Consider the following 90,895-nt stretch of genomic DNA (forward strand, 5'->3'; position numbering starts at 1 on the left):
AGAGGGACCAATGAGAACCATAATCGGCTCATTAGACGATGGTTGCCTAAAGGAACTAAGAAAACGACCCAGAAACAGGTCGCTTTCATCGAAAATTGGATCAATCATTATCCTAAGAAAATACTGAACTATTTGTCTCCTGCACAGTTTCTTAAAAATGGCTAACTTCTACTTGAAATTTAGCTAAGGGAGTGGGACAGCCTCAAAAAGTTAGTTCCATTTCATTTTGTGAGAGGATAATGAGTATGAAACAGGTTTTAAATGAGTATTTTCTTTGTCCGCTACAGATGACCTCAGGGAAAAGTATTGACCGTATCATCTTTTTTGATAAACTCAGCTGAAACACTATCTCCTATCGTGACTGATTTCTGCTTTTTACCATAATCTTTAGTTTCCCTTTTTTTCCTTCAAAATCTCTTTTTACGGTCACAAATCCTAAATTTTTATATGCTTTTTGAGCTAGTGAATTTTGTTCGTTGACAGTCAATACAATATGGTTAATCTCTAGTTTTAAACTGGAATCAATGAAGTCAAATATTCCAGGCAGGGCATTAGAGGCGTATCCTTGATTTCTCAAGGTATCGTCGATAGAGAAGCCCCTTATAAGCACATAATCACTTTGATAATAACTGTACTCTTTGGAACCAGTGTTTATGTGTAGGCAAAAAAAGCCGTCTAGCTCGCTGTTTTTATAAAGAATCACTATTGGGTATCTAGTGTTATCTTTTTGAGACATTTTAATAATATTTTTTGGGGTATCAGTATGTGTCGTATCATTTAACGAATATGGTCTTAAAGAACTCTCGTGTTCACGTTCACTATATAAAGATAACTTCATCCAAATTAATTTTTTTCTTTGTGTAAGACAGATAACTGTATGAGGCTCTGAGATGTCTACTTTTATTAGAACATGTATTTCAAGGATGGCTGATGTTCTCAGAAAGTAGAATCAGACTAAGTTGATTACTTGGTCATCACCCATCACATATGAAAAACAACCACAAGCCCTCATTAGGTGTATAATTCTAGAGAGGGCTTTGTGGTTGATGATTTATTGGCTAAACTGCCGAGGGACAAATTAATCCACTCTGAGGGAATCGAACCCCCATCTCAAGAACCGGAATCTTGCGTGATATCCATTACACTAAGAGTGGCAACTACTATAGTCTATCAGAATTAGTGCTTTTTGACAAGGGAAACCGATGAGAATTTGTTTCCTTCGCTGGCTATTTCATTCAAAGGCATATCCTGTTATAGGTCGATCTTGTTTTAAGTCAGGTCATGCGTTTTGCCCTAATCACTATACTTTCTAACCCTTTCGTTTTTTACAACCAATTTGATAAGGATTAAAGACCACTCCTTGTTTTCCAAAAAGTGGCCTTCCTCATTATTCGACAACTGTTAATTGATTAGCTTTATCAAGATAGGTCTGGTACTCTCCAGATTCTTTTAACTCTGCAATCACTTCATCGACCGCTTGTTTCAAGGCGGTACTGCCCTTTGCCATGGCAACAGCCTTGGCATCTCCATCTTCGACTTTGAGAGAAACCTTAGCAATGGCTAAGTCTGGGTTTTGAGCAACATATCCCTCGGCAACAGGTCCCTCTAAATCAACAGCATCAGCTTTACCAGTTTTCAGTTCATTAATTGCAGTTCCCATATTAGGCAAAGCCACTATATGACTGTCTGCTAATTGTTCCTTAGCTAGTCTCTCCTCAATGGATCCTTTCAAGACGTTGATATTCTTGCCCTTGAAGTCTTCAAGACTGGTGTATTGATCAAGGTCTTCAGCTCTAATCAAAATAGCATTTTCAGTTTCATAATAGGACTCGGAAAAATCAAAGGTCTTGGCTCTCTCTTCCGTATAAGAAAGACCTGAAATGGCCAAATCAGCTTTACCTGATTGAACGCTTGAAAGAACGTTATCAAAACTCATGGTTGAAATCTCTAAAGTCACGCCCAATTTGTCTGCAATCTTCTGAGCTAAATCAATGTCAGCACCAACGACTTCATTCTTACCATCAATAAGGCTTTGAAACTCAAAGGGTGGGTAATCAGGACTTACTGCAACAACCAACTTCCCTGAATCCTTAATATCTGATAAGGAGGTATCCTCGTTGTTATTAGAACTGCCAGAACAAGCGGCTAAACCGAAAACAGCAAGCAAACTGAGGCTCATTAAACTTATTTTTTTTAGAAACATTTTGGTTTCTCCTTTTTTATATTTTCTTTTGATTATTTTGATTATATTGAGCGAATAAAGGGTTTCGTTTCCCCTTATGCTCTCTAGTGTTTTGCAATAAAGTCTGAAAGCCTGCTCAATCCCTCTTTGAGGACATCTTCCTGACAACAGTAGCCGATACGTATGTAGCCTTCATATCCAAAGCGATTTCCAGGAACAACTAGAACGCCTGTTTCTTCCAGTAATTGACAGCAAAATTCCTCTATCGGCATTGGAACATCCAAACGAACAAAACTAGTTGACACAAAGGCTGGACCTGATAAAGCTGCTTTCGGTTCACTCTCGACCCAATGTTTTAAAATAGCCAGATTATTGCTGAGCAGTTGACGATTCCGCTCCAGTAAAGCAGCACGATTTTTTAAAGCATAGGTAGCAGTAAAATCATCAAAGACACCTGCACAAATTAAGGTGTAATCACGATAATGGCGGAGGATATCAGTCATTTCTTGACTGGCTACCACCCATCCGACTCGAACTCCCGGTATAGAGTAGGTTTTTGATAGACTATCTGTTGAAATGCCCTTCTCATAGAGATCACAGATGGCTTCATACTCTATTTCATCGGTAAGGGGATGGTAAACCTCATCAGATAGAATATATGCTCCTACCGAACGAGCGACCGCAACTAGCTCTGTGAGAAATGCTTTATCCATGACAGCTCCAGTTGGATTGTTGGCATTGTTGATGCAGATCATCTTCGTGTTAGGCCGGATCATCCCTTTTAATTCTTCAAGATCTGGCAACCAATCGTTCTCCTCCCGGGCAACCCAAAACTCCACATCACATCCTAAAGATTTAGGAATATCGTAGAGTTGCTGATAACTAGGATAGAGAGAAATGACATGGTCCCCTGCTTCTAGCAGAGCATAAAGAACAAGAAAATTAGCACCCGTCGCACCATTGGTCTGGAGGATGTTGTGAGGGGACTGCTGCTTGTATAATTGGCTAACAACCTCCTTAAATTCTGGAGAGCCTTCAATCCAGCCGTAATCCATCTTTTTCCTAACCAACTGGTCAAAGAAGTTTTCTCGTGATAACGGTCCCAGAGCAATGATTTCTTCTATGGTCAGGGAAGCAATCGAAACGCCAGCAATGTCATATATGGCCGACTTTTCATGCTGATTTAACCATTCTTCAACACCAAAAACAGGCAGTTGCATAGGGTTCCTTTCCAAATGTAGTTGTTTATTTATACAATTCTATGATATTTTTATTCATTTGTAAAGTTAAAAGGCAGGAAGAATTTTTTAAAGAGATTTCAAAATTAAAAAGAAACTGGAAAAAACAATTGTCAAACGTAACAATACCTTTTATAATAGATGATGACAGAAAGGTTTCTTTTTAATGAAAAAAATAACGAAATACTCTGAAATGGATTTGGTCCTACTAGCGGGCAAAATTCTTTTAGAAAGTGGCGCAGAGATATACCGTGTCGAGGAAACAATGCTACGAATTGCCAATGCCCTCGGATTAGAACAGTTTGACAGCTATGTGGTTAACCGTGCAATTATTGTTTCTGCTTTGAATGCTAAAGGTCTTTCCGAATCTCGGACATCAACTGTTCCAGAAACTAATATTAATCTTGGGCGACTTGAAGCTGTTAATACCTTCTCACGTAAACTTTCTCAAAACGATAACCATGATCTGACAGAGCTTTATCAGGACCTTAAAGATATTGAAAATTCTCGTTTCCATAACGATTGGCAAGTTATCTTGGGTTATTTTTTTGGGGCTGGTGGATTTTCCCTAGCCTTGGGCAGTACAGCCACAGATTCTCTGGCATCAGCGATAACAGGAGCTCTACTCGGTTGGCTTTTTCAAGTTATTAGCCCATATATTCAAACACGCTTTATACTCAATATTTTTGGTGCTACTGCAGTTGCATTGATTGCCAACATTCTTTATTTTTGGGGGTTAGGTCAACACCGCAGTTTAATCATCTTAGGAGCTTTAATGGTCATGATTCCAGGAGCCTTCTTTGTCAATGCCATACGCGAATTTTCACAAAATAATTACTTTACAGGCTTGTCGTTAACCATGTCTGCTCTTCTAACCTGTAGTTCGATTTCTGCAGGGGTCGCTGTCAGTATCGCTGTTTTACCTTTTGCTGAGCAAATGACTAGTAGTTTTGTTATTGACCAATTAACATGGCCACAACTGATTATCCAGATCATTGCTGCAGGAATTGGTACTGTTGCCTTTTCTATTCTTTATCAAACACCAAAAAGGCACTTTGTTGATTTAGGCATTTTAGGAGGCCTAACCTGGGGTATTTATAGACTCCTCTGGCACTATTTTCAAATGGAGGCTCTAGCGGTTTTTGTTCCCGCACTGATCGTGGCCTTTTTATCTCGAATACTGGCTAGGAAAAGACGAGCACCGGCTACGATTTTCCTGGCAACTAGTATGTTCCCACTTATTCCCGGTCTAAGTTTTTATCGAGCTGTTTATTTCTTTATAACAGGCTCCGATCATTTAGCTATTGACCATATTCAAAGTAGTTTTATCACTGCTTTTACCATAGCTATTGCTATAGCAATCGTTCAGCAAATGGGTTTGAAACGGTTTATTGCAAGGAATATCAAATAAGACTTTATTTACGCCTTTCTGTTTTTTCAGGAAGGTCTTTAAATTATGTTATAATAGAAGGCAGAAAGGAAATGTCATGTCAAAAAAAATTACAAAAGTTTTCCGCTTTTCTGCGGCAATTACACTTATTTTGGTCATTTTAGGCCTAGCTGTCCCCAAATCATTCCAGGTTTATAGCGGACAATTACGGCAAAGCATTACTGACAATTTTGGATGGCTTTATCTTTTGCTTGTTACTGGTATCCTCATTTTCTGTGTTTTCTTAATCGCAAGTCCTATAGGACAAATAAGGCTAGGACATCCAAACTCTAAACCGGAACACAGTACGCTCTCTTGGATTGCTATGATGTTTTCTGCTGGAATGGGAATAGGTCTCGTCTTCTATGGTGCAGCTGAGCCCCTAAGCCATTACGCCATTTCCACACCTAGTGCACCACTTGTCTCTTCTCAGGCATTAGCAGATGCTTTTCGATTCACCTTTTTCCACTGGGGGTTTCATGCTTGGGCTGTCTATGCCTTAGTGGCACTCACTTTGGCTTATTTTGGTTTTCGGAAACAAGAAAAATACTTGCTCTCTGTCAGTTTAAAACCGATTCTGGGGGAAAAGGCAGAAGGCTGGATTGCGACCCTCATAGATACAATAACGATTATCGCAACGGTGATCGGTGTTGCCACAACCTTGGGATTTGGCGCTGCTCAAATCAACGGGGGACTTTCTCAGGTCTTCGGCATACCTAATAATAGTGTTGTTCAAATTGTTATTATTCTTATTACAACAGCTTTATTTATTGTTTCTGCTTTATCCGGCTTGGGAAAAGGGGTTAAAATTTTATCTAATTTAAATTTAATCCTGGCACTTGCACTTCTAGCTTTGGCTATTATTCTAGGACCAACTGTTCAAATATTTAATACCTTGACAGATAGTATTGGACTTTATCTGCAAAATTTCTTCCAAATGAGTTTTAGAGCTGCTGCTTTTGATGGTTCAAAACGAGAGTGGATCAATACTTGGACAATTTTTTATTGGGCTTGGTGGATTTCTTGGTCACCATTTGTCGGTGTCTTTATCGCCCGCATTTCAAAAGGACGTACCATCCGTGAGTTTCTTTCTGTTGTCCTTCTCGTTCCAAGTACTCTCAGCTTTGTCTGGTTTTCTGCCTTTGGAACCCTATCTACTCACCTGCAAACCATCGGGATTGATTTAACTGGATTTTATACAGAAGAGTTATTGTTTGCTGCCTTTGAACATTACCCACTCGGTATTCTCTTATCTATCGTTGCTATCTTCCTGATTTTCAGTTTCTTTATTACATCAGCAGACTCGGCAACTTATGTCTTAGCCATGCTTTCTGAAGATGGTAAACTCAACCCATCAAACCGTATTAAAATTATATGGGGGGTTAGCCTAGCTGTCATTGCCATTACACTCCTTCTCTCGGGAGGTTTGACAGCCCTGCAAAATGTGCTGATAACAGTCGCTTTGCCCTTCTCATTCGTCCTTATTCTAGTAACCGTTTCACTCTTAAAAGAGCTCTTGCATGAAAAGGATAAAATGGGATTAAGCATCACACCAGATCGCTATCCCAAAAAGGACCAACCGTTCAAGTCCTATGAATAAAATGGCATCAAAAAGAAACTTGGAACAAAGATTGATCCAAGTTTCTTTTTATGTGTTGGTCTCATAAACTATTGGTTATTTTAAATAGTCGTATGATGCATAAGCTCAAATGGATTTGATGACCCTAGCTGGGATACCTGCTACAATGGTGTTTTCTGGAACGTCTTTGGTAACGACAGCACCAGCACTGACGATAGCATTCTCACCAATTGTTATGCCTGGTAAAATGGTGGCCCCTGCTCCAATCCAGGCATTTTTCTTAATGTGAACAGGCTTTAGGATAACACCTCGACGATCTTTTGGATCTGTCGGGTGATTAACAGTTGTGATTTTAACAAAAGGAGCTATCAGCACATCATCCTCAATCGTGATCCCTCCTAAATCAACAAACATGACACCAGTATTGATAAAAACATTTTTTCCTAGACTAATATGAGATCCAAAATCAGTGTAAAAAGGTAAACTTATGGACACCGAATCATCCAGATTTTGTCCCGTCAGTGCTTTAAAGGCAGCCTCAACCTCATCAGTACTGGCTGTAGGCGTTTGCAGGATTTTCTGATATGGGCGATTGTGGGCAACTTGTTCATGTATAGCTTTAAATACGGTTTGTTCTTTACGGATAACAGTGTCAACAGGATAGGGATTCTTAAACATCGTTTTCTCCTTAGATGGTTTGACTTTATTGTACGCGATTTAATGATAAATCTCCAACAGTTATTAATTTTAATTTACAATCGTTTTTAGTTATAGTAAAATGAAAAAAACGACGAGGTACAGACAATGATTGAAACCCGTTTATTTCACTATTTTTTAGCCATTGAAAGGGCTGGTAATTTTACACGCGCTGCTGATCAGCTGTTTATCAGTCAATCTACCTTATCAAAGCAGATGCAGGATCTGGAAGTGCAGCTAGGTAAACAGCTCTTTATCCGTGGCAAGCGTCAGGTAACCCTGACTGAAGAGGGACAATTTTTTAAGGAAAAAGCCCAAGAAATTCTTCAGCTGGTGGAGCAAACAGAAATAACCCTTAAACAGGCCGATAATATCCTTGCAGGCGACCTCTTTATTGGCGCCGCTGAAGTGCCTTCAATGGAAAGCATAGCTCAACAACTAGCCACCCTGCAAAAGGAGCACTCTCAACTGCATATCCATATTCACAGTGGAGATGCTGATCAGATTCTCCAGCGTATCAAAACTGGTGTAGTCGATGTAGGGCTCTTACTCAACCCTCCTATGCTAACAGAGCTAAACTATCACAAACTTCCATTTACCCACCCTTTTGGTCTTTTTGTGCCCAAGGATCATCCTCTGGCGGATGAAGAGGCCGTTCGTCCTGAACTACTGAGAGATCTTCCTCTCATCACCTCCCAACAATTTATGAAAGACCCTCATCGCATTGAATACTTCGGCCCTTTAGGAAGTCAGTTAAAGATTGTGGCCACCTATAACCTGATTTATAATGCTGTTTTTTTAGCTAAAACAGGCATAGGCCTCTTAATGGGGTTAGAAAATATGCTAGACTTAACAAATTCAAACCTTGTTTTCAAACCCTTTTCGCCCGCCATTACAACAGATCTTTATTTAGTCACAAAAAAATACCAGCAACACTCTCCAGCAGTTAATGCTCTTATTCAAGTCTTAGAATCTATTTCTTAACCCCAAAGTTAAAAGAATCGTTTCATTCTGAAAATCGCTAATCTTTATGCTAAAATAGTAACTATATTATTTGAATCGGGTTTTACCCAAAAAGGAGAATTTATGTCACAACTAGATGCGCGATTACGCAAATATGCTCAAGTTATTACTCAGGTAGGTGCTAATGTCCAACCTGGTCAACGGGTATGGATTAACTGTAGCACAGATTCACTCCCTCTGACACGCTTAGTCGTTGAAGAAGCCTACAAACTCGGTGCCTCTGATGTTCATGTTAAACTAACCGATGATGCGATGACACGCCTTCACGCAGAGTACCAAACAACAGAATATTACTCTGAACTGCCACAACACATCATCGATGAGATGAACTTCTACCTAGATGACAATGTGGTTCTGATTCGAATCAACTCATCTGCCCCAGATCTTTTAGCCGGAATTGACTCTGAAAAATTGGCTGCAGCAGCCAAGGTTGCTGGTGAGAAAATGACTTACTACCGCTCCCGCGTCATGTCAGATAAGAACGCTTGGACCATCGCTGCCTATCCTTCTCCAGCCTGGGCTAAGCTGGTCTTCCCTGAAGAAACAGATGAAGATACTGCTGTTGCTAAGCTATTAGATGCCATGCTTGAAGCAACACGGATTAAAGTTGAAGATCCTGTTAAAGAATGGCAAGAGCACCGCGATCGCTTGACAGAAAAAGCGACTCATCTTAACAATAGACATTATAAAGCCCTTCACTACACTGCTGACGGTACTGATTTAACCATTGAACTGCCTAAAACTCACCTTTGGGTAGCTGCTGGCGGGCGCAATGAAAAAGGGACGTCATTCGTACCAAACATGCCAACTGAAGAAGTCTTTACCGCAGCTGAAAAAACAGGTGTCAATGGCTATGTGTCCAATAAAAAGCCACTTTCCTATCAAGGGAACATTATCGATGGTTTCAAACTTCATTTCAAAGATGGTGCTGTCGTTGATTTCGAATGTGAGCAAGGCTATGATGTGTTGAAAAACTTGATCGAGATGGACGAAGGATCTCGCTTCTTAGGGGAAGTTGCCCTTGTTCCACATGACTCTCCTATTTCAAACTCAGGACTTCTCTTCTTCAACACCCTATACGATGAGAACGCAGCGAACCACGTTGCCCTTGGTGCCGCATACCCAACCAATATTGAAGGCGGTGGTGACATGACACCTGAAGAAATCGCAGCAGCAGGCATTAACCAATCTGCGGCCCATGTTGATTTTATGATTGGCTGTGCTGACATGAACATTGATGGTATTCTTGAAGACGGCACGCGTGAACCAGTCTTCCGTGATGGGAATTGGGCGTTTTAAATTGTTAACTCGGAATGGTGCTAAAGCACCTATTCCGAGAACGGCAATCGCTATCGGCGAATTGCCTAAACACTTCACTAGTTACTTCAAAGCCTTATCATCGAAGGTTTTGAAGTAACGTCGTAATTGCTCAGCCAATATACAGGAGCTTTGACTAGACGACTCAATAGTTATTATCCAATCTTATTGTCGAAGATTGGATAATAACGTCGTAACTCGATACAACTGTGCCATGCACCTATTCCGAGAATGGCAATCGCTATCGGCGAATTGCCTAAACACTTCACTCGTTTCTTAAAACCTTAAAATCGAAGATTTTTAAGAAACGTCGCTTTTGCCAACCATTATGTTAATACTAGTTAGTTTAGACAACTTCCCTAGGTAATACTCTATTTTATTTTCGAAGATTTTAAGTAGGAATTGTCTAAAATGCTGTCTCAACAATGGATTGATGATTGAGGAAGTCACTATTGCTTCCTCTTTTTGAAAAAAAGGAGGATTTCATGTCGTTATTGTCTGATATACTGACCTTTAATAAAGAATTTGTGGCCAATCAGGCCTACTTGCCCTATCAAACGGAAAGTAAATTTCCTGAAAAAAATGTGGTCATGGTTACCTGTATGGATGCCCGCTTGGTGGAACTATCACAAAAGTCTCTCAACCTATCTAATGGCGATGTCAAAGTCATTAAAAATGCTGGGGCAGTTATAAGCCATCCATTTGGCTCGGTCATGAGAAGTTTAATCGTAGCTGTTTACGAACTTAAAGCAGACGAGATTATTATTATGGGCCATAAGGATTGTGGCATGAGTCAGGTTGACACCACTTCTATCGCCCAACACATGATTGAGCGTGGGGTTAGTGAAAAAGACCTTAAGATGTTGCAGTATGCAGGCGTTAATCTTGATAGTTGGCTTAATGGGTTTGAGGATGTTTTTGAATCTGTTTCCCATGATGTGAGTATGGTTCAAAATCACCCCCTTCTACCCAAAGATGTTCCTGTCCACGGATTGGTCATCAACCCTGAGACAGGCGCCCTCTCACTTGTTGTTGATGGTTACGAAACACTGAAAGGATGATGTATGAATATCATTAAAATTGTTAACCAAGTTGCTGGTGAAAATACTTACATTTTAGAGAATGACAGTCATTTAATGGTTATTGACCCAGGTAGCAATCGTGAGAAAATACAGGAAAAAATCTACCAATTGCAAAAACCTGTTTCAGCTATTCTTTTGACCCATACTCATTATGACCATATTCTGAGTCTTGATGCGATCTATGATACCTTTGGACAACCAACGGTCTATGTCGCTGCTGAAGAAATGGATTGGCTGACGAATCCAGAACTAAACCTTTCTGGCTTGCCACGGCACGACGATATGGAAAATCTGATTATTGAAGCACCTGCTGAAAGCTTTATCCTCCATAAACCTTATCAGCTTGATGGTTTTGAGTTTACTGTAGTTCCAACACCTGGTCATTCGATCGGTGGGGTCTCCTTTATTTTTAACAAAGAGGAGTGTGTCATCACTGGAGATGCCCTTTTCAAGGAAAGCATCGGACGTACTGATCTCTACACAGGGAACCTTTCTCAACTTAAAGAAGGCATTATCACGCATCTTTTCAGTCTTCCTAAGCATTATACGGTCTATCCTGGTCACGGGCAAAATACAACAATAGCACATGAGAAAACGTTCAACCCATGGTTCCATTAAAACGCAAACATCAAAAAAGACGCCTTATCACCTTTCTGGTACTTGCTGTGCCCATCCTCTTAGCGGGAGGTTGGCTTAGATTAAAGACTTATAAAGCTGATCCATCTTCGCAACAAGCGGTGTCACTTGCTCAACAGCAGACAAGCAGTTATTACTATTTTGAACCAACAGTTCAACACGGCCACGAGTCTTCTTCCCCCCTCATTATCTATGGTGGAGGACTTGTTGAAACTGAAGCCTATGCTTATTTAGCAGCGTCATTAGCTGAGCAAGGATCTTCTGTCTATCTCTTGAAAAGTCCTGTCAATCTTCCTATTCTCAATCAAAACCAAGCCCTTTCAATCATCGAGCAAAAGGATTTGCAAAAGGTCTATTTAATAGGGCATTCCTTAGGAGGTGTCGCAGCAAGCACTGCTACTTCATCTAATAGCGAAATTGATGGGCTGATTCTCCTAGCTAGCTACCCTAGTCAGAAAACCGATTTGAGCCAATCTAAGCTCAGTGTTCTCTCAATCACTGCTGAAAACGACCGAGTCCTCGATTGGGGGGCATATGACCAGGCGAAAGAACGATTACCACAAAATACGCAATATGTGACCATTCCAGGCGGTAATCATAGTGGCTTTGGTCTCTATGGTCAGCAAGAGGGTGATGGGCAGAGTACTTTGACTTCTCTCCAACAGCAAGAAAAACTGATTACTATCATTAAGACTTTTCTTGAAACTCTTTAAAAACAAAAAAACGACCCAAATGTCGTTTTTTTGTTTGGCTTAAATTTTCAGGTAACGTCTCATGGATAATACTGAGCCTAATGAACCAATGATAATCCCTATGATAAATAAGGCAATAATCATCCCTGGGACAAAATAAACAGGATCAATCATGGAAAGATTTTGAGGAATCAAGCTTGGGTTAAATCCTTTATAGGCGACATCGTAGCCAAAGTATACGAGAAGCGCTGGAACAATTGCTCCAAGAAGTCCTACCCAACCACCTTCCAAAAGGAATGGACCACGGATATAAGAATTTTTCGCTCCTACTAGTCGCATAATTTGGATTTCACGGCTTCGAGAAATGATGGTAATACGAACAGTATTCGAAATCAAGAAGACAGCTGTAAATAAGAGAAGAACAGTTGCTACCAACCCCCATATACGGACGTTTTTAGCTAATTTAAAGAGATTTTCTGTATTGACACCGCCGTACTCGACTTTGGCAACACCATTGATTTTTTCAATCTGACCAGCTATATCTTTAACGTATTCTGGAGAAGTTGTATCAACCACATAGGTGTCGTAAAGCGGATTTGCATCCCCCTCTAACAAACCCCATATCTCTCCCATTTTTTGTTTTAGCAATTCTAATTGATCATCTTTGCTTGAAAAGGTAATACTCTCAATATTTTCCATTTCAGCAATCTGATCATAGACAATGTGGTAACTGTCATTTGCAACAGTTTCTCCCATGTCATTAACTTTAGTCTCCTGGTTATCTGTCGAATCAACCCTCAAGAAAACATTGATACGTACATTGTTTTCAATATCAGTTGCGATTTTGGCCGTATTTAAAATAACAGACGCAAAAATCCCAACCAATGTGAGTGTAATCGTCACAGAAGAGATGGCAGCAATTGTCATCCATCCGTTACGTTTGAGGCTCAAAATCGACTCCCAGAGATGACGGAAGAATCTTCTAATCATTATAACCGTACTCTCCTTCTGCTTCGTCTCGAACAACTCGTCCATTTTCAATGGCGATCACACGATGACGAAGGGTATTTACAATTTGGCTGTTATGAGTTGCCATTAAAACCGTAGTGCCTTGCAAGTTGATACGCTCCAGAAGGTTCATAACCTCCCAAGAGTTTTCTGGGTCTAAGTTCCCAGTTGGCTCGTCAGCAATCAAAACTTTTGGACTATTTGCAATGGCACGCGCAATGGCAATCCGTTGTTGCTCACCACCTGATAATTCATTAGGAAAGGCACGCACTTTGTGCTTCAATCCAACCAGATCAAGAACTTCCATAACACGTTTTTTAATCACATGAGGGCGTTCTCCAATTACTTGCATAGCATAAGCAATGTTTTCATACACTGTCTTACGCGGTAAAAGCTTATAGTCTTGAAAGACTACACCGACAGATCGTCTTAAATAAGGAATTTCTTTTTTCTTAATTTTTAAGAGATCAAAACCTGCCACTTTTAAACGACCTTTATCAACTTTTACCTCACGGTAAAGGCTACGAATAAAAGTGGACTTGCCAGCACCAGAAGGCCCAACAATATAGGCAAACTCTCCTGGTTCAATACTGACACTTACTCCTCTAAGGGCTGTAGTTCCGTTATCATATTTTTTGACAACGTCACGCATTTCTATAATTCCCATGGTATGCTATAGCTGCTAAAGCAGCTCCTTTCTTGATAGTATCTCCAAAAACACATGTTATGAAAAGTGTTTAAGGAATATCAGCTGATACGCCATTTAAGATAGGCATCGATAAAGCCATCGATATCCCCATCCATGACTTTATCCACTTGAGCGACTTCAAAATTATTCCTGTGATCTTTAACCATGGTATATGGTGTAAAAACATAGGAACGAATTTGACTTCCCCATGTAATTTCTTTTTTATCTCCTTTGAGTGAGTCCACCTCGGCTGCTTTTTTCTCCTGCTCTAACTGATAAAGTTTAGCTTGGAGCATTTTCATAGCCCGATCACGGTTCCCATACTGGGTCCGGTCAACCGTAGACTGCGTGACAATCCCTGTCGGGATGTGGGTTAAGCGTACACCGGTTGAAACCTTGTTGACGTTCTGACCACCAGCACCACCTGAACGGAAGGTGTCCATTTTCACTTCGTCATCGCGAATCTCAACTTCAATAGTATCGTCTAATTCTGGCATCACTTCCACAGACGCAAAGGACGTGTGACGGCGTTTGGCAGAATCAAAAGGTGAAATCCGGACTAGACGGTGAACCCCCATCTCAGATTTCAAAAGACCGTAGGCATTTGGTCCTGTGAAACTCAAGGTCACCGACTTGATACCGGCTTCATCTCCAGCTTGATAGTCCATGACTTCAACACCAAAGCCTTTGGCATTACCAAACCGTTGGTACATGCGAAAGAGCATATCTCCCCAATCCTGGGCTTCTGTCCCACCAGAACCTGGATGGATTTCCAAGATAGCATTGTTGTGATCATAGGGTTCACTCAAGAGCAGGGTCATTTCGTAGCTAGTCAGCATCTGATCCAGCTCAGCTAAATGAGCAGTTATATCGTCTCTCAGACTGTCATCCTCAGCCAACATCTCCAAGTAAAGCTCACTCTCCTCATGCAATTCATCCATCTTGTGGAAGTTTTCATAAGTCGCTTTAAGCTCGTTCAACTCTTGAGAGGTTTTCTGAGCTGCAATGTTATCATTCCAAAAGTCAGGTTCCGTCATCTTGTTTTCCAAGATGGCGATGTCTTCTTCCAGGCGATCTAAGTCAAAGAGACCCCCTGAATGAAGCTAATTTGGCACGGTTGTCATCAATTTTTTGTCTGATTTCAGCAGTATCCATAAGTCCTCCATTCTACTCTATCTCGCTATTATATCACACCTGCGCGTATTTTGCCAAGAAGGCACTTCTCTCCGCTTGGATGTCAGGGTGCTCACTGTCGATATCTGCCACCATCTGGATCATGGCTTCATTTGGCTGCTTAGCCAGTTCGCCCAGAGCCCAGATAGCCGTCGCAACATGGATATCGTTTTGCCCTTTGTCGATGATTTCAAGGATTTTGGGAATGGCAGAGCGGTCATTGGCATTAGCAAGAGCAATGATAGCATTGCGCTGGAGAATATTTTTCCCCCGCCAAGAACCCGCAATATGCCCAAACTTTGTCTTAAACTGGCCGTTAGAGAGCTCCAAAAAAGGAATCAACTCCGGATGGGCCAATTCTGGATCAATCTCTGTTGCCAAGGGATTGTTGATCCCCTTGTTATAGGGACAACAAATTTGACAGATGTCACAGCCATAGATGACGGTCTTAATTTTCTTGCGAAACTCAAGGTCCATCATGCCCTTATCCTGGGTTTGAAAGCTGAGGCAACGCCGAGCATTCATGGTCCCATCCCCGATCAAGCAAGAGGTCGGACAGGCATCCAAACAGCGCGTACAGTCCCCACAATCATAATCAACCGGCTGATCTGGTGCAATCTCTAGATTGGTAATCAACTCACCCAAAAACATATAGGACCCAAATTCCTTGGAAATGACCAAGCCATTTTTGCCGATAAAACCAATCCCAGCCCGTCTAGCCACTGCCGTATCAACCAGAGCTCCGGTATCGACCATGCCCTTGTACTCAAAGTCAGCGGTCAAGGCTTCAATGCCACGCGCCAGCTTGTCCAGCTTTTCCTTCAGAACGTGGTGGTAATCCAGTCCCCAAGAGTTGGGCGTGAACTTCCCCCGCTTGTAATGCGACTTGGGTGGATTAACAGGTAGCTTGTGCGGATAGGCAACCGCAATCGAGATAATGGTTTTGGCGGACGCCAAAGAGAGGCGCGGTTGAATCCGCTCCTCGATGTTTTTATGCTCAAAGCCAGAATTTCGTCCCTCTTCGACCGAAGCTCGAAGGGACTTCTCCAGATAAGCGAAATCATCCGCCGTCGTAAAGCCAATCTTGGAAATCCCAATTTCCTGACTGAGCTCAATAATTTTTTCCTTGAGATCCATAGATTTATTTTAGCAGAATTTAGAAAAAAAGGAAATAAAGTGGAAAATTTGAGCAAGGAAATCCTTCTAAACTTTCTCTCGTAACTATCGGAAATCTCTTTATCATTATTTTTTTGTTATAATGGTTCTATGACAAAACTAGTTATTATGAGTGATTTGCACATTGATGTAAACGATTTTGGAGATTTTGAGTACAACACCTTGATCTCCCTTTTAAAGGAAAAGGAAATTAGCCATCTTCACTTGGCTGGTGATATTTCCAATGACCTTGAAGATGTTACCAAGCCTTTTTTAGAAAAACTCTCCCAGCATGTCCATCTGACCTATAATTTAGGTAATCACGACATGTTGGGGCTTGATGAAAAGACCATCCAAGCACAAGATGGTCAAATCCTAGAACTACCCGGCCGGTCTCTCATCCATCTTGCAGGCTGGTATGATTATGGCTTTAACACGACCAAAACTGACGAGGAACACCTGACTAGCAAGAATTTCTATTGGTTTGACCGTAAATTAGATAGACCTTTGTCCGATCCTGAGATCACCAAGGACAGCCTCGATAAGTTGGAAAGACTGCTCTTAGTTGCGAAACAGCCTGCGATTGTAGCCATGCATTTTGTACCACATCAGTCCTTTATCCCAGACCATCCTTACTTTCAGCGTTTCAATGCCTTTCTAGGCAGCCCTCGTTTCCATAATCTCTTTGTCCAACGACAGGTCACTGATGTTGTCTTTGGCCATCTCCACCACCGCCACGATCGGGTGATTGGTGGGGTTCGATACCAGGCCAGACCTTTGGGGTACAAGCGCGAGTGGCAGATGATTCGCCAGTTCCTAAAACAACATCCTCATCTGGTGACAGGTCCTAATTATGAGCTTGCTAAGCGGTACAGAGATGTCAAAGACAAACCAGAATTTCAGGAATTTTACCAAAAATACCTAAAAAAAGAATTGTCTGACGCGCTAATTCGTTATGATTTGTCAGAAATATAATATTAATCATTGATTTATTTTTTGAAATATTATACAATCTAGTTATCAAAACTAGATAAAGGATTTATGAAAATGACTTCTCTCCCTTATTGGAAGGAATTGCCTACAATAGATCTCTATTTGGACCAGGTTTTGCTCTATGTCAATGAGCTAATGGCAATAGCTTATGAAACAAGCCTGCAAAAACCCTTAACAGCCTCGATGATTAATAATTATGTAAAACATGGCTATGTTCAAAAACCCTTCAAAAAAAAATACGGTAAACATCAAATCGGCCAATTAGTCGTCATCTCACTCTTAAAAGAAGTCTTTAGTATTCAAGAATTAACCGCTATGCTTCAAAATCTTTCTAAAGATTATGATGCCGAATACTTGTACGATGCCTTTATTCACTGTTTTGACAAAACATGTCATCCTGAAGAACGTCCCTGTCCTCAAGTTATCTCACTGGCTTGTCAAACAGTAACCCTTTACCATCAAACGACTGCTCAAATGCTACTCTTGGAAGGACAACATCATGAATCAAAATAAATTAAGCCGACAATTATCCTTTGGAGAAGAGGTTGCGAATAGTGTGACCCACGCTATTGGATCCCTAGCAATGCTTATTCTGCTACCTATATCAGCTACTTATGCTTATCTGCATTATGATTTAAAAGCTGTCGTCGGCATGTCAATATTTGTCATCAGTCTCTTTCTCATGTTTCTATCATCAACTATCTATCATACCATGGGTTATGGCACCCCACAAAAGTATATCTGTCGGCTCATTGATCACAGCATGATATATGTTGCTATAGCAGGTTCCTACACGCCTGTCGCCCTCTCTCTGGTTGAAGGATGGTTGGGGTATTTAATCATTTTCATTCAGTGGGGAATTACCTTATTTGGTATTTTTTATAAAATTTTTGTTAAAACGATCAATGAGCGCTTTAGCCTGGCCCTCTACCTCATTATGGGTTGGTTGATTATCTTTATCGTGCCTGCTGTTCTCCAAAAAGCAGATCCAACTTTTAGCCTCCTCATGTTGTTTGGAGGGATTGCCTATACTATTGGAGCCATCTTTTATGCTAGAAAAAGACCCTACTCCCACATGATTTGGCATTTGTTTATTCTCTTGGCCTCCGTTTTACAATATATCGCTATCGTGTTCTTCATGATATAGCTTTATTCCAAAAGTGTATGAAACAGGGTAACTCCAGCACCTCGTTAACAGTGTTGGAGTTCATTAAGAGCGTTAAACTGCCTCTTGTTGAACAGTTGATATACGATGAGCAGGCTAGGACTTATGTCCCAGCCTGCTCACTTTTTTCATGTGATGTAACAATTGTCGTGTTTAGTTCATCTAACTCTCTTTGCCGCAAAGCTTCTTCTGGGTTATCTGTGAAAAAGCCTTTGACTCCCAGTCTAAAGGCTTTTTGCATGTCCTCTGTTCGATTGACCGTCCAGAGGCGATAGCTTTTTGGAATAGAAATCGTTAATGATTTGAAAAATGCTTTGCGATGCGGGTGTAAAGTCTGAATAAAAGGTAGTTTGTTCGCCAGCCACATGAGATGCTTTTCTTCTTTCATCAGAAAGGCTAACTCAATGCCTGAATCGAACTTACTCATCCTGTAAAGGGTAAAGAGGTTAAAGCTCGAATAATAATAGTCAAAGGACCACTGCCGAGACTGCATGAGCTCTGAAAGCGCCTTTTCGATTCCACAATAGGGGTATTTGTCAGTCTTCACTTCAATATTTAGCTCACCGTCAAACTGTGATTCCTCCAAAAAGAGAAGCACTTCTTCTAAACTTGGAACTCGTTCTCGGAAAAACTCCGGAAAAAACCACGATCCCGCATCAAAGGCTTTGATGTCAGCCATGGTCATTTTCCTGACCAGACCCCGTCCACTAGTTGTGCGATCTATCCGTTCATCATGGATCACCATGAGATGACCGTCTTTTGTCATGTGAACATCTAACTCAATCCCATCAGCACCAACTCGCAGAGCCTCCTGAAAGGCTATGATTGTATTCTCTGGGCGATTGCTTTTACTGCCACGATGAGCAATAATTTTAGTCATAACATCATCCTTTACTGAAGTTAAATCAATGCATAAAGGACATCCTTGTCAGATGCCTCGAGAAGATTAGCGTGATCGAGCTCCACATAGATTGGTAGCAAAAAGAGACGAAACGATTGTTGCCTATCCCAGTCATCTATAAATTCATTCGAAAAATTCCCCTTTTTTAACCAGTCTATCAATCCTTGAACAGATAGTTTCCCCTGAAGAATTGTCCGAATGATAACAGCCGCCAATCGTCCTTCCTCATCCCCTACAAAGCGCCTCTGTCGTGTTAGAAAAATGTCACCAAGCACTTCTAATACCTTATTCATCTGAATCGACGGGAATTGTGAATGACAAGCGGCGACTGCTAAAAGATCGGCTCCATGAGCAAAAGCATGAACCCATCCAAAATCAGGATGCAAAGCTGTATCATCTGTTTCAAGACGTAGATACTCTAGTGCCGTCTTAAAAAAATACTCTCTCACAGCCCGTGATAACTTTCCTTGAAAAGCACTGCCATCCCTGTCATCAGGCCAAAGCAAGAGGGTTTGAAGCAAGGCTGTAAAAGACCTTTTTAGCGTAGGCACCCCCATCTCTGGTAACTTAGAATAAATGGATTGCTCTGATTGACACCACTGACCGATTGCTTTAAACTGGTCCACCGTCAATCTTTCTTCGTCAATCATTTTACAGAACGACAGGTAAACCAAACCATCACGGATATCCGGATTGACATCGCCAATGTTTTCTAAACACCAGTTTATTTCCTCATCAGTATAGACACAGTTATCCATAGCTAATTTTAGTACTAATTGATCTTGCATTTCAACTCCCTTAAAATAACAAATAGAAGCTAGGCCAATGCCCTAGCTTCTATAAGTATATCATATTCAGTTGATTAGATAGCTTTCTTATCCATACCTAAGGCGCGTTGTACGAATTTCACGATTTCAACAAGGACAAACATAGCCAAACTTCCTGCTACGACGACACCCCACTGTGACAAGTCAAGGTGTGACACGTGGAAGATTTTTTCCAAGAACGGAATGGTAAGGGTTGCTACTAAAAGCAACAATGAACCGATAATAGCCATATTGAAGGTCTTATTCTTGAACGGTCCTACCGTAAAGACAGATTGGTAAACAGATTTAACGTTAAAGGCGTGTACCAATTGGATAAGACCAAGAGTCGCATAGGCCATCGTAAGGGCATCCGCATGAATTTCAGTATAAGTTGAGTGAACTGGGTTAGCAATGGCGTAACCATAAACCCCAAGAACTAGAGCTGCCTGCAAGATACCTTGGTAGGCAATCGCTCCAAGGACTCCACCAGAGAAGAAACTTGAATTACGCCCACGAGGTTTGTGCTGCATAACACCAGGCTCAGCTGGTTCCATACCAAGAGCAATCGCTGGAAGCGTATCGGTTACCAAGTTAATCCAAAGAAGGTGAACTGGCTCCAAGACATCCCATCCAAAGAGAGTTGCAAGGAAGATACAGAGCACTTCTGCGGTATTGGCAGAAAGCAAGTACTGAACTGTTTTTTGGATGTTGGAGAAGACCTTACGCCCTTCTTCAACCGCTACGATAATCGTTGCAAAGTTATCATCGGCAAGGACCATGTCAGAAGCACCTTTAGATACCTCAGTACCCGTGATACCCATACCGATACCAATGTCAGCTGTCTTAAGGGACGGCGCATCGTTAACCCCGTCACCAGTCATGGCAACGACTTTGCCTTCATTTTGCCAAGCTTTCACGATACGAACCTTATGCTCTGGTGACACACGAGCGTATACAGAGTATTGTTTGAAGACTTTTTGGAATTCTTCATCCGTTAATTCGTTAAGCTCTGCACCGGTGAAGACATGGTCTTCCGTATCCGTTGGGTCAATGATACCAAGACGTTTGGCAATCGCTTCTGCCGTATCTTGGTGGTCACCCGTAATCATGATCGGACGAATACCAGCCTCTTTGGCCACACGAACAGCTTCTGCTGCTTCTGGACGCTCAGGGTCAATCATACCGACCAAACCAGCAAAGATAAGATTATTTTCAACCGTTTCAGAAGTCAAGTCAGTAGGGACTGAATCTTCATACTTGTAAGCCATCATGAGGACACGAAGGGCTTGTTTAGCAAGAGACTTGTTGACGCGAAGGATTTCTTCACGGTCTTCGTCTGTGATTGGACGAACTTGTCCGTCAATTTCAATTTGAGTGACACGTTTCAAGAGCTGGTCTGGAGCACCTTTAACCGCTACAAAGATACGACCATCTGCTTGCGTGTGGAGAGTTGACATGAGCTTACGATCTGAATCAAATGGAATTTCAGCCACACGTGGCTCAGCTTTAAGTGCTTGACGGACATCAAAATGCTTATCCCATCCAAATTGAACCAAGGCAGTCTCAGTCGGGTCACCGATCAATTTACCTTCTTGGTCAAACTTGGTATCGTTAGCGTAGTTCATGACACGAAGGGTCATGCTGTTTTCAGAAATGGGTTCTGCCGCATCAGCCATTGTACCATTTTGGTAAATCTTCTCAACCGTCATCTTGTTCATGGTAAGAGTACCAGTCTTGTCAGATGCGATGATTTCAGTTGAACCGAGGGTCTCAACTGCTGGTAATTTACGGATAATGGAGTTCCGTTTGGCAAGAACTTGTGTCCCCATAGAAAGGACAACTGTTACAACCGCAGGAAGACCTTCAGGAATGGCTGCTACCGCAAGGGCAACTGCAGTCATCAAGGAATTGAGAGGTGCTTCACCACGAACAAAGACAGAAACGACAAAGGTAATCGCTGCAATCACCAAGACCGCATAGGTCAAGATCTTAGACAACTGATGCAGGTTTTGCTTGAGTGGCGTGTCTGACTCATCAGCGTTAGCCAACATGTTAGCGATGTGACCAACTTCTGTGTACATACCCGTGTTGGTAACAACCCCCAAACCACGACCATAGGTTACGTTTGAGTTTTGGTAACCCATATTGAGACGGTCACCGATACCAGCATCTTCTGATAATTCAACAGAGAGATCTTTATCAACTGGAACAGACTCACCTGTAAGGGCTGCTTCTTCAATCTTGAGGGAGTTTGCTTCAAGGAGACGCATATCGGCTGGTACAACATCACCAGCTTCTAACATGACGATATCACCAGGTACCAACTCTTTTGAGTCTACTTCTTTGGCGTGGCCGTCACGTAGAACACGCGCGCTTGGGCTAGACATAGACTTAAGGGCATCGATGGCTGCTTCTGCTTGGCCTTCTTGGTACACCCCAAAGGCAGCGTTCAAGACAACAACCAAGAGGATAATGATGGCATCGGTCAAACCGTGCATCCCCTCTGTAAGGACAGACAGACCTGCGGCTGCCAAGAGAATGATGATCATCAAGTCCTTGAATTGGTCAAGGAATTTTTGGAAGAGGGTGCGTTTTTCAGCTTCCTCTAATTCATTTCGGCCGTAAGTCGCTAAACGCTCCTGAGCCTGGGCACTGGTCAAACCATCAGTGGTCGTATCGAGTTTCGATAGGACATCTGATTCTGATAAGGTGTAAAACTTATCACGCAATTGTTCTTTTGACACTGTTTTTCTCCTTTTTTTCTAGCCTCTTTTCCATAAGAAAAGAGACCTGTTTAATAAAACAAGTCTCGCTGTTTAAGATTATGCCGGATAAACTCGTATTGACGACATAATCACGGTTCAGATGAACCGTCTGCTACTCCCTTGATATAAGTGATATTATACCACTTTAGGGTGAAAAATCAAGCTTCTCAGATTTATTTTTTCGTTTTTTTCATGAATTTCCAAACATTTTCAATGGCCTATTGCCAGGAAATCATCATCTGATAGGAGGCAAAAAGCTGATTGCCATCTAGTGGTTTTAAATCATAGTGAAGCAAAACATTCTGATTTTTTTTATCGAAGACGAGCTGATGCGTTCGCGTTACCAAATGTTGTAAGCCCATAGGGGTCGGAACGGTGACGATCGCATCTTCTGCTCTTACAAAACGCATAATTGATTTTGGATCTGAAAAGCGGGTCATCACTAGCTCATCTTGATCAAGCTTTAACACCACTTTTTCTCCTTCATCATTATGATAAATGAGGTAGGTAAAGTTCTTTTTTTCCTGAACTGTTACGTCAAAGGTTTGGAGGATAATTTCAGTTTCTTCATCTATTTGAATTTCATTTCTAAGGTGAATTTTCATCTTAATCTTCCTTTATCTCGAGGGTTTCAGCTAGAAAAGCAAAATTTTCAGGAATCTCTACCACTTGCTGGTCCTCTAGATCTGCTGATGATGCCTGAGGAATTGAGCTCATCTCCTTTTTTTCACGGCTACGACTTGAAAATTCGGCCCGAATAGCTACCCAATCCTCTTGGGCGATCGCTATTATCTCAGGTGAAAATCCAGCAGCTTGACTCAGAATATTGCCAAAAAGCACATTGAGATTATCGCGTTTCATCGTCTGTTCAGCATTGAATCGTGATTCAAAGGCTAAAATCGCATGGTTTTCATTGGCCGCAACAGGTTGCGATCCTGTTAGCAAAGCCCGATCAGCTCCCGATAAATGCTCTATGACTTCGGACCAGGCATTTTGAAGTTTGGTCAGATTTTCGCGAGCTAGTGTTGGATTTTCAACGGCTTCTTCTAAAATACGAGTGATTCGACTACGATCAATTTGATAATTCGGTCGCTTTTGGGCTGTTTTTGCTTGCGTTGTTGGTCCTACAGATTTTACTGGTGCCTTATTTTGCCATTGCTGCCATTTTTCCTGTAAGGCCTCTACTTGGCGTTGTAGGGTTTCTATCTCAGCTGACAAGGATGGAGACATCTCAGATTGAGAAAAGCTTGCTTCTGCTAATCTCATTGTCATGACTTCAGCATAGATTTTAGGCTGAGCACTTGCTTTAATTTCCCTTAAGCCAATAGTCACCTGATCAATGTATCTAAAAATATGACCTTGATCAATAGAGGCATTTTCTAAAAACAAACCTGATGCTCGACTGTTCTCGATCCCCGACTTCGCTAGTAATAAATCGCGTAGATAGATGAGAAGATCAGTCGCAAAGCGGTTCATGCTCTTACCTTCTTCAAAAATTGTCTGAAGTTGTCCAAGTGCCTCTTGGCTATCTTGACGAATGATGGCAGCGACGTAATGGTCCAGGGCTTGTAGACTAATCGATCCGGTTATTTCCTCGACCGTAGCTAAGGTGATGTGATCAGTAGTGGTCAGGCTCAAAGCTTGGTCTAAGATAGAGAGGGCGTCACGCATTCCCCCTTCAGCACGTCTGGCAATCATGGCCAGGGCTTCATTTTCATAACCGACTGATTCATACTCCAAGACCTTTGCTAAATGGTCTTTAATAGCAGCAGTCTGAATCGCCTTAAATTCAAACCGTTGCACACGAGACAAAATAGTGGCTGGTATCTTATGAAGCTCTGTCGTCGCTAAAATAAAGACAACATTTTCCGTAGGCTCTTCAAGGGTTTTCAACAAGGCGTTAAAGGCTCCTGTTGACAGCATATGCACCTCATCGATGATGTATACCTTATACTGCGCTAAACTAGGGGCATAGGTTGATTTATCACGGATATCACGGATTTCATCAACTCCATTATTAGAGGCGGCGTCAATTTCAATGACATCTTCAAGGCTACCATCTGTCACACTTTGGCAAATATAACAGCTATTACACGGCTCACCATTAACCTGATTGGGGCAGTTCATGGCCTTTGCAAATATTTTAGCAGCACTGGTTTTTCCGGTTCCTCGAGGGCCAGAAAAGAGATAAGCATGACTAATTTTCCCTGAAGAAACAGCCTGTCTCAGAGTCGTTGCTACCACTTCTTGACCGACCATTTCCTCAAAAGATTGACTCCGGTATTTCCGATAGAGTGCTTGATACATTAACGCATTTCTCCTAATCCAAACATGGCAAAGTTCCACTGTGTTTTATCTACTAAAAGAGCCACAAAGCGTTCCAAATAGTCTTGATCAATCCTATCATAATCAGACTTAAAACGTGAATCCAAATCGAGGACCCCAATTAACTGTCCGTCCTTTATCATCGGCACCACAATCTCACTCATAGCAGCTGAATCACAGGCAATATAATTGGCATGTGTCTTGACATCATCAACGATCAATGTCTCTTGTTTTAACGCAGATTCTCCACAGACACCTTTACCGAGCTCAATATGGACACAGGAAACACCACCTTGAAATGGACCCAGAATTAGCTCTTTTCCATCATAGAGATAGAATCCCGTGAAGACTGAATTAGGAAGTGCCTGATTTAAGAGTGCTGACGCATTTGAAAGATTTGCTAAGGGATTTGTTTCACCTTCTAATAGAGCTTCTAACTGAGCTAGCAATAGATTGTAAGCTTCTATTTTGTGACTTGATTTCATAAGCACTCCTTTTCTTTATCTTACAAATAAGTCTTGTTGATTAGCGATTAGAAATTACGGCCATTCTTTCCATAACCATATTTTTCCATAAAGTCTTGACGAAACTCTAATAAGTTATCATCCATAATTGCTTGACGAACATTTTCCATGAGATTGATTAAGAAATAGAGATTATGGTAGCTGGTCAGGCGAATACCAAACGTTTCATCTGCCTTCAGCAGATGACGCAGATAAGCACGACTATAATTCTGGCAAGTATAACAATCACAATCTGGATCCAGTGGACCAAAATCTTCTGCAAATTGGGCATTTTTGACCACAAGCCGGCCTCGACTGGTCATAGTAGTGCCATTACGAGCGATGCGTGTCGGCAATACACAGTCAAACATATCGACCCCCCGAATAACCCCATCAATAAGAGAATCTGGCGCTCCTACGCCCATCAAATAACGCGGTTTGTTTTCGGGTAAGAGTGGCGTCGTAAAATCGAGCACTGCATTCATCTCATCATGTGTCTCACCAACTGCTAACCCTCCGATAGAATAGCCTGGGAAATCCATGCTGACCAAATCTTGTGCTGATTGGCGACGGAGGTCCTCAAATCCTGCTCCTTGGACAATCCCAAAAAGACCTTGGTCATGTGGGCGACGGTGTGCTTTCAGGCCACGCTCAGCCCAGCGGCTGGTTCGCTCAATAGAGTTTTTGACATAGTCATAAGGTTGGTAAAATTGTGGACATTCATCAAATGACATCATAATATCGGAACCCAAATTATTCTGGATGGAAATGGCTTTCTCAGGGGATAGGAACATTTTTGATCCGTTTAAATGGTTTTTAAAGGTTACCCCTTTTTCCGTGATATTACGAGAATCTGCTAAGGAATAGACTTGAAAGCCACCACTATCTGTTAAAATCGGTTGGTCCCAGTTCATAAAGGTGTGAAGCCCTCCCGCTTTAGCAACGAGTTCATCACCCGGACGCAACCAAAGGTGATAGGTATTAGCTAAAATGATGCCTGACCCCATCGTCTTTAGTTCTTCTGGTGATAGGGTTTTGACGGTTGCCTGGGTTCCTACAGGCATAAACATGGGGGTTGGAAAAGTGCCGTGAGGTGTGATAATCTCTCCTAAACGAGCACCTGTATGCTTTTCTTTTTTAATCAAACGATATTGAATCGGTGATTCTGACATGGTTTCCTCCTCCTAGGAAAAACAGTCCTAGTTGTCTTTTAGACTTGATTATACCATATTATGCAGAAGCCTGCATTTACTTTAACAGCTTTTTTTGGGTATAATAAAAAGTGATATAAAAGGAGGAATTTATGGAAAATTATGATATCCGTGAGGAAGCCCGTCAGGTCCTTGCCAACTTAAAAGGAAAATACTTGCTCTTTCTCATTCCTATCGTTATGCAAATCTTTTCAACCATGAATACAATTAGAGTGCAATGGAACACACTGGGTGAAGAAGGAATGAGCAATCCAGCTCTTACTAATACAACTGCTCTTAGCGCTAATGCCCCTAATTTAGTTTGGGAATTTTCTGGAGACATTTTTAATTCCGCCATCTCCATCTTGATGTCCTTTATCACTCTTGGCATTCTTTGGACAATGCTAGAAACTATCCGTGGCCTTCGCTCGGAGGTAACGTTTAAGGATAGTCTTCGTGCCTTTTCATCGGATCATTTTGGAAAAGTCTTTGCCACACTATTTATGAAAGGTCTCTTTCTTTTCTTATGGAGCTTACCTCTTCTGATTGGAGCTGTGACTGTGATCGTTTCTGCAGGCTTCTTGCTTCTCGATTATCTTCAAGAAATCACCTTAACCATTGATCCAAACACGGTTGGTCTCATTTTTTTGGCTGGAGCTCTAGTCTCAGTATTAGGATTAATCCCCCTCATCATTAAATCCTATAGCTATGCAATGACTGAGTACATCCTCCATGATGAAATAAAAAATGGGACTTACACTTCTGCACGATCATGTATCACTGCTAGCAGACACATGATGAACGGCTATAAATTCCAATTATTTCTCTTACAGTTTAGTTTTATTGGTTGGTGGCTCTTGGTTGCTGTTACGTTTGGATTAGCAGCAATTTATGTCATCCCATATTACAATACTACTCAGACTGTATTTTACAATCGTCTAACCAAGTACCTACAAACTCATTAATCAATGATATAAAAAGCGCCGTTCGTTTGAACGGCGTTTTTAGCTACCCTAGACTTCTTCAAATCTTATGCTGTTCTCATTACTTAATGAGTTAACCTGATGTCTCTTGATGAATTCATGGACAAGACCTGGTGGCCTCTTATTATTCAACTGTGACTGATTTAGCGAGGTTACGTGGTTTGTCAACATCTAGACCACGCTGAAGTGTCGCATAGTAGGCAACTAGCTGTGTTGGAACGACCATGGAAATTGCCGACAAGTAAGGGTGGACTGGAACGACCTTGATATCATCTGTTTCCCTTGCTAATCCTTCTTCAGCAATGACTAATACGTTCGCACCACGCGCCGCAACTTCTTGGATGTTCCCACGTGTGTGGGCAGCGACTGCTTCATCTGAAGAGATGAGAGCAAGGACAGGAACACCGTCTTCAATCAGAGAAATCGTCCCGTGTTTGAGCTCTCCAGCTGCAAACCCTTCACACTGAATGTAGGAAATTTCCTTAAGTTTCAAGCTCGCTTCCATAGCAACATAGTAATCATTCCCACGACCGATGTAGAAGGCTGTACGAGTCTTTGCCAGAAGCCCTTCTACTTTTTCAGCGATACTGTCTTTTTCAGATAAGGTTGCTTCGATAGACTGAGCAACAAGGGACAATTCATGTACGAGGTCAAAGGCTTTAGCTTTTTCATTGCCATCCGCATCGCCAACCGCCTTAGCTAAGAAGGCTAGAGTCGCGATTTGAGCGGTGTAGGCTTTTGTCGACGCTACGGCAATCTCAGGTCCTGCGTGAAGCAACATGGTATAATTTGCCTCGCGGGATAAAGTTGAGCCTGGGACATTGGTCACCGTAAGACTTGGAATTCCCATTTCATTAGCTCTTACGAGAACCTGGCGACTGTCAGCTGTTTCACCGGATTGGCTGATAAAGATAAACAGCGGTTTTTGGCTTAACAATGGCTGGTTATATCCCCATTCTGAAGCAATCCCTAATTCTACTGGTGTATTGGTTAAGGCTTCTAGCATGTTTTTCGCTGCAAAACCAGCATGGTATGACGTTCCTGCAGCAATGATGTAAAGACGATCAGCTTCTTGAACAGCCTTGATAATAGCTTCATCCACCTTAACCTGACCATTGTCGGAATAAGCAGAAATGAGCTTGCGCATCACAGATGGTTGCTCATCGATTTCTTTGAGCATGTAGTAAGGGTATGTTCCCTTGCCAATATCGGAAAGGTCAAGCTCAGCTGTGTATGACTCGCGCTCAAGGCTATTGCCAGCATAGTCTTGGACGGACACACTGTCTTTGGTGACAATGACCAGCTCCTTATCATGAATTTCCATAAATTCAGACGTTTCACGAATCATGGCCATGGCATCAGAACAAACCATGTTGTAGCCTTCACCCACACCAATTAAAAGCGGTGACTTATTCTTCGCGACGTAAATGACGTCAGGATTTTCGCTGTCAACCAAGGCAAAAGCGTAAGACCCTTCGATGAGATGGAGAGATTTTTTAAAAGCTTCCAAAACGGATAAACCATCTTCTACCAATTGACCAATCAAATGAACAGCAATTTCTGTGTCTGTTTGACCATTAAATTCATGATTAGCTAAAAACTCTTCCTTGATGGCCAGATAGTTCTCAATCACACCATTGTGCACCAAGATAAACCGACCAGTTGCAGAGGTATGCGGATGCGCATTTTCCTTTGAAGCAGGACCATGGGTCGCCCATCGAGTATGTCCGATGCCTGTTGAACCGGCCACATCAATCCCCAGTTTAGAACGCAAGTCTGCAATGCGACCAACAGACTTAATCAATCGGCCATTGTTTACGCCATTCGCAACAAAGATCCCTGCTGAATCATAACCGCGGTATTCTAACTTTTCTAAACCTTGCATTAAAATATCCGTTGCATTACGATTTCCTACAACACCAACAATTCCACACATAATTATCTAAATCCTTTTCTTAACTAAAATTTAAAATTGGTATAGTCTGATTGCTTCAGAAGTATACGATAGATATAGTATAATCAAGGTTTTTGTTTTTGTCAACTATAAAATTGGTATAGCCTGATTACACAAAAAATCACCTGAATGGATCAGGTGATTGTCATTAAGCTTTCATGGCTTGGTACTCAATTTTGATACAACGATTCATAACAATATCATATCGTCCCGCTACACGGAGGATATTTTCTGCCTCTTGACTCTCAAGGCCTAATTGCGCCCAGAATACTTTAGCATCTGTCTCTATAAAGTCTTTAGCAACATCTGCCAAGAATTCACTGCGCCGGAAAACATTGACAATATCAATGGGAACGGAAACGTCCTGTAAACGTGCATAAACAGTTTCTCCGAGAATGGTTTCTCCAACAGCTCTGGGATTAACTGGAATAATGGTATAGCCAGCATCTTGCATTACTCGACTGACTTGGTAGGCAACCGTTTCTGTCCGGCTTGATAGGCCAACAACTGCGATCGTTTTGGCTTCTCTTAGGTAATCAAAGATTGTCTCTTGACTCGGATTTTGAAAAGAATAAGACATAAGAACCTCCTCTATGGGTTTTAAAATGCGTTACTTCGCTTCGTACCAGGTTTTTCCTGTACTTTCATCGGCAATTAGTGGAACGGACAATTGGATAGCGTCTTCCATCGTGGTTTTAACGAGTTCAGCTACCGCTTCGACCTCATGTTCTGGTACTTCCAAAACGATTTCATCATGGACTTGGAGCAGCATGCGTGCCTGGTAATTCCCTTCAGCAAGCGCTCTGTCCAAGTTGATCATGGCTACTTTTAAAATATCTGCAGCCGATCCTTGAATCGGTGAGTTAATGGCCGTGCGTTCCGCAAATTGGCGAATGTTAAAGTTTCTCGAGTTAATGTCTGGCAGCTCCCGGCGTCTGTGGAAAATCGTCTCAACATAGCCCTTATCCTTGGCTTCCCGAACAACACCTTCCATGTAATCTTTGATGCCTGGGTAACGGTCAAAATACGTATCGATATATTCTTTGGCCAGTTTTCGAGTAATACCGAGGTTGTTAGAGAGTCCAAAGTCAGAAATGCCATATACGATACCAAAGTTAACCGCCTTGGCATTGCGTCGGTCATTAGCAGTAACCTCTTCTGGTTTTTCAATGCCAAAGACACGCATGGCTGTTGACGTGTGGATATCAATTCCATCTTCAAAAGCCTTAATTAGGTGCGCATCCCCAGAGATATGGGCCAGTACTCGAAGCTCAATTTGGGAATAATCGGAACTCATGAGGACACTCTTGTCCCAGGACGGCACAAAGGCCTTCCGAATCAAGCGACCTTGCTCTAAGCGTATTGGAATATTTTGCAAGTTAGGATCCGTGCTAGACAGACGCCCTGTCTGCGTCAAGTCCTGCACATAACGGGTATGAATCTTGCCCTCAGCAGTGATAAAGTCCTGCAGGCCAACGACATAGGTCGATTGGAGTTTCGCGATTTGACGGTAGTCAAGAATCTTAGCCACAATTGGCGACAAGGGTGCTAGGCGCTCTAAGACATCAACCGCCGTCGAATAGCCTGTCTTGGTTTTCTTGGTCATCTCGACTGGTAAGCCCAGCTTTTCAAAGAGAATACTTCCTAATTGCTTAGGGGAATTAATATTAAATTCTTCACCTGCTAGCTCATAGATTTCTTGCGTCAGGTTATCTAGAACCACGTCGTTTTCAGCCTGCATGGCTTCCAAGGTTGCCTTGTCGACCTTGATCCCTGCAATCTCCATCTTGGCTAGTACATATGCCAGAGGTTGCTCCATATCAATTAATAAGTCTAGTTGCTGGTTCTCTGTCAAGCGTTCACGCATCATTTTTTCCGTTTCGATGAGGACAGCGACCTTTTGGGCCAAATGGCTGAGCAGAACATCTGTTTCTGGTACCGCTTTTTTGACTCCCTTACCATAGACCGTTTCATCTGACGCTAGCTGACGCTGACCATAAAGTTCAGCGATGGTTGCAACCGTATTGTCTTCAATGGTCGAGAGCAAATACTTGGCCAAACGGCTATCAAAGGCTGGCGCCGGCAACTCAACTCCATGGCGACTCAGCAAAACCTTGGTCCGTTTAAAATCATAGGTTTTGAGAGCTGTTGTCTCGAAAAAGTCTCTCAAAACAGGAGAGCCTAACAACTGATCACCAGCTGCTGCGTAAATTTTACCGCTATCGCCCCAAGCAAGACCGATAACAGGCTCCGTATGGTAATTATCGTTTAGAATTTCAAGGTAGAAAAACTGCTGGTCATTTAACATCTCTGGGGTGATCTCAGTGACCACTTGGTAATCGACCTCGGCTGTAGCAACGCTCGTTTCCTGACCTTCTACAGGCAGTTGGGCCTTGAGCTGTTTAAAGCCCATTTCATCGTAGAATTTAGACAAAGCACTAATATCTTTTGGCCCTGAGTATATGATGTCTTCTAAACCAATAGTTAACGGTGAGTTTGTTTCAATCGTAGCGAGTGTCTTAGAGAGAAAAGCTTGTTCCTTATCGTTAATCAGATTTTCCTTCATTTTAGACGCCTTCATAGCATCAATATGGTCATAGATTCCTTCTAAGCTGCCATATTCATGAAGCAACTTTAGCCCTGTTTTCTCACCGATTTTAGTGACACCGGGGATATTATCAGAGTTATCTCCCATCAGGGCCTTGAGGTCGATAAACTGACTAGGTGTAATGCCCATTTTCTCCATGAGATAGGTTGGTGTATAGGATTCAAACTCTGCTACTCCCTTTTTGGAAATTTCAACCGTAGTATGACTGTCTGTTAGCTGGATTAAATCCTTGTCTCCTGAGACCACGGTGATTTCAAAATCCTGGTCAATCAGCTCTGCTTTTTTAGCAAGAGTGCCGATAATATCATCTGCTTCGTACTGGTCCAACTCATAATGCTGGATGCTCAGCACATCTAACATCTGACGGATAAAGGGAAATTGCTCCCTAAATTCGTCTGGTGTTTTGGCACGACCGCCCTTGTAGTCCGCATACATTTCTGTCCGAAAGGTGGTTTTCCCAGCATCAAAGGCAACCAAAACATGGGTCGGTTGAACCCGTTTTAGAATATGATCAAGCATAAGATGAAAACCATAGATAGCGTTGGTATGCAGTCCAGCAGGACTTTTAAAACGGTCAATCTGGTGATAAAGGGCAAAGAAAGCCCTAAATGCAACAGAAGACCCATCAATCAAAAGTAATTTATTCGTCTTATTTTCCATAGGTCTATTATACCACAGGGCAAGAAAAAAGACTGGCTTAGCAACATCTCTTGGTAGCTAAGATTGGCTAAGGAAGTCTTAAAAATACATCAGATTCAAAACATTAAGCCAGAATCGGACTATTGTAATAGAAAGGTTAAACAGATAAGTCGTGTGGCCTTAATTTTCAAGTTTTTCTGATTTGATTTTCTTCAAAAACGCCTGAACGACTTCTGCCAACGCCTCTGGTGCTTCGTCTGTCAGCAAATGACCGGCATTGGGTATGGTATGATAAGTAGCATTTGGAATGAGATCTGCTGCTTTTTGGGAAGTTTTCAGATTGGGCTTGTCCTTCGCGCCACAGATGATGGCACAAGGTAGGTTGGTATAAGTGAGGACTTCCGTTAAATCTAACTCTGCTAGAGAGTTATAGAATTTGTTCAAACTTACCTTATCCACACCTTGCTTGGCAAAGGTTGATTTTGGGAGCAGTTTAAACATAGCCTTTTGCAGGTAATAAAATGGATTCCCCCGCAGATTGTATTGACCTGCACAGGCGATAATGCCTTTCACATTGGCAGGCGGATTGTCTAACAGTCGAAAAGCAAGGCTAGCTCCCAGAGATAAGCCAACGACCACGACATCATCATCCATGCAAGCCAACTCCTGTCGGACATGGGCATCCATTACCTCGTAGCTTTCTGACAAACGCCCATTGTCAAATAATTCAAGTGCTAAACAGTCATGGTCCCCTAAAGAGTCTATCACCCTGTCCCAGGCCTTAGCAGTTTGCCCTAATCCATGTAAAAAGACCAGTTTCATTCGATGTCTCCTTTTATCTTTTGGAAAATCTGAGCTTCTTCCTCTGTAAACTCATAGTTTTCCAATAAATCAGGTCGACGCTCTAGGGTTTTGCGCAAGCTTTGTTCTAGACGCCATTTTCGGATATTCTCATGATGGCCAGACATCAAAACATCTGGTACGACCATCCCTCGATACTCATAGGGACGAGTGTACTGTGGATATTCCAAAAGACCTGATGAGAAACTATCGTCCTGATGACTGGCTTCTTTACCGATAACTTCTGGGATCAGGCGCACAGTCGCATCGACCATGGTCATGGCTGCCAATTCCCCGCCAGTCAGGACAAAGTCCCCCAGTGAGATTTCATCCGTGATCAGAGTCTTAATCCGTTCATCATAGCCTTCATAGTGACCACAGATAAAGACTAGATGCTCTGCTTGTGCTAAATCTTCCGCGTATGCCTGATCAAAGGTTTTACCCGCTGGATCAAGCAAAATTACACGTGGCTGGCTATTTTTAACAATAGCTTCATAGGCATCAAAGATTGGCTGAGCCCGAAGGAGCATCCCTTGCCCTCCCCCATAAGGTTCATCGTCAACATGGCGGGCTTTTTCTGCATACTCTCTGAAATTATGATAGGAAATGTCTAGTAAGCCCTTCTCCTTAGCCTTACCAACAATAGAGTGCTCCAGTGGGGCAAACATTTCCGGGAAAAGGGTCAGAATATCAATCTTCATCGTCTAATCCTTCCAAGAGCTCGACATTAACCCGCTTGTTAGGTATATCGACATTGAGAACCACAGGAGGAATATACGGCAAGAGCAAATCACGTTTGCCTTTACGCTTGACTACCCAAACATCATTAGCTCCAGGCTGGAGGATTTCTGAAATGGTTCCCAACAACTGGTCCTTCTCATAGACCTCGAGTCCGATGATTTCATGATAGTAAAATTCTCCCTCATCCAAATCTGAAAGGTTCTCTTCTGCTACCTTAAGGCTAAAGCCCTTGTACTTTTCGATATCATTGATGTGGTAATGGTCCTTAAATTTGATGATGTCAAATTGCTTGTTCTTGCGGTGGGTCGCGACAGTCACTTCTTTTACAAAGTTCTCTTTCTCATCAAAAAGGCTAAGAACACTACCTTTTTTAAAACGGTCCTCTGCAAAATCAGTCACCGCCATTACCCGCATCTCACCTTGTAACCCTTGGGTATTAACAATTTTGCCTACATTAAAATAATTCATAACTACTCCGTTAGTCTATAACCCTATCTTCCCATTATGAGATCAGGTTCTGATTTTCTCAAGTTCTTCTATTTTACCATGTTGGTCTATATTTCTCAATCTAGACAGCAAAAAAGAGCTCTTTCGAGCCCTCTTATTCTTTCTCATCAATGACGAGACGTACTTTTTTGCCATCTGTTGGGACAGAATAAACAATCGTTCTTATCGCAGAGATCGTGCGACCTTTGCGACCGATAACACGACCAATATCGCTTTGATCGAGGTCCAGATGGTATTCCAAAAACTCCGGTGTGTCCTCAATTTTTAAAGTGAGGCTGTCGGGTTGTGAAATCAAAGGTTTCACAATCGCAATAATCAGATTTTCAATCATGTCCATAGGCTTACACTACTTTTCTTATTTTTTAGCGTACTTAGCGTTGTGGAATTTCTCCATAACACCAGCTTTTGAAAGAATGTTACGTACAGTGTCAGATGGTTGAGCACCTTTTGACAACCAGTCAAGCACGCGGTCTTCTTTAAGAGTCACTTGGTTTTCAGTGACAAGTGGGTTGTAGGTGCCGACTGTTTCGATGAAACGACCATCACGTGGTGCACGTGAATCTGCAACGTTAATACGGTAGAAAGGTTTCTTTTTAGAACCCATACGAGTCAAACGGATTTTTACTGCCATTTTGAAATATTCTCTTTTCTCTTTTATAATTTATGGTTGGACAATAGCAAAGCTATCACCTCACTTTATCTAGTATATCAGATTTTCAGATGATGTCAAGAAAAAAACTTGACAAAGTTTTTGTTATTCCCAAAAGATTCTATTTGATTAAGATTGGGATAGTCGAGTAGACGAGACATCAATAACTCCAAAATGAAACTTGGTATTGGGCCTGACCAGTCGATCAAATCCTAACGTTTCAAAACTCGAATCTTTAAAATGTGCCTTAAGGATGATTTTCTGTCTGGCCACGCGCTTGGCTTCTGCTAGAAACTCTGGCGTCATCCTTGCAGGATTAGCCAAAGATGCTAATCCTGATAAATTTTCAGACTCTGTGATATTTTCGGAAAACATAGGATCGCAATAAATCACATCCACTGATTGGTCTGGCGCAGCCTTTAAGAAGGCTAAACTGTCAACACACTGGGTCTTGATGCGACGCATGGCATGATCTATCTGATCATTTCCCGACACAAAGCGCTTTAACCCCTGGCTTACAATCAGGTGAATCAGGGGATCACTCTCTAAGGCTGTCACCTGATGGCCAGCATAAGCCATGACAATACTATCGCTAGCCAAGCCCATGGTCGTGTCCAGTATTTGGAAAGGACTCGATCCAATTAGTTCCGAAAGAGGGTCTCTAGGCGCCTTAATCCTTAACATGGCCGTATCTGGATGAAAGGATAGGGTCTCGCCAGTGTTGCTTCTAAAGAGCAGTTTATCCTTATAGACCACCAAGGCCCCTTCCTTATCTCCTATGATGCGCCTTATACTTGCTTTGCCTCTTTCCAGATAAGGCACCTGAAAAGCGTTTGCCAGAGCTACCGCTTCAGCTAGCTTCTCAGGATCAGTCTTAAAACTGGTCGTTACTACAAAATCTTTCATACTGTGATTATAGCATGAAATGATTAAAAGCCTCCCAATTTATGAGAGACTTGTTCGATTTAGGATGCTGGGTAGATGTACATGACACTATAGCCATAGGCAGGGTCTGTTGGGTCAAAAATTCCTCGGTAATTACCGATTTGCATAATACCATTATAGTTTGATTCCAAAACCTGAATAGCTGTATCTGACTGGACATCTACAACGTAAGCGACATGGCCATATCCACCATCAAACCAGACTGCTACCGCTCCTTCTTGAGGGGTTGTTCCGACTTGGTATCCTGCTGCTTGAGCGCTTGCTACCCAATCTGCCGCATTCCCCCAATAATCGCCTACCCATGGAGCCAACACTTTAACTCCCCAGGTGCATTGTCCCATCGGATAAGTATTTGTTTCTGTATTGGTATAGGTGGGTATAGTAAACGTAGAATCATAGCTAACATCTACTGACGACGTATAGTTAGTAGAACTGTCATAAGTGGTTGAAGTGGATGTATCGTACGTATAGTAGTTGTAGGCAGGATATCCGTAATCTGGTTGCCAAACAGCTTCATTGTAATATGCAAATGATTCGTTAGGTGCGCCTTCTTCAAATGAAAGGGCAGAAGCCTCTTGATTACTCCATAACGCAACACCCAGTATTCCCGCTGCTACTGCCATTTTTAGTGAAGTGGCAGAATGAAGAACTGTCAATGGGGAACCATTGTCTCCACCTGAGTTGCTTTTCGTTCTCGTCGTTCTTGCTTTCCGTGAATGATGTTTACTTTCTTCTATCGTCATTTAAATGACCTCCTAGACTAAATTTAACGGCTTACCGCTAGATTCCTCAAACATAAGCACAAAAAATCGACTCTTTTTGAGGTGCCCTTAGTCTACAGAAGAAGTCTTAAAACAAACTTGTAAAAACCTTAAGGAATGCTGAAAGCTATTAGTATTTAAAGTGAGCGATTGGAGAAACAAAAAACAGGATGTCTCCTGTTTTTCCTATTTCTATTTTAAATTGGTTGGGTCATAAAGCTGCGGCTTTCCAGAACCTTAAGCATGGCATTGGCTGTATCAAGTGCGGTGAAGAGCGGTACGCCGTTTTCTACTGCTGCCTGACGGATCATAGCACCGTGCTGTCCAGCGGTACGCTTCGTCCCCACAGTATTGATAATAGCCTGAACCTTGCCTTGGCGGACAAGACTAAGGATATCTTCTCCCTCGCCTTCACCAATTTTGGCAACGCTTTGTGCGGTCACGCCATTCTTATTAAGGAAGGTAGCTGTTCCCTTAGTGGCTAATACCCCGTAACCAATATTTTGGAAACGGCGTGCCATTTCTAAGGTCTCTTCTTTGCTATCATCTGAAATGGTGAAGATGACATTGCCAAATGTAGGCAAATGTAAGTAGCTGGCTTCAAAGGCCTTGTAAAGGGCTTTTTCAAGGGTTGTATCTGACCCCATAACCTCACCAGTTGACTTCATTTCAGGGCCGAGCAGGCTATCAACCTTAGCTAACTTGGTAAAGGAGAAGACTGGTGCCTTAATATGAACCTGCTGGCTTTCTGGGTAGAGCCCATCTGCGTAACCAAGGTCAGCCAAGGATTTGCCGAGGATCAATTGAGTAGCAACCTGAGCCATTGGAATACCAGTTACCTTAGACAAGAATGGTACTGTACGGCTAGCACGTGGGTTAACCTCAATCACATAGACCTGCTCGTCTTTGATAACAAACTGAATGTTCATCATACCGACACAATTCAGTCCGATAGCTAGACGTTTGGTATAGTCTACAATGGTATCTTGGACAGTCTGTGAGAGGGTTTGCGGTGGGTAAACTGCCATAGAGTCCCCTGAGTGAACACCCGCTCGCTCGATGTGCTCCATAATCCCAGGAATCAACACCTGCTTGCCATCAGAAATCGCATCCACCTCACACTCTTGACCAACAATGTAAGAGTCTACAAGGACCGGATGATCCGGGCTAGCCTTAACCGCAGTCCGCATATAGGTTCTAAGGTCTGCTTCATTTTCCACGATTTCCATAGCACGACCACCAAGAACGTATGACGGACGGACTAGGACTGGGTAACCGATGCCCTTAGCTGCAGCTACTGCGCCTTCTTCATCAGTCGCAGTCTTCCCTGGTGGCTGTGGAATGTCAAGAGCCTTAAGGGCCTGCTCAAAGAGGTCACGGTCTTCTGCCCGGTCAAGGTCAGCTACCTGAGTACCAAGGATCTTCACACCTGCTTCTGCCAATGGCTCAGCCAAGTTAATGGCTGTCTGGCCACCAAACTGCACCACAACACCGATGGGTTGCTCGAGGTCAATGACGTTCATGACATCTTCAAACGTGAGTGGCTCAAAGTAGAGCTTGTCTGAAACAGAGAAGTCTGTAGATACCGTCTCTGGGTTGGAGTTCATGATGATAGCTTCATAGCCCGCAGCCTGAATAGCCTTCACCGAGTGAACTGTTGCATAATCAAACTCCACCCCTTGTCCAATACGGATTGGACCTGACCCTAAGACAAGGACCGACGGTTTTTCAGAGCGGATTGACTCATTTTCAAAGGCATAGGTTGAGTAGAAGTAAGGCGTTTCAGACTCAAATTCTGCAGCACAGGTATCCACCATTTTATAGACTGGCAAGACTTGGTTTTCTTGGCGCATCTGGCGAACAGCTCCTGCACTTGTATCCCAGAGGTCAGCAATCTTACGGTCTGCAAAGCCATTGAGTTTGGCCGTTTTTAAGAGATCCAAGTCACCTGGTACTGCTAAAAGATCTTTCTCGATCTCATGGATGCGGAGCAACTTGTCCAAGAAGAAGGTGTCAATTTTTGTCAGCTCTGCTAATTCTGAAACAGTGTAGCCACGGCGAATAGCTTCTGAGAGGTAGAAAAGACGGTCATCCTGGGCCTTAACCATTTTTTCAACCAAAAGGTCATCCGATACATCTGCTAATTCAGGCATTTCGTTATGATAGACCCCAACTTCAAGGGAACGACAAGCTTTAAGAAGGCTCTCTTCAATGTTACGGCCGATGGCCATAACTTCACCTGTCGCCTTCATCTGCGTGCCAAGACGGCGCTCCCCTTTTTCAAACTTATCGAATGGGAAACGTGGAATTTTAGCGACCACATAGTCTAGGGCAGGTTCAAACATAGCATAAGTCGATCCTGTGACAGGGTTAACCATTTCATCCAAGGTCAATCCAACCGCAATTTTAGCTGCGAGCTTGGCAATCGGATAACCTGTTGCCTTAGAGGCTAGGGCAGACGAGCGAGATACACGCGGGTTCACTTCGATGACGTAGTACTTGAAACTGTGTGGGTCTAAGGCAAGCTGAACGTTACAGCCCCCTTCGATTTTAAGGGCACGGATGATTTTCAAGCTGGCATCGCGGAGCATTTGGTGCTCAATGTCAGAGAGAGTCTGCGTTGGCGCAAATACGATAGAATCCCCTGTGTGAATGCCAACTGGGTCAAAGTTTTCCATGTTACACACCACAAGGGCATTATCAGCTGAGTCGCGCATCACTTCGTACTCGATTTCTTTGAAACCAGCAATAGAACGCTCGATCAAACATTGGGTTACAGGAGACAATTTCAAGCCATTTTCAGCGATCTCACGGAGTTCTTCTTCGTTGGCACACATCCCGCCGCCGGTACCACCAAGGGTAAAGGCTGGACGTACAATGACAGGATAACCGATCGTATTGGCAAAAGTAACTGCTTCTTCTACCGTATTGACAATCTCAGACTCTGGAATTGGCTGATTGAGTTCTTCCATCAATTGCTTAAATAGGTCTCGATCTTCTGCTCGGTCAATAGCGGATAATTTAGTTCCTAAAAGCTCCACACCTAACTCATCTAAGATACCTTCCTTGGATAGCGTCATCGCCATGTTCAGACCTGTCTGCCCACCGAGTGTTGGTAGAAGAGCATCTGGACGTTCCTTGCGCAGAATGCGGGTTACAAATTCAAGCGTAATGGGCTCGATATAGACCTTATCAGCAATCTCTTTATCCGTCATAATGGTTGCTGGATTCGAGTTAACCAAGACAACTTGGTAGCCTTCTTCTTTCAGGGCCAAACAAGCCTGAGTCCCAGCATAGTCAAACTCAGCAGCCTGACCAATCACGATTGGACCAGACCCAATCACCATAATTTTTTTAATATCCGTACGTTTTGGCATAATTTAAGATACAAAGGGCGTCTAAAAATCCGTATGAAAATAGGAGGCTGACGCTGTGTGCTAGCACACAAGGAAAGACTATCTTTTTCAATAGGATTTTAGCCCGTGTTCATTTCTAAAAAAACACGAGACCTTTGCTTACTCCTTTCTATTCGCCGTCTCTCGGGACGGCATTAAATCTGTGACTCCGACGTGAGAAAACACCGGCCATATTCCGGTTGTTTTCGAGCTAGTGCCTGACCTAGCCAAGGCACCCTAGTGGTTGGCGTATGACAAGGAGCTACGTTAGTAGCACTTGGATTTGGGCAGGCCTTTCTATTCGCCGTCTCTCGGGACGGCATTAAATCTGTATCTCCGACGTGAGAAAACACCAGCGATATTCTGGTTGTTTTCGAACTAGTGCCTGACCTAGCCAAGACACCCTAGTGGTTGGCGTATGAAAAGGAGCTACGTTAGTAGCACTTGGATTTGGGCAGGCTTTTCTTTTTCTGTCTCTCATTTAGGAGTATCGTATTATCGTTTGGCTTGCTCTAGCTTAAACGCGTCCATCAATTCCATAAAGTCATCAAAAAGGTAACTTGCATCATGTGGACCAGGTGCCGCATCTGGATGGAACTGAACTGAAAAACCAGGAAAATCACGGTGGCGAACGCCTTCCACAGACTTATCATTAATTTCCTCATGGGTTACAATCAGACAATCTGGCAGATTGTCACGTGATACAGCAAATCCATGGTTTTGACTGGTAAAATCAACGCGACCGGTAGCTATCTCACGTACGGCATGGTTAAAGCCTCGGTGACCGAAAGTCATCTTATAAGTCGAAGCACCATTAGCTTTACTGAAAAGTTGATGACCCATACAAATGCCAAAAATAGGAAGTTTACCTTGAATTCCTCGAATCATGTCAAGAGCCCACGGCACATCATCGGGATCACCAGGTCCATTTGACAGCATTACACCATCGGGATTAAGTTCTAAAATAGTTTCCGCTGTTGTATCATGAGGCACAACCGTCACGTTGCATTCACGTTTTGCAAGTTCACGCAAAATCGAATGTTTAAGGCCAAAGTCTACTAGAACAACTGACCTTCCCACACCAGGAGCTGGATACGCTGTTTTGGTCGAAACCTGAGAAATCCCATCTGTAGGTAAGACAGTTGCTTTTAGTTGGTCTAACTGATGCTCTAAATTGTCTCCGACATTAGAAAGGGTAGCCTTCATGGTTCCATGCTTGCGAATAATCCGTGTAAGCGCCCTTGTGTCTATACCAGAAATCCCTGGAATGTTTTTAGCTCTTAAGAATTGATCAAGCGTCATCTGGTTACGCCAGTTGCTGCCTTCCCTTGCCCATTCATAAACGACCACGCCCTTACAAGTCGGATGGATAGACTCATAGTCGTCTCGATTTATCCCATAATTGCCCACCATTGGGTAGGTAAAGGTTAAGATTTGCCCGTTATAGGATTGGTCTGTGATAGATTCTTGGTAACCTGTCATACCTGTATTGAAAACCAACTCACCAGTTGTATCAATATTAGCTCCGAAGGCTTCCCCTTCAAATACCGTACCGTCTTCTAAAATCAATCGTCTTCTTGTCATTTCTTCTCCCCTATCCATTTTTATATTAAGCTCTGTCACGTAAGACGGCTTCAATAATGGCCATTCTAACAAAGACACCATTAGCCATCTGAGCTACAATCCGTGACTTTGGTGCCTCCACCAAGTGATCGTCAATCTCAACACCGCGGTTAACTGGTGCAGGATGCATGACAATTGCTTGATCTTTCAAACAGTCATACCGAGCCTGAGTCAGCCCAAATTGGCTGTTGTACCTTTCTTTTGAAAAGCTGGTTTCCCCATCATGACGTTCATGCTGAACTCTTAGAAGCATGACAACATCTAGCTCATCAATGACATCATCGATGGCGACATGACGACCGTAAACATCAAATTCCTCTGAATACCATTCTGCAGGGCCCGTAAAATAGAGCTCAGCTCCCAGTCGTTTTAAAATCTGCATGTTTGACTTGGCTACGCGCGAATGCGTCAAATCCCCACAAATAGCAACTTTCAACTGGTCAAATTGACCAAATTCCTCATAAATGGTCATTAAGTCAAGTAATGATTGACTAGGGTGCTGACCAGATCCATCTCCACCATTAATGATGGCAGAGTTAATATGACCACTGTCGACTAATTGTTTATAATAATCGACATCAGGATGTCGAATGACACAAACATCTGCACCCAAAGCAGACATGGTCAATACTGTGTCGTAGAGTGTTTCACCCTTATTAACTGAGCTGGTTTTTGCATCAAAATCAATCAAATTCAATCCCAAGCGCATCTCCGCAACCTCAAACGATTTATGGGTTCGGGTTGAGGATTCAAAGAACAAGTTAGCCGCGAAATACTGGCGTTGAGGATTAAAGGTCGCACGACCATTTTTAAAATCAGACCCTCGTCTGATGAGTCCTAGAACCTCTTCATTGGTCAGCAATTCCATGCTGACCAGGTTCTGAAGGGAAACTTGACCATTTAAAATTGACATATTAAAACCCTCTTCTGAATGATGTCTCTCCGATAAAGCAATGGTTTAAATAATGAAAGAAGTCCACATACTCTTAATCAACCGTTAAGAGGTCCACCGCATCTTCCCCATCAATTTCTTCCACCTTGACAATGATTTCCTCTGCCCGACTAGTTGGAATGTTTTTGCCAACATAATCTGCTCGAATAGGCAATTCACGATGTCCACGGTCTACAAGGACAGCTAAGCTTACTCGCGAAGGGCGACCAAGACTCACCAAATTATCGATAGCTGCACGAATCGTACGACCTGTATAAAGAACATCATCTACCAAAATGACATCACGATCTGTAACATCGGCTTCCATCATAGTCGTGTCTTCTTCAACTTTGATATCATCACGAAATGGTTTTGTATCAAGAGACCCTAGTGGCACCTGGACACCTTCTAATTGAAACAAGCGTTCTTGAATCCGTTTGGCAATTGGCACACCTCTTGTTTGAATACCTGCAAGAACGATATTATCTAAATTTTTATTGCGTTCAATGATCTCGTAGGTAATCCGTGTAATAGCCCGTTTCATTGTCATGCTATCAATGATTTCTTTGGTCTTCATCCTAATCTCCTTTTTTTCAAATCATCGGCTCTCACCAAAAAGAGCATCTCCCTTTAGGAGATGCTCAAAATTCAGGGCACAACAATTCTGTTATCCCTGGCTTTATCCGTCTCCTTACTTGCCTCACGGGACAAGATTAAAGGAATTTTATATTAATCGTATTATACCAGAATCTCAGCTAATTTCAAGGAAAAAGCTACTCCGACTGTTTAAAAAAGACTACTTCCTAAGAAATAGTCCATGTTTTATCGTACCCGTTTACGGGACCAATTGATTTGTTTGATGGCATAGAGAAGGTAGCCACCTATAACATAAACGACACAAATAATCGCAATCATCTGAAGGACATAGGGCCAACCATACTTGGTTACATTGATGAAAAAGTAGGGAAAAGGACTATCTTTAGCATCTTTAATGGGTATTTTAGTAACCAAGCCGTTAAAAAGGGCAAGCCCACAATAAACGATAGGAACACCTGTCCATAGAAAAGGGTCATACCATTTGTACTGCCTAGGTTTATCAAAGAAGAACGTATCTAGAAACATCATTGCAGGAACCAAATAATGGCACAATATATTTTCCACTCGCCAAAAATCATCTGCAATCGGCGCTAGTAAGATATGGTAAATCACCATGGTAATCATAATCGCCATTGTTACTGCAGCCTTGCTGCGAAGGACCTTTTGTGATGCCCAGATAGCCTCTGATTGCGTCATCATCAGATAGACCTGATAAGCCATAAACAAGAAGACCAAGAGATTCGATAAAATTGTGTAGTACATAAACATATGTCCACCATACTTAACCACTTCAAGGAAAACGCCAATCAAGGCTAAAAGCGTTAAGTGTAGACGATAATATAGGATTTTATTTGACGTCATTTTAAATCTTCTTTACAAATTCAGACTTCAGCTTCATAGCGCCAAAGCCATCAATTTTACAGTCAATGTTATGGTCTCCTTCAACGAGGCGGATATTTTTCACGCGCGCCCCTTGTTTAATGTCTTTAGGGGCCCCTTTCACCTTAAGATCCTTAATAACAGTTACCGTATCACCATCTTGTAGGAGGGTGCCGTTACTGTCTTTAACGACAAGGCCATCTTCTTCGACTGTCGTGTCAACTGGATTCCACTCATGAGCACATTCTGGACAAACCAGCAAGATGCCATCTTCATAGACATAAGGGGACTGGCACTGGGGGCAATTTGGTAAGTTTTCCATATTTTCATTCTCACTTTCATTTTCTAGAGCCTAGTATAGCAGATTATCCAAATTTCAACAAGAGGACTCCTAGAAGTTTCATTATGTCCGTTCAGTGAATTCACCCTTGAATCCAGCGATAAAAACACCGATAACAAGTCCTAAAGAAGCAGGAAGAACCCAGCTCATTCCAATCGTTGAAAAAGGAAGGAGTTTTTTGGATAAATCGACTAGAGCTGAAACAACCGGTACAGTTGCCCATGGTGAACTGGCCAACCCATCTATCATCGCTGGAAGTAAAGTCAGATATATTGTCCAGCGATAAACGGTCCTATTTCCTTTCAACCACCTCTCCAAAAGAGCTAACCCAACAAGCACTATGGCAAGGGGATAGATAAACATCAATACTGGAATGGAATAGGCGATGATATTGGTCAATCCGACATTTGCAAAAATAGCTGGGAAAAGAGTAGCTCCTGCCAGAAAGGTGTGGTAGGAGACAGATGGAAACATCTCCGCAAAGGTTTCTGAAAATGCAGTTAGAAGTCCTACAGCAGTTTTCAAGCAGCCAAAAAAGACGATTAATGCCAATAAAACACTCCCAAACGTCCCTAAATAATAGTGAGCAATCTGGGCTAGAGCGATTCCTCCATTTTCGGATAAATTAAATTGACTTAAACTGGTTGCCCCTGCATAAGCCAAAAGGGTATAAAGGATAGCCATCAAGGACATACTGATGACGCCTGATTTAACCATATCGGTCGCCATTTGACGAGGTTCTTTGATTCCTAAATTTTTAAGGGCTGATATGACCAAAATCGCAAATGCCAAAGAGGCTAACACATCTAACGTATTATAGCCTTCAAGAACACCTGTTGCCAATGCGTTTGACTGGTAGGATGCTTGGATAGGAGCGCTTGAAACTCCACCCATTGGATTAAACAGAACCAATACCAGTAAGATGCCAAGGACGACCAAGAAAACAGGGTTTAAAAATTTTCCAACATAATCCAAAATTTTTGTTGCTTGACGTGACATGGCCCATGCTAAAGTGAAGAAAAACAGAGAGTAGAGGGCTAAGGCCAAGGCATTATCCTCTCCGACAAAAGGTCCTAGCCCAATTTGAAAGGAGGTACTGGCAAGTCTTGGAATGGCAAAGAAAGGTCCAATCACCAAATAAAGCAAGACCGTAAAGAAAGTGCCAAAATGATGGCCTGCCCGAGAGGCAAGGTCGTAAACACTAGTGCTACGTGTAAAAGCCATCCCTACGATTCCTAAAAAGGGCAAGCCAATAGCAGACATTAAAAAGCCAAAGACAGCTGGCCAAACATGAGCTCCTGCTTCTTGTCCCAAATGGACAGGGAAAATCAGATTTCCCGCTCCAAACATGATTCCAAAAAGCATGGAACCAATAAAAACATAATCTTTTCTTGTTAATGTCTTTGACATAACAGATCTCCTTTTTTTGACTCGTCGCAGACGAGTTTACTCTATCAACTATCTCATCCTGTCACGATAAACAGCTATGAGCTAGTGGTGACTGATGGTGTCATGGCTTAGACCTTCTAGACTTGATTTGATATAATGACAATTCTTTCTGTATTTTCTTAGCATAGCATTAGGACGTTTCCTTTTAAGACTAAAAAACCACCCGCTCTATTTAGAACAGGTGGCTACCAAGCGTTCCCATCCTGCAAACAAAACGAAAAGGACTTCATACTATACTGTATAAGTCCTTAATTCATCAAGATTGCAAGAATCACGCTTAGTACCTTAGACATGGAACATTACCTCATCAGTCAAACAATGTAGTTTATTATACCTTATATGACTCATGCTTGCAAGGAAACACATGATTTTTGACAGGATTAACAAATCTTAGAAATTTACATAGCCTCCACAAGATACCGAAAGAGGTTTTGATTACTTTCATCGTCCAGTAAAAATTCCGGATGCCACTGAAGTCCAATAATAGGAGATCCCTGACGACTTTCGTAAGCTTCAATAGTGCCATCTCTTGGATCACGAGCTGTCGCTACTAGAGCTGGGGCAAGTTGCTTAACGCTCTGCCGGTGAATAGAGTTGATTTGACTTCCTGATTTAAAAAGGTGAGACACCTTACTGTTTGGGGCAACTTCAATTTCGTGAGATGTCCCCAACACTTCGTCTTGCCAATGATCCGCAATGTCTTGATTCAGTGTCCCTCCGAGAGCAACATTGACCAACTGCATACCACGGCAGACGGCAAAAATTGGTTTTTCTTGTTTGATGGCTTCCGCAATCAGAGCTAGTTCAAACTCATCTCTTGCCAAGGAATAATCCTCACTAGAAACCGTTTTTTCTTCACCATAGAACCGTGGATCGACATTTTGACCACCCGAAAGGAGCAATTTATCAATCATGTTGATGTAGGCCTTGGCCATATCTGGTGTCCCAATAGGTAGGACAATCGGGAGCCCTCCTGCTGCTTTCACCCCATCAGAGAGTGAACGCGGTACAGCATCATAAGTAATCCCTGACAAAGCCGGCATTTCCTTTTCATTTCCTGTTATTCCTACGATGACCGGTTTCATGAGCTGTCCCCCCTCTTTTTTCGATAGAACTATCTTATCATGAGAAGGTCACGGCGTCCAATAGGAATTTTTAATGACTGTCTTTAAGAATTTTTAAGACTCTGTTGATTTTAAAAGAGTAGCCACAAGAGATTTTAAATGGGGCAAAACATCTTCCTCAAACCAGGGATTCTTAGCCATCCATATTTGATTACGAGGAGAAGGATGGATTAAGGGGAAATAGTGAGGCAGATAGGTTTGGTAGTCTCGGACAGTCTCAGTGACTGTAGCAGACTTCTTCTGCTTGAGATAATAGTGTTGCGCGTAAGTCCCGATGAGGATTATTAGCTCTATCTGTGGCATGAGTGCTATCAGTTTAGGATGCCATTTAGGGGCAAAATCTGGCCGTGGCGGGAGATCCCCTGATTTGCCAGCTCCCGGAAAATAAAAATCCATGGCTAAGACACTGATTAGCCCAGAATCGTAAAAGGTGGCTTCATCAATTCCTAACCAGTCTCTCAGACGGTCACCAGAGCGGTCTTTAAAGTAGAGACCGGCTGCCTGAGTTTTGAGACCAGGAGCCTGACCAATAATCAAGATTTTGGCCGTCTCAGGTGCCGCAAATAAGGGTTCAATCCCTGCTGCTGTAAAGGCCTGATTAGCAGGATCTGCCATAATGGCTTGTTTAATGGTTTCTTGAGGGGTCATTTGTCAATTCCTTTAATAGCAAAAAACTGGGAATCCCCAGTTTTTAAGACTTTATTTAATCAATTCGTAGATGGCCTCAGCATAGATCGCTGCTGCGCGGTATAGGTCCTCAACATCTGCAAATTCATTGGCCTGGTGCATGGTATCAGTGTAACCTGGGAACATGGCCCCATAGGCAACCCCACGCTTGAGGAGTCGGCCAAAGGTACCCCCACCAATAATTTGCTCATGTCCACGAAGGCCTGTATGGCGCTCGTAAACATCCAAGAGCGTCGCTACTAAAGGATCTTCCATCGGTACATAGTGCGGCGTGTGCCCTGTGCTTGAGAGGGTCACTGAGGCAACACCTTCAAGGCTCGAGAGCTTGTCCTGAATCTCTTCAGGGCTAGTTCCTTGTGGGTAACGGAAGTTCAGGGCAATGGTGTTGTCCTCTGACACTGCTGAGAAGTTAAAGACACCAGCATTCATGGTCAATTGCCCCATGCGCTCGTCGGTATGGGCAACACCTGTGGTTTCCGCATAGTGATCCGCCAAGAGCACGGTGCCAGCTACCTTGAGGTAGTCTGCCGCTGGTCCAGCAAAGGCAAAGTCTGACAAGAAAGCTGCCAAATAGGTTGCCCCGTTAATCCCAGCTTCTGGGTGAGCGCCATGGGCTGATTTCCCGACGACGGTCACCTGGAATTGCCCATCTGAGAGAGCCTCAACATGGCCTGAAGCAACGGGCTGGTCTGCAACAAAGGCCTTTAATTTGGCTTCTAAGTCCTCTAAGGTTACCCCACCAGAGAGGACAGCTGTAGCAGATTCTGGCACCATATTTTCTCGCAAGCCACCTTTAAAACTGTGCAGAACTACATCGCCCTCATTTTGCCCTGCAAAATGGAGATAGGCTGTAATATTTCCTTTCTCACCATTGATAATCGGAAACTCCGCATCTGGTGAGAAACCAAAGTCAGGCTCAGGAAGACCAACATGTTCAAAGTAATAGTCCATATCCGCCCAGCCCGACTCTTCATCTGTCCCGACAACAAAGCGTACTTTTTTAGAGACTGGAAGACCAAGGTCTTTAATAATCTTCAAGCCGTAGTAACAAGCCACCGTAGGCCCTTTATCATCAGAAGAGCCACGGGCATAGAGCTTGCCATCTTTAATCACAGGTGTATAAGGATCGGTATCCCAACCTGAACCTGCTGGCACCACGTCCATGTGGGCAAAGATACCGAGCTCTTCTTGACCCTCTCCAAAGGTGAAATGCCCCGCATAGTTGTCGACATTTTTGGTCTCATAACCGTCACGCTCAGCGATCTCAAGGAATTTTTCAAGGGCCTTAACAGGTCCAGGGCCAAAAGGATGTTGGGCATCTGCTAAGCTATCATCACGCTCAGAATTGATGCTCAAAAGAGTAAAGAGGTCCGCCATCATTGCTTCTCTGCGTTTGTCTACTTCTGCTTTAAAATCAATCGTTGTCATGATTCTCCTATCTAATCTCAATAATCTCATCTACTGGTAAACGGTAACTTGGGTCTGGGTGGACATCGCTATAGCCAATCGTGAACAAGAGCTCTGGACGAAAACGCGTATCAATGTCCAAAACCTCGTTGACCTTGGATTTATCAAAGCCTTGGAGGACATTGCTGGCCATTTTTTGATCGGTTAGGGCCAGAACAAAGTTCATCGCTACCATGCCAGCATTAATCGACAGGTATTCCCCTTTTGTTTGTGCGTCAAATGCTGCAAAGCGCATCGGCAAGACTTTGATAAAGTGCTCTAGAAATTCTTGAGGTAAATCTTTTACCCCAACACGCGCAATTTTACGAGAGCGCTTTTCCAAATCAGTGTCTGAAAAGAGGGCGACAACAACTTGAGCGCTCTCAATCTGAGCCCCATTAGCCCCATAGGCTAAGGGAATCAAGTCATTTTTACGATCTTTGACGATGACAAATTTCCACGATTGAATGTTATTAGCACTTGGCGCTAGTGTCGCAATCTCAATCGCTGTACGAACGTCTTTAATATCAACAGGTTGGTCATTAAATGACTTGTAAGCATGACGCTTCTTATTTAATTCTAAAAATTTCATAGGCCATCCTTTATTTTCTAAATAGATTTGTTAGCCTTATTTTATCATGTTTTGACATTATTTTCAGCATTTGACAGTATCTTAGGTTAATTATAAGTTCCGAATCGAACGAAAGAAAAGCGATCAACCTCTCGGTCAATCACTTCTGGAATTTAATCCACTACAAGCATGGCTTTAATCGTCTTTCGGTCAGCCATGTCCTGATAGGCTTGGTTGACTTCTGCTAATGGATACGTCTTTGTAAAAACTCTGCCCGGATTAATATCCTCATTAAGAACAGCCTTTAAGAGGATCTGTTTATTATAGGTCGTTACGGATGCTGACCCTCCACCAAACAGAATGTTCTGAGCAAAGGTCGACCCAATCGGGCGATTATCATAGTGAGGAACCCCAACGTAGCCGATACGTCCACCATTGTGAAGAACACCTAAAGCTTGATCCATCGCAGCTTCCGTGCCCACGCACTCCAGAGCTGCATCAGCCCCGCCTCCAAGAATTTCACGGACCTTGGCAATCCCTGCATCTCCTCGTTCTGCCACAACCGCAGTGGCGCCAGAGGCTAGGGCCATCTGCTGACGATCCTCGTGTCGGCTCATGAGGACAATCTGAGAAGCACCACGCATCTTAGCTGCAATGACAGCACATTGGCCGACCGCACCATCGCCAATGACGACAACCTTATCCCCAGGCTTAACATCTGCGACTCGTGCCGCATGGTATCCTGTCGGCATGACGTCAGCCAAGGTCAAAAGAGATTTGAGCATCCCTTCTGAGTAGTCTGAGGGCTGTCCTGGAACCTTGATGAGGGCCCAGTTGGCATAATGGAAGCGAATATACTGGGCTTGGTAGCCAGAGGACCAGTTGCTATAGCCTGGATGTCGATCACAGGTCCCATCAAATCCCGCACGGCAGGCATCACATTCCCCACAACCGTGGGTAAAAGGCACTATAACGAAATCACCAGGTTGGACAGTTGTAATGGCAGAGCCGACTTCCTCGATAATCCCGATCGCTTCATGCCCACTGTTCACTGAATGAGCTTCCTTGTCATCGCCATGCGAAAAGGCCCAAAGGTCTGACCCACAAACACAGGAGCGCACGATCTTGATGATAACATCATCGTCAGCTTGAAGACTTGGTTTAACAACCTCGGCAATCCCTATTTGACCCGCTTTTTCAAAAATAGCTGTTTTCATATTTTCCTCCACATCTTCTTTTGTCATTAGTTTATCACAATCAACAACCCATCTCCAATAGTTATTAGACATGGGTTGTTATCGTTTTTAGGAATAGATAAAAATATCCGAGACAATTCAATATCCCTCACCCAGTAGACTTAGAAACGGATAGAGGTCATTTTAGGAGTTTTAAAAAAACACTTTTTCCAAGTTTACAGTGCTCCTATCACCTTATGAGGCAAGTAAAGCTCATCCAGATAAGCGACATCCTCATCCGTCAGGGTTACTTCAAAGGCTCCCATGTAATCCTCCAGATAACCTTCTTTAGTGACTCCTAGAATAGGAGAATGAATGCCTTTTTTCCAAAGCCAAGCGATTGCAATCTGAGCACGACTGACTTGATACTTGTCGGCCAAGGCTGCCACACGCTCGACAATCGGACGGTCCTGCTCCTCTGTGGTATCATATTTAGCCTTAGCGATAGCATCCGTTTGACTGCGAGCCGTATCCGCTGTCCAGTCCCGCACGACACGCCCAGCTGCCAAAGGACTATAGGGCGCTAATCCAACTCCAGTTTCCTGACAAAATGGTATCATTTCGCGTTCTTCTTCTCGATAGAGCAAGTTGTAATGGTTTTGCATGACCGAGAACTTGGTCCATCCATTTTTCTCAGCCACATACTGGGCTTTTTGAAACTGCCAAGTATACATAGCGGACGCGCCTAGATAGCGCACTTTACCAGAGACCACTAGTTCGTGAAGAGCTGCCATGGTTTCCTCAATTGGCGTGTTATAATCCCAGCGATGAATGTAGAGAATGTCGATATAGTCAGTCCCCAGACGCTTCAAACTACGCTCGACCTGATGAAAAATAGCTTTCCGAGAAAGACCGTGCTGATTGATTTTCTTCTCACCATTTGGTAAATCACTGAAAAAACATTTGGTCGCAATAACCACATCCTCACGATTGGTAAAATCGCGTAGGGCTCGACCCAGGAATTCTTCACTGGTACCAGCCGCATAGGTATTGGCTGTATCAAAGAAGTTGATCCCTAAATCCAGAGCCTTTTTAATAATCACACGGCTGTCTTCCTCATTGAGAAGCCACCCCGACTGAAATCCAACTGTATCGTCCCCAAAGCTCATACAGCCCAAACACAATTTAGAGACCTCAAGGCCTGTTTTTCCAAGTTTTGTGTATTCCATCTGATTACCTGCTTTCCTTTTAGTACGTCTAGTATAGCGTTTTCAAAAGAAAAAGTATACTATTTTTGTGTAAACTTATACTCTTACAGTCAATACTCCCATTACTATCCTTTGGCGTTTCTTTTAATCCTTCATATCTCGAGTTAATCTTAACGGATAGTTGAGATTATTTTTTATAAAAGCTAAAAAACACCGCACTACTGTGCTTCTCAGGACAGTCTTGCGGTGTTTTGATCGTCTTTAGGACAAGCGTTCCTTGAAATCAAGGTAGCCAAAGGACTTGACCAGGGTCAAGTTGTTTTGGGCATCCGCAGCCATGATTGAAGCCAGCGGCATACCGTTAAAGGTATTGGTCTTGACCATAGAGTAGATGGCCATGTCGCAGAAAATCAAACGGCTGCCAATTTCCAAAGGTTGGTCAAAGCTATACTCGCCAATGTGGTCCCCTGCGAGGCAGGTCGGACCACCTAAGCGATAGGTATAAGCCTTCTTATGGGCTTCTCCGGTACTGATGATATGCGGACGGTAGGGCATCTCAAGCACATCTGGCATGTGGCAGGTCGCTGATGTGTCAAGGATGGCATTGAAGACACCACGGTTTTCCGTGATATCCAATACTTGAGCAACCAAGTAGCCAGCATTTAGGGCAATAGCTTCTCCTGGCTCGAGGTAGACTTCAACACCATATGTTTCCTTGATGCGTTTGACTTCTGAAACCAAGAGGTCCACATCATAATCCTCACGGCTGATGTGGTGGCCACCTCCAAAGTTGAGCCATTTCATCTGTGACAGGTATTTGCCAAACTTGGCTTCGACAGCCTTGAGAGTCGTCACCAAATCATCAGAGTTTTGCTCACAGAGGGTGTGGAAATGCAGGCCATCAAGCCCTGACAAATCTTCGCCCTCAAACTGGCTATCCAGAATTCCTAAGCGAGAACCTGGCGAACACGGATCATAGATGGCATGGTCGTCTTGGGTTGAACACTCAGGATTGACCCGAAGCCCTGCCGACTTGCCACTGTTTAGAACCTGATCCTTGTAACGATGCCACTGGCTAAAGGAATTAAAGACCAAGTGATCACAGATAGGAAGCAGTTCCTCAATCTCCTCTGGACGATAGGCTGGGGAGAAGACATGGGTCTCTCCGCCAAATTCTTCGTAGCCTAGTCTTGCTTCGTGAATGCCACTGGCTGTTGTCCCGTCAAGGTACTCAGCGATTAGGGGGTAAAAGTGAAACATGGAAAAGGCTTTTTGCGCCAAGAGAATCTTGCAGCCAGCTTCTTCTTTAACTCGGGCCAAGATTTCCAAGTTTTTGCGGAGCAAGTTTTCTTCAACCACAAAGGCTGGGGTCGGGACCTTGTCAACCGACCATTTAATTGTCGCCTCTGTCATCTAGTCCACCAAGACTGGGTTAAAGTCTTCTTGCCATGGCAAGCCCCACTCGTTCAAGGCTTCCATGAATGGATCTGGATCCAACTCTTCCACGTTGAAGACGCCTGGTTTTTGCCACTGGCCATTTAACACCAACATAGCACCGATCATGGCTGGTACACCTGTGGTGTAAGAGATGGCTTGCGAGCCAACTTCAGCATAGCATTCTTGGTGGTCGCAGACATTATAGACATAATAGGTCACGTCCTTGCCGTCTTTCTTCCCTTGGAAGATACAGCCGATATTGGTTTTCCCAACGGTTCTTGGGCCCAAGCTAGCTGGGTCTGGCAGCACTGCTTTTAAGAATTGGAGTGGAATGATTTCCTTGCCTTCATACATGATTGGCTCGATCGAGGTCATGCCAACATTTTCCAAGCACTTGAGGTGGGTCAAGTAGGATTGGCCAAAGGTCATGAAGAAGCGGATACGCTTGATGCCCTTGATGTTTTGAGCCAAAGATTCCAACTCTTCATGGTACAGGAGGTACATGTCCTTCTCGCCAACTTGGTCAAAGTCGTAGACACGTTTGATTTCCATAGGTTGGGTTTCGACCCACTCACCATTTTCCCAGTAACGGCCATTGGCAGAGACTTCGCGGATATTGATTTCAGGGTTGAAGTTGGTTGCAAACGGGTAGCCATGGTCGCCACCGTTACAGTCCAAGATGTCGATGTAGTTGATTTCATCAAAGTAGTGTTTTTGAGCATAGGCTGAGAAGACACCCGTCACCCCTGGGTCGAAACCAGATCCGAGGATAGCAGTGATCCCTGCTTCTTCAAAGCGTTTTTTGTAGTCCCATTGCCACTTGTATTCAAACTTAGCTGTGTCTTCAGGCTCGTAGTTGGCCGTGTCAAGGTAGTGGGTCTTGGTCGCCAAGCAGGCATCCATGATGGTCAAATCTTGGTAAGGAAGGGCCAAGTTGATGACGATGTCTGGTTGGAAGTCGTTGATCAAAGCGATCAATTCGTCCACATTGTCAGCGTCCACTTGGGCTGTAGAAATTTTGCAACCTTGCCCGTCTAATTTTTCTTTCAAGGCATCGCATTTGGACTTGGTCCGTGAGGCAATACAGATTTCCTCGAATACCTTGTAGTTTTGAACACATTTGTGAACTGTTACGCTGGCAACTCCGCCAGCTCCAATAATAAGGGCTTTACTCATTGTCTTTCCTTTCTGTTTTCTCTATTTGTAGAGATAGAGCATGATTTCACGCAAGAGCTTGCAGGCCAGGGCTGTAGATTGGCCTGACTGGTCATAAATCGGGCAAAGCTCGTTCATGTCTGCTGCGACGATGTTGAGTTGGCTGATTTTTTCAATGGCAGCCATAAGCTCGGTAAAGCGAACGCCTCCGGCTTCTGGTGTGCCGGTCCCCGGAAATTCTGACGGATCCAGAACATCCAAATCAAGGGTAAAGTAAACGGGCTTGCCTTTGAGCTTTTCCACCACTTCATCCAAACCGTCAAAGTTGAATTTTTGGAGATGGGTGTGCTCCTTGGCCCATTCAAATTCTTCCTTTTGACCCGAACGGATCCCGAATTGGAAGATGCGCCCATCCCCCATCATATCCCAACAGCGCTTGATGACACTGGCATGGGATTCACGGACACCCAGATAGTCTTCTCGGAGATCTGTGTGGGCGTCAAACTGAATCAAATGCAGGTCAGGGTATTTAGCCAACATGGCCTTGACTGGACCAGCGGTGATGGAGTGCTCGCCCCCAATCATGATAGGCAGTTTGCCATCTCCTGCAATAGTCGCAACCTGCTCTTCCAATTGGCGAAGGGTCTCGATGGTATTGCCAAATGGCAATTCCAAATCCCCTGCATCAAAGACTGCAATGTCTTCTAAATCCTTGTCTTGGTAGGGACTGTATGTCTCAATGCCAAAGCTTTCATTTCGAATAGCTGTGCTGGCAAAGCGGGTCCCTGGACGAAAAGAGGTCGTGCTGTCATAGGGAGCACCGAAAAGGACCATCTTGCCCTCGTCATAGCTGGCTTCACAGCCGATAAAGGTTGTTACATTAGGTTTCACTGGTTAACATCTCCTTGATATAGTTGGGCAGGTAAAAAGCCCCGCGGTGGATTTGGTCATTGTAATACTGGGTCTGGATATCAAATTGACCCGCCAGGCCTGTGCTTTCTTCAGGGGTAATCCCTTTAGACGAAAAGCCGACCAAGAGGTAGCCTGCGGCATAGCTTGGCACGCTGGTAAAGTAGGCCGTATTGACTGGAAATACCGCCTTGAGGCGATCGCTGATGTGGCGAAGGGCCGTCACGTCTTCTTGGTAGAAGCCATTGGCATGCTGGTTGATTAGGATGCCTTCATCTGTCAAAGCATTGTAGCAATTACCGTAAAATTCCCTAGTAAAAAGACTCTCGTTAAGTCCAAAAGGATTGGCCGAATCAACGATAATCAGGTCATAGGCATTTTCCTTGCGGCGGACAAATTTAAGGGCGTCTTGGATATAGAGGTTGACCCGCTCGTCCTGAAAGGCCAGCTTGCTTTGGGGCAGGTATTCCTGACAGACTTCTACCGCCCGTTGATCCAGCTCGACCACGTCGATGCTCTCGATGGTTGGGTATTTTTCCAACTCAGTCAAAACACCACCATCTAAGCCACCGATGACAAGGACGGACTTGATATCCGCCTTGGTATTCAGCGGGACATGGACCACCATTTCACTGTAAAAGGATTCGTCTTTTTCTGTTGTAATCAATTCACCATCCAAGGCCAAAATCCGTCCGTATTCCTTAGATTCTAGCACCGCGATGTGTTGGTACTCACTGTGCTCGCTGTACACTTCTTTTTCCACATTGATGGAGAGTTTGACACCATCTTGGTGGTATTCTGAAAACCATAAATCCATGTTTTCTTCCTTTCTTTAGACCTGGTCGCCTTGCACTACATTGATGTGGTTAACGTCAGCATCTTCCGTTCCCATGAGGAAACAACCCTTGTCCTTGGCATACTGGATGTGCTCAATCACTTCTGCTGTGATCAGCTCGCCTGGCGCTACAATCGGAATCCCCGGCGGGTAACACATGACCATTTCCCCTGAAATCTGCCCTTGACTCTCGGCAAGCGGTAGGCTGACTTTTTCAGCAAAGAAAGCCTCTCTTGGGGAGATTACAACATCCGTCTTTGCAATATCAAAGATGAGAAGACCTTTTTTCTCCCGTTTGAAACGGCGGCGAATTTCAGAGAGGGCACTGACCAAGCGTTCGATGTCGTGCATCCGATCACCGACTGAAATATAGGCCAAGATATTAGCTGTATCGCCAAATTCCACCTGAATGTTGTACTCATCACGGAGGAGGTCATAGACCTCAATACCTGTCAGGCCAAGATCAGTCGTCTTGATACAGAGCTTGGTCGTATCAAAATCATAAATGCCTTCACGGTCAATGATCTCTGTCGAGTAGGCATAATAATCGCCAATCTCATTGATTTCATCTCTGGCATACTGGGCCAACCGCTGCACCGTGTTAAAGATGTCTTCTCCATTGATGACCAGGTTGCGACGCGCCAAGTCTAAACTAGACATGAGCAAATAGCTGGCGCTAGTCGTCTGGGTCAGGTTGATAATCTGACGGACATACTCAGGGTTGACCTCGTTGTTGACCAGTAAGAAAGACGACTGAGTCAGAGACCCCCCTGACTTGTGCATGCTGACCGCCGCCATATCGGCACCCGCATCCATCCCTGAAATAGGCAACCCTTTGCCAAAATAAAGGTGGGCTCCGTGTGCTTCATCTGCTAGGACCAAGAGCCCATGACTATGAGCCAAGTCCACAATACGACGCAGGTCTGAGCAAATGCCATAATAGGTTGGGTTATTGACCAAGACAGCCTTGGCATCGGGGTGTTCGAGGATAGTCTTTTCTAGTTCTGCCAAAGGCATCCCGGTCGAGATTTCCAAATCCACCTGTAGGGGCGAAGTCACATAAACTGGTAAGCCACCACACATGACCAAGGCATTGATAACAGACTTGTGGACATTGCGTGGTAGGATAACCTTGTCTCCTGCCTTAATGGTCGCAAAAATCATGTTTTGCACAGCACCAGTTGTCCCATTGACCATCAGAAAAGCGTGTTTGGCCCCGAAGGCTTCTGCGGCCAGTTCTTCTGCTTCTTTTATGACGGACACTGGATGTCCCAAGTTATCCAACATCTTCATGGAATTGGCATCCATGGAGACAGCTTGTTCCCCTAAAAAATTGGTCAAATCCCTGCTGGACCGCCCTCGTTTATGGCCCGGCACATCAAAGGGAACCACACGCCGTTGCTTTAATTCTTTCAATGCCTCTACAATCGGCATTCGTTCTTGGTTTTGCACTCAATCTCCTTTCTAAGAAAGTTCCTATTCTTCTGGGGTCTGTCCAATCTATTTTCCAGCTCTTTGTCTATTCAACACCAGCTCAGAATGGTTTCTAATAATTGGTTTTCACATACAGAAAAAGACCCAAGGATGGCAGAGCATACTTGAGTCTTACATTGGTTTTTCATTTTCTAAAAAGGCGCACCAATTGGCCATTTAGCCCAGTGTTAGCGTCTTATTAGTGTAGAACGTTAGAGTCTATATAGCATGTCTTACTTTTACTACTCTTACCAATCGTTTTCACAAGCGCAATGGTTGCCATCACGTTATAAAAAATTTGAGTCGATAGCTAGTACTATCTCTTCAATGGGCGCGAAGCCCCTCTACTACATCAAACCTGTTTCTTTCACAATGGCTTGGATTTTGACTACTACTAGCCAGCCACCATTTATAAAAACAGCAATAAGTTTGGCAAAGTAAAACTCGCCTCTCTCGTTCGCAATCTTAACTGCAGGTTTTATAGTATCAAAAAAAGATTGCTTTCGCAACCTTTTTCGTTTGTTTTAATCGCATTTTTTACAAATACCGATCATTCATCAAACCTTAATCGGTTTATCGTATTGGTGACCCAATTATTTTAGAACAGCTTCTGCAAGGGCCTTTTGAATCATAATAACACTAGAATCCGACTTGAATTGTAAGATTTCAGCGGGCTCTCTAGCACTGGATACCCAAATTTTAAGTTCGGCATCTAAATCAAAATGTCCAGAAGTCTCCACTGTAAAACGTGAAATTGATCGATAAGGTAAGGATTTATAGGATGTTTTCTTACCCGACACCCCCTGCTTATCGACAAGTATCAAGCGATAATCCGTAAAGACAATCAAATCTCTAACCAGACTAAAGGCTAAATTAACCTGTTCGCCAGAAATTAGGATATCTTTTAGGTCCTGTTCTACTTTATCAACATCTTTTTGAGAGGCATTTCCCAATAACCCACTAAATAATCCCATATAAACCTCCACTACTTTCTTAATAGTTTTACTATTATTATATATTTTTTAATGGCAAAGGTCTACTATTCTAAAAGCCTCATGCTATTCGCTATCATTCGAAAGTGATAATGTCTTAGTTAGGTCGAAGGTAAAAATGTCCTATCTGTTACACTAGAAAGATGAGAAAATAGATTTAACCATGACAGAAACGAGAAAATACCAAACTATTAAGGCTGTTTGTAACGGGAGAAAAACGAAAGATAGGGCCTGTGTTGAACTAGGACTGTCCAGAAGACAAGTCAATCGTTTAGTACTGGCTTACAGGGAAAAGGGTAAGGCTGCCTTTAGGCATGGCAATAGGGACAGAAAACCTAGACATGCCATAACTGAAGAAAACAAAGCCATCATTTTGGAGAAATACAGAGCTTATGGTGACCTCAAACCCAACGTGGTCCATTTCTGTGAACTCTTGGCTGAAGAGAATAGCCTGCTTTACTCCGATACGACTGTGAGAAAAGTGCTCTACCAAGCTGGCTTTTTATCCCCTAAAACACAGAGAAAGACGAAGAAACGCCTGAAGAAACAGCTTAAGATGAGGGAGAAAGAAAATGATGACCTGGCTCTCCTACCAAAGGCTGAGGACTTTCTGGAAATACCTGAGAAAGCCCACCCTAGTCGACCTCGCAAAAAGTTTCGCGGGGAACTCCTTCAGATGGACGCCAGCCCCTACAAGTGGTTCGGAGAGTTGGAAACCCATCTTCATGTGGCTATTGATGACGCTTCTGGGGATGTCGTGGGGGCTTACTTTGATCACCAAGAAACTCTAAACGGCTACTACCAGGTTCTCGACCAGATTCTAGAAAACGAGGGGATTCCTGCGCGCTTTCTGACCGACAAACGGACAGTGTTCACCTATCAGTCTAGACAGTCTAAGAAGCTGGAGGAAGACACCTTTACCCAATTTGGCTATGCCTGCCATCAGCTTGGCATTGACATCAAGACCTCCTCCATTCCCCAGGCTAAGGGACGCGTGGAACGACTCAATCAGACCCTCCAATCCCGTCTGCCGGTCGATTTGGCTAGACTGGGCATTGTGACCCTGGAAGAGGCTAACCACTACCTCAAGACCTGGATGAAACGGTTTAACAAGACCTTCGGCGGCAAGGCCAAGTTATCGGTCTTTGAGGAACCACCTAAGCCTGCTCAGAGAAACTTGATTCTGGCTCGGGTAACGGAGAGAACCGTTGACGCTGGCCACCATATTCGCTTCCAAAATCGATTTTTCCTGCCTGTTGAAAAGGGACAAGACATCTACTTTTCACGCAGGACAAAGGCCCTCGTGATCCAAGCATTGGATGGAAACATCTTCCTCAACATCGCTGATAAAATATATCAAACTAAGGAGCTCGTAGAACATGACAAACACTCAGCAGAATTTGAACACCCTCAAGAACTCAAAAAAGAAAGACGCCAGTACATCCCTCCACAATCTCACCCGTGGAAACTGGCATCTTTCAATAACTATCTGCGTAAGATTGGGAAATCTTACGACCAATATCAGGCTGAGAAAGAAAACCTTACCCAACCACATACTAGTATAAACTATGTCTCAACAAAATAACAGTGGTTTTGACACAAATAGGACCTAATTTTGCGGGACATTTTCATTTTCGATTGACAGCCTAAACCTTTTAGAAATTCGAAAAGGGAGTGGGACAAAAATCAGTAACCAAATAGGTTCTATTTTGTCGTCCCACCCCACTCAACCACTGCGTTTTGTTTAATAGATGATAAATTATTAGAAAGCTAAGACTTTTATCCCAGCCTATTTTTACAAAGACAACTACGACTCGGTAGACTCTAATATAGGCTGTTCAGAGTCATTATCAAGAAAAGGAGACTCTTCTTTCGTAGTAAGGAGCGCGTTAGCTTCCTCATTTTCTACAGGAACCACTTCTGGCTGGCTAGAAGCTTCTGGTTGTGTCACTTCTGCCATCGTATGTACATTCACCGTGATGACTGAGCCATCTGTCAGATGAATTTCGACATCAGTGCCATTAATAAAGCGGAAGTTTTCCTGGCTAACACGGTATTTAAAAATCAGTTGCATGAGCTTTTTCTGGAAGGTTCTAGTATCCATTCCGTACTGCTGCGCAATGACTGCCATATCAGGCCCCTCATTCTCAGAAGTCTCTTCTTCCTCTTCTAAGAGGTCATCATCAGTGTCAGTTACATCATCCTCGACCTCTTTTCCATGGTCGCTATCACTTCCCCAGCCAGATTTGTAAGGACGCTCAGAAGGGTTTTCAATATAGTACTTAATAGTTGCCATTAAGTCTGCTAAGCTGTAGCCTTCGGGCGCTTCATAAATGGCACGAGGCCCATCAAACCGAGACAAATCAAGGTTATGGTAGTGGTCATGATGAGGAATAATCAGCATACCATTACGGTAGTCAACTGCCTGATCTGCAGTATAAGGAATCTTGTCAACAGGCACAATCTTAGCGGCTGTCACCGATTCAAAGAGTTTTGGAGTTGAAAGGGAATCTTCAGATTCGCCCTCACCATCAGCCGTTTCGACTGTGGTTGGCTGATCATTTTTAGCCTTCCAATAAGCTTCCGCGGCAGCTAATTCTGCTTCAGATAAGTCAGCTTTCGGGATCCAGTGGATATGGTCCATATGAGGGGTGACATAAGCGTCTCCCATATCATCCGTGATATCACGAGGATCAAAAATATAACCATCTGAGGTCGTGTATTTCCCTTCAGCTTTGGCTTTAGCTATTTCTTCAGGGCTATAAACAATTTCAGCATTTGACTTACCGTCCCGTTGATCCAGAGGTGTAAAGCTGTGCTCAGACTCTGTCTTGTCTTCTGTATCGGTTGGCTCTTCAACCGCAGGGCGTTTTCGTGACAAATCGATTTTATCGTACGGAATGGCTAACTCCATGGCCATTAAATCAACAGTATGACTGGAAGCATCCTTGCCAATCACCGTTGCTGTATTGCCAGTACGAATCACATCACTACCCGGATAGTCCATCTTGATCTTATTCATCAACATCTCGATGAGTGTACTACGGTACTCACTAGCATCTTCAAAATCTGCTTGACTAAGACGAGTTGGTGTTTTAGATAGTTTTGCCGTATGGAAGTGATTGCCGTGTGGCACGATAATGTCATCTCCGGACACCTTTAATTCTTCCACCTTAACACCATTTTGCAAGGAAATGTAGGCTAGTTTTGCAGCGATTTCTTCTTCTGAGAAAGGTGATTTTTCAACCCGATCAATAACAGTATTATCCCCATTGATGAGGTTCAAAAAGGCTTCAATCTCACTGTCATCCAAGTCTTCAAACGGAATATAGTGCTCATGATCGTCATGACCAGCAATAATGCCCGCTTCATCATATCGCTTGATAGAATCTAGCGAGAAAGTATAGCCGTCATCAGTCGTGTAAGGTTTACCATCTTGTCCTTTAGCTGTTTTTTTCCGGTTTTTAAGGTCCAGATTAAGGCCATTTCCTTTGTCCGCTTCCCCTGGTTGACTTGGGCTAACCTCAGGTTGATTTGGTAACGTCGGCTTAACAATTGGAACATTTGGTTCTATTGGCAAAGTCGGTTTAGCAATCGGAGCGACAGGCTGGTTTGGCGCCACTGGCTGAGACGGCTGAGGTTGAGACGGTTTTGGTTGCTCAGGCTTAGCAGGGGCTACCAGAGGTTGGTCATTAATCGGATGTCCTGCAGCCAAAAGACGAGTAATCTTCAATTCAAGCGCAGACATGGCACTATAAGGAATGAAGTGATAATGATCTCCATGTGGAACAGCAACGCCTGTACTGCTAAAGCGAGTAATGGTCCTTGGATCGTAGACAAGACCATCAGCTTCCACGTGACGGTTAGCAAGCGGTGTCCGATCCAATTCGGCCAACAAGCCCACAAGGCTCTCACCAGGTTGAACAGCGTCAGTTCCGCCATGCCCTACTGGAGCATTAGGCTGTGAACTTCCGCCTGTTGAAGGCTGGTTTGTTACCGGGCTGTTAGGTTGGTAGACAATAGGTTGACCTGGGACACCACCTATCCGTCCACCAGTTGGTTGCCCACTTCCAATCTTTCTATTCCAATAATCCTGGGCTGCTGCCAACTCACTTGGAGACAAATCCCCTTTAGGGATATAGTGGAAATGATCCCCGTGTGGAACGATGAAGGCATCCCCCAAATCCTCTATAACATCTGTTGGGTTAAAGACATAACCATCATCAGTCGTATAGCGACCATGAGAGTTGGTTGAAATCGCTTGAGAAGAACTTCCCTGATTACCAGCATGCTGGCCTGGGCGTCGTCCTGCCTTAACCTGTTGTTCTTCGATTTCTGCTTTTGTTCGAATATTTTCAGACTTTGCCCCTTTCTTTAAGTAAAGGTAATACTGACCATTCACCTTAATAATGTAGCCATCTTTGACTTCGTTGATGACGTCCGATTCTTTGAAAACATAATTAGGGTCCTTTATAATCAGTTCCTCACTAAGAATGGCATCAAAAGGAACCTTTCCTGAATAATAATGGAAATGATCACCATGAGCTGTTACATAACCATCATCGGTAATTTTAATGACGATTTGTTCAGCCGAAATACCCTCTTTGGCACTGACTTCATCAGGACTAAGTCCTTTAGTATCAGTAAGGATTTGACCATCCTTTTGGCTGGCTGATGCATACTGAACTTGATTGGCCATCGCATCCTGTTGACCTTGCGAATGACCAATATGATAAGCACCTGCACTTCCAGCTACAAAAAGACTGAGAATAGCACTACTGATTAATAAGCGTTTTTTTGCCATTGTATCTCCTTTAGTTAGTATTATTGATTTAAGGTATCCACCAAAATCTTAAGGTTTTCTTCAAGGTTTTGCAGATAGGTCTTTCCATTTTGGGGGTCAATCTCGAGAGGGCTGAGCTCCTTAATTTCAGCACCAGTTGCCGACGCAATCGTCTCAGCAATCTTTGGTGAGACACCTTGTTCTACAAAAATGGTTTTCACCTTATAAGTTTTCACAAACTCCTCCATCTCAGCTAATTGTCGAGAAGTTGGTTCGACTTCATTTGAAATACCTGATATCCCAAGCTGTTCTAGCCCAAATTCCTTGGCAAGGTAAGAAAAGGCGGTGTGAGAGGTTACAAAGTGCTTGGATGTCACTTTCTCAAATAAGGGACGGTATTGAGACACTAAATCTTGAGCTTCTTTTTCAAACTGCTTGGCATTTTCTTGATAGATAGAAGCGTTATCTGGATCCAAATCACTGAGTTTTTGAGCAATAAGGTGAACTTCCTCTGCTGCTTTTAAAGGGTCATTCCAAGTATGAGGATCATAAAGGCTGGCTGCATTAACCCCCTCACCAACAGGAATATCCTCAAGCCCCTTCACCTTATCAAGCGTCATCCCTTCACTCGCTTCAAGTACAGCAACATGGGACCCCTGCAAGTTAGGATCAAGCGCCCCTGCCCAACTCTCCAAAGTATGCGAATGGTATATAAAAACATCCGCTTCATAGATGGCTGCCATGTCATTTGCGGAAGGTTCGAAACCATGGATACCATTACCAGACTGAATCATTTTAATATCATTAAGATCACCTGACACTGCCTTGGTCATCGCATAAATGGGATAAAAACTAGTCACAATCTGAAGCCCATTCTCAGACTTCTCTTCCTTGTGAGAACAAGCAACCGTCAAAAGTAAACCAGTTAAGCAAAGTGCTAAAAAAAATAACTGTTTAACCTTAAAATGTTTCAAGTTAAGCCTCCTTAATTTTTTTACAAAAACTATTTTACCAGTTAATTATCTATTGTCAAGAAAAAACTGATTACGACTGTATGTTTGGGTATCACCATCAAAAGAAAAAAAGAACTCAAGACTCGACGTCTCAAGTTCCTATTAGTAGCCGTTTAACACTAAGCTTTTTGAAAAAATCGCAATAACAAACTAGGATGAACTACTTGCCTTGCTTATAAAAAGCTTCTAAAGCTTCTTGCCAAGTTGGAATGGTAAATCCAGTTGCTTTTGCTTTAGCTAAGCTCATGGTTGAGTTAAGCGGACGTTTGGCCTTGGCTGGGAATTGATCAGAGGATACTGGGTTAACAGTGACATCTTTATCTTTCAAAATTTCTTTGGCAAAGTCATACCAGCTGATGCCTTTTTCAGAATCATTTGAAAGATGGTAATAGCCAAAGGCTTGTTTGGTTTCGACCAAATGTACCATAAATTCTGCTAAGGTCCGTGTCCAAGTCGGACGACCAAATTGGTCATTAACCACACCCAAGGTGTCACGGGTTTCAGCTAAGTTTTGCATGGTAAAGACAAAGTTTTTACCGTAATTTCCAAATACCCAGGCTGTACGCACCGTATAGAACTTATCCGCATATTTCTCAACTGCTTCTTCACCCAAACGCTTGGTACGGCCGTACTCTGTTTGAGGGTTAGCTGGCTCATCCACTTCCAATTCCAGACCAACTGGTTTTTGCCCTTCGAAAACATAGTCCGTTGAAATGTAAACCAAGGTAGCACCGTATTTAGCCGCAGCCTTGGCCACATTTTCAGTACCTGTGACATTGATCTTGTAGTTTAACTCTTTGCCTTCGTCCTCAGCAGCATCAACTGCCGTGTAGGCGGCACAGTGATAAACGACAGTTGGTTTCACATCCGCAAAGAAAGCATCGACTTTTTCGGCGTCTGTAATATCCATTTCAGCAACGTCTGCTGCGACATAGTCCACACCACGCTCATCCAACAAATAACGTAATTCTGTTCCCAATTGGCCATTTGCGCCAGTAATTAAAATCATGAAGGACTCCTATTTTATCACTTCTTGTGTCTTAGCATATTTTGCTTCGACTGCTTCTTTTTCAGCTTTCCACCAGTCTTGGTTGTCTGTGTACCACTTGATGGTATCTTCAATACCAGCTTCAAAGTTGGTGAATTCTGGTGTCCAACCTAACTCATCGCGGAGCTTGCTGGCATCTATGGCATAGCGTAAATCGTGACCAGCACGGTCTGTGACATGGTCATAAGCGTCTTTTGGCTGACCCATCTTTTCCAAGATCAATTCCAAGACTTCCTTGTTGTTCTTCTCACCATCGGCACCAATCAAGTAGGTTTCACCCATTTGGCCCTTGGTCAAGATCGCCCAAACACCGGTTGAGTGGTCGTTGGTATGGATCCAGTCACGGACGTTTTTTCCTTCACCGTAGAGTTTTGGCTTGATCCCTGCCAAAATATTGGTGATTTGGCGTGGAATGAATTTCTCGATGTGTTGGTAAGGTCCGTAATTATTTGAACAGTTGGAAATCGTTGCCTTCACACCAAATGAACGTACCCATGCTTTTACAATCAAGTCAGAGGCTGCCTTGGTTGATGAATAAGGCGAAGATGGATTGTACTTGGTTTCAGCTGTAAATTTCTCACCTGGACCTTCACCATGACCTGGCAAATCTTCACGAAGTGGTAAATCTCCGTAAACTTCATCCGTTGACACGTGGTGGAAACGAATGTCATACTTACGCGCAGCTTCCAAGAGTGTGTAAGTCCCGATAAAGTTGGTATGGATAAAGGGACTTGGGTCATTGAGGGAATTGTCATTATGGCTTTCTGCTGCATAGTGAACAATAGCATCTGCCTTAGCGGCAAGCTTATCCACCAAATCAGCATCCGCAATATCCCCCACAACCAACTCCACTCGGTCACCGAGGATGGCTTCGATATTCGCACGGTTACCAGCGTAAGTCAGTTTATCTAAAACGGTTACGTGGACATCTGGATGATTGTTGTATACGTAATGCACAAAGTTTGAACCGATAAAACCGGCTCCACCAGTGACGATAATGTTTTTATATTGAGTCATATTTTAAGATACAAAGGGACGATTCGCTTGCGAAAATTCCGTAATCCGTAGAAAAATAGAAAATCTGACGAAGACGTCTTGTGTCCAGAAAGATTTATTTTTTTCCTAGAAATTTAGTCCCGTGTTCAGTTTAACGATGTGAACTGAACAGTCCTTTCTTGCTTATTTTCCTAATGCTTGTTTTAAGTAGTCAATTTTTGCGAAGTCTTTGTGATTGTTATTCTCAGCGCGATAGCTATCCTTGGATGAAGCCTGATAAATTTTGAGGTACTGCTCCAGATTAGGTAAGTAGTAATGAACGCCCTCGTCTTCTACTTCTTCTAGGTCCCCTAGGGCAACACCAGCAAAGCTTGGCAGAGAATGCAGGCCACCAAATTCAACAGAACGCCCATCCTTTTGAAACTCGTGTTCATGACGATCAACCAAGTGATAGCCTAACTTCTCCATGATGGCATTGAGTTCATCAAAACGATAAATCCGCTCGTCATCAGGCGCTTCCCAACCTCGCGGATCACTAGGGACATGAATATCCAAATCACGCGCCGACCAAGATTGACCTGTCACCTGCTCCAGTCCAACAGACCCCATCAAAAGCGGGGTTATACCAATCTGATTTAATTCTCTGGCAATTGCTAGAAATACTTGATACATGTCACAAATCCTCTTTGGTCAAGGGTTTGACATGCTTGAGCAAGACATGGTTGCTATCAGCTTCTGAGACCTCTGCTGCTTCTAAATCATCCCATTGGATACCAAGCGCTGGATCTGCGTAATTGACAAAGGCATACTTAGGTTTGAGTTCAAGCGCCCAATAGTCATTGACCAAATAACTGTATGAAACGGTGTCAGACAGGACCTGAAAACCATTGGCTACACCGCGCGGCACAAAAATTCCCTTGCTAGCATCAATAACAGTCTGATAAACATTGCCAAAAGTCTCACCCTCACGTAGGTCAACCCAAGCCCCTAGCACCTTACCACCATCAGTTACTGAAATGTATTTGTCCCAAGGCTCTGCGTGCATGCCACGAAGAACATTTTTACGGGAAAAAGAAACATTATTCTGCAGCTTGCCTTCTGCAAAGAAGCTTTCTGGGAAGCCTAACGGTACCATTTTTTCTTTTTGGAAATTTTCCTTGAACCAGCCACGGTTATCCCCACGAACTGGAATATCAAATTCCAAGAGGCCAGGGATGGCATCAATCTTACGGCAGGCTAATTCTTTATCAAAAAAGTGTTCTGACATTAGGCTTCTCCAATCAAACGGAGCAAGTATTGCCCGTATTCATTTTTCTTCAGGGGTTGTGCCAACTCATGGACTTGCTCAGCAGTGATATAGCCCATGCGGTAGGCAATTTCTTCTAAGTTGGCCACTTGGACATTTTGCAACCGTTGAACGGTTTCGATGTATTGCGCCGCTTCCAGTAAGCTTTCATGCGTACCCGTATCCAACCAGGCAAAGCCACGTCCCATCAGTTCCACAGAGAGATCGCCGCGATCAAGGTAGGCCTTGTTAACGTCTGTAATTTCCAATTCGCCACGAGGGCTTGGTTTGATGTTTTTGGCAATCTCTACCACATCATTGTCATAGAAATAGAGACCTGTAACCGCGAAATTGGATTTTGGCTCTTCCGGTTTTTCTTCGATTGAGATGGCGTTCATGTTCTCGTCAAACTCAACCACACCAAAGCGTTCAGGATCTTTGACTTGGTAGCCAAAGACAGTTGCGCCTTTGTCTTTTGACGCTGCCCGTTGGAGCATCTTGGTCAAGCCATTGCCATGGTAGATATTGTCTCCTAAAATCAAGCAGACACTGTCCTCACCGATAAAGTCCGCTCCGATAATAAAGGCCTGTGCCAATCCGTCTGGGCTTGGTTGAACTGCATAAGAAAGGGAAATCCCTAATTCGGACCCATCTCCCAACATCTCTTCAAACCGTGGGAGGTCTTGTGGGGTTGAGATAATCAAAATTTCTGTAATCCCTGCCAACATCAAGGTAGACAGCGGATAGTAAATCATGGGCTTGTCATAGATGGGCATGAGTTGTTTTGATGCAGCACGGGTCAATGGATACAAGCGTGTTCCAGAACCACCTGCTAAAATAATACCTTTCATAAAGGTCTCCTTTAAACATAGTTGTTATTATTATACCACAAAGGCTTATTTATAAGCGTGAAATTAATGTTACAGAAAAAAACTCCAATAAAAAACTGAGCACAAAACTCAGTTTTCATTTCAATTGATAGTCGCTCAATAAAACATCCTCCTTTTATTGAAATACAAAAGGGTTGGTGTTGGCCTGACTTTGGAGGACTTCGAGAGTCCATCCTTCTTCGACAGCCCACTTGCTTAGGAGCTCTGCGATTTTGGACACAAAAAGAACTTCAATATGGTGTCCAGGATCAATCGCTGTCAGACCCTGAGTGAGCATGTCCTGTGCGGTGTGGTAATAAATATCCCCTGTGATATAGAGATCTGCTCCAGCCTTGATAGCATCTGGATAGAAATCATCACCAGACCCTCCACAAATAGCGACGCGGGAAATTTCATGGCTGAGGTCTCGCTGGTAGGAAATCACGCGAAGCCCATCTAGGCCAAAGACGTCTTTTACCTTGTTCACAAGGGCTCCTAAGGATTGGGGAGAGATGTTACCAACTCGTCCAATCCCAGCACCTGGATGGACTTCTGACAAGTAACTGGTTCCTGTGATATCCAAAAGCTCACAGAACCAGTCGTTGAGCCCACCTTCTACGATATCTATATTAGTATGGCTGACATAGACCGCGATGTCATGCTTAATCAAGTCCACATACATCTTGTTTTGCGGCTTGTCTGCAACTAGGTCCTTTAAGGGCTTGAAGATTGGCGCATGCTTGACGATAATGAGGTCAACCTTTTTAGCAATCGCTTCTGCTACCGTATCTTCACGAACATCCAGAGCCACCATCACCCGTTTGATGGCCTTATCTAATGTTCCAATTTGCAGACCAGAGACATCACCTGGCATGCTGAGTTCTTGGGGGCAAAAAGCCTCATAACGGGCAATCACTTCACTAGCGTTCATGTAAGGACCTCCTTAATCGCATCGATCTGCTTGATTATGAATTGGCGTTCACCGGATTTTTCAGGCGGGATGTTGGCTAGAATTTGAGACAACTTCTCATCTTCTTTACGCCAACGCGCCCTAAAAATATCGGATTTTTCCTGTAGAAGAAAGGGACCAAACCGCAGTTCAAGATCACTTAGTGTTTGCTCTCCAGGCTCAGCAACCAAGATTTCGTAAACTTTCCCGTTTTCTGATAATATCTGCTCAGCAACCAAAGCATAGCCATGGCTGTTTAGCCAAGCCCTGACTTCATCTTCACTGTTATTAGGTTGAAGAATCAAACGTTCCACTGACTCCAGGTTATTTTGACCGTCTTCTAAAATGCGGGCAATCAAACGTCCCCCCATGCCTGCAATCACAACTGTCTGGATGTTATCCTCTTCTGTCATAGCAGAGAGACCATCAGCCAGACGCACGTCAATGGCATGATGGTATGCTGAATCTGCCACATGACGTCGAGCAGATTGGTAGGGTCCATCAACAACCTCCCCCGCTATAGCAAAAGAGATTTGATCTTGAGCCATCAAATAAAGTGGCAAGTAGGCATGGTCACTCCCCACATCTAAAAGCCTTGTCCCTGTTGGAACAAAGCTTGCAATCTTTTTTAAACGTTCTGATACTATTTCCATTTTAATCCTTAAACACATCTAAAGCTGCTTGAAAATCAGCCATATTGGCCGTTGGTTGCGGTTGGTAATGAGCCTCACGTTCAGCCTGTCTGGCTTCGACTTGATTGACAGTGGTAATTCCTTCACGCCGCCAATTCCGTAAAATCGCTTGGATATATTTCCAATTGGTTTTGCCATTAAAAACAGCCTCCTTGAGCGCTGCTTTAACAAGGTCAGCAGAAACCCCTTCCTCTACTGTTTTTTGCAAATCTTCAATCTCAAAAGGACTAAGAAGACGGCCCAACTCTCTTTCGAAGTCCTCTACCAGTGTTTTAACTGTATTGGGTTTTTGCAGAGAAGGGGATTCGTCTTTGGGAGTTAGTATTGCATCAAGCTTTTCCAAGGCTGGCATAGCATCAAAGATCATCTCAATCTCCCCGCCTAACTCAATCGTTTTAAATTCCAAAAGTCCTGCTTCTTGGAGATTGGAAATGGATTGATTGATTTCAGCTACACTTTTTCCAGTAGCTTCTGCAATCGTGCTTGGCGCCAACTCTTCAAGCTTTGAGGTGTTTTGATAAAAGAAAAATTGCCAGACTAAGAAATCATCTGTTGACGAAAAAATAGTCTTCCAATGAAAAAGCAAGGCAGCTGGTAATACCAGGTTGCCTAACTTAAACTGCTGTAAATATGTCATAATCCCTCTTTATAATCCTGCAAAAAACAGGGGATCGGACTGGGCAATTTGCCAGTCAAAAGGTGTTTCTTGGTAGACCGCGTAATTTATCCAATTGCTAAAGAAGAGAGCTGCTGCTAAATTCCAACGCAACCGAGGATTTTGGTTGGGGTCATTGTTTTCAAAATAATTGACAGGAACCTGTGGGTTGAGGCCAGCCGCTAAATCCCGCTGGTATTCCTTAGCTAATGTGTCGCGGTCATATTCCAGATGTCCAAAACTGTAGACTTCTCGGAGGTCTTTTGAAGCTAAAATAGAGAGACCAACATCTGATCCTTCTGCCAGTACTTCAAGATTATCAATGGCTAAGATTGCCTCTGGGTCGACTGTTGTATGACGGGAATGAGGCGCTAAAAAAGCGTCGTCAAACCCTCGCAGAAGAGGATTCGTAGGTTGGACGACCTCTTGCCTAAAAATACCGGATAATTTAGAAGACAACCGAGATTTGTCAATCCCATACCGCGCATATAGACCTGCTTGCGCGCCCCAACAAATATGAAGCGTCGAATGCACATGGCTTTTAGACCACTTGATGACCTCAGCCAGTTCTTCCCAATAATTAACCGCTTCAAATGGCAGATTTTCCACTGGAGCTCCGGTTATGATTAAGCCATCATAGTAATGGTCTTTCACCTGTTGAAAGGTTTTGTAAAATGTTGTTAAATGATCAACAGCTGTATTTTTTGACTTATGGCTGACCATCTGGAGAAAATCAACATTGAGTTGTAATGGGGTATTAGCCAAAAGTCTCAGCAGTTGGGTTTCTGTCACAATCTTAGTCGGCATCAAGTTGACAATCAAAACATTCAAAGGGCGAATATCCTGATGATTTGCTCTTTGATCATCCATGACAAAAATATTTTCGGACCGAAGCACTTCAACAGCTGGCAATCCCTGATCAATTTTTATAGGCATGGTATTCTTCCCCCTCATTCTATCGAAACATTATCTTTATTATAAGGCAGTTTCCCAGCCATTTCAAACAGGTAATTTTTAGAAGGAGGTATAGGTTTAACCTATATTCCCTTATTTGTTTGGCATTCGGTGTTAGTCCTGTCGATGGGCTTCATCTTCTTGATGACGGTATTTTTCCATCTTGTGTTTGAAAAGTTCACCATTGCTTGGTGGGGTGTAGGTTACTGCATTAGCTCCAGCAGCAATAACAGCTCGGATGGTCTCTTCATTTGGACCACCTGTCGCCATAATCGGCACGTCAGGAAATTGTTGGCGAATCTTGGCTACCATCTCAATCGTACGCTCGCCACCTGAAATGTTCAAAATATCAACACCTGCCTTAAGGCGCGAAGCAATATCAGAGTGTTCTGAGACAACGGTATAGATAATAGGGATATCAATCATCTCATTCATTCGCTCAATGGTTTCAACACTGGTCGGACCATTCGTTACTACTGCCATTGCGCCTTCAGATTCTGAAAACAAACTCATATTGGCAGAGCGATAGCCCTTGGTCAACCCACCACCAACACCTGCAAAGACAGGAATATTAGCCACTGACATAATACTTTTAGCAATGGCAGGGCTCGGTGTAAATGGATAGACTGCCAAAACCGCATCCGCGTTTGTATTCGCAATAATGGCAACATCAGTCGTGAAGATAACCGCTCGAATCAAACGTCCATAAATCTTTATCCCAGAACAGTCCCAAATCGCCTTAGGCATTTTCACGATATCTTGCCGAAGGTCAGACATGACCTTGGGTGCTTTGACGAGTTTTGCTTCTTCAGTCATCGGCTTCCTACCTTTATTTTTCTTAATAATGCATAAGTACCTTATAATCATAGTCCCCAATGGCTTCACGGCCATTAAGGTCATCCAATTCAATCAAGAAGGCACAGCCTGCTACGATACCACCCAATTTTTCAATCATTTCAATTGTGGCTTTCACCGTACCACCAGTTGCCAGCAAATCATCAACGATTAGGACGCGTTGCCCAGGTTTAATGGCATCAGCATGCATGCATAGAGTGTCTGTTCCATACTCTTTTTCATAAGTAGCAGAAATTACTTCACGAGGTAATTTCCCAGGCTTACGAACAGGGGCAAACCCAATACCAAGCTCAAAGGCTACAGGACAACCCACAATAAACCCACGCGCCTCAGGACCGACAATCATATCGATTTCCTTATCAGTCGCATACTGTACAATGTCACGAATCGCATAACTGTAAGCATTCCCATCAGCCATCAGGGGGCTAATATCTCGAAAAACAATGCCCTCTTCAGGGTAATTATCGATGCGGGCGATATAGTCTTTTAAATTCATTTGTTATCTCTCTTTTAAAAAGTTTTTACAAACCATTATAGCATACTTTTAACCGGTTAGCTTATTTTTCTCTTTTAAAATGGGCTAAGGTTAGGTTTCTAGCGTTCCGACCGCCATTCGGCGTAGAATTGCTCTAAGTAGGTTTCTAAAAAAGCATGGCGTCCCTCTGCTAACGTTTTGGCCATATCTGTATTCATCAAGTCTTTAAGCTTCAAAAGCTTTTCATAAAAGTGTAAAATAGCCGTGCCGCCATCAGATCGATACTCTGCTAGCGTCATCTGCGCTCTTGGTTCCAAAGCAGGATCATGAATGAGGCGCCCCTTGTGTCCAGAGTAAGCCATGGTTCTGGCGATTCCGATAGCCCCGAGCGCATCCAGACGGTCAGCATCCTGAACACACTGTCCTTCCAAACTCAGCGGTTTCTGAGCTTTTTGGCCACCCCGGTAAGACATGTTGGCAATGATGTCTAATATAGCACTGCGATCTCTTTCAGGAAGACCGAGCTGCGACAAGAAGTCATCTACTTTTTTAAGACCCACTTCCTCACTGCTATTTAACTTGTCATCCGCCACATCATGAAGAAGGGCTGCCATCTGACAGATAAAGCAATCGGCGCCTTCAGCCTGGGCCAGGCGCAAAGCCATATCTCTGACGCGAACGATATGCCACCAATCGTGGCCACTGGCATCATCTTGAAACAGGCTCTGCACAAACTCTTCTGTCTTGGTGATATATTCTTGAAGGCTCATCGATTCACCTCCTCTACGCATCTTCTCCAGAAGCAGGTTCTTCAGGAGCCACCTCTTTAGCCCTAATGGCTTGGTAGATTTCCTGAACCGTTCCTAGAGCCATTAATTCTTGGAATTTAACTTCTTGTCGAAGGGCTTGATAGATCGTGCTTTCTTCGAAATGACGTTTGGCTGCCCCTTTATTGACTGTCATCACACCATCTGAGATGGTCACAAACCCAAGCTCTTCGAAAATCTGGACCATTTTTACCAGAAGAATCTGAGGAATTTTAAGGTAATTGGCTAACTCGCCAAGTTTATAGCGAACATCAAATTCGGGGTATTGGTAGATGGTCTTGTAAAATTTAGCATACTGCTCTCTGGTTCCGTAGCCTGATAAGTAGTATGCTTTCTTGATATCATTTTTAAAATAAATCGCCTGAAATTCACGCCCCTCAAAAAGATCCTGAAGGATTTCCAGAGACTCAGGAACGTCAATGACCACTGCTACATCCTCATCAGCCTGATTTGAAATAGCAGGAACACCTGCAGGGATAGGGAGATTTTTAGCCCTAATATCAAAGAGTTGAACACCCGACACACGCGCATCGACCAGCATCAACTGGACACTCGTATTGCCATTCCATTGGTTCACCGATAAGGTCACAGCCAGTTCCAAATCTTTCACCTGCAGAAATTCATTGACCTGTGACCCTTGTCCAAAGGCAACCACGTCCAGCTCTGTGCCAGCCTGGTTGACTCTAAACTTGAGATGACTATTATCTTGTCCCATAACACGAGCAGAGACCACTTTCAGGTTTTGGAGGTAGAAAACAGGCTGTCTATTGTCCATCCCAAAGGGGACTAGCTTATCTAAGCCTTTTATCGTTTCCAAGGTCAACTGTGATAACTCGAGGGCTTCATCAAGGAAAAGTTTAGGCTTTTGCCTCTTATCACCGACAGTTTCTTTGACAAAGTTTCCAAGAACTTCCGCCAAGTCTTCCAGTTTATCTATTTCTAGGGTCATCCCTGCCGCTCCCGCATGGCCACCAAAAGCAACAAAAAGTTCTGGGTGCGGGCTAAGCGCTTCAAACATATTCACGGCTTCGGTTGATCTTGCAGATCCCTTAGCCAGACCATCAGCACTATTGAGAACAATTACTGGCTGATTGAACTCTTCGAGAAGACGCCCCGCCACAATCCCTAGAACACCTGGATTCCAGCCCTCTTTGGCCAATACCTGAACGGGGTTATCTGGATTAACCATGGTTCTTGCTTCCTCATAGATGGCCTGAACCACAGCCTTACGTTCCGTATTTTTATCCTCAATCAGTTGCGCGATGTCTCGTGCCTCTTCGTCATCAAAACCTGTTAAGAGCTCAATAGCTGGATTGGGATCGTCCAAACGACCTAGAGCATTGAGACGCGGTGCGATTTGAAAGCCTACCGTTTCTTCCGTTAGGTTTGCCAAGTCAAGGCCTGCTAATTGGGCTAGTTCTTGCAAGCCAAGGCGCTGTGTTCTTTTGAGGACTTCAAGCCCATACTTGACCAGGATCCGATTTTCACCGGTTAGGCTGACCATATCAGCAATCGTTCCAATAGCAACAAGATCTAGCAGTTCCATATTGACATCGTCTAAAAGGGCACAGGCTAATTTGAATGCAACCCCACACCCTGCCAAGTGTTTAAAAGGATAATCTGCATCAGGGTGTTCTGGATGGACCACTGCAAAAGCTTCTGGCAACTCGGCAGGCAAACTGTGGTGGTCCGTCACAATCACATCCACACATTGCTCTTGCGCATAGCTAATCGCCTCGTGCCCTGCAACACCATTATCGACTGTAAGGATAAGACTGATACCTTCTTGCTCAATGAAATACTTGTAGACACTGAGATTAGGGCCATACCCGTCGGTGAAGCGATTAGGCAGGTAAACGATACTCTCAGCTCCAAGCTCATCCAAGGTTTCTTTTACAATGCTGGCACTGGTCATGCCATCAGCATCATAATCCCCATAGATTAAGATCCCCTCCCCATTTTCGATTGCTTGGCGAATCCTAGCAACGCTTTTTTCCATATCCTGTAAGAGATAGGGGTCATGGAGGTCCTCAATAGACGGGGTTAAGAATGACTGTAACTGCATCTCATCTTTAACACCACGCGCATATAGCAACTGTGCTGATAACTCGTCTAGCCCTTTCTTTTTGGCCATTTTCAAAAAGGAAGTATCTACCACCGTTGGTGACAGTTTCCAGTCATATTTTGTCTTTATCATTCTTGTCCACTTTTCTCATTTCAATCCATTCTATTATAACATGAATCGATCAGACAGGTGAAAAATGGGGAATTCCTTTTTAGTTTCGATTATGATATGATAAATAAAGCCTAACAATGATTAGGAAGGAAAGGAAGACTAAACATGATACAAAAGATTAAACTAGGTTACTTTAACAACAGAAACTTTATCCGTATTATTAGTTACAGTTTGTTATCAGTAGTCTTGCTGTTAATCACTTGGTTGTTTGACTATCATCTCCCAGGTTTAAAGACTTATTTGCCTGATTTTTTACTGCTATCAACCAATGTCTCTACCTCGTTTTTATCCAATCTATCTGGGGTCTTCCTAACAGTTACGACCTTTACCCTAACCACTATTCTAACGATCCTCAATTATTATTCCAGTTCCTTTACACCACGAATCGTTCAAGACTTTATCGATAAACCACATGTTTTAAGTCTGTTCGGAGTTCTTATTGGTGGCTTCTTTTACACTGTTTTAGCCCTTTTCTTCTTGCAAAATCTCTCTGAAGATGTGATGGTTATTTCAGGTACAATCGCTATTTTTTACGCCGTGACATCTATGATTGCGTTTGTCTTGTTCGTCAGGCGGGTGCTGCGGGACATCAAGTATGACAATGTGATTGATAATGTCTTTGCTCAGGCGGACCGTTTAATCATCACAGAAGCTGAGCAACGTAAATCCTCTGAACGATATGATGCTGAAAAATTCCAATCAAAACTTAACATATTTGGCCAATCAACAGGCTATCTCTACCATATCGATCATAAAGCCCTCCTCACAACCTTAAAGGATATCCCTTGCGAACTGGTCATTACGAAAAAGATCGGTGAATACATTCCAAGGGGTGTTTACATCGCTACCTTAAATTTTCTCAACCAAAATGAGTTGTCCCATGAAGAAGAAATCGAACTGGCTAAAAAGATTTCAAATGCCCTAGTGTTTAATACCGTAAAAAATGAAAGCCAAGATTACCATTTTGAAATTACTAATATCATTGAAATCGCCTTGAAAGCCCTTAGTCCAGGGGTGAATGACCCCAACACTGCCATTATCTGTATCAATAAATTAGCCCTACTCCTTGGAAAGCTTTTCTCCAGTCAAAATCACTTCATCCTCCTAGCATCTAATGACAATGCCAAAGTCGTGTACCATTCTTATTCTGTGGAAGAAGAAATGTATCTGACCTTCAACCAAATTTTATTTTATGGAAAATCAGACCCTGCTGTAGCTAGAGCCATCTTAGAAAGCATTTACCTCATCTACATGATTTCAGACAAGAGTGCTCAGGCGGAAGTGAAGAAATTCTTTCAGTATAGCTATAGCTTATGCTTAGAGGCATTATCCTCTGAATTGGATCAAGACATGCTAAGTCGGATCAAAGACGATTTCGATCAAAACAAAGATAATGTCTCCGATGAAAAGGCGTTACGAAGCGCCGATTAATGCGAAAAGAAAATCAAAAAGACCTCTCGATGTCCCCTATGGAACGAGAGGCCTTTTAAGTCAGGTTAGTTGCCTAATGCTCTAGTCCGCTCAATGGCAGCATTAACTGCTGAGATAGTTGGGTATATGGAACCATTCGAAACAACACAGCTCTATGAAGTTATAAAGTATTTTCACTTAAGTTTTTTATCACACTGTTTCGAAGAAGACTATTTCCTAATAACAGTAAATTGAAAATATTGCTTAAAATCAATGTTTTTAAGACATTTCTACTTTATGAATGGTTTAAATTTGCAGTCTTTTCTCTAGCGCTTGAGTTAGTATTTCAGAATAATTAACTTTTTCCTTATCAGCCATTTTGACAAGCCATTCTGGCACTGTTACGTTCTTACGAATGGCCTTATTATTTTTTAAAAAAGGCCTCGGATCAGCCTGCACAAGAGTTACAAAACCATCTTTTACTGTTAGACTTCTTATATCAGTTGGTTTCGGTAACGTCAATCCATCATCAAGATAGGATGCTAATAATCCCTCCAACATTTCTCTAGCGTTTTTCATTGCCTCTTCAATATCTTGTCCTTGTGTTCCCCCGCCAAATTCAGGAAACTCAACCCAAAACGTTCCGTCGTTTTCTTGGTGAAAAACAGCTGGATATGATTTTAACATAATTACCTCCCTCACAGACCAAGGTCTCTTAATATTTTCTTTTCCAACCCTGACTTTATATCCTTATTACCATGAATGGGAATGGTAATTAGATAAGGAATACCATCCTTCTTAAAATGATGATGACTTCCTTTTACTCGGACTTCTTCCCATCCATTTTCTATGGCTATCTTTGCTAATTCTTTACCCGTTAATGGCATGTTTCTCCTTCATTATATACGTATTATGCGCATAAGTCAACCTATTTAAAAAGCATCTACAAAAATTTGTAGATACTTATTTATTCATATTTTTAACTATAAAAGTATTGTAATCTATGATCTAAATAGTGAAATTTTGCAGAAGGTCGGGAATTAAGAAGCATATTTTTTTATTAATACGTTTCAGCATAGTTCAAATACCATAACTTTACCTCATAATGCGAAAAAAATTTTTTACTTTATCTACTAGTTGCCTAATGCTCTAGTCCGCTCAATGGCAGCATTAACTGCTGAGATGGTAGCGTGACGGAAACCATTTTCTTCTAGAGTAACGACGCCAGCGATAGTTGAACCGCCTGGCGAGGTTACTTGGTCTCTGAGAACAGCTGGGTGTGTCTCTGTCTCCAACATGAGCTGGGCCGCACCAAGCAAGGTCTGGGCTGAGAGTTCTAAAGCATCTGCCCGCTGCAAGCCATTTTGCACGCCAGCGTCTGCTAAGGCCTCTATCATTTGAAAGACAAAGGCGGGCCCACAGCCTGCTATACCAGTCGCTGCATCAATAGAGCTTTCTGGCAGTGCAAGGAGCTTGCCTGAGTTGGCCATGACTTCTGTAAAGAGCTGATTGTCCCGCTCAGCACGCGCACTGTCACTTAGGCAATACGTCGTCATGCCTTGCCCAACCGCAACAGGCGTGTTGGGCATCATCCGAATTAGTCCCGCTTCACTTGGTAACAGCTCTGCTATTTTGGAAAGGGGCAATCCTGCAGACATGGAGACCCAGAGAGCCTTTTTGTTTTGAGCAATAGCTGGCGCTAAAGTTCTCAACAACTCTGTGACCTGATAGGGTTTCACCCCAAGAAAAATCATGTCACAGGTTTCTGCGATTTCTTCATTTGACGCTAAAACAGCGTTTGGAATATGAGCTTGCAACTCCTCTGCTTTTTGAAGGTTATGATTGGATAAATAAAGGGTACACTTAGCAGCGTCTATGCTTTTTGCAATGGATGCTCCCATGTTACCAACGCCAATAAAACCGATTTTCATGTGTTACCCCCTTACCTGTCCATCACCTGTGATAATGTACTTATAGGTTGTCATTTCATGTAGTCCCATCGGACCGCGGGCATGCATTTTCTGCGTGGAAATCCCAAGTTCACAGCCCAAGCCAAACTGACCACCATCGGTGAAGCGGGTTGAGGCGTTGACATAGACCGCAGCGCTGTCGACTTGTAGGGTAAACTGATCGGCGTTCTCTTTGGTTTCAGTGATAATAGCTTCGCTATGCCCTGTTGAGTGCTGAGCAATGTGCTCAATGGCTTCAGAAGTGCTTGCTACAACTTTGACCGCTAGAACATAATCTAAAAATTCGGTGTCAAAATCATCTGGACCCGCAAGACTAGCTGTCGTTAGAAACTCTTTAGCTTTTACTTCCGCTCTAAAGGCCACTTGGCCAGCCAAAATCGCTTCAAGGCGGGGTAAGAAAGCCTCTGCTACTGCCTCATGGACCAAAAGTACTTCTATAGCATTGCAAACAGATGGGCGACTGGTTTTGGCATTGATGGCAATGGCTAAGGCCTTGTCTAAGTCAGCAGACTCGTCCACGTAGAGGTGGCAAATACCTGTTCCCGTTTCGATGACGGGCACCGTCGCATTCTCAACTACCGCCTGAATCAGACCAGCGCCACCGCGGGGCACCAGTAAATCTACCTTGCCTTTGGCCGTCATGAGCTCCGTTGCAGACTGGCGACTGGTGTCTTGGACCAGTTGGATGACTTCTGGAGAGATACCCGCTTTTGCTAAGCCATCTTTTAATGCTGTGACGATGGCATTGGCCGATTGGAAGGCTTCTTTGCCACCGCGCAGAATACATGCATTCCCGCTTTTAATAGCCAAGGCTGCCGCATCTGAAGTGACATTAGGTCTGCTTTCGTAAATCATGGCCACTAGACCAAAGGGCACAGATTTTTTAACAATCTGTAGCCCATTTTCCAAAGTCTCATCAGAAAGGTCTAGCCCTACTGGATCTGGCAAGTCAATCAAAGCTCGAATACCATCAGCCATCTCCTTAATCCGCTCTTGATTGAGCATGAGGCGGTCTAGCATAACCTCTGAAATCTGACCTTTGCTATCTGCCATATCATGCTCATTGGCTACAATAATCTCGGAACTAGCTGCTTCGAGGCTATCGGCCATTTCAGCTAGGGCCTGGTTTTTTTGGTCTGTTGTCGCAAAGTTGATGGCCTTTTTATGAGCCACCAAGGTATCTAATAGTTCTTGAGTTGAAATTGTCATCGTTTCTCCCCCTTTACAGGCTCACCCAATCGTTACGGTGTATGAAAATCCCTTCTGGATTGAGCTGGGTCATCTTATTTTTTAAGTCAGTTGAGGACAGTTTAACACGGCCCTTGCCAATTAAGCTTTGGTCTTTTTGGCTAAAGACAGACACAATATCCCCTTCGTTAAATTCACCTTCCATAGCTTTAACACCAGAGACTAAGAGGCTTCGACCATGTTCTGTCATGGCAAGGCTAGCTCCCTCATCCAAGTAGACCGCTGCGTCTGTTCTCGCGTAAAAGGCCAACCACTGTTTGCGTTGATTAAGCTTGTGGGTATCGGCATGAAAGAGTGTTCCCTTATTAGACTGGGTAACTGCATCGATCAAGGCGGTTTCTGAGGCAGATGAGCAAATATAAACAGGTACACCTGAACGAGTAGCAAGAACTGCTGCTTGAATCTTGGTCATCATGCCACCAGTCCCGTTTGCCGAACCAGCCCCACGCGCCATCGCCTGTAAATCATCGCTAATCTGCTTCACTTCAGGGATGTGCTGCGCATCGGGATCTGTCGTAGGGTTAGCGGTATATAGGCCATCCACGTCTGTCAAGAGAACCAGCAAGTCCGCCTTAAGAAGGGACGCGACTTGGGCAGATAAGGTATCATTGTCTCCAACCTTGATTTCCTCGACGGCAATCATATCATTTTCATTAATGATGGGAATAGCGCCTTGCTTTAACAAGACCTGCATGGCCTGAGAAGCATTCTGGTAGCGTCTAGCATCCGCAAAGTCGTCTTGGGTTAAGAGGACTTGAGCCGATACGATACCGTCTTGTAGCAGATATTTGGTATATTCTTCAATCAATAGACCTTGCCCTACTGCTGCAGAGGCTTGTTTTTCTGCGATACGGGTCGGTCGTTTGTCAAAGCCTAATCGTCTAAAACCAGCCGCAATAGACCCAGAGGTTACCAAAATCAATTGGTAGCCTTTTCTATGCAAAGTCGCCAACTGGCGCGTTATTTTTTCAATCTTTGCTGGCACCAAATTGCCATCCGAATCGGTTAGGGAACTAGTCCCTACCTTAAATACGATTTTTTGATCTGCCATAATTCTCTCTCACTGTGATATTAAGCTTCATTATAGCATGATTTTGGCCAGAAAAAAAGACTGAAACCAGTCTTTCTTGCTAGTAGCTGTACTCGTTTAAAATATCTTGTCCAGAATTGATACACTTGGCCCCTTCTCGGATCAGGTGATGGCAGCCATCTGACTGACCATCCAGAATGCTACCTGGTATGGCAAAGACATCGCGCCCTTCTTCTAAGGCCCGCTCACAGGTGATTAAGCTCCCTGAACGCATCTTGGCTTCAGCAACAATCACCCCACTGCTAAGGCCCGCAATGATGCGATTTCGCTCTGGAAAGTGAAATTTCAGCGGCTGTTGGCCGGGTTCGTATTCGCTTAAGACCAATTGGTTCCTACTTAGGTATCCTTGAAGTTCCTTATTCTCCTTGGGGTAAAAAACGTCTAGGCCTGTACCAATCACTGCAATGGTCTGGCCACCGTTTTTGAGACTGGCCATGTGGGCTGCCGTATCAATACCACGCGCCAAGCCACTAACAATGACAAATTGGTTCTTCAATTCCTTGATGATTTTCTGGACAGATTTAGTCCCTGTTTGGCTGGCTTTTCTGCTCCCCACAATTCCTAGTTTGGGCTTTTGAAGCAAGTCCAGATTGCCTTGGTAAAAGAGCAGGGTCGGTGGGTTGTAAATCTCTCTCAATGCTAAAGGATAGGCCTCATCTAAAATAGATACCGAGGGAAATCGCCCGAACTGCTCACGGCATTTGTCTGTATCCAGATTGCGATAATGCTCTAGAATCACAGCTGGGTTCTTCACTTCTGAGACGATAGCAATGTCTCGGTCGGACAAGGTTTTCGACTGTTTTTGTGCATAAGTAAGTACTCTGTTAATTTGCAGATTTGTCAGGCCTGCCTGCTTCCACTTAAAAATATCAAATGCTTTCATGATAGTCCTCCACTTCTTTATTCGAAAAAAAGAGCCAGAAAAACCTTTTGCCATTCAAAAAGGTTTTTCTGCTCTTAAATGTTATAAAAACGGCTTCAGTCTATCCGAGATGTTCCAAAAGGATGACGAAAAGCTATCCTAAAATGGATTGGGTTAACCTATGTTAAACCACTAGCGAATCAAGAGGGAAACGGCTCCTAGAAGATTGCTACCGTTGCGGAATGCACACGGTTCAATGACCAAGTCTGTAAACATGAAATCATAGATTTCTGACCCCCGTTTGTAATCTAGATAAATCTTTCTGATGGTATCTATGAGAAGGTCTTGACTGGAGATGCCACCCCCGATCACCACTTTTTCCACATCAACCACCGCCTGAAGATTGTAAAGGATGAAGACAATTTCTCGGCAGTAGTTTTCAAAAAGCTCTTGCACTTCTGGATGCTGACCTGTCTTTAGCGCTTCAAAAACAGCTTGACCATCGCTAGTGTTCTCTAATCCTAAACACTCTGCAGCCCGCTTGATGAAGCCGACAGCCGAGCCCGCTGACCCACTCATGTTCTGCCAAGTGATCGGGCCTGGTGATCTGAGGTTAAAGGTAAGCTCCCCAGCTTGGAAGTGTGAGCCTTGCAGCAACTCATCCTTAAGGATGATGCCTGAGCCAACGCCTGTTCCAAGAACTAAGGCAGCACCATTAGACACTCCTTTAAGGTTGCCCAACCAATGCTCTGCTAGAACAGCAGCCTTGGCATCATTGATAACAGCACAAGGCAAACCATGCTTGGTTTCAATCACTTCTTTGATAGCGATGTCTTTCAGGTAAGTTAGAGCACCACCGACATAGAGGTACCCCTTATCCACATCAATCCTACCTGGCGCTGAAATCCCCACACCACTGATCTGCTCCCGATGGTTTTCGATTAACTCATCGAGACAGGCTAAAAAATCTGCTATATTATCAGGCGTCAGCACCTTATCTTCTTGCCCTAATTGGCCAGTTTCTGATACAAGGGCAGACTTGATAAAAGTCCCTCCCACATCAATACCTAGAAATTGTTTCATACCATAAGATCTCCATTCTCAATAGACTTGATAATACGAGCAGGATTACCTGCAATCAACACATTATCACCAAAAGATTTAGTCACAACAGCTCCAGCTCCGACAACGACATTATCTCCTAAGGTCACACCGGGTAAAATAATTGCGCCACCACCTATCCAGACATTATCCCCAATGGTAATCGGTGCCCCGTACTCGAGTCCTGAAATCCGAGGACCTGCTTCCAAAGGATGAAGTGGCGTAAGAATCTGAACATTTGGGCCTAGTAAGGCATTATCCCCGATTCGTATCTCACAGACATCTAGTAAAGTACAATTAAAGTTGGCATAAAAGTTCTCTCCCACATGAATATGACAGCCATAGTCACAGGAAAACTGTGGTTCTACGTACAGCCGTTCTCCAGTTGAACCAAACCACTCTTTTAAGATAGCTGAGCGCTTTTGACCGTCTAACTCATTGTTAAAGGCCTGCATTTTTTGCCTTGCTTCAAGACGCAGACGACTTAATTCCTGATCACTAGTGTCATAGAGCTGACCTGCTAGCATCTTCTCTCTTTCCGATTGCATGTGTTTACCTGCCTAAAATCGACTTAATGGGTTCAAAGCTTGCGCGATGAATCGGGGTCACACCCTGGTTTTTCAAGGCTTCCAGGTGACTTGCTGTTCCGTAACCCGCATTTTGAGCAAAACCATAACCGGGATACTGCTGGTCATAAGCTGCCATCATTTTATCTCGAGTGACCTTAGCAACAATAGAGGCTGCCGCGATAGACAAGCTATTGGCATCTCCTTTGATAATGGCTTGTTGAGGGAGATTGACACGGCCTAAGGTCATGGCATCAATCAACAGGGCCTCTGGCTGTACACTTAATTGCTCTAGAGCCGCTTCCATGGCTAACTTGGTTGCCTCATAGATATTAACCTGATCAATGACCTTGTTATCCATAACACCTATTCCTATAGCTAGAGCTTGGTCTACTACCACTTGATAAATTGCCTCGTGCTTGGTTTTAGGGATTTTTTTACTGTCATTCAGGCCCTTAATTTTACAGTTTTTCGGTAAAATGACTGCCGCTGCAACAACCGGACCAGCCAGCGGCCCACGCCCCACTTCGTCTATGCCAGCTAAAAACTCAAAACCTTCTTGGTAAAATGATCTTTCATAGCGCAGCATCTTTTCCAAACGAGCCTCCTCAGCTAAGTCTGCTGTAATAGCCTTGCGACGTTGTCGTATCGCTGCCTGAACACCTGAACGAGGATCTGTTTCGTACTGGGCCCATCGGCTGTCCTCGAGGGTCGTAATCTCCAGTAAAGCCGCCTTAATTTCCGCTATCGTCGCCATCTAAGTCCTCAATCCGATCTAAGGTATAACGCCCTAATTTACCATCCCTGACCTCCTTGACAAACAGGCTGTAAAAGCGGTCATAGTCATCTCGAAAACCCAGTTTTTGGGTCATTTGCATAATGATTTCAGGGGCTTCTTGGGCCAAATCAAGGCCTTTAAAGCGCTCAAGAAGTCTGTCTGCGTAATGCTCTCCAAAATACTCAAGCCCAAAAATCGTTACCTCATCCATAGGGAGCAGCTGATCTTTGATTGCCCCAGTAAGAGCTAATTTTAAGGCCACACGGTCATCGTCAAATTTTGGCCACAGAATCCCTGGTGTATCTAAGATTTCAAGATCCTTGTTGGTTTTTAGCCACTGCTGACCCTTAGTCACGCCAGGTTTATTCCCAACTACAGCAATCCTTTTCCCAGCTAAACGGTTCATTAGAGTGGACTTCCCTGCATTTGGAATCCCTATAATCATGGTCCTCAGGGTTTCGATCTGAATGCCACGTTCTCGCTTTTGAGCAATTTTGTCCTTCATCAGGTCCTTGGCAGCCTCAGTTACAAGCTTGACTGTGGATTGCTCTTTAGAATTAATGGCAAGGGTTTTAATCCCCTCTTTTTCAAAATGCTGGCGCCAAATCTTGGTAGCCTGTGGATCAGCTAAATCTGCCTTGTTCAAAATCAGCATCTTTGGCTTATCCCCCACAATCTTCGTCAGCATTGGGTTTTGGCTAGATAACGGCAGACGTGCATCAACCAGAATCGTCACAAAATCAACAAATTTAATATTTTCCTGAACCTGACGTCTTGCCTTAGACATGTGGCCTGGAAACCATTGAATAGTAGCCATTTCTTATAAATCCTTTCCTATCAAGGGCAATCCGTTATGACATTAAAAAAGCCAACCAACTGTCACCTGACACCCTTATTTCCTTCAAATACTTTATGATTCCTCTATACATTTACAAGGAAGCTCGCCATATTATACAGATAGCAGACTAACTGTCATTGAATCAAAACGCTTTTCCTATCCTTTTCACTAACGTCTATTATAGCAAATTTGTCACTATTTGACTGCTCCCATCCATCGCTCAAAAAGTCTTTTCAACCCATAGTGGCTTCTTTTTTAAAATGGTATCACCCGTTTAAGATAACAAAAAGGGGAGTGGGACAAAATCGTTAACCGAATAGGTTCGATGGTAACGCTAAAACTGGCATAGCCAGTGAGTGTTACTCCCAACCGCTGCGTCTTGTTTAACTGGTGATAAATTATTAGAAGGCTAGGACTTTTGTCCCAGCCTCTTTCTGTATTTATTAAAGTTAATTGGCAAACTTATTCAAATGTAACAACTGGTTTAATGACAGAACCATCATGCATAGCATCTACTGCTTCTTGTAAGTTTTCGAATGGATAGAATTTGACCATTTTATCGAATGGGAAGAGGCCCGCTTTATAGTATTCGACAAGGGTTGGAATAAAGAGTTGTGGAATAGCATCTCCCTCTACAAGACCAACTAGTTTTTTAGACTCTCCCATCAATTCTGCCTGAATATTGAGGGTCAAATCACCCGTCATCCCAATGACCAAAGCTGTTCCAGCAGGTCTAAGAGCATGAATTAATTCCTTAATGATTGGTGAGTAGCCTGTGGTATCAATACTGTAATCAACACCTTCTGGAACAAGCTCTCTGATAGCTTCTTCAACAGATGTTGAGATGGTTTTACTATTGATAACAGCTGTTGCACCCAATTCTTTAGCCAATTCAAGGCGGTTATCATGGATATCAACAGCGATGATGTGTTTGAGGTTACAAATCTTGGCAGCCATAATGGAAGCAAGACCGACTCCACCAACTCCAGCAACTACCATGGTAGAACCAAATTCAGGTTTAATGTAATTGAGAACTGTTCCAGCTCCTGTTTGGAGACCACAAGCTAAAGGACCCAAGAGACGTAAGTCAACGTCTTTGTCTACTTTTACAACACCGTGCTCATCAGCAACAATATATTGGGAAAGTGAGGATTGCCCAAAGAAACTATGAACATCACTACCGTCTTCTAAATGGTGACGGTGAGTACCGTCGTATTGAGCACCGCCAAAATTCAACACATTCAAATCAGAACAAAGAGCAGGATGACCTGTTCGACAATTTCGGCAATGACCACAATAGCCAAAAGAAATGACAACATGGTCTCCTGGTTCAACAGTCGTTACTGCCGAGCCAACTTTTTCAACAATACCAGCTCCTTCATGCCCTAGAGCGACAGGATAGGGCGACATACCCGCATCACGACCAGCAATATCCGTGTGACAAATCCCTGACGCAACAGTCCTAATTAAGACTTCATTGGCTTTGGGCTCATCCAGTATAACATCCATAATTTCGATGTCCTGCCCTTGAGCTGAAACAACCGCAGATTTCATTTTCATTTTCGTTTCTCCTTTTAATTGATAACTTAAGTATAGCGCTTTCATATTTATTTGTAAAATTTTTAACAATATTATAATTTTTAGGAGGATTATCAATAAAAACATATCGACCATAAAATGATTAGCAAAACACAAAAAGCCCACCCTATGGTGAGCTTTATGCTATTAGTGGTAACGCTTATTTAAGAATTACGGTTGCATAGTTATTTTTTTCCTTGAAAATCAAGTATTTTAGGTCTAAATTTTATTTATGGTGGGGTTTTAGTGGGGTTTAAAACCAGATGCAATCAAATGGTTTGTAATATCTTTTCCACCTGTGGCTTTTTTACTAGCATATATATGAGAATACGTATTTAATGTTGTAGCCTTGTCAACTCGTCCAGAGCGAGCAGCTACAAAAAGAACATCTTTTCCAAGTTCATTGATCATGAATGAATCATGTGAATGCCTCAGTCCTTTACCAGTTATTTCAGGAACACCTGCTATTTTTGCTTGCCGTTGTAATATACGCGTTAAGGTTGTTTTGTGCAACGGTACATCAAATCTAGCTAAAACATAATCAGATTCTCCACTTTTAACTTGAACATTTCTCCAACTTTCCAAAACTTGAACAGTCATATCATCCAATTCAATGAATCTCATGCCAGCTTCAGTTTTAGTTCGTTCTTTTCTCCGATACTCACCATTACCAAGATCCTCCAAAGTAGATTGAACATGTATGATTTTCTTTTCGAGATCGATATCAGACCAAATCAAACTTAGTCCTTCTGAAACACGTAATCCCGTAAAGAAATAAAGCCAAACTAGCATGTTTTTATATATACCATCATAAGTGTTCGTATCAAATGTACTGGTGACCTTTATGAAATCTTCAAATGTCCAAAAGTCAGTTTAGCATTAATATTGAATTCTAAAACAAATCTTTCATTCTTCACATAATCTCTTAACGCTTTATGAAAACTTCCAAATTTCTCTTTTGAGCTAGTTAAATCCTTATAAATTGTCTTTATTTTATTATTAAAGCCTTTCAAAATAATCTGTCCTTTCTTAATAATTTTTTAAAACAATTTCTTTCAACCGTTCCTGCCCAACCTTCAACATTTCCTCCTCGACCTTATTCCATTTTCCGAAAAGACATTCTTTCATATTATCGGTAGCTGTACCTTTATCGATTTCTGTATCAAATACACATTGTCGATCTCTTTGGTAAATTTGAATCTGGTCAAAGATTTTATGAGTTTCTAACTCTCGTAAGTTGTCAACTATATGCTCTACAATGCCGTCATGGTGCTCTTTGGGTGTTGCCCTTGCCTGAGTTGGATCAATAGCATAGAGCTCTTCATAGCGAATCTGCGTACTGAGATACGACAACTCTGGCTTAGTTGCCATCAATGCTAATGAGACCTGATAATTTCTTGATTGCAATAACTGAGCTGTCTTTCTAGGTACCTCTGTGGTTCGCAGTGTACCTTCGATTAACAAATGGTATCTCTGTTTACTGAGTTCATCAATGAGGTGCTCAACCATTTTCCCTGCAAATCCTTTGGTATAATCCACGCTATCTTTCCCATAACTTTCTTGTAAGGCTAAAAAATTTGGATGCAATGACCTATAGCTATCTCCATCGATGATAATGATATTTCCTTGAAATTCTTTTTGCTTTATCCGGTGTATGGTAGTCTTTCCTGCTCCGCTTTGCCCTCCAAGTAAGATAGCCACTGGCTTATCTGTAGTTCTCTTACCTCTACTCAAGGATCGAATCATCCGTTTTAAGGCGAGATCAAACTCGTCTTGACTAAATTCTTCTGATACCATTAAGCCACCACCTGATGATTGGCGAGGGCCAACATACGCTCAATGCCATCTAAGTAACCATTGTAACGTTCTACTTCATCAAAGGAATCAACTAAATAAATTTTTGTATTTATGATATCTGATAGATCATCACTAATTAATATCCAAGGATTAGACTCATCCTCATAATCAATGCCTTGAGTATCTTGATAGCGATATAGTTGAGACAAGATAGATGCCCCACGTTCTTTGATTATCTCTACTTTTAACGTCAATTGGTAGTCTTCTACAGGTGTTAACATTTTTTCTTCTCCCACAATATCAACATAAGATACATTAAATTTCTGGCAGATGCAATCAATCAATTCAGTTGAAACTGAACTAGAGCCATTCTCGTATCGGCTTAAACTATTACGAGAAATACCAATTATCTTCGCAAACTCAGGCTGTGTTAAGTCATGTGTCTTGCGTAAAGATCTTAAATTGTCTCCTATCATTGTTAAAGACCTCTTCTATATGTATATGCTTTACTATATATTATACCATAAAATCATGACCACCCGTCTAACGGGTGGTTTGAACAGGGGCTATAAGCCCACATCACCAGCCAGCGCCTAAAGACGCTGGCTTTCACTTTGTTCA

The 90,895-nt window shown here is 43.2% G+C and carries 84 protein-coding genes, 1 tRNA gene and 4 pseudogenes; 14 read left to right on the plus strand and 75 right to left on the minus strand.

Annotated features, from left to right (window positions below):
• Positions 1–165: pseudogene (locus J2S23_RS05880) on the plus strand (IS30 family transposase); the annotation flags it as partial.
• 187 nt (positions 166–352) lie between these two features.
• Here the strand turns inward: J2S23_RS05880 and J2S23_RS05885 are convergent.
• From J2S23_RS05885 to J2S23_RS05900, 4 genes are all read right to left on the minus strand, one after another.
• On the minus strand, positions 353–838 hold the full coding sequence (locus tag J2S23_RS05885) for a GNAT family N-acetyltransferase (protein ID WP_307121825.1): 486 nt from the start codon (positions 836–838) through the stop codon (positions 353–355).
• A 244-nt stretch (positions 839–1,082) separates the two neighbouring features.
• Positions 1,083–1,154 (minus strand) — tRNA-Arg (locus J2S23_RS05890).
• A gap of 233 nt (positions 1,155–1,387) precedes the next feature.
• A complete protein-coding gene (locus tag J2S23_RS05895; RefSeq protein ID WP_307121826.1) occupies positions 1,388–2,203 on the minus strand; it encodes an ABC transporter substrate-binding protein in 816 nt (271 codons plus the stop codon).
• An 83-nt stretch (positions 2,204–2,286) separates the two neighbouring features.
• Entirely contained in the window at positions 2,287–3,402 is a 1,116-nt protein-coding gene (locus J2S23_RS05900) for an aminotransferase (protein ID WP_307121827.1), read from the minus strand.
• 184 nt (positions 3,403–3,586) lie between these two features.
• Here J2S23_RS05900 and J2S23_RS05905 point away from each other — a divergent pair, with 184 nt between their 5' ends.
• Both J2S23_RS05905 and J2S23_RS05910 read left to right on the plus strand, forming a co-directional pair.
• The gene (locus J2S23_RS05905; protein ID WP_307121828.1) at positions 3,587–4,831 is read left to right on the plus strand and encodes a threonine/serine exporter family protein; all 1,245 of its coding nucleotides are present in this window, start codon (positions 3,587–3,589) and stop codon (positions 4,829–4,831) included.
• Between the two features lie 76 nt (positions 4,832–4,907).
• Positions 4,908–6,449 (plus strand): BCCT family transporter, encoded by a 1,542-nt coding sequence (locus J2S23_RS05910; protein WP_307121829.1) that lies wholly within the window; start codon positions 4,908–4,910, stop codon positions 6,447–6,449.
• A gap of 105 nt (positions 6,450–6,554) precedes the next feature.
• Here the strand turns inward: J2S23_RS05910 and J2S23_RS05915 are convergent, their stop codons facing one another.
• Positions 6,555–7,106 (minus strand): sugar O-acetyltransferase, encoded by a 552-nt coding sequence (locus tag J2S23_RS05915; protein ID WP_307121830.1) that lies wholly within the window; start codon positions 7,104–7,106, stop codon positions 6,555–6,557.
• Positions 7,107–7,232: 126 nt separating this feature from the next.
• Between J2S23_RS05915 and J2S23_RS05920 the strand changes: the two genes are divergently transcribed.
• The 5 genes from J2S23_RS05920 to J2S23_RS05940 all read left to right on the plus strand — a co-directional run bounded on the left by J2S23_RS05920 (position 7,233) and on the right by J2S23_RS05940 (position 11,895).
• Positions 7,233–8,108, plus strand: coding sequence for a LysR family transcriptional regulator (locus tag J2S23_RS05920; protein ID WP_307121831.1), 876 nt, complete (start codon positions 7,233–7,235; stop codon positions 8,106–8,108).
• Between the two features lie 102 nt (positions 8,109–8,210).
• Entirely contained in the window at positions 8,211–9,446 is a 1,236-nt protein-coding gene (locus J2S23_RS05925; RefSeq protein ID WP_307121832.1) for an aminopeptidase, read from the plus strand.
• 503 nt (positions 9,447–9,949) lie between these two features.
• Entirely contained in the window at positions 9,950–10,525 is a 576-nt protein-coding gene (locus J2S23_RS05930) for a beta-class carbonic anhydrase (protein ID WP_307121833.1), read from the plus strand.
• Positions 10,526–10,528: 3 nt separating this feature from the next.
• On the plus strand, positions 10,529–11,164 hold the full coding sequence (locus tag J2S23_RS05935) for an MBL fold metallo-hydrolase (RefSeq protein ID WP_307121834.1): 636 nt from the start codon (positions 10,529–10,531) through the stop codon (positions 11,162–11,164).
• Positions 11,152–11,895, plus strand: coding sequence for an alpha/beta hydrolase (locus J2S23_RS05940; protein ID WP_307121835.1), 744 nt, complete (start codon positions 11,152–11,154; stop codon positions 11,893–11,895). Before J2S23_RS05935 ends, J2S23_RS05940 begins: the two co-directional genes overlap by 13 nt.
• A gap of 39 nt (positions 11,896–11,934) precedes the next feature.
• On the opposite strand, the gene ftsX is transcribed toward J2S23_RS05940, so the two are convergent.
• The 4 genes from ftsX to queG all read right to left on the minus strand — a co-directional run bounded on the left by ftsX (position 11,935) and on the right by queG (position 15,880).
• Positions 11,935–12,864, minus strand: coding sequence for a permease-like cell division protein FtsX (ftsX, locus tag J2S23_RS05945; RefSeq protein WP_307121836.1), 930 nt, complete (start codon positions 12,862–12,864; stop codon positions 11,935–11,937).
• On the minus strand, positions 12,857–13,549 hold the full coding sequence (ftsE, locus tag J2S23_RS05950) for a cell division ATP-binding protein FtsE (protein ID WP_307121837.1): 693 nt from the start codon (positions 13,547–13,549) through the stop codon (positions 12,857–12,859). The genes ftsX and ftsE overlap by 8 nt, the downstream gene beginning before the upstream one ends.
• Positions 13,550–13,629: 80 nt before the next feature.
• Positions 13,630–14,725 (minus strand): peptide chain release factor 2 gene (prfB, locus tag J2S23_RS05955; RefSeq protein ID WP_307121838.1). Its coding sequence is split into 2 segments (ribosomal slippage): positions 13,630–14,652 and positions 14,654–14,725, totalling 1,095 coding nucleotides; the frame shifts between segments, so codons are not numbered across the junction.
• Between the two features lie 33 nt (positions 14,726–14,758).
• Positions 14,759–15,880, minus strand: coding sequence for a tRNA epoxyqueuosine(34) reductase QueG (queG, locus tag J2S23_RS05960; protein ID WP_307121839.1), 1,122 nt, complete (start codon positions 15,878–15,880; stop codon positions 14,759–14,761).
• 129 nt (positions 15,881–16,009) lie between these two features.
• Here queG and J2S23_RS05965 point away from each other — a divergent pair, with 129 nt between their 5' ends.
• The 3 genes from J2S23_RS05965 (at position 16,010) to trhA (ending at position 18,038) form a co-directional block, all read left to right on the plus strand.
• Positions 16,010–16,873, plus strand: coding sequence for a metallophosphoesterase (locus J2S23_RS05965; protein WP_307121840.1), 864 nt, complete (start codon positions 16,010–16,012; stop codon positions 16,871–16,873).
• 66 nt (positions 16,874–16,939) lie between these two features.
• The gene (locus J2S23_RS05970) at positions 16,940–17,404 is read left to right on the plus strand and encodes a DUF1836 domain-containing protein (RefSeq protein ID WP_307121841.1); all 465 of its coding nucleotides are present in this window, start codon (positions 16,940–16,942) and stop codon (positions 17,402–17,404) included.
• Positions 17,391–18,038 (plus strand): PAQR family membrane homeostasis protein TrhA, encoded by a 648-nt coding sequence (trhA, locus tag J2S23_RS05975; protein ID WP_307121842.1) that lies wholly within the window; start codon positions 17,391–17,393, stop codon positions 18,036–18,038. Before J2S23_RS05970 ends, trhA begins: the two co-directional genes overlap by 14 nt.
• 121 nt (positions 18,039–18,159) lie before the next feature.
• Here the strand turns inward: trhA and J2S23_RS05980 are convergent, their stop codons facing one another.
• The 7 genes from J2S23_RS05980 to tgt all read right to left on the minus strand — a co-directional run bounded on the left by J2S23_RS05980 (position 18,160) and on the right by tgt (position 26,528).
• Positions 18,160–18,936, minus strand: a complete 777-nt coding sequence (locus J2S23_RS05980; RefSeq protein ID WP_307121843.1) for a glycerophosphodiester phosphodiesterase — start codon at positions 18,934–18,936, stop codon at positions 18,160–18,162.
• 20 nt (positions 18,937–18,956) lie between these two features.
• Positions 18,957–19,745: a DUF2785 domain-containing protein gene (locus J2S23_RS05985; protein WP_307121844.1), complete on the minus strand. Its 789-nt coding sequence runs from the start codon at positions 19,743–19,745 to the stop codon at positions 18,957–18,959.
• Positions 19,746–19,819: 74 nt separating this feature from the next.
• Complete coding sequence (locus J2S23_RS05990; RefSeq protein WP_307121845.1) at positions 19,820–22,507, minus strand: cation-translocating P-type ATPase; 2,688 nt, start codon at positions 22,505–22,507, stop codon at positions 19,820–19,822.
• 239 nt (positions 22,508–22,746) lie between these two features.
• Positions 22,747–23,133, minus strand: a complete 387-nt coding sequence (locus tag J2S23_RS05995; protein ID WP_307121846.1) for a YwiB family protein — start codon at positions 23,131–23,133, stop codon at positions 22,747–22,749.
• Between the two features lies 1 nt (position 23,134).
• A complete protein-coding gene (dnaX, locus tag J2S23_RS06000; protein ID WP_307121847.1) occupies positions 23,135–24,835 on the minus strand; it encodes a DNA polymerase III subunit gamma/tau in 1,701 nt (566 codons plus the stop codon).
• Entirely contained in the window at positions 24,835–25,338 is a 504-nt protein-coding gene (msrC, locus tag J2S23_RS06005) for a free L-methionine (R)-S-oxide reductase MsrC (protein WP_307121848.1), read from the minus strand. The genes dnaX and msrC overlap by 1 nt, the downstream gene beginning before the upstream one ends.
• Before the next feature lie 47 nt (positions 25,339–25,385).
• Positions 25,386–26,528, minus strand: coding sequence for a tRNA guanosine(34) transglycosylase Tgt (tgt, locus tag J2S23_RS06010; protein ID WP_307121849.1), 1,143 nt, complete (start codon positions 26,526–26,528; stop codon positions 25,386–25,388).
• A gap of 131 nt (positions 26,529–26,659) precedes the next feature.
• Between tgt and J2S23_RS06015 the strand changes: the two genes are divergently transcribed.
• A complete protein-coding gene (locus J2S23_RS06015) occupies positions 26,660–27,511 on the plus strand; it encodes a DUF975 family protein (protein ID WP_307121850.1) in 852 nt (283 codons plus the stop codon).
• Positions 27,512–27,653: 142 nt separating this feature from the next.
• On the opposite strand, the gene glmS is transcribed toward J2S23_RS06015, so the two are convergent.
• The 29 genes and pseudogenes from glmS to J2S23_RS06160 all read right to left on the minus strand — a co-directional run bounded on the left by glmS (position 27,654) and on the right by J2S23_RS06160 (position 59,381).
• On the minus strand, positions 27,654–29,465 hold the full coding sequence (gene glmS, locus J2S23_RS06020; RefSeq protein WP_307121851.1) for a glutamine--fructose-6-phosphate transaminase (isomerizing): 1,812 nt from the start codon (positions 29,463–29,465) through the stop codon (positions 27,654–27,656).
• A 166-nt stretch (positions 29,466–29,631) separates the two neighbouring features.
• A complete protein-coding gene (locus tag J2S23_RS06025) occupies positions 29,632–30,063 on the minus strand; it encodes a CoA-binding protein (protein ID WP_307121852.1) in 432 nt (143 codons plus the stop codon).
• Between the two features lie 30 nt (positions 30,064–30,093).
• Positions 30,094–32,751, minus strand: coding sequence for a DNA polymerase I (polA, locus tag J2S23_RS06030; protein ID WP_307121853.1), 2,658 nt, complete (start codon positions 32,749–32,751; stop codon positions 30,094–30,096).
• 159 nt (positions 32,752–32,910) lie between these two features.
• Positions 32,911–33,552, minus strand: a complete 642-nt coding sequence (locus tag J2S23_RS06035) for an alpha/beta fold hydrolase (protein WP_307121854.1) — start codon at positions 33,550–33,552, stop codon at positions 32,911–32,913.
• Positions 33,549–34,271: a tRNA (guanosine(37)-N1)-methyltransferase TrmD gene (gene trmD, locus J2S23_RS06040; RefSeq protein WP_307121855.1), complete on the minus strand. Its 723-nt coding sequence runs from the start codon at positions 34,269–34,271 to the stop codon at positions 33,549–33,551. The genes J2S23_RS06035 and trmD overlap by 4 nt, the downstream gene beginning before the upstream one ends.
• Positions 34,261–34,779: a ribosome maturation factor RimM gene (gene rimM / locus J2S23_RS06045; RefSeq protein WP_307121856.1), complete on the minus strand. Its 519-nt coding sequence runs from the start codon at positions 34,777–34,779 to the stop codon at positions 34,261–34,263. The genes trmD and rimM overlap by 11 nt, the downstream gene beginning before the upstream one ends.
• A gap of 133 nt (positions 34,780–34,912) precedes the next feature.
• Entirely contained in the window at positions 34,913–35,155 is a 243-nt protein-coding gene (locus J2S23_RS06050; protein WP_307121857.1) for a KH domain-containing protein, read from the minus strand.
• Positions 35,156–35,173: 18 nt separating this feature from the next.
• Positions 35,174–35,449, minus strand: coding sequence for a 30S ribosomal protein S16 (gene rpsP, locus J2S23_RS06055; protein ID WP_307121858.1), 276 nt, complete (start codon positions 35,447–35,449; stop codon positions 35,174–35,176).
• 147 nt (positions 35,450–35,596) lie between these two features.
• Positions 35,597–36,373, minus strand: a complete 777-nt coding sequence (locus tag J2S23_RS06060) for a class I SAM-dependent methyltransferase (protein ID WP_307121859.1) — start codon at positions 36,371–36,373, stop codon at positions 35,597–35,599.
• Between the two features lie 59 nt (positions 36,374–36,432).
• Positions 36,433–36,765 (minus strand): annotated as a pseudogene (locus tag J2S23_RS06065) (CHAP domain-containing protein); the annotation flags it as partial.
• Positions 36,766–37,370: 605 nt separating this feature from the next.
• Positions 37,371–40,550: a carbamoyl-phosphate synthase large subunit gene (gene carB / locus J2S23_RS06070; protein WP_307121860.1), complete on the minus strand. Its 3,180-nt coding sequence runs from the start codon at positions 40,548–40,550 to the stop codon at positions 37,371–37,373.
• 513 nt (positions 40,551–41,063) lie between these two features.
• On the minus strand, positions 41,064–42,152 hold the full coding sequence (locus J2S23_RS06075) for a carbamoyl phosphate synthase small subunit (protein ID WP_307121861.1): 1,089 nt from the start codon (positions 42,150–42,152) through the stop codon (positions 41,064–41,066).
• Positions 42,153–42,177: 25 nt separating this feature from the next.
• The gene (locus J2S23_RS06080) at positions 42,178–43,104 is read right to left on the minus strand and encodes an aspartate carbamoyltransferase catalytic subunit (protein WP_307121862.1); all 927 of its coding nucleotides are present in this window, start codon (positions 43,102–43,104) and stop codon (positions 42,178–42,180) included.
• Positions 43,105–43,177: 73 nt separating this feature from the next.
• Positions 43,178–43,699: a bifunctional pyr operon transcriptional regulator/uracil phosphoribosyltransferase PyrR gene (gene pyrR / locus J2S23_RS06085; protein WP_307121863.1), complete on the minus strand. Its 522-nt coding sequence runs from the start codon at positions 43,697–43,699 to the stop codon at positions 43,178–43,180.
• 245 nt (positions 43,700–43,944) lie between these two features.
• On the minus strand, positions 43,945–44,580 hold the full coding sequence (locus tag J2S23_RS06090; RefSeq protein WP_307121864.1) for a Pr6Pr family membrane protein: 636 nt from the start codon (positions 44,578–44,580) through the stop codon (positions 43,945–43,947).
• Between the two features lies 1 nt (position 44,581).
• The gene (locus J2S23_RS06095) at positions 44,582–44,920 is read right to left on the minus strand and encodes a zinc ribbon domain-containing protein YjdM (protein WP_307121865.1); all 339 of its coding nucleotides are present in this window, start codon (positions 44,918–44,920) and stop codon (positions 44,582–44,584) included.
• A gap of 81 nt (positions 44,921–45,001) precedes the next feature.
• Positions 45,002–46,348 carry a branched-chain amino acid transport system II carrier protein gene (brnQ, locus tag J2S23_RS06100; RefSeq protein ID WP_307121866.1) on the minus strand — a complete coding sequence of 449 codons (1,347 nt, stop codon included), beginning with the start codon at positions 46,346–46,348 and terminating at the stop codon, positions 45,002–45,004.
• 437 nt (positions 46,349–46,785) lie between these two features.
• On the minus strand, positions 46,786–47,472 hold the full coding sequence (locus J2S23_RS06105; protein WP_307121867.1) for a gamma-glutamyl-gamma-aminobutyrate hydrolase family protein: 687 nt from the start codon (positions 47,470–47,472) through the stop codon (positions 46,786–46,788).
• A 93-nt stretch (positions 47,473–47,565) separates the two neighbouring features.
• On the minus strand, positions 47,566–48,159 hold the full coding sequence (locus J2S23_RS06110; RefSeq protein WP_307121868.1) for a uracil-DNA glycosylase family protein: 594 nt from the start codon (positions 48,157–48,159) through the stop codon (positions 47,566–47,568).
• Between the two features lie 51 nt (positions 48,160–48,210).
• On the minus strand, positions 48,211–49,626 hold the full coding sequence (gene pepV / locus J2S23_RS06115; RefSeq protein ID WP_307121869.1) for a dipeptidase PepV: 1,416 nt from the start codon (positions 49,624–49,626) through the stop codon (positions 48,211–48,213).
• Between the two features lie 7 nt (positions 49,627–49,633).
• Positions 49,634–50,236 carry a nitroreductase family protein gene (locus J2S23_RS06120; RefSeq protein ID WP_307121870.1) on the minus strand — a complete coding sequence of 201 codons (603 nt, stop codon included), beginning with the start codon at positions 50,234–50,236 and terminating at the stop codon, positions 49,634–49,636.
• Positions 50,237–50,388: 152 nt separating this feature from the next.
• Positions 50,389–51,432 (minus strand): alcohol dehydrogenase catalytic domain-containing protein, encoded by a 1,044-nt coding sequence (locus J2S23_RS06125; protein ID WP_307121906.1) that lies wholly within the window; start codon positions 51,430–51,432, stop codon positions 50,389–50,391.
• Positions 51,433–51,626: 194 nt separating this feature from the next.
• Positions 51,627–52,619, minus strand: a complete 993-nt coding sequence (locus J2S23_RS06130) for an aldo/keto reductase (protein ID WP_307121871.1) — start codon at positions 52,617–52,619, stop codon at positions 51,627–51,629.
• A 240-nt stretch (positions 52,620–52,859) separates the two neighbouring features.
• Entirely contained in the window at positions 52,860–54,011 is a 1,152-nt protein-coding gene (gene nspC / locus J2S23_RS06135) for a carboxynorspermidine decarboxylase (RefSeq protein ID WP_307121872.1), read from the minus strand.
• On the minus strand, positions 54,012–55,211 hold the full coding sequence (locus tag J2S23_RS06140; RefSeq protein ID WP_307121873.1) for a saccharopine dehydrogenase family protein: 1,200 nt from the start codon (positions 55,209–55,211) through the stop codon (positions 54,012–54,014). It abuts the gene before it with no gap.
• A 21-nt stretch (positions 55,212–55,232) separates the two neighbouring features.
• The gene (gene speB / locus J2S23_RS06145; protein WP_307121874.1) at positions 55,233–56,081 is read right to left on the minus strand and encodes an agmatinase; all 849 of its coding nucleotides are present in this window, start codon (positions 56,079–56,081) and stop codon (positions 55,233–55,235) included.
• Positions 56,071–56,916 (minus strand): polyamine aminopropyltransferase, encoded by an 846-nt coding sequence (gene speE / locus J2S23_RS06150; RefSeq protein WP_307121875.1) that lies wholly within the window; start codon positions 56,914–56,916, stop codon positions 56,071–56,073. The genes speB and speE overlap by 11 nt, the downstream gene beginning before the upstream one ends.
• Positions 56,917–56,931: 15 nt before the next feature.
• Positions 56,932–58,368 (minus strand): aminotransferase class I/II-fold pyridoxal phosphate-dependent enzyme, encoded by a 1,437-nt coding sequence (locus J2S23_RS06155; protein WP_370868696.1) that lies wholly within the window; start codon positions 58,366–58,368, stop codon positions 56,932–56,934.
• Between the two features lie 632 nt (positions 58,369–59,000).
• Positions 59,001–59,381, minus strand: coding sequence for a PH domain-containing protein (locus J2S23_RS06160; RefSeq protein ID WP_307121877.1), 381 nt, complete (start codon positions 59,379–59,381; stop codon positions 59,001–59,003).
• Positions 59,382–59,562: 181 nt separating this feature from the next.
• Between J2S23_RS06160 and J2S23_RS06165 the strand changes: the two genes are divergently transcribed.
• On the plus strand, positions 59,563–60,984 hold the full coding sequence (locus tag J2S23_RS06165; protein ID WP_307121878.1) for an ISNCY family transposase: 1,422 nt from the start codon (positions 59,563–59,565) through the stop codon (positions 60,982–60,984).
• Between the two features lie 222 nt (positions 60,985–61,206).
• Here the strand turns inward: J2S23_RS06165 and J2S23_RS11315 are convergent, their stop codons facing one another.
• The 16 genes and pseudogenes from J2S23_RS11315 to recJ all read right to left on the minus strand — a co-directional run bounded on the left by J2S23_RS11315 (position 61,207) and on the right by recJ (position 76,997).
• Positions 61,207–63,021 carry a pneumococcal-type histidine triad protein gene (locus tag J2S23_RS11315; protein ID WP_370868697.1) on the minus strand — a complete coding sequence of 605 codons (1,815 nt, stop codon included), beginning with the start codon at positions 63,019–63,021 and terminating at the stop codon, positions 61,207–61,209.
• Positions 63,022–63,117: 96 nt separating this feature from the next.
• Positions 63,118–64,203: pseudogene (locus J2S23_RS11320) on the minus strand (pneumococcal-type histidine triad protein); the annotation flags it as partial.
• Between the two features lie 20 nt (positions 64,204–64,223).
• Positions 64,224–65,156: a metal ABC transporter solute-binding protein, Zn/Mn family gene (locus J2S23_RS06175; protein ID WP_370868695.1), complete on the minus strand. Its 933-nt coding sequence runs from the start codon at positions 65,154–65,156 to the stop codon at positions 64,224–64,226.
• A 199-nt stretch (positions 65,157–65,355) separates the two neighbouring features.
• Positions 65,356–66,204 (minus strand): dTDP-4-dehydrorhamnose reductase, encoded by an 849-nt coding sequence (gene rfbD, locus J2S23_RS06180; protein WP_307121880.1) that lies wholly within the window; start codon positions 66,202–66,204, stop codon positions 65,356–65,358.
• Between the two features lie 9 nt (positions 66,205–66,213).
• Positions 66,214–67,260: a dTDP-glucose 4,6-dehydratase gene (rfbB, locus tag J2S23_RS06185; RefSeq protein WP_307121881.1), complete on the minus strand. Its 1,047-nt coding sequence runs from the start codon at positions 67,258–67,260 to the stop codon at positions 66,214–66,216.
• A 162-nt stretch (positions 67,261–67,422) separates the two neighbouring features.
• Positions 67,423–67,911, minus strand: coding sequence for a nucleotidyltransferase family protein (locus J2S23_RS06190; RefSeq protein ID WP_307121882.1), 489 nt, complete (start codon positions 67,909–67,911; stop codon positions 67,423–67,425).
• Position 67,912: 1 nt separating this feature from the next.
• Complete coding sequence (locus tag J2S23_RS06195; protein ID WP_307121883.1) at positions 67,913–68,506, minus strand: dTDP-4-dehydrorhamnose 3,5-epimerase family protein; 594 nt, start codon at positions 68,504–68,506, stop codon at positions 67,913–67,915.
• Entirely contained in the window at positions 68,506–69,375 is an 870-nt protein-coding gene (rfbA, locus tag J2S23_RS06200; RefSeq protein ID WP_307121884.1) for a glucose-1-phosphate thymidylyltransferase RfbA, read from the minus strand. Before rfbA ends, J2S23_RS06195 begins: the two co-directional genes overlap by 1 nt.
• A gap of 154 nt (positions 69,376–69,529) precedes the next feature.
• Entirely contained in the window at positions 69,530–70,324 is a 795-nt protein-coding gene (locus J2S23_RS06205; RefSeq protein WP_307121885.1) for a Nif3-like dinuclear metal center hexameric protein, read from the minus strand.
• Entirely contained in the window at positions 70,321–71,001 is a 681-nt protein-coding gene (locus J2S23_RS06210; RefSeq protein ID WP_307121908.1) for a tRNA (adenine(22)-N(1))-methyltransferase, read from the minus strand. The genes J2S23_RS06205 and J2S23_RS06210 overlap by 4 nt, the downstream gene beginning before the upstream one ends.
• Complete coding sequence (locus J2S23_RS06215; protein WP_307121886.1) at positions 70,997–71,671, minus strand: DnaD domain-containing protein; 675 nt, start codon at positions 71,669–71,671, stop codon at positions 70,997–70,999. Before J2S23_RS06215 ends, J2S23_RS06210 begins: the two co-directional genes overlap by 5 nt.
• Positions 71,672–71,680: 9 nt before the next feature.
• The gene (gene metA, locus J2S23_RS06220; RefSeq protein WP_307121887.1) at positions 71,681–72,625 is read right to left on the minus strand and encodes a homoserine O-acetyltransferase MetA; all 945 of its coding nucleotides are present in this window, start codon (positions 72,623–72,625) and stop codon (positions 71,681–71,683) included.
• Positions 72,626–72,757: 132 nt separating this feature from the next.
• Positions 72,758–73,459, minus strand: coding sequence for a beta/alpha barrel domain-containing protein (locus J2S23_RS06225; RefSeq protein WP_307121888.1), 702 nt, complete (start codon positions 73,457–73,459; stop codon positions 72,758–72,760).
• Positions 73,460–73,481: 22 nt separating this feature from the next.
• On the minus strand, positions 73,482–73,994 hold the full coding sequence (locus tag J2S23_RS06230; RefSeq protein ID WP_307121889.1) for an adenine phosphoribosyltransferase: 513 nt from the start codon (positions 73,992–73,994) through the stop codon (positions 73,482–73,484).
• 98 nt (positions 73,995–74,092) lie between these two features.
• Positions 74,093–74,743: an HD domain-containing protein gene (locus J2S23_RS06235; protein ID WP_307121890.1), complete on the minus strand. Its 651-nt coding sequence runs from the start codon at positions 74,741–74,743 to the stop codon at positions 74,093–74,095.
• 13 nt (positions 74,744–74,756) lie between these two features.
• The gene (gene recJ, locus J2S23_RS06240) at positions 74,757–76,997 is read right to left on the minus strand and encodes a single-stranded-DNA-specific exonuclease RecJ (RefSeq protein WP_307121891.1); all 2,241 of its coding nucleotides are present in this window, start codon (positions 76,995–76,997) and stop codon (positions 74,757–74,759) included.
• A gap of 144 nt (positions 76,998–77,141) precedes the next feature.
• Between recJ and J2S23_RS06245 the strand changes: the two genes are divergently transcribed.
• Entirely contained in the window at positions 77,142–78,467 is a 1,326-nt protein-coding gene (locus tag J2S23_RS06245; protein ID WP_307121892.1) for a DUF2254 family protein, read from the plus strand.
• Between the two features lie 285 nt (positions 78,468–78,752).
• Here the strand turns inward: J2S23_RS06245 and J2S23_RS06250 are convergent, their stop codons facing one another.
• The 14 genes and pseudogenes from J2S23_RS06250 to pezA all read right to left on the minus strand — a co-directional run bounded on the left by J2S23_RS06250 (position 78,753) and on the right by pezA (position 90,750).
• Positions 78,753–79,133: a type II toxin-antitoxin system HicB family antitoxin gene (locus tag J2S23_RS06250; protein WP_307121893.1), complete on the minus strand. Its 381-nt coding sequence runs from the start codon at positions 79,131–79,133 to the stop codon at positions 78,753–78,755.
• Between the two features lie 11 nt (positions 79,134–79,144).
• Complete coding sequence (locus J2S23_RS06255; protein WP_307121894.1) at positions 79,145–79,333, minus strand: type II toxin-antitoxin system HicA family toxin; 189 nt, start codon at positions 79,331–79,333, stop codon at positions 79,145–79,147.
• 246 nt (positions 79,334–79,579) lie between these two features.
• Positions 79,580–80,377, minus strand: coding sequence for a pyrroline-5-carboxylate reductase (gene proC / locus J2S23_RS06260; RefSeq protein WP_307121895.1), 798 nt, complete (start codon positions 80,375–80,377; stop codon positions 79,580–79,582).
• A 3-nt stretch (positions 80,378–80,380) separates the two neighbouring features.
• A complete protein-coding gene (locus J2S23_RS06265; protein WP_307121896.1) occupies positions 80,381–81,625 on the minus strand; it encodes a glutamate-5-semialdehyde dehydrogenase in 1,245 nt (414 codons plus the stop codon).
• A gap of 13 nt (positions 81,626–81,638) precedes the next feature.
• Positions 81,639–82,715 carry a glutamate 5-kinase gene (gene proB, locus J2S23_RS06270; RefSeq protein WP_307121897.1) on the minus strand — a complete coding sequence of 359 codons (1,077 nt, stop codon included), beginning with the start codon at positions 82,713–82,715 and terminating at the stop codon, positions 81,639–81,641.
• 79 nt (positions 82,716–82,794) lie between these two features.
• Entirely contained in the window at positions 82,795–83,637 is an 843-nt protein-coding gene (gene dprA / locus J2S23_RS06275; protein WP_307121898.1) for a DNA-processing protein DprA, read from the minus strand.
• A gap of 171 nt (positions 83,638–83,808) precedes the next feature.
• Positions 83,809–84,699: an ROK family protein gene (locus J2S23_RS06280; RefSeq protein WP_307121899.1), complete on the minus strand. Its 891-nt coding sequence runs from the start codon at positions 84,697–84,699 to the stop codon at positions 83,809–83,811.
• The gene (locus tag J2S23_RS06285) at positions 84,696–85,265 is read right to left on the minus strand and encodes a sugar O-acetyltransferase (protein WP_307121900.1); all 570 of its coding nucleotides are present in this window, start codon (positions 85,263–85,265) and stop codon (positions 84,696–84,698) included. The genes J2S23_RS06280 and J2S23_RS06285 overlap by 4 nt, the downstream gene beginning before the upstream one ends.
• Before the next feature lie 4 nt (positions 85,266–85,269).
• Positions 85,270–86,040, minus strand: coding sequence for a ribonuclease HII (gene rnhB, locus J2S23_RS06290; RefSeq protein WP_307121901.1), 771 nt, complete (start codon positions 86,038–86,040; stop codon positions 85,270–85,272).
• Positions 86,018–86,878, minus strand: a complete 861-nt coding sequence (gene ylqF / locus J2S23_RS06295) for a ribosome biogenesis GTPase YlqF (RefSeq protein WP_307121902.1) — start codon at positions 86,876–86,878, stop codon at positions 86,018–86,020. The genes rnhB and ylqF overlap by 23 nt, the downstream gene beginning before the upstream one ends.
• A 483-nt stretch (positions 86,879–87,361) precedes the next feature.
• Entirely contained in the window at positions 87,362–88,459 is a 1,098-nt protein-coding gene (locus J2S23_RS06300; RefSeq protein ID WP_307121903.1) for an NAD(P)-dependent alcohol dehydrogenase, read from the minus strand.
• Between the two features lie 248 nt (positions 88,460–88,707).
• Positions 88,708–89,350 (minus strand): annotated as a pseudogene (locus tag J2S23_RS06305) (site-specific integrase); the annotation flags it as partial.
• A 156-nt stretch (positions 89,351–89,506) separates the two neighbouring features.
• Entirely contained in the window at positions 89,507–90,274 is a 768-nt protein-coding gene (gene pezT / locus J2S23_RS06310) for a type II toxin-antitoxin system toxin PezT (protein WP_307121904.1), read from the minus strand.
• Complete coding sequence (pezA, locus tag J2S23_RS06315) at positions 90,274–90,750, minus strand: type II toxin-antitoxin system antitoxin PezA (protein ID WP_307121905.1); 477 nt, start codon at positions 90,748–90,750, stop codon at positions 90,274–90,276. The genes pezT and pezA overlap by 1 nt, the downstream gene beginning before the upstream one ends.
• Between the last annotated feature and the right edge of the window lie 145 nt (positions 90,751–90,895).

This window comes from Streptococcus moroccensis, from assembly GCF_030812835.1.
In the GTDB taxonomy this organism is placed as follows: domain Bacteria; phylum Bacillota; class Bacilli; order Lactobacillales; family Streptococcaceae; genus Streptococcus; species Streptococcus moroccensis.

Bases quoted from the DNA above. Each gene is read 5' to 3' on its own strand.
- J2S23_RS06095 (WP_307121865.1), bottom strand. From the start codon at position 44,920: ATGGAAAACTTACCAAATTGCCCCCAGTGCCAGTCCCCTTATGTCTAT.
- rfbD (WP_307121880.1), bottom strand. From the start codon at position 66,204: ATGATTTTAATTACTGGCGCAAATGGCCAATTGGGAACAGAATTACGT.
- pezT (WP_307121904.1), bottom strand. From the start codon at position 90,274: ATGGTATCAGAAGAATTTAGTCAAGACGAGTTTGATCTCGCCTTAAAA.
- J2S23_RS06025 (WP_307121852.1), bottom strand. From the start codon at position 30,063: ATGTCTTATTCTTTTCAAAATCCGAGTCAAGAGACAATCTTTGATTAC.
- rfbB (WP_307121881.1), bottom strand. From the start codon at position 67,260: ATGACTCAATATAAAAACATTATCGTCACTGGTGGAGCCGGTTTTATC.
- J2S23_RS05915 (WP_307121830.1), bottom strand. From the start codon at position 7,106: ATGTTTAAGAATCCCTATCCTGTTGACACTGTTATCCGTAAAGAACAA.
- glmS (WP_307121851.1), bottom strand. From the start codon at position 29,465: ATGTGTGGAATTGTTGGTGTTGTAGGAAATCGTAATGCAACGGATATT.
- J2S23_RS06160 (WP_307121877.1), bottom strand. From the start codon at position 59,381: ATGGGATTATTTAGTGGGTTATTGGGAAATGCCTCTCAAAAAGATGTT.
- J2S23_RS06090 (WP_307121864.1), bottom strand. From the start codon at position 44,580: ATGACGTCAAATAAAATCCTATATTATCGTCTACACTTAACGCTTTTA.
- J2S23_RS06015 (WP_307121850.1), top strand. From the start codon at position 26,660: ATGGAAAATTATGATATCCGTGAGGAAGCCCGTCAGGTCCTTGCCAAC.
- dprA (WP_307121898.1), bottom strand. From the start codon at position 83,637: ATGAAAGCATTTGATATTTTTAAGTGGAAGCAGGCAGGCCTGACAAAT.
- proB (WP_307121897.1), bottom strand. From the start codon at position 82,715: ATGGCAGATCAAAAAATCGTATTTAAGGTAGGGACTAGTTCCCTAACC.
- J2S23_RS06130 (WP_307121871.1), bottom strand. From the start codon at position 52,619: ATGGAATACACAAAACTTGGAAAAACAGGCCTTGAGGTCTCTAAATTG.
- metA (WP_307121887.1), bottom strand. From the start codon at position 72,625: ATGCCTATAAAAATTGATCAGGGATTGCCAGCTGTTGAAGTGCTTCGG.
- J2S23_RS05985 (WP_307121844.1), bottom strand. From the start codon at position 19,745: ATGCAAGATCAATTAGTACTAAAATTAGCTATGGATAACTGTGTCTAT.
- dnaX (WP_307121847.1), bottom strand. From the start codon at position 24,835: ATGTATCAAGCACTCTATCGGAAATACCGGAGTCAATCTTTTGAGGAA.
- J2S23_RS06250 (WP_307121893.1), bottom strand. From the start codon at position 79,133: ATGTTAAAATCATATCCAGCTGTTTTTCACCAAGAAAACGACGGAACG.
- queG (WP_307121839.1), bottom strand. From the start codon at position 15,880: ATGGATCTCAAGGAAAAAATTATTGAGCTCAGTCAGGAAATTGGGATT.
- J2S23_RS06255 (WP_307121894.1), bottom strand. From the start codon at position 79,333: ATGCCATTAACGGGTAAAGAATTAGCAAAGATAGCCATAGAAAATGGA.
- J2S23_RS06155 (WP_370868696.1), bottom strand. From the start codon at position 58,368: ATGCCGATTGTAGAGGCATTGAAAGAATTAAAGCAACGGCGTGTGGTT.
- pezA (WP_307121905.1), bottom strand. From the start codon at position 90,750: ATGATAGGAGACAATTTAAGATCTTTACGCAAGACACATGACTTAACA.
- J2S23_RS05885 (WP_307121825.1), bottom strand. From the start codon at position 838: ATGAAGTTATCTTTATATAGTGAACGTGAACACGAGAGTTCTTTAAGA.
- brnQ (WP_307121866.1), bottom strand. From the start codon at position 46,348: ATGTCAAAGACATTAACAAGAAAAGATTATGTTTTTATTGGTTCCATG.
- J2S23_RS05905 (WP_307121828.1), top strand. From the start codon at position 3,587: ATGAAAAAAATAACGAAATACTCTGAAATGGATTTGGTCCTACTAGCG.
- J2S23_RS05965 (WP_307121840.1), top strand. From the start codon at position 16,010: ATGACAAAACTAGTTATTATGAGTGATTTGCACATTGATGTAAACGAT.
- tgt (WP_307121849.1), bottom strand. From the start codon at position 26,528: ATGTCAGAATCACCGATTCAATATCGTTTGATTAAAAAAGAAAAGCAT.
- J2S23_RS05920 (WP_307121831.1), top strand. From the start codon at position 7,233: ATGATTGAAACCCGTTTATTTCACTATTTTTTAGCCATTGAAAGGGCT.
- recJ (WP_307121891.1), bottom strand. From the start codon at position 76,997: ATGATAAAGACAAAATATGACTGGAAACTGTCACCAACGGTGGTAGAT.
- J2S23_RS05940 (WP_307121835.1), top strand. From the start codon at position 11,152: ATGGTTCCATTAAAACGCAAACATCAAAAAAGACGCCTTATCACCTTT.
- J2S23_RS05900 (WP_307121827.1), bottom strand. From the start codon at position 3,402: ATGCAACTGCCTGTTTTTGGTGTTGAAGAATGGTTAAATCAGCATGAA.
- pyrR (WP_307121863.1), bottom strand. From the start codon at position 43,699: ATGAAGACCAAAGAAATCATTGATAGCATGACAATGAAACGGGCTATT.
- J2S23_RS05930 (WP_307121833.1), top strand. From the start codon at position 9,950: ATGTCGTTATTGTCTGATATACTGACCTTTAATAAAGAATTTGTGGCC.
- rpsP (WP_307121858.1), bottom strand. From the start codon at position 35,449: ATGGCAGTAAAAATCCGTTTGACTCGTATGGGTTCTAAAAAGAAACCT.
- J2S23_RS05995 (WP_307121846.1), bottom strand. From the start codon at position 23,133: ATGAAAATTCACCTTAGAAATGAAATTCAAATAGATGAAGAAACTGAA.
- J2S23_RS06265 (WP_307121896.1), bottom strand. From the start codon at position 81,625: ATGACAATTTCAACTCAAGAACTATTAGATACCTTGGTGGCTCATAAA.
- J2S23_RS06140 (WP_307121873.1), bottom strand. From the start codon at position 55,211: ATGAGTAAAGCCCTTATTATTGGAGCTGGCGGAGTTGCCAGCGTAACA.
- rfbA (WP_307121884.1), bottom strand. From the start codon at position 69,375: ATGAAAGGTATTATTTTAGCAGGTGGTTCTGGAACACGCTTGTATCCA.
- J2S23_RS06165 (WP_307121878.1), top strand. From the start codon at position 59,563: ATGACAGAAACGAGAAAATACCAAACTATTAAGGCTGTTTGTAACGGG.
- speE (WP_307121875.1), bottom strand. From the start codon at position 56,916: ATGGATTTATGGTTTTCAGAATACCACCAAGATGGTGTCAAACTCTCC.
- rnhB (WP_307121901.1), bottom strand. From the start codon at position 86,040: ATGGCGACGATAGCGGAAATTAAGGCGGCTTTACTGGAGATTACGACC.
- trhA (WP_307121842.1), top strand. From the start codon at position 17,391: ATGAATCAAAATAAATTAAGCCGACAATTATCCTTTGGAGAAGAGGTT.
- J2S23_RS06230 (WP_307121889.1), bottom strand. From the start codon at position 73,994: ATGAATTTAAAAGACTATATCGCCCGCATCGATAATTACCCTGAAGAG.
- J2S23_RS06195 (WP_307121883.1), bottom strand. From the start codon at position 68,506: ATGTCAGAACACTTTTTTGATAAAGAATTAGCCTGCCGTAAGATTGAT.
- J2S23_RS06205 (WP_307121885.1), bottom strand. From the start codon at position 70,324: ATGAACGCTAGTGAAGTGATTGCCCGTTATGAGGCTTTTTGCCCCCAA.
- J2S23_RS06245 (WP_307121892.1), top strand. From the start codon at position 77,142: ATGATACAAAAGATTAAACTAGGTTACTTTAACAACAGAAACTTTATC.
- J2S23_RS06120 (WP_307121870.1), bottom strand. From the start codon at position 50,236: ATGAAATTTTTAGAATTAAATAAGAAGCGTCATGCTTACAAGTCATTT.
- J2S23_RS06215 (WP_307121886.1), bottom strand. From the start codon at position 71,671: ATGACATATTTACAGCAGTTTAAGTTAGGCAACCTGGTATTACCAGCT.
- J2S23_RS05925 (WP_307121832.1), top strand. From the start codon at position 8,211: ATGTCACAACTAGATGCGCGATTACGCAAATATGCTCAAGTTATTACT.
- msrC (WP_307121848.1), bottom strand. From the start codon at position 25,338: ATGAAATCAAGTCACAAAATAGAAGCTTACAATCTATTGCTAGCTCAG.
- proC (WP_307121895.1), bottom strand. From the start codon at position 80,377: ATGAAAATCGGTTTTATTGGCGTTGGTAACATGGGAGCATCCATTGCA.
- J2S23_RS06035 (WP_307121854.1), bottom strand. From the start codon at position 33,552: ATGAAACTGGTCTTTTTACATGGATTAGGGCAAACTGCTAAGGCCTGG.
- carB (WP_307121860.1), bottom strand. From the start codon at position 40,550: ATGCCAAAACGTACGGATATTAAAAAAATTATGGTGATTGGGTCTGGT.
- J2S23_RS06235 (WP_307121890.1), bottom strand. From the start codon at position 74,743: ATGAGCCTTCAAGAATATATCACCAAGACAGAAGAGTTTGTGCAGAGC.
- ylqF (WP_307121902.1), bottom strand. From the start codon at position 86,878: ATGGCTACTATTCAATGGTTTCCAGGCCACATGTCTAAGGCAAGACGT.
- J2S23_RS05935 (WP_307121834.1), top strand. From the start codon at position 10,529: ATGAATATCATTAAAATTGTTAACCAAGTTGCTGGTGAAAATACTTAC.
- ftsE (WP_307121837.1), bottom strand. From the start codon at position 13,549: ATGGGAATTATAGAAATGCGTGACGTTGTCAAAAAATATGATAACGGA.
- J2S23_RS05980 (WP_307121843.1), bottom strand. From the start codon at position 18,936: ATGACTAAAATTATTGCTCATCGTGGCAGTAAAAGCAATCGCCCAGAG.
- ftsX (WP_307121836.1), bottom strand. From the start codon at position 12,864: ATGATTAGAAGATTCTTCCGTCATCTCTGGGAGTCGATTTTGAGCCTC.
- J2S23_RS06125 (WP_307121906.1), bottom strand. From the start codon at position 51,432: ATGAAAACAGCTATTTTTGAAAAAGCGGGTCAAATAGGGATTGCCGAG.
- J2S23_RS06105 (WP_307121867.1), bottom strand. From the start codon at position 47,472: ATGAAACCGGTCATCGTAGGAATAACAGGAAATGAAAAGGAAATGCCG.
- rimM (WP_307121856.1), bottom strand. From the start codon at position 34,779: ATGAATTATTTTAATGTAGGCAAAATTGTTAATACCCAAGGGTTACAA.
- J2S23_RS06075 (WP_307121861.1), bottom strand. From the start codon at position 42,152: ATGACAAGAAGACGATTGATTTTAGAAGACGGTACGGTATTTGAAGGG.
- J2S23_RS06110 (WP_307121868.1), bottom strand. From the start codon at position 48,159: ATGACCCCTCAAGAAACCATTAAACAAGCCATTATGGCAGATCCTGCT.
- nspC (WP_307121872.1), bottom strand. From the start codon at position 54,011: ATGACAGAGGCGACAATTAAATGGTCGGTTGACAAGGTCCCGACCCCA.
- J2S23_RS06280 (WP_307121899.1), bottom strand. From the start codon at position 84,699: ATGAAACAATTTCTAGGTATTGATGTGGGAGGGACTTTTATCAAGTCT.
- J2S23_RS06190 (WP_307121882.1), bottom strand. From the start codon at position 67,911: ATGTATCAAGTATTTCTAGCAATTGCCAGAGAATTAAATCAGATTGGT.
- J2S23_RS05970 (WP_307121841.1), top strand. From the start codon at position 16,940: ATGAAAATGACTTCTCTCCCTTATTGGAAGGAATTGCCTACAATAGAT.
- trmD (WP_307121855.1), bottom strand. From the start codon at position 34,271: ATGAAGATTGATATTCTGACCCTTTTCCCGGAAATGTTTGCCCCACTG.
- pepV (WP_307121869.1), bottom strand. From the start codon at position 49,626: ATGACAACGATTGATTTTAAAGCAGAAGTAGACAAACGCAGAGAAGCA.
- J2S23_RS06300 (WP_307121903.1), bottom strand. From the start codon at position 88,459: ATGAAAATGAAATCTGCGGTTGTTTCAGCTCAAGGGCAGGACATCGAA.
- J2S23_RS05910 (WP_307121829.1), top strand. From the start codon at position 4,908: ATGTCAAAAAAAATTACAAAAGTTTTCCGCTTTTCTGCGGCAATTACA.
- polA (WP_307121853.1), bottom strand. From the start codon at position 32,751: ATGGAAAATAAGACGAATAAATTACTTTTGATTGATGGGTCTTCTGTT.
- J2S23_RS06225 (WP_307121888.1), bottom strand. From the start codon at position 73,459: ATGACTGAAGAAGCAAAACTCGTCAAAGCACCCAAGGTCATGTCTGAC.
- J2S23_RS06285 (WP_307121900.1), bottom strand. From the start codon at position 85,265: ATGCAATCGGAAAGAGAGAAGATGCTAGCAGGTCAGCTCTATGACACT.
- J2S23_RS05895 (WP_307121826.1), bottom strand. From the start codon at position 2,203: ATGTTTCTAAAAAAAATAAGTTTAATGAGCCTCAGTTTGCTTGCTGTT.
- J2S23_RS06060 (WP_307121859.1), bottom strand. From the start codon at position 36,373: ATGAAAGATTTTGTAGTAACGACCAGTTTTAAGACTGATCCTGAGAAG.
- J2S23_RS06080 (WP_307121862.1), bottom strand. From the start codon at position 43,104: ATGTCAATTTTAAATGGTCAAGTTTCCCTTCAGAACCTGGTCAGCATG.
- J2S23_RS06050 (WP_307121857.1), bottom strand. From the start codon at position 35,155: ATGGACATGATTGAAAATCTGATTATTGCGATTGTGAAACCTTTGATT.